Source organism: Dorea chungnamensis (assembly GCF_039832125.1).
Taxonomy (GTDB): Bacteria; Bacillota; Clostridia; order Lachnospirales; family Lachnospiraceae; genus JAFBIX01.
In genome coordinates this window covers 57,672-162,112 of record NZ_JBDOHT010000007.1, presented here as the reverse complement: position 1 = coordinate 162,112, position 104,441 = coordinate 57,672, and the positions used below count along the sequence as shown (strand labels likewise).

At 40.4% G+C, this 104,441-nt stretch carries 113 protein-coding genes and 9 pseudogenes (1 of these 122 only partly in view); 99 read left to right on the top strand and 23 right to left on the bottom strand.

The genetic code is table 11. The features are described from left to right. Nucleotides 1-124: 124 nt before the first annotated feature. The 7 genes from lnu(C) (at nucleotide 125) to ABE613_RS08365 (ending at nucleotide 4,017) form a co-directional block, all read left to right on the top strand. Nucleotides 125-619, top strand: a complete 495-nt coding sequence (lnu(C), locus tag ABE613_RS08395) for a lincosamide nucleotidyltransferase Lnu(C) (RefSeq protein ID WP_347376138.1) — start codon at nucleotides 125-127, stop codon at nucleotides 617-619. A 30-nt stretch (nucleotides 620-649) separates the two neighbouring features. Next, nucleotides 650-1,078, top strand: a complete 429-nt coding sequence (locus ABE613_RS08390) for a GNAT family N-acetyltransferase (RefSeq protein WP_117922625.1) — start codon at nucleotides 650-652, stop codon at nucleotides 1,076-1,078. A gap of 33 nt (nucleotides 1,079-1,111) precedes the next feature. Further along, entirely contained in the window at nucleotides 1,112-1,294 is a 183-nt protein-coding gene (locus tag ABE613_RS08385) for a hypothetical protein (RefSeq protein WP_347376137.1), read from the top strand. Between the two features lie 32 nt (nucleotides 1,295-1,326). Further along, entirely contained in the window at nucleotides 1,327-1,644 is a 318-nt protein-coding gene (locus ABE613_RS08380) for a hypothetical protein (protein WP_347376136.1), read from the top strand. Between the two features lie 131 nt (nucleotides 1,645-1,775). Beyond that, nucleotides 1,776-3,512, top strand: a complete 1,737-nt coding sequence (locus ABE613_RS08375; RefSeq protein WP_002578780.1) for an IS1634 family transposase — start codon at nucleotides 1,776-1,778, stop codon at nucleotides 3,510-3,512. Next, nucleotides 3,512-3,751, top strand: coding sequence for a hypothetical protein (locus tag ABE613_RS08370; RefSeq protein ID WP_002578779.1), 240 nt, complete (start codon nucleotides 3,512-3,514; stop codon nucleotides 3,749-3,751). The genes ABE613_RS08375 and ABE613_RS08370 overlap by 1 nt, the downstream gene beginning before the upstream one ends. Further along, complete coding sequence (locus tag ABE613_RS08365; RefSeq protein ID WP_002578778.1) at nucleotides 3,748-4,017, top strand: hypothetical protein; 270 nt, start codon at nucleotides 3,748-3,750, stop codon at nucleotides 4,015-4,017. The genes ABE613_RS08370 and ABE613_RS08365 overlap by 4 nt, the downstream gene beginning before the upstream one ends. Nucleotides 4,018-4,233: 216 nt before the next feature. Here the strand turns inward: ABE613_RS08365 and ABE613_RS08360 are convergent, their stop codons facing one another. Together ABE613_RS08360 and ABE613_RS08355 are read right to left on the bottom strand one after the other, a co-directional pair. After that, the gene (locus ABE613_RS08360; protein WP_178073232.1) at nucleotides 4,234-4,437 is read right to left on the bottom strand and encodes a helix-turn-helix domain-containing protein; all 204 of its coding nucleotides are present in this window, start codon (nucleotides 4,435-4,437) and stop codon (nucleotides 4,234-4,236) included. A gap of 74 nt (nucleotides 4,438-4,511) precedes the next feature. Beyond that, entirely contained in the window at nucleotides 4,512-5,249 is a 738-nt protein-coding gene (locus ABE613_RS08355) for a helix-turn-helix domain-containing protein (protein ID WP_347376135.1), read from the bottom strand. A 210-nt stretch (nucleotides 5,250-5,459) separates the two neighbouring features. On the opposite strand from ABE613_RS08355, the pseudogene ABE613_RS08350 reads away from it, so the two are divergent. The 7 genes and pseudogenes from ABE613_RS08350 to aph(3')-IIIa all read left to right on the top strand — a co-directional run. Continuing rightward, nucleotides 5,460-6,344, top strand: a pseudogene (locus tag ABE613_RS08350) (DNA polymerase Y family protein); the annotation flags it as partial. After that, nucleotides 6,343-7,278, top strand: a pseudogene (locus ABE613_RS08345) (VirB4-like conjugal transfer ATPase, CD1110 family); the annotation flags it as partial. The pseudogenes ABE613_RS08350 and ABE613_RS08345, both read left to right, overlap by 2 nt. Nucleotides 7,279-7,362: 84 nt before the next feature. Further along, nucleotides 7,363-7,572 carry an aspartate dehydrogenase gene (locus ABE613_RS08340; RefSeq protein WP_347376134.1) on the top strand — a complete coding sequence of 70 codons (210 nt, stop codon included), beginning with the start codon at nucleotides 7,363-7,365 and terminating at the stop codon, nucleotides 7,570-7,572. A 47-nt stretch (nucleotides 7,573-7,619) separates the two neighbouring features. Further along, nucleotides 7,620-7,748: pseudogene (locus ABE613_RS15190) on the top strand (AAA family ATPase); the annotation flags it as partial. Beyond that, a pseudogene (locus tag ABE613_RS08335) lies at nucleotides 7,749-8,240 on the top strand (aminoglycoside 6-adenylyltransferase); the annotation flags it as partial. Then, nucleotides 8,237-8,779, top strand: a complete 543-nt coding sequence (sat4, locus tag ABE613_RS08330) for a streptothricin N-acetyltransferase Sat4 (protein WP_347376133.1) — start codon at nucleotides 8,237-8,239, stop codon at nucleotides 8,777-8,779. The pseudogene ABE613_RS08335 and the gene sat4, both read left to right, overlap by 4 nt. Nucleotides 8,780-8,871: 92 nt before the next feature. Next, a complete protein-coding gene (gene aph(3')-IIIa, locus ABE613_RS08325; RefSeq protein ID WP_001096887.1) occupies nucleotides 8,872-9,666 on the top strand; it encodes an aminoglycoside O-phosphotransferase APH(3')-IIIa in 795 nt (264 codons plus the stop codon). 659 nt (nucleotides 9,667-10,325) lie between these two features. Here the strand turns inward: aph(3')-IIIa and ABE613_RS15185 are convergent. Together ABE613_RS15185 and ABE613_RS15180 are read right to left on the bottom strand one after the other, a co-directional pair. Continuing rightward, a pseudogene (locus ABE613_RS15185) lies at nucleotides 10,326-10,439 on the bottom strand (hypothetical protein); the annotation flags it as partial. Then, on the bottom strand, nucleotides 10,432-10,884 hold the full coding sequence (locus ABE613_RS15180; protein ID WP_007841005.1) for an RNA polymerase sigma factor: 453 nt from the start codon (nucleotides 10,882-10,884) through the stop codon (nucleotides 10,432-10,434). The pseudogene ABE613_RS15185 and the gene ABE613_RS15180, both read right to left, overlap by 8 nt. Nucleotides 10,885-10,953: 69 nt before the next feature. On the opposite strand from ABE613_RS15180, the gene ABE613_RS08305 reads away from it, so the two are divergent. From ABE613_RS08305 to ABE613_RS08290, 4 genes are all read left to right on the top strand, one after another. After that, complete coding sequence (locus ABE613_RS08305; RefSeq protein WP_009145957.1) at nucleotides 10,954-11,247, top strand: pyroglutamyl-peptidase I; 294 nt, start codon at nucleotides 10,954-10,956, stop codon at nucleotides 11,245-11,247. Nucleotides 11,248-11,403: 156 nt separating this feature from the next. Continuing rightward, complete coding sequence (locus ABE613_RS08300) at nucleotides 11,404-11,949, top strand: P-loop nucleotide/nucleoside kinase family protein (RefSeq protein WP_226313799.1); 546 nt, start codon at nucleotides 11,404-11,406, stop codon at nucleotides 11,947-11,949. Nucleotides 11,950-12,072: 123 nt separating this feature from the next. Then, complete coding sequence (locus ABE613_RS08295) at nucleotides 12,073-12,966, top strand: hypothetical protein (protein WP_347376132.1); 894 nt, start codon at nucleotides 12,073-12,075, stop codon at nucleotides 12,964-12,966. Between the two features lie 47 nt (nucleotides 12,967-13,013). Continuing rightward, on the top strand, nucleotides 13,014-13,646 hold the full coding sequence (locus ABE613_RS08290) for a class D sortase (RefSeq protein WP_347376131.1): 633 nt from the start codon (nucleotides 13,014-13,016) through the stop codon (nucleotides 13,644-13,646). On the opposite strand, the pseudogene ABE613_RS08285 reads toward ABE613_RS08290, so the two are convergent. Further along, nucleotides 13,600-13,731, bottom strand: a pseudogene (locus ABE613_RS08285) (helix-turn-helix domain-containing protein); the annotation flags it as partial. The gene ABE613_RS08290 and the pseudogene ABE613_RS08285 overlap by 47 nt on opposite strands. 98 nt (nucleotides 13,732-13,829) lie before the next feature. On the opposite strand from ABE613_RS08285, the gene ABE613_RS08280 reads away from it, so the two are divergent. The 3 genes from ABE613_RS08280 (at nucleotide 13,830) to ABE613_RS08270 (ending at nucleotide 15,998) form a co-directional block, all read left to right on the top strand. Further along, on the top strand, nucleotides 13,830-14,162 hold the full coding sequence (locus tag ABE613_RS08280; RefSeq protein ID WP_073113382.1) for a transposase: 333 nt from the start codon (nucleotides 13,830-13,832) through the stop codon (nucleotides 14,160-14,162). After that, a complete protein-coding gene (locus ABE613_RS08275; RefSeq protein WP_070310171.1) occupies nucleotides 14,159-15,067 on the top strand; it encodes an IS3 family transposase in 909 nt (302 codons plus the stop codon). The genes ABE613_RS08280 and ABE613_RS08275 overlap by 4 nt, the downstream gene beginning before the upstream one ends. A gap of 262 nt (nucleotides 15,068-15,329) precedes the next feature. Beyond that, complete coding sequence (locus ABE613_RS08270; RefSeq protein ID WP_055182586.1) at nucleotides 15,330-15,998, top strand: SIMPL domain-containing protein; 669 nt, start codon at nucleotides 15,330-15,332, stop codon at nucleotides 15,996-15,998. A gap of 66 nt (nucleotides 15,999-16,064) precedes the next feature. On the opposite strand, the gene ABE613_RS08265 is transcribed toward ABE613_RS08270, so the two are convergent. Further along, nucleotides 16,065-17,423 (bottom strand): relaxase/mobilization nuclease domain-containing protein, encoded by a 1,359-nt coding sequence (locus ABE613_RS08265; protein WP_026650134.1) that lies wholly within the window; start codon nucleotides 17,421-17,423, stop codon nucleotides 16,065-16,067. Then, on the bottom strand, nucleotides 17,390-17,713 hold the full coding sequence (locus tag ABE613_RS08260) for a MobC family plasmid mobilization relaxosome protein (RefSeq protein WP_026650133.1): 324 nt from the start codon (nucleotides 17,711-17,713) through the stop codon (nucleotides 17,390-17,392). Before ABE613_RS08260 ends, ABE613_RS08265 begins: the two co-directional genes overlap by 34 nt. Nucleotides 17,714-17,995: 282 nt before the next feature. On the opposite strand from ABE613_RS08260, the gene ABE613_RS08255 reads away from it, so the two are divergent. After that, nucleotides 17,996-18,751, top strand: a complete 756-nt coding sequence (locus ABE613_RS08255) for an 8-oxo-dGTP diphosphatase (RefSeq protein WP_049946956.1) — start codon at nucleotides 17,996-17,998, stop codon at nucleotides 18,749-18,751. Nucleotides 18,752-18,823: 72 nt separating this feature from the next. Here ABE613_RS08255 and ABE613_RS08250 read toward each other — a convergent pair whose 3' ends face one another. The 3 genes from ABE613_RS08250 to ABE613_RS08240 all read right to left on the bottom strand — a co-directional run bounded on the left by ABE613_RS08250 (nucleotide 18,824) and on the right by ABE613_RS08240 (nucleotide 20,235). Then, nucleotides 18,824-19,117 carry a hypothetical protein gene (locus ABE613_RS08250; RefSeq protein ID WP_026650130.1) on the bottom strand — a complete coding sequence of 98 codons (294 nt, stop codon included), beginning with the start codon at nucleotides 19,115-19,117 and terminating at the stop codon, nucleotides 18,824-18,826. A gap of 33 nt (nucleotides 19,118-19,150) precedes the next feature. After that, nucleotides 19,151-19,705 carry an ImmA/IrrE family metallo-endopeptidase gene (locus ABE613_RS08245; RefSeq protein ID WP_055257522.1) on the bottom strand — a complete coding sequence of 185 codons (555 nt, stop codon included), beginning with the start codon at nucleotides 19,703-19,705 and terminating at the stop codon, nucleotides 19,151-19,153. A gap of 77 nt (nucleotides 19,706-19,782) precedes the next feature. Next, nucleotides 19,783-20,235 (bottom strand): helix-turn-helix domain-containing protein, encoded by a 453-nt coding sequence (locus ABE613_RS08240; protein WP_055054213.1) that lies wholly within the window; start codon nucleotides 20,233-20,235, stop codon nucleotides 19,783-19,785. Between the two features lie 193 nt (nucleotides 20,236-20,428). Here ABE613_RS08240 and dinB point away from each other — a divergent pair, with 193 nt between their 5' ends. The 8 genes from dinB to ABE613_RS08200 all read left to right on the top strand — a co-directional run bounded on the left by dinB (nucleotide 20,429) and on the right by ABE613_RS08200 (nucleotide 27,643). Then, the gene (dinB, locus tag ABE613_RS08235) at nucleotides 20,429-21,673 is read left to right on the top strand and encodes a DNA polymerase IV (RefSeq protein ID WP_055054212.1); all 1,245 of its coding nucleotides are present in this window, start codon (nucleotides 20,429-20,431) and stop codon (nucleotides 21,671-21,673) included. A gap of 20 nt (nucleotides 21,674-21,693) precedes the next feature. Then, a complete protein-coding gene (locus ABE613_RS08230) occupies nucleotides 21,694-21,933 on the top strand; it encodes a hypothetical protein (RefSeq protein WP_026650126.1) in 240 nt (79 codons plus the stop codon). A 144-nt stretch (nucleotides 21,934-22,077) separates the two neighbouring features. Next, nucleotides 22,078-23,376 (top strand): IS4 family transposase, encoded by a 1,299-nt coding sequence (locus tag ABE613_RS08225; RefSeq protein WP_273589262.1) that lies wholly within the window; start codon nucleotides 22,078-22,080, stop codon nucleotides 23,374-23,376. Between the two features lie 396 nt (nucleotides 23,377-23,772). After that, nucleotides 23,773-24,318: a hypothetical protein gene (locus ABE613_RS08220; protein WP_026650125.1), complete on the top strand. Its 546-nt coding sequence runs from the start codon at nucleotides 23,773-23,775 to the stop codon at nucleotides 24,316-24,318. Nucleotides 24,319-24,645: 327 nt separating this feature from the next. Continuing rightward, on the top strand, nucleotides 24,646-25,206 hold the full coding sequence (locus ABE613_RS08215; protein WP_165484114.1) for a sigma factor-like helix-turn-helix DNA-binding protein: 561 nt from the start codon (nucleotides 24,646-24,648) through the stop codon (nucleotides 25,204-25,206). Nucleotides 25,207-25,311: 105 nt separating this feature from the next. Then, a complete protein-coding gene (gene trxA, locus ABE613_RS08210) occupies nucleotides 25,312-25,617 on the top strand; it encodes a thioredoxin (protein WP_055054210.1) in 306 nt (101 codons plus the stop codon). A gap of 12 nt (nucleotides 25,618-25,629) precedes the next feature. Then, the gene (locus ABE613_RS08205) at nucleotides 25,630-25,950 is read left to right on the top strand and encodes a rhodanese-like domain-containing protein (RefSeq protein ID WP_055054209.1); all 321 of its coding nucleotides are present in this window, start codon (nucleotides 25,630-25,632) and stop codon (nucleotides 25,948-25,950) included. Between the two features lies 1 nt (nucleotide 25,951). After that, complete coding sequence (locus ABE613_RS08200) at nucleotides 25,952-27,643, top strand: FAD-dependent oxidoreductase (protein ID WP_055054208.1); 1,692 nt, start codon at nucleotides 25,952-25,954, stop codon at nucleotides 27,641-27,643. A 117-nt stretch (nucleotides 27,644-27,760) separates the two neighbouring features. Here the strand turns inward: ABE613_RS08200 and ABE613_RS08195 are convergent, their stop codons facing one another. After that, a complete protein-coding gene (locus tag ABE613_RS08195) occupies nucleotides 27,761-28,420 on the bottom strand; it encodes a Crp/Fnr family transcriptional regulator (protein WP_227036148.1) in 660 nt (219 codons plus the stop codon). Between the two features lie 134 nt (nucleotides 28,421-28,554). On the opposite strand from ABE613_RS08195, the gene ABE613_RS08190 reads away from it, so the two are divergent. The 16 genes from ABE613_RS08190 to ABE613_RS08115 all read left to right on the top strand — a co-directional run bounded on the left by ABE613_RS08190 (nucleotide 28,555) and on the right by ABE613_RS08115 (nucleotide 38,360). Then, entirely contained in the window at nucleotides 28,555-29,475 is a 921-nt protein-coding gene (locus ABE613_RS08190; RefSeq protein ID WP_055257524.1) for a response regulator, read from the top strand. 79 nt (nucleotides 29,476-29,554) lie between these two features. Further along, nucleotides 29,555-29,881: a hypothetical protein gene (locus tag ABE613_RS08185; RefSeq protein WP_243874112.1), complete on the top strand. Its 327-nt coding sequence runs from the start codon at nucleotides 29,555-29,557 to the stop codon at nucleotides 29,879-29,881. Nucleotides 29,882-30,000: 119 nt separating this feature from the next. Continuing rightward, on the top strand, nucleotides 30,001-30,201 hold the full coding sequence (locus ABE613_RS08180; RefSeq protein ID WP_222891075.1) for a 4Fe-4S binding protein: 201 nt from the start codon (nucleotides 30,001-30,003) through the stop codon (nucleotides 30,199-30,201). After that, nucleotides 30,198-30,782: a 4Fe-4S binding protein gene (locus tag ABE613_RS08175; RefSeq protein WP_055195153.1), complete on the top strand. Its 585-nt coding sequence runs from the start codon at nucleotides 30,198-30,200 to the stop codon at nucleotides 30,780-30,782. The genes ABE613_RS08180 and ABE613_RS08175 overlap by 4 nt, the downstream gene beginning before the upstream one ends. Nucleotides 30,783-30,880: 98 nt before the next feature. Then, nucleotides 30,881-31,654 (top strand): NifB/NifX family molybdenum-iron cluster-binding protein, encoded by a 774-nt coding sequence (locus ABE613_RS08170; protein WP_347376130.1) that lies wholly within the window; start codon nucleotides 30,881-30,883, stop codon nucleotides 31,652-31,654. Nucleotides 31,655-31,843: 189 nt separating this feature from the next. Then, nucleotides 31,844-32,230: a helix-turn-helix domain-containing protein gene (locus ABE613_RS08165; RefSeq protein WP_044924454.1), complete on the top strand. Its 387-nt coding sequence runs from the start codon at nucleotides 31,844-31,846 to the stop codon at nucleotides 32,228-32,230. Nucleotides 32,231-32,369: 139 nt separating this feature from the next. Beyond that, a complete protein-coding gene (locus ABE613_RS08160) occupies nucleotides 32,370-33,827 on the top strand; it encodes an AlbA family DNA-binding domain-containing protein (RefSeq protein ID WP_161234127.1) in 1,458 nt (485 codons plus the stop codon). A gap of 49 nt (nucleotides 33,828-33,876) precedes the next feature. After that, on the top strand, nucleotides 33,877-34,056 hold the full coding sequence (locus ABE613_RS08155; protein ID WP_008705291.1) for a hypothetical protein: 180 nt from the start codon (nucleotides 33,877-33,879) through the stop codon (nucleotides 34,054-34,056). Between the two features lie 254 nt (nucleotides 34,057-34,310). Then, complete coding sequence (locus tag ABE613_RS08150) at nucleotides 34,311-34,466, top strand: hypothetical protein (RefSeq protein WP_347376129.1); 156 nt, start codon at nucleotides 34,311-34,313, stop codon at nucleotides 34,464-34,466. 329 nt (nucleotides 34,467-34,795) lie between these two features. After that, nucleotides 34,796-35,176, top strand: a complete 381-nt coding sequence (locus ABE613_RS08145; RefSeq protein ID WP_173867703.1) for a hypothetical protein — start codon at nucleotides 34,796-34,798, stop codon at nucleotides 35,174-35,176. 151 nt (nucleotides 35,177-35,327) lie between these two features. Continuing rightward, a complete protein-coding gene (locus tag ABE613_RS08140) occupies nucleotides 35,328-35,759 on the top strand; it encodes an ABC transporter substrate-binding protein (RefSeq protein WP_173867708.1) in 432 nt (143 codons plus the stop codon). Beyond that, nucleotides 35,750-35,935 carry a hypothetical protein gene (locus ABE613_RS08135; protein WP_173867702.1) on the top strand — a complete coding sequence of 62 codons (186 nt, stop codon included), beginning with the start codon at nucleotides 35,750-35,752 and terminating at the stop codon, nucleotides 35,933-35,935. Before ABE613_RS08140 ends, ABE613_RS08135 begins: the two co-directional genes overlap by 10 nt. A gap of 124 nt (nucleotides 35,936-36,059) precedes the next feature. Continuing rightward, a complete protein-coding gene (locus ABE613_RS08130; protein ID WP_173867701.1) occupies nucleotides 36,060-36,389 on the top strand; it encodes a PadR family transcriptional regulator in 330 nt (109 codons plus the stop codon). A 3-nt stretch (nucleotides 36,390-36,392) separates the two neighbouring features. Further along, nucleotides 36,393-37,517 carry a permease prefix domain 1-containing protein gene (locus tag ABE613_RS08125; protein WP_347376128.1) on the top strand — a complete coding sequence of 375 codons (1,125 nt, stop codon included), beginning with the start codon at nucleotides 36,393-36,395 and terminating at the stop codon, nucleotides 37,515-37,517. After that, nucleotides 37,514-37,738, top strand: a complete 225-nt coding sequence (locus tag ABE613_RS08120; RefSeq protein WP_347376127.1) for an FtsW/RodA/SpoVE family cell cycle protein — start codon at nucleotides 37,514-37,516, stop codon at nucleotides 37,736-37,738. The genes ABE613_RS08125 and ABE613_RS08120 overlap by 4 nt, the downstream gene beginning before the upstream one ends. Before the next feature lie 7 nt (nucleotides 37,739-37,745). Beyond that, nucleotides 37,746-38,360: a hypothetical protein gene (locus ABE613_RS08115; protein WP_173867699.1), complete on the top strand. Its 615-nt coding sequence runs from the start codon at nucleotides 37,746-37,748 to the stop codon at nucleotides 38,358-38,360. A 123-nt stretch (nucleotides 38,361-38,483) separates the two neighbouring features. On the opposite strand, the gene ABE613_RS15175 is transcribed toward ABE613_RS08115, so the two are convergent. After that, nucleotides 38,484-39,062 carry a DUF624 domain-containing protein gene (locus ABE613_RS15175; RefSeq protein WP_226972267.1) on the bottom strand — a complete coding sequence of 193 codons (579 nt, stop codon included), beginning with the start codon at nucleotides 39,060-39,062 and terminating at the stop codon, nucleotides 38,484-38,486. Between the two features lie 113 nt (nucleotides 39,063-39,175). Next, nucleotides 39,176-40,231 (bottom strand): substrate-binding domain-containing protein, encoded by a 1,056-nt coding sequence (locus tag ABE613_RS08110; protein WP_173867697.1) that lies wholly within the window; start codon nucleotides 40,229-40,231, stop codon nucleotides 39,176-39,178. Between the two features lie 275 nt (nucleotides 40,232-40,506). On the opposite strand from ABE613_RS08110, the gene ABE613_RS08105 reads away from it, so the two are divergent. The 5 genes from ABE613_RS08105 (at nucleotide 40,507) to ABE613_RS08085 (ending at nucleotide 46,194) form a co-directional block, all read left to right on the top strand. Further along, nucleotides 40,507-41,955: a GH32 C-terminal domain-containing protein gene (locus ABE613_RS08105; protein WP_347376126.1), complete on the top strand. Its 1,449-nt coding sequence runs from the start codon at nucleotides 40,507-40,509 to the stop codon at nucleotides 41,953-41,955. 12 nt (nucleotides 41,956-41,967) lie between these two features. Then, entirely contained in the window at nucleotides 41,968-43,263 is a 1,296-nt protein-coding gene (locus tag ABE613_RS08100) for an ABC transporter substrate-binding protein (RefSeq protein WP_173867695.1), read from the top strand. A 61-nt stretch (nucleotides 43,264-43,324) separates the two neighbouring features. Next, nucleotides 43,325-44,254, top strand: a complete 930-nt coding sequence (locus ABE613_RS08095) for a carbohydrate ABC transporter permease (protein WP_173867694.1) — start codon at nucleotides 43,325-43,327, stop codon at nucleotides 44,252-44,254. Next, a complete protein-coding gene (locus tag ABE613_RS08090; RefSeq protein WP_173867693.1) occupies nucleotides 44,251-45,078 on the top strand; it encodes a carbohydrate ABC transporter permease in 828 nt (275 codons plus the stop codon). The genes ABE613_RS08095 and ABE613_RS08090 overlap by 4 nt, the downstream gene beginning before the upstream one ends. 9 nt (nucleotides 45,079-45,087) lie before the next feature. Continuing rightward, on the top strand, nucleotides 45,088-46,194 hold the full coding sequence (locus ABE613_RS08085; protein WP_510182351.1) for a glycoside hydrolase family 172 protein: 1,107 nt from the start codon (nucleotides 45,088-45,090) through the stop codon (nucleotides 46,192-46,194). On the opposite strand, the pseudogene ABE613_RS08080 reads toward ABE613_RS08085, so the two are convergent. Continuing rightward, nucleotides 46,111-47,756 (bottom strand): annotated as a pseudogene (locus ABE613_RS08080) (IS1182 family transposase). The gene ABE613_RS08085 and the pseudogene ABE613_RS08080 sit on opposite strands and share 84 nt — an antisense overlap. A gap of 294 nt (nucleotides 47,757-48,050) precedes the next feature. Further along, complete coding sequence (locus ABE613_RS08075; protein ID WP_347376125.1) at nucleotides 48,051-49,160, bottom strand: ROK family transcriptional regulator; 1,110 nt, start codon at nucleotides 49,158-49,160, stop codon at nucleotides 48,051-48,053. 348 nt (nucleotides 49,161-49,508) lie between these two features. On the opposite strand from ABE613_RS08075, the gene ABE613_RS08070 reads away from it, so the two are divergent. The 6 genes and pseudogenes from ABE613_RS08070 (at nucleotide 49,509) to ABE613_RS08045 (ending at nucleotide 57,257) form a co-directional block, all read left to right on the top strand. Beyond that, the gene (locus ABE613_RS08070; protein ID WP_347376124.1) at nucleotides 49,509-51,023 is read left to right on the top strand and encodes a sugar ABC transporter ATP-binding protein; all 1,515 of its coding nucleotides are present in this window, start codon (nucleotides 49,509-49,511) and stop codon (nucleotides 51,021-51,023) included. Continuing rightward, complete coding sequence (locus ABE613_RS08065; protein ID WP_347376123.1) at nucleotides 51,023-52,021, top strand: ABC transporter permease; 999 nt, start codon at nucleotides 51,023-51,025, stop codon at nucleotides 52,019-52,021. Before ABE613_RS08070 ends, ABE613_RS08065 begins: the two co-directional genes overlap by 1 nt. Nucleotides 52,022-52,090: 69 nt before the next feature. Further along, entirely contained in the window at nucleotides 52,091-53,146 is a 1,056-nt protein-coding gene (locus ABE613_RS08060; RefSeq protein ID WP_347376122.1) for a sugar ABC transporter substrate-binding protein, read from the top strand. A gap of 97 nt (nucleotides 53,147-53,243) precedes the next feature. After that, nucleotides 53,244-54,293 carry an NAD(P)-dependent alcohol dehydrogenase gene (locus ABE613_RS08055; protein WP_347376121.1) on the top strand — a complete coding sequence of 350 codons (1,050 nt, stop codon included), beginning with the start codon at nucleotides 53,244-53,246 and terminating at the stop codon, nucleotides 54,291-54,293. 37 nt (nucleotides 54,294-54,330) lie between these two features. Continuing rightward, nucleotides 54,331-55,794: a xylulokinase gene (xylB, locus tag ABE613_RS08050; RefSeq protein ID WP_347376120.1), complete on the top strand. Its 1,464-nt coding sequence runs from the start codon at nucleotides 54,331-54,333 to the stop codon at nucleotides 55,792-55,794. Between the two features lie 221 nt (nucleotides 55,795-56,015). Further along, nucleotides 56,016-57,257 (top strand): annotated as a pseudogene (locus ABE613_RS08045) (IS256 family transposase). A 131-nt stretch (nucleotides 57,258-57,388) separates the two neighbouring features. On the opposite strand, the gene ABE613_RS08040 reads toward ABE613_RS08045, so the two are convergent. Further along, nucleotides 57,389-57,943, bottom strand: coding sequence for a sensor histidine kinase (locus tag ABE613_RS08040; RefSeq protein WP_347376141.1), 555 nt, complete (start codon nucleotides 57,941-57,943; stop codon nucleotides 57,389-57,391). A 500-nt stretch (nucleotides 57,944-58,443) separates the two neighbouring features. Between ABE613_RS08040 and ABE613_RS08035 the strand changes: the two genes are divergently transcribed. From ABE613_RS08035 to ABE613_RS08025, 3 genes are read left to right on the top strand one after another with little or no spacing between them, the layout of a single operon-like run. After that, the gene (locus tag ABE613_RS08035) at nucleotides 58,444-58,830 is read left to right on the top strand and encodes a GtrA family protein (RefSeq protein WP_347376119.1); all 387 of its coding nucleotides are present in this window, start codon (nucleotides 58,444-58,446) and stop codon (nucleotides 58,828-58,830) included. Continuing rightward, nucleotides 58,800-59,786: a glycosyltransferase family 2 protein gene (locus ABE613_RS08030; RefSeq protein WP_510182350.1), complete on the top strand. Its 987-nt coding sequence runs from the start codon at nucleotides 58,800-58,802 to the stop codon at nucleotides 59,784-59,786. The genes ABE613_RS08035 and ABE613_RS08030 overlap by 31 nt, the downstream gene beginning before the upstream one ends. Continuing rightward, nucleotides 59,770-62,292 carry a YfhO family protein gene (locus tag ABE613_RS08025; protein ID WP_347376117.1) on the top strand — a complete coding sequence of 841 codons (2,523 nt, stop codon included), beginning with the start codon at nucleotides 59,770-59,772 and terminating at the stop codon, nucleotides 62,290-62,292. Before ABE613_RS08030 ends, ABE613_RS08025 begins: the two co-directional genes overlap by 17 nt. A 157-nt stretch (nucleotides 62,293-62,449) precedes the next feature. On the opposite strand, the gene ABE613_RS08020 is transcribed toward ABE613_RS08025, so the two are convergent. Together ABE613_RS08020 and ABE613_RS08015 are read right to left on the bottom strand one after the other, a co-directional pair. Then, nucleotides 62,450-62,884 (bottom strand): chloride channel protein, encoded by a 435-nt coding sequence (locus tag ABE613_RS08020; RefSeq protein WP_347376116.1) that lies wholly within the window; start codon nucleotides 62,882-62,884, stop codon nucleotides 62,450-62,452. Nucleotides 62,885-62,886: 2 nt separating this feature from the next. Further along, on the bottom strand, nucleotides 62,887-63,261 hold the full coding sequence (locus ABE613_RS08015) for a chloride channel protein (RefSeq protein WP_347376115.1): 375 nt from the start codon (nucleotides 63,259-63,261) through the stop codon (nucleotides 62,887-62,889). Between the two features lie 190 nt (nucleotides 63,262-63,451). On the opposite strand from ABE613_RS08015, the gene ABE613_RS08010 reads away from it, so the two are divergent. The 5 genes from ABE613_RS08010 (at nucleotide 63,452) to ABE613_RS07990 (ending at nucleotide 68,292) form a co-directional block, all read left to right on the top strand. Beyond that, nucleotides 63,452-64,474, top strand: coding sequence for a DUF2804 domain-containing protein (locus ABE613_RS08010; RefSeq protein ID WP_235234250.1), 1,023 nt, complete (start codon nucleotides 63,452-63,454; stop codon nucleotides 64,472-64,474). A 182-nt stretch (nucleotides 64,475-64,656) separates the two neighbouring features. Further along, nucleotides 64,657-65,229: a glycerol-3-phosphate responsive antiterminator gene (locus ABE613_RS08005; protein ID WP_235234252.1), complete on the top strand. Its 573-nt coding sequence runs from the start codon at nucleotides 64,657-64,659 to the stop codon at nucleotides 65,227-65,229. A 17-nt stretch (nucleotides 65,230-65,246) separates the two neighbouring features. Further along, on the top strand, nucleotides 65,247-66,656 hold the full coding sequence (locus ABE613_RS08000) for an NAD(P)/FAD-dependent oxidoreductase (protein WP_235234249.1): 1,410 nt from the start codon (nucleotides 65,247-65,249) through the stop codon (nucleotides 66,654-66,656). Further along, a complete protein-coding gene (locus ABE613_RS07995; protein ID WP_235234246.1) occupies nucleotides 66,653-67,918 on the top strand; it encodes an NAD(P)/FAD-dependent oxidoreductase in 1,266 nt (421 codons plus the stop codon). Before ABE613_RS08000 ends, ABE613_RS07995 begins: the two co-directional genes overlap by 4 nt. A gap of 20 nt (nucleotides 67,919-67,938) precedes the next feature. Beyond that, nucleotides 67,939-68,292 carry a DUF1667 domain-containing protein gene (locus ABE613_RS07990; RefSeq protein WP_347376114.1) on the top strand — a complete coding sequence of 118 codons (354 nt, stop codon included), beginning with the start codon at nucleotides 67,939-67,941 and terminating at the stop codon, nucleotides 68,290-68,292. Between the two features lie 170 nt (nucleotides 68,293-68,462). Here the strand turns inward: ABE613_RS07990 and ABE613_RS07985 are convergent, their stop codons facing one another. Beyond that, a complete protein-coding gene (locus tag ABE613_RS07985; RefSeq protein ID WP_347376113.1) occupies nucleotides 68,463-69,533 on the bottom strand; it encodes a hypothetical protein in 1,071 nt (356 codons plus the stop codon). A gap of 105 nt (nucleotides 69,534-69,638) precedes the next feature. Beyond that, nucleotides 69,639-69,947, bottom strand: coding sequence for a hypothetical protein (locus ABE613_RS07980; RefSeq protein ID WP_347376112.1), 309 nt, complete (start codon nucleotides 69,945-69,947; stop codon nucleotides 69,639-69,641). A gap of 177 nt (nucleotides 69,948-70,124) precedes the next feature. Between ABE613_RS07980 and ABE613_RS07975 the strand changes: the two are divergent. The 6 genes and pseudogenes from ABE613_RS07975 to trpA all read left to right on the top strand — a co-directional run. Continuing rightward, nucleotides 70,125-70,238: pseudogene (locus tag ABE613_RS07975) on the top strand (glutamine amidotransferase-related protein); the annotation flags it as partial. A gap of 42 nt (nucleotides 70,239-70,280) precedes the next feature. Next, on the top strand, nucleotides 70,281-71,309 hold the full coding sequence (gene trpD, locus ABE613_RS07970; protein WP_347376111.1) for an anthranilate phosphoribosyltransferase: 1,029 nt from the start codon (nucleotides 70,281-70,283) through the stop codon (nucleotides 71,307-71,309). A gap of 2 nt (nucleotides 71,310-71,311) precedes the next feature. After that, nucleotides 71,312-72,130, top strand: a complete 819-nt coding sequence (gene trpC, locus ABE613_RS07965; RefSeq protein ID WP_347376110.1) for an indole-3-glycerol phosphate synthase TrpC — start codon at nucleotides 71,312-71,314, stop codon at nucleotides 72,128-72,130. After that, nucleotides 72,117-72,731, top strand: a complete 615-nt coding sequence (locus ABE613_RS07960) for a phosphoribosylanthranilate isomerase (protein WP_347376109.1) — start codon at nucleotides 72,117-72,119, stop codon at nucleotides 72,729-72,731. The genes trpC and ABE613_RS07960 overlap by 14 nt, the downstream gene beginning before the upstream one ends. Continuing rightward, nucleotides 72,724-73,908: a tryptophan synthase subunit beta gene (gene trpB, locus ABE613_RS07955; RefSeq protein ID WP_347376108.1), complete on the top strand. Its 1,185-nt coding sequence runs from the start codon at nucleotides 72,724-72,726 to the stop codon at nucleotides 73,906-73,908. The genes ABE613_RS07960 and trpB overlap by 8 nt, the downstream gene beginning before the upstream one ends. After that, entirely contained in the window at nucleotides 73,901-74,677 is a 777-nt protein-coding gene (gene trpA, locus ABE613_RS07950; protein ID WP_347376107.1) for a tryptophan synthase subunit alpha, read from the top strand. The genes trpB and trpA overlap by 8 nt, the downstream gene beginning before the upstream one ends. A 63-nt stretch (nucleotides 74,678-74,740) precedes the next feature. Here trpA and pepT read toward each other — a convergent pair whose 3' ends face one another. Beyond that, a complete protein-coding gene (gene pepT, locus ABE613_RS07945) occupies nucleotides 74,741-75,958 on the bottom strand; it encodes a peptidase T (RefSeq protein WP_347376106.1) in 1,218 nt (405 codons plus the stop codon). Between the two features lie 148 nt (nucleotides 75,959-76,106). Here pepT and ABE613_RS07940 point away from each other — a divergent pair, with 148 nt between their 5' ends. The 14 genes from ABE613_RS07940 (at nucleotide 76,107) to lgt (ending at nucleotide 91,520) form a co-directional block, all read left to right on the top strand. Continuing rightward, complete coding sequence (locus ABE613_RS07940; RefSeq protein WP_347376105.1) at nucleotides 76,107-77,582, top strand: UDP-N-acetylmuramoyl-L-alanyl-D-glutamate--2,6-diaminopimelate ligase; 1,476 nt, start codon at nucleotides 76,107-76,109, stop codon at nucleotides 77,580-77,582. Continuing rightward, a complete protein-coding gene (gene priA, locus ABE613_RS07935) occupies nucleotides 77,572-79,800 on the top strand; it encodes a replication restart helicase PriA (RefSeq protein ID WP_235233926.1) in 2,229 nt (742 codons plus the stop codon). The genes ABE613_RS07940 and priA overlap by 11 nt, the downstream gene beginning before the upstream one ends. Nucleotides 79,801-79,813: 13 nt before the next feature. After that, nucleotides 79,814-80,284 (top strand): peptide deformylase, encoded by a 471-nt coding sequence (gene def / locus ABE613_RS07930; RefSeq protein ID WP_235233928.1) that lies wholly within the window; start codon nucleotides 79,814-79,816, stop codon nucleotides 80,282-80,284. Nucleotides 80,285-80,287: 3 nt separating this feature from the next. Beyond that, the gene (gene fmt / locus ABE613_RS07925) at nucleotides 80,288-81,226 is read left to right on the top strand and encodes a methionyl-tRNA formyltransferase (RefSeq protein WP_347376104.1); all 939 of its coding nucleotides are present in this window, start codon (nucleotides 80,288-80,290) and stop codon (nucleotides 81,224-81,226) included. Nucleotides 81,227-81,347: 121 nt separating this feature from the next. Beyond that, complete coding sequence (locus ABE613_RS07920; RefSeq protein WP_235233930.1) at nucleotides 81,348-82,049, top strand: zinc metallopeptidase; 702 nt, start codon at nucleotides 81,348-81,350, stop codon at nucleotides 82,047-82,049. A 54-nt stretch (nucleotides 82,050-82,103) separates the two neighbouring features. Beyond that, nucleotides 82,104-83,414, top strand: a complete 1,311-nt coding sequence (gene rsmB / locus ABE613_RS07915) for a 16S rRNA (cytosine(967)-C(5))-methyltransferase RsmB (RefSeq protein WP_235233932.1) — start codon at nucleotides 82,104-82,106, stop codon at nucleotides 83,412-83,414. Further along, the gene (gene rlmN / locus ABE613_RS07910) at nucleotides 83,407-84,477 is read left to right on the top strand and encodes a dual-specificity RNA methyltransferase RlmN (RefSeq protein WP_235233933.1); all 1,071 of its coding nucleotides are present in this window, start codon (nucleotides 83,407-83,409) and stop codon (nucleotides 84,475-84,477) included. Before rsmB ends, rlmN begins: the two co-directional genes overlap by 8 nt. Continuing rightward, nucleotides 84,455-85,198 (top strand): Stp1/IreP family PP2C-type Ser/Thr phosphatase, encoded by a 744-nt coding sequence (locus ABE613_RS07905; RefSeq protein WP_235233934.1) that lies wholly within the window; start codon nucleotides 84,455-84,457, stop codon nucleotides 85,196-85,198. The genes rlmN and ABE613_RS07905 overlap by 23 nt, the downstream gene beginning before the upstream one ends. After that, nucleotides 85,192-87,249, top strand: coding sequence for a Stk1 family PASTA domain-containing Ser/Thr kinase (gene pknB / locus ABE613_RS07900; RefSeq protein WP_347376103.1), 2,058 nt, complete (start codon nucleotides 85,192-85,194; stop codon nucleotides 87,247-87,249). The genes ABE613_RS07905 and pknB overlap by 7 nt, the downstream gene beginning before the upstream one ends. A gap of 30 nt (nucleotides 87,250-87,279) precedes the next feature. After that, complete coding sequence (gene rsgA, locus ABE613_RS07895) at nucleotides 87,280-88,158, top strand: ribosome small subunit-dependent GTPase A (RefSeq protein WP_235233937.1); 879 nt, start codon at nucleotides 87,280-87,282, stop codon at nucleotides 88,156-88,158. Between the two features lies 1 nt (nucleotide 88,159). Continuing rightward, nucleotides 88,160-88,822 carry a ribulose-phosphate 3-epimerase gene (gene rpe, locus ABE613_RS07890; RefSeq protein WP_235233939.1) on the top strand — a complete coding sequence of 221 codons (663 nt, stop codon included), beginning with the start codon at nucleotides 88,160-88,162 and terminating at the stop codon, nucleotides 88,820-88,822. After that, complete coding sequence (locus ABE613_RS07885) at nucleotides 88,815-89,486, top strand: thiamine diphosphokinase (RefSeq protein ID WP_235233940.1); 672 nt, start codon at nucleotides 88,815-88,817, stop codon at nucleotides 89,484-89,486. Before rpe ends, ABE613_RS07885 begins: the two co-directional genes overlap by 8 nt. 58 nt (nucleotides 89,487-89,544) lie before the next feature. Continuing rightward, nucleotides 89,545-90,645: a redox-regulated ATPase YchF gene (gene ychF / locus ABE613_RS07880; RefSeq protein ID WP_235233942.1), complete on the top strand. Its 1,101-nt coding sequence runs from the start codon at nucleotides 89,545-89,547 to the stop codon at nucleotides 90,643-90,645. Nucleotides 90,646-90,662: 17 nt separating this feature from the next. Continuing rightward, nucleotides 90,663-91,520 carry a prolipoprotein diacylglyceryl transferase gene (gene lgt, locus ABE613_RS07875; protein ID WP_235233943.1) on the top strand — a complete coding sequence of 286 codons (858 nt, stop codon included), beginning with the start codon at nucleotides 90,663-90,665 and terminating at the stop codon, nucleotides 91,518-91,520. Nucleotides 91,521-91,570: 50 nt separating this feature from the next. Here lgt and nagB read toward each other — a convergent pair whose 3' ends face one another. Beyond that, the gene (nagB, locus tag ABE613_RS07870; protein WP_235233944.1) at nucleotides 91,571-92,308 is read right to left on the bottom strand and encodes a glucosamine-6-phosphate deaminase; all 738 of its coding nucleotides are present in this window, start codon (nucleotides 92,306-92,308) and stop codon (nucleotides 91,571-91,573) included. A 285-nt stretch (nucleotides 92,309-92,593) separates the two neighbouring features. On the opposite strand from nagB, the gene ABE613_RS07865 reads away from it, so the two are divergent. From ABE613_RS07865 to nagA, 7 genes are all read left to right on the top strand, one after another. Continuing rightward, nucleotides 92,594-93,280, top strand: a complete 687-nt coding sequence (locus ABE613_RS07865; RefSeq protein ID WP_235233945.1) for an N-acetylmannosamine-6-phosphate 2-epimerase — start codon at nucleotides 92,594-92,596, stop codon at nucleotides 93,278-93,280. A gap of 62 nt (nucleotides 93,281-93,342) precedes the next feature. Next, nucleotides 93,343-94,263, top strand: a complete 921-nt coding sequence (locus ABE613_RS07860; RefSeq protein ID WP_347376102.1) for a dihydrodipicolinate synthase family protein — start codon at nucleotides 93,343-93,345, stop codon at nucleotides 94,261-94,263. 48 nt (nucleotides 94,264-94,311) lie between these two features. After that, complete coding sequence (locus ABE613_RS07855) at nucleotides 94,312-95,820, top strand: sodium:solute symporter family protein (protein WP_347376101.1); 1,509 nt, start codon at nucleotides 94,312-94,314, stop codon at nucleotides 95,818-95,820. 14 nt (nucleotides 95,821-95,834) lie between these two features. Next, on the top strand, nucleotides 95,835-96,284 hold the full coding sequence (locus ABE613_RS07850) for a NanQ anomerase/TabA/YiaL family protein (protein WP_347376100.1): 450 nt from the start codon (nucleotides 95,835-95,837) through the stop codon (nucleotides 96,282-96,284). A 121-nt stretch (nucleotides 96,285-96,405) separates the two neighbouring features. Then, entirely contained in the window at nucleotides 96,406-97,293 is an 888-nt protein-coding gene (locus tag ABE613_RS07845) for an ROK family protein (RefSeq protein ID WP_347376140.1), read from the top strand. Nucleotides 97,294-97,307: 14 nt separating this feature from the next. Continuing rightward, nucleotides 97,308-98,153, top strand: a complete 846-nt coding sequence (locus ABE613_RS07840; protein WP_235233950.1) for a MurR/RpiR family transcriptional regulator — start codon at nucleotides 97,308-97,310, stop codon at nucleotides 98,151-98,153. 18 nt (nucleotides 98,154-98,171) lie between these two features. Next, nucleotides 98,172-99,362 (top strand): N-acetylglucosamine-6-phosphate deacetylase, encoded by a 1,191-nt coding sequence (gene nagA / locus ABE613_RS07835; protein WP_235233952.1) that lies wholly within the window; start codon nucleotides 98,172-98,174, stop codon nucleotides 99,360-99,362. A gap of 17 nt (nucleotides 99,363-99,379) precedes the next feature. On the opposite strand, the gene ABE613_RS07830 is transcribed toward nagA, so the two are convergent. Then, a complete protein-coding gene (locus ABE613_RS07830) occupies nucleotides 99,380-100,699 on the bottom strand; it encodes a helix-turn-helix domain-containing protein (protein ID WP_347376099.1) in 1,320 nt (439 codons plus the stop codon). A 221-nt stretch (nucleotides 100,700-100,920) separates the two neighbouring features. Here ABE613_RS07830 and ABE613_RS07825 point away from each other — a divergent pair, with 221 nt between their 5' ends. The 7 genes from ABE613_RS07825 to ABE613_RS07795 all read left to right on the top strand — a co-directional run. Then, nucleotides 100,921-102,021, top strand: coding sequence for a M20 metallopeptidase family protein (locus ABE613_RS07825; protein WP_347376098.1), 1,101 nt, complete (start codon nucleotides 100,921-100,923; stop codon nucleotides 102,019-102,021). Nucleotides 102,022-102,193: 172 nt separating this feature from the next. After that, on the top strand, nucleotides 102,194-102,478 hold the full coding sequence (locus ABE613_RS07820; protein ID WP_347376097.1) for a DUF5058 family protein: 285 nt from the start codon (nucleotides 102,194-102,196) through the stop codon (nucleotides 102,476-102,478). Continuing rightward, a complete protein-coding gene (locus ABE613_RS07815; RefSeq protein WP_347376139.1) occupies nucleotides 102,459-102,911 on the top strand; it encodes a DUF5058 family protein in 453 nt (150 codons plus the stop codon). The genes ABE613_RS07820 and ABE613_RS07815 overlap by 20 nt, the downstream gene beginning before the upstream one ends. A 15-nt stretch (nucleotides 102,912-102,926) precedes the next feature. Next, the gene (locus ABE613_RS07810; protein WP_347376096.1) at nucleotides 102,927-103,082 is read left to right on the top strand and encodes a hypothetical protein; all 156 of its coding nucleotides are present in this window, start codon (nucleotides 102,927-102,929) and stop codon (nucleotides 103,080-103,082) included. A 3-nt stretch (nucleotides 103,083-103,085) separates the two neighbouring features. Beyond that, nucleotides 103,086-103,712 carry a hypothetical protein gene (locus tag ABE613_RS07805; protein WP_347376095.1) on the top strand — a complete coding sequence of 209 codons (627 nt, stop codon included), beginning with the start codon at nucleotides 103,086-103,088 and terminating at the stop codon, nucleotides 103,710-103,712. A gap of 97 nt (nucleotides 103,713-103,809) precedes the next feature. Next, nucleotides 103,810-103,965 (top strand): rubredoxin, encoded by a 156-nt coding sequence (locus tag ABE613_RS07800; protein ID WP_235233310.1) that lies wholly within the window; start codon nucleotides 103,810-103,812, stop codon nucleotides 103,963-103,965. Nucleotides 103,966-104,052: 87 nt separating this feature from the next. Next, nucleotides 104,053-104,441, top strand: partial view of an SGNH/GDSL hydrolase family protein gene (locus tag ABE613_RS07795; protein WP_347376094.1) — the 5' portion only. It continues 214 nt past the right edge of the window; only the first 389 of its 603 coding nucleotides appear in the window; its start codon is at nucleotides 104,053-104,055; its stop codon lies off the right edge, out of view.

The following is a 104,441-nucleotide window of genomic DNA, read 5'->3' as shown; positions in this document are numbered from 1 at the left end:
TAGAGAGTTCCCGGGAGCTATTATCAGTATTTCTCACGATAGAAAGTATATTGATGAGGTATGTGATAAAATATACGAGTTAGATTATAGTGGATTAAGAAATTTGTAATGAATGGAGGATAAGATGGTCAATATTACAGATGTAAAACAGATTCTTCAACTCGCGATAGATGCCGAGATTAAAGTCTTTCTTGATGGTGGCTGGGGGGTAGATGCGTTGCTTGGACATCAGTCAAGAGTCCATAACGATATTGATATTTTGGTAGAAAAGAAAGATTATCAGAACTTTATAGAGATAATGAAAGATAATGACTTTTATGAGATTAAGATGGAATATACAACATTGAACCATACTGTATGGAAAGATGCGAAAAACAGGATTGTTGATTTGCATTGTTTTGAATATACGGGCGAAGGTGAAATTCTTTATGAGGGGGATAACTTTCCGGTAGAAACTTTTTCTGGTAAAGGAAAAATTGAGGAGATAGAGGTTTCTTGTATTGAACCATATAGTCAAGTAATGTTCCATTTGGGATATGAATTTGATGAAAATGATGTACATGATGTGAAGCTATTGTGTGAGACATTTCATATCGAAATTCCAAATGAGTATAGATAACTGTAAATTCAAATTTGTAGAGGTTATATTATGATAAGAGCAGTCAAGGAAAATGATTTATCTGCTGTTATGCAGATATGGCTTGATATAAACATTAAAGCACATAGTTTCATATCAAAGCACTATTGGATGGATAATTATGATATGGTAAAAAAGATTCTTCCACAAGCAGAAATATATGTGTATGAAAACAATGGCACAAAAGAAATAGAAGGCTTTATTGGATTGACAGATAATTATATTGCGGGATTATTCGTAAAAGAAGATATGCAGTCGAAAGGCATTGGGAAACAACTATTGAATTATGCAAAAGGCATTAAATCCAATATGTATTTGAGCGTTTATAATAAGAATATCCGTGCAATTCAATTTTATCAGAGAGAACAATTTGTAGTTCAATCAGAAAACACGGATGATAATACCAACGAAAAAGAGTTGGTTATGGCTTGGAGCCGATAGACAAATTCCAATTTGACAAAGGAGTGTGATTGTATGAAAAAAGTTATTTTAGGCGGTCTGTTATTTATTGGCGGTGCCATTATGTATTCCATTGGTACATTAGGTTTTGCTGATATGGATGTTCAAGCAAATTATATGCTGACACCTCAGTACATCGGTATTGCAACAATGCTTGTTGGAGCCGCACTTGGCTTTTTCGGATTGAAAAAGGATTGAGCCAATTCCAATTTGACAAAGGCGGTGATTGTATGAAAAGAATAATCGCATTGACTTTGGCACTTGTCTGTCTTTTGGGATTATGTGGCTGCAATAATAATGCTGATAGTCCAGCAGAACACGAAGCAGTTTCAGCAGATTATGGCAAGGTTATTGACCTTGCCAAAGAAGAATTTGCAGAAGTTTTCAAGGAGTTTGAAGATGTGCAAATAGAGGAAACCACAACTATGGCAAGAACAGACGATGCAAAAGAGATTGTTGTGCAATTCAAGTATTCCTCAAGCAATGGTAATGGCTTGTATGGTTTTCTTTATACCATTGACGAGTATGGTAATCTTAACTTCCAGTAGAAGTTGACACTCAATCGAAAAATAAATGCTCAAAACGGGCAGGAAATCAAGAAATTTCTTGATTTCCTGCCCATTTCTTGTTATAATAATTGAGTAGGTATACATACTCAATATTTGAGTGAGAAACGATTATGTATTATGATTTTTTGGTTAAAATTCCTGCGAAAAAAGGAAAGATTTTTGAGCGTACCATAAAGGGTGTAACATACATTAACTATGAGTATGACAGGGTATATAAGCCGGACAAGAAATATAACATTCCCAAGAGAACCACGATAGGAAAAAAGTGTGAAGATGATGATACCATGATGTATCCTAATCCGAACTTTATGAAATATTTTCCTGACGCACAGCTTCCTGCGGATGAGGGACGGGATGAGCGGAGCAGCTGCCTAAGAATTGGAACCTTTATGGTTATAGAAAAACTGATGATGGAAAGCATGGTGGAAAACATCGTGTCCTCCATTTATAACAATGACAAAGGGACAGGTTTATTTCTTGACCTGGCAAGCTACTATCTGACAACAGAGAATAATGCCGGACAGTATTATCCGGATTATGCTTATAATCATCCGCTTTTTACACCAGGCTATAAAATATACAGTGATTCAACGGTATCTGAGTTTATCGGGCAGATTTCTATTGATGATTCTGTAGAATTTCAGAATGAATGGAATGCATTAAAGAAGAATAAGGACAAGATATATATATCTTACGATTCTACCAATAAGAATTGTCAGGCTGGAGATATTGAACTTGTTGAATACGGTCATGCTAAGGACGATAAGGGACTGCCAATTTTTAATTATTCCATTGCTTATGACTGTAATAACAGAGAGCCTCTCTTCTATGAGGATTATCCCGGAAGTATTGTGGATGTATCACAGCTTCAGTGCATGCTTGATAAAGCCAAGGCTTACGGATATAAGAACGCAGGATTTATTCTCGACCGCGGTTATTTCAGCCGTGAAAATATCAAATATATGGATAAATGTGGTTATGATTTTGTAATCATGATAAAAGGCATGAAAGCCCTTGTTAACGATGCTGTCAAAGAAGTTAAGGGTACATTTGAAGATAGCAGGCAGTATACAATAAGACGCTTTGGTGTAAATGGAACTACTGTGGAAAGAACTGTCTTTCCATCGGATGAAAGAAACAGATATCTGCACATTTATTACAGCTATAGCAAGGCAGCTGCTGAAAGGGAACAACTGGAACAAAAAATAGACAAGCTCGCTGCTTATTTTAAGAAACTGGAGGGGCAACCTGTAGTACTTGATAAATCATATGAAAAGTATTTCAGCCTGGAATACTACCACGAGGGTCAGGAAGACCAGTGCTTTGTGTGTGCTATAGAAAAGAGCTCTGTTATTGAAGAAGAACTGAAAATGTGTGGTTATTTCTGTATTATTACTTCGGAAAATATGAAGGCGAAAGAGGCTCTTGAACTGTATAAGAGCAGGGATGTTTCTGAAAAGTTATTCAAAGCGGATAAGACATTTTTAGGCAACAGAAGTATGAGGGTGTATACCGGTGATGCGCTGGAAGGGAAAATGTTGATTGCATTTGTTGCCCTGATTATCAGAAATCGCATGTATACAAAGCTCAAGGATGAAGAAGAAAAACTGCTCAGTTCTCCAAACTTTATGAATGTACCTGCAGCAATCAGGGAACTTGAGAAAATAGAGATGATACGGCAGGCGGATGGCGTTTATCGCCTGGATCATGCTGTAACAGCAAACCAGAAAATAATACTCAAAGCATTTGGTATTGATGCGAATTATATCAAAAGAAAAGCGGAACAAATCAGCAATGAACTGAATCCAAAAGTTCTTAAGGTTAAGATTAACGGGAGGAAATCATAGTGGCAAGAAAATATAAATCCAGAGTAACTACAGAAAAGCTTGATGCAAAAATCGAACAGCAGAAAGAGACATTGGAAAAGGCCAAAGCCAGATATGAAGCAGAAAAGGATGCTCTTGCAGAGCTTGTAAAAATGCGTAATGAACTGCGTAAGGAAGAATTAATGGATGCGGTTATAAATAGCAGCAGATCCTATGAAGAGATTCTTGCATTTGTGAAAGGGGAAGGTCTGACAGAATGAAAAAGGAATCAAAGAAACGAATCGACCTATATGATATCGGTGATGGTCTGACGCTTATGAATTTAATTGAAAAAAATGACAGCGGTAAGATGCACCATATAACTACTTACATAGGGATTGAAGGTAACGGTTTTGTATGCGTTGGCAATGCAAATGATTTGGATGCACCAGGTGCAATATTTAGCTATCAATCATATGTTAGGGAACAGGAAGCAATGTTGCCATTTCTTATTGATATCTTTGAAACGAATACTGGCGTAAAATAATGAAGATTGGAGTGCTGCAACAAGTAGGCTCCAATCTTTACATTTGAGTGGAAAAATTTCTGGAAGTTAAGAGGTAATCACGAATTGATGCAACACGGCGAGGACATAACGATTGACAATCTGATTAACTAAATTCCAATTTGTAGGGAACAGAAACTTTCAGTTTGTCGATTTATTTGTGATATGTGACGAAATGATAAAGAGCACCGACCGAAGTCAGTGCTCTTCTAACTTAAATACATCTTCAACAAGTAGATTAAAATATGCTGCAATTCGAAGCATAAATTCAGCGGATGGTGCCCGTTCACCACGTTCCACTCTGCTGATGGTTTTTGTACAGAATCCGGTGGCAGAGGCTATATCCTCTTGTAGAAGACCTCGTGATTCACGAATTGTTTTCAGGTTATTAACGACCGCCATGGCAAACACCTTCCTTCATACATATCTTATAATACCAAGGATACAGAAAATACTGTCCAAAAAGACGGACTTGTTTATTGTAGATATTCTTTGATTTCGTTTGGATGATTCTTTCCAACTACTTTTCCCAGTATATCAAAACGATCATGCTCTCTGACCGGAATTGGAGGGTATTTCTCGTTTAGGGAAATAAGGAAAACTCCATTTTGGTCATCCTGCAATTTCTTAATATAAGCTTCTCCGTTGAGAGAGAAGATTCCGATTTCTCCATTTTCAACCATATCCTGTTTCAGGACCCATGCAATCTGTCCGTCTTCGAACTCGGGTTCCATACTGTCACCACTGATTTTTACACCGAAGGTTGCGGATTCCGGTATGATATCTTTCGTAAGCTGAATCGTTTCTTTTGGTCCATCCACAAGGAAGTTTCCGGTTCCGGCAGAAACAGCATTTTCATAGACATCAATAATTCTGCAAAAAGGAATAATCTTACATAGCTGTTTTTCGTATTTTCCACTATCATGTAATAATTCGATATAGTCTAAAGCTTTTTCTTTCCCTGCATCATTAAGAGCAGAAAGTGGATCGGATGGATTCTCACCGAAATATGCTTCATATATATTTGTAATGTTCAGCACTTTACAAACGGTCATGAAAGTAGCAATACTTGGCTCAGTGGCATTTGTCTCCCATTTGGAGATTGCTTTTGCTGAGAGGTTGATGCCTTCTTCCTGTAATAACTCAGCCAACATTGGCTGGGACAATTTCATTTTCTTTCTGTTGGAAGAAATGATTTCACCGATATTTCTCATAAATTCGCCTCGTTTCTAAGATGATTTTAGTGTCTCGATTTCCCCTATAGTATATATCAGAAAAAAGATTTTTTCAAGCATAAAATCGCCGAATGAGAGATAGGGGACACATGTGTCCGTTGACAATCGCTTAATAAGAGAGTTATACTTGAGCCTGTAAGAAGTGATAGAAAGCTTCTTTCCATAGAACAGACTGGAGGTGAATGAGAGATGGAGCGAACCATATTGCATAGTGATATCAACTGCTGTTATGCAGCGATTGAGCATTTGCATCACCCGGAACTAGCCGGAAAGCCATTGGCGGTAGGAGGGGACCCGGAGTCAAGACATGGAATTGTACTGACTGCTGACTACATTGCCAAAAAACACGGTGTGAAAACAGGAATGGCTCTCTGGCAGGCGAAACAGGTTTGCCCTGACATTACATTTATTTCCCCCAGAATGGACTTGTATCTGCGTTTTTCCCGCATGGCGCATGAGATTTATTCGGAATACACCGATCTGCAGGAACCATATGGAATTGATGAAAGCTGGCTGGATGTATCAGCAAGCAGCAGTATCAAGGGTGATGGTTATAAGATTGCGGAGGAAATCAGTAACCGGATGAAGAGTGAGCTTGGTATAACCGTCAGCATAGGAGTATCCTTTGACAAGATTTATGCAAAGCTCGGTTCAGATTATAAGAAGCCGGATGCGATTACTACCATGTATAAGGACGAGTTTCGTCAGAAGGCATGGAAGCTCCCTGTATCAGATTTACTTTATGTGGGACGAAGCACTAACCAGAAGTTGTTGAAAATAGGTATAAAGACAATCGGTGATCTTGCAAGGATGGATGAACATATTCTTGTAAATCATCTTGGTAAAATGGGGAGTGTGTTGTGGGCATTTGCTAATGGCTATGATGACTCACCGGTCAGGCTGGAGGATACCCATGCTCCAATTAAATCAGTTGGTAACAGTACGACCACACCGAGAGATTTGGAAAATGACGAGGATGTGAAAATTGTTCTTTATATTCTTGCGGAGAGTGTGGCTGCAAGGATTCGGGAAAATGGATTCCGTTGCCAGGTGGTGGAAATCAGTATCAGGGATTGCCGAGACTTATGGGGGAACCGTTGTTAATATGTCTACTTATACGGATAACTATGTGAACCCCTTAGCCATGGATGTATGGAATCTTGACCAGAACGATACAAAAGGCTGGGTAAGAGAAAAGGGTGAGTTCATGCTTGGTCTTTGTGAACAGTGTATCGGTGACAGCTTAAACTCCCGACAGAAGTCCATTATTGACAGATGCGTGAGAAAGCTCTATATCGACATTGCCAGAAGCAGGGAGAAGTATATTCCGATTATGAGTGACTTTTATGATTTGCTTTTAGAGCAGCCGGAAGAGGAAGCAAAGGATATTGCATTGTCTCTTGAACTTTTCGTAAGCGGTTCATTGAATATCTTCAATCACCAGACCAATGTGGATGTGGATAACAGATTTACTGTGTATGGTATCAGGGACCTTGGTGCCGAGCTTAGTCCGATTACCATGCTTGTAATGATGGAGTCCATCCAGCAGAGGATTGTGGAGAATGGAAAGCGTGGCAAGGCAACATGGCTTTATATTGATGAGTTCCATGTGCTCTTAAATTCCGAGTATTCAGCGAAGTATTTGCAGCAGCTTTGGAAAAAGGTGCGTAAGCAGGGTGGCTTATGTACGGGTATTACCCAGAACGTTGTCGATCTGTTACAGAACTACACTGCAACAACTATGCTTGCAAACTCTGAGTTCGTAGCACTCCTTAAGCAGGCAAATACGGACAGCTCCAAGATGGCAGAGGTTATCGGTGTATCGGAGGCACAGCTTCGTTTCGTAACCAATACTGCATCCGGTATGGGACTGATTAAGTGTGGTTCAGTGGTAATTCCGTTTGATAACCAGATCAGTAAGGATACAGACCTTTACAAGCTGTATAACACCAATATCCACGAGAAGATTGCGGAACAGAAGAAAAAAGAAACAATGTTGCAGGGATAACAGATGAAATTTTATAAAATCTGTAGTATAATCAAGAGGTCGGATGAATGTCCGGCCTTGATGATTATAAATGAGGTATTCCTTATGTTTAAGAAGAAACCACATAAGACACAATATGATAAAACAAATAAGAAAGCAGTTCTTAAATGTAGCATTTGTACCGGAGAACAGGTGGCTGGATTTAAAGATATTCATACCGGACACTTTGACGAGATTATGTTGATTCGGGATGCAGCGGACCTGGATGCATTTATGGAAATGTATGATGTGGCAGCAATTTCTAAGGAATATTAGTAATCATTAAGGAGAGGAAAATTGGAAGTTGTGGAGGTAAAATATAGATGAATCAAGGTAGAATTATTGTAATCACAGGTGCGCCGGGGACAGGAAAAACTACAACGGCATCTGCTGTTGCAAAAGAATCAGATTTGGAAAAGTCTGTGCATATGCACACAGATGACTTTTATCATTATCATGTAAGAAAGCCAAGCGCAAGGGAGTATGATGATTGCTGCAATGAATTTTGGAATGTAACACCTTATGTTATTAAAGGATTGTGCCGTAAGGAAATTTTATTTGCTATTGATCATTTTAATCAGATTGTTCGCCATGAGCTGCTGAGAATGATATCATGGAAGGTCGGCATCGAAACAGGCTTTAAATTAAGTGTAGGCAAGAACTATAAGTTTATTGAAAGGTATATATCCGAGGATTTGTGGGAGAAACTTTTGTCCACCTACCGGATGGATTCCTATGAAAACATATGGGAAGCATTATTTCTATGCCATCAATTGTTCAGGGCGGTATCCGGTGAGGTGGCGGAAAGGCTTCATTATGCCTATCCGGAGTATGATAGGAATATAACAAAATATACCAGGGACATGTATAAAAAATACACTGGTAAAACCGGCTGCCTGGATAGCACATATGCCGCTGATATAGAAGAGAGGCGGGAACAGTGATTACAGAAATGAAAGCAGGGCACCTGAAAGATATCGATAAACCCAGCGAACCATTTGAGGTGATAGGTAAGATTATACCGAGGTATGAAAACGAGAATTGGACCTTTACAGAATTACTCTATGAAGCGCCATATTTAAAAAGCTACCAAGACGAAGAGGATGAAGAGGATGAGGAGGCAGATTGCCTTGAATATATTGACAATACTGATAAGATAATATATCTTTACTACCAAGACGATAAATGCGTCGGAAAAGTTAAACTGCGAAAAAATTGGAACCGGTACGCTTATATAGAAGATATCGCCGTATGTAAGGATTTCAGGGGGCAAGGCATAGGCAGCGCGCTTATCAATATATCTATAGAATGGGCAAAGCATAAAAACTTGCATGGACTAATGCTTGAAACCCAGGACAATAACCTTATAGCTTGTAAATTCCATCATAATTGTGGTTTCAAAATCGGCTCCGTCGATACTATGTTATACGCCAACTTTGAAAACAACTTTGAAAAAGCTGTTTTCTGGTATTTAAGGTTTTAGAATGCAAGGAACAGTGAATTGGAGTTCGTCTTGTTATAATTAGCTTCTTGGGGTATCTTTAAATACTGTAGAAAAGAGGAAGGAAATAATAAATGGCTAAAATGAGAATATCACCGGAATTGAAAAAACTGATCGAAAAATACCGCTGCGTAAAAGATACGGAAGGAATGTCTCCTGCTAAGGTATATAAGCTGGTGGGAGAAAATGAAAACCTATATTTAAAAATGACGGACAGCCGGTATAAAGGGACCACCTATGATGTGGAACGGGAAAAGGACATGATGCTATGGCTGGAAGGAAAGCTGCCTGTTCCAAAGGTCCTGCACTTTGAACGGCATGATGGCTGGAGCAATCTGCTCATGAGTGAGGCCGATGGCGTCCTTTGCTCGGAAGAGTATGAAGATGAACAAAGCCCTGAAAAGATTATCGAGCTGTATGCGGAGTGCATCAGGCTCTTTCACTCCATCGACATATCGGATTGTCCCTATACGAATAGCTTAGACAGCCGCTTAGCCGAATTGGATTACTTACTGAATAACGATCTGGCCGATGTGGATTGCGAAAACTGGGAAGAAGACACTCCATTTAAAGATCCGCGCGAGCTGTATGATTTTTTAAAGACGGAAAAGCCCGAAGAGGAACTTGTCTTTTCCCACGGCGACCTGGGAGACAGCAACATCTTTGTGAAAGATGGCAAAGTAAGTGGCTTTATTGATCTTGGGAGAAGCGGCAGGGCGGACAAGTGGTATGACATTGCCTTCTGCGTCCGGTCGATCAGGGAGGATATCGGGGAAGAACAGTATGTCGAGCTATTTTTTGACTTACTGGGGATCAAGCCTGATTGGGAGAAAATAAAATATTATATTTTACTGGATGAATTGTTTTAGTACCTAGATTTAGATGTCTAAAAAGCTTTAACTACAAGCTTTTTAGACATCTAATCTTTTCTGAAGTACATCCGCAACTGTCCATACTCTGATGTTTTATATCTTTTCTAAAAGTTCGCTAGATAGAGTTCTATATTAGAGATGTAAAGAGTTTTGGTGAAGAGGTTTGTGAGTATGGCTTTTATAACCAGGGTGCAATGAGAAGCACTAACAGCAGCTAGCTTAAGAACGCATAGGATATACTTTTTATGGAAGTCACAGAGGAGGAATAAAATTTGAACAGGATTAACAGAGTAAAGATGCATAACACCATGAACATTTTCCTCGTTATCAGCTGCGAAAAAGATCAGCAGGTGATTGTCTATTGTTTGCCACGAGACTGCACGAACCGGAGTTCCTGCTTCCACACCGGAAATAGTGTTGCCTTCCGGTGAAGGAATATAGTCACATACCGCTTCCAGCCTACCGGCTTCTGTATTGGCATAATGAAACTCCAAATCATAGAGCCACCCTATACAAAACAGGGCAACAAGTGCGGAAAGAATTGCCGCTATTAAGCGAGTGCGTTTAACACGCTTTAAAAATCTAAGTGCACGCTGTGGCGCTTTTTCAATAGGAACCTGCCTGCGCATATCCTCTTCAAGCTGGCGGCAGGCCGCACAATGCTCAATGTGTTCTCTGACCATAGCAGAGGTCTCTGTCTCGGTCAATTCTTCAAGATAGGATGGGAGTAAATCCCTGACTACGCAGCAGTCAAGATTGGTTTCACGCATTGTTATCACCTCCGATAATCTTTACAAGTTTTTCCTTACCACGATAAAAGCGCACTCGAGCCCATACTTCGCTGTGCCCAAGAATGTCACCGATGTCACGGAAAGAGAAATCACCGGCTAATCGCAGATGGATTACTTCACGAGTTTCGGCATCTAACTGTTGCATTGCTCGATATAGTGCAAAACGCTCTTGCCGGTTCTCAAACTCTTTCGTGGGATTATCAGGAGCCGCAACATGAGTAAGTTCGCTTTCTTCCACAAGAGTGGTGCGCTTACTTGCGATTTTTTCTTGTACTGCGGAAACAGTATCTTTGATTGAATGCGTAGTTGTATCTATAACATTTAATTCATAGATTCCCAAATTGGAAAATTGCTTCCACATTGTTTCAACTAATTCAATATTTGTTTCTCTGTCTAACTTTGAGCGTTCGATAGCTCGCTTCATAGTTTCTTCTTTACTTGCCCTTAAAACGATATACAAGGCGCGGAAATTTTAAAGCTCGAAGTGCCGACGGTGTTTGGAAAGGCAGGAGAGGTTCTTAAAAAAGCGGTGGAGCAATACAGACCCGACGCGGTGGTGTGCGTAGGTCAAGCCGGAGGGAGAGCCGCCATTACTCCCGAGATGATAGCCGTGAACATAATGGACGCGCGCATTCCCGACAACGCCGGAAACAAGCCGTGCCACGAGCTTATAATAAAAGAGGGAAGAGAAGCGTATTTTTCCTCACTTCCGGTGAAGGATATCGAGAAAAATCTAAATGATAACGGAATTCCGTCGTCGGTATCGTATGGAGCGGACAACGAGTAAAAGAGTGACCGCCGAGATAACCCATTGCTCGGCGGTGTTCCTTTCCAAGTTAATTGCGTGATATAGATTGAAAAGTGGATAGATTTATGATACAGTGAATAGATTTATGATATAATGAGTTATCAACAAATCGGAATTTGTGGAGGTAAAATATAGATAAATCAAGGTAGAATTATTGTAATCACAGGTGCGCCGGGGACAGGAAAAACTACAACGGCATCTGCTGTTGCAAAAGAATCAGATTTGGAAAAGTCTGTGCATATGCACACAGATGACTTTTATCATTATTTGAGTAAAGGGGCAATACCACCGCATTTACCAGAATCAAATGAGCAAAATTTGATTGTCATTGAAGCGTTTTTAGAAGCTGCGAAGCGATATGCTCGTGGTGGATATGATGTAATTGTTGACGGTATTATCGGACCGTGGTTTTTAAAGCCGTGGCAAAGTCTTGTTCGGGAACATTATGAGGTGCATTATATTATTTTAAGGGCAAGTAAGGAAGAAACCTTGAAGCGAGCTGTTGAACGCTCAAAGTTAGACCGAAAGACAAATATCGAATTGGTAGAAACCATGTGGGAGCAATTTTCCAATTTGGGAATCTATGAATTAAATGTTATAGATACAACTACGCATTCAATCAAAGATACTGTTTCAGCAGTAAAAGAAAAAATAGTAAGCGGTACGGCTTTACTATTTTAGACAACTTCCAGTTTCATGTTTCTTTAAATAATTGAATATTGAATGATATTACATAGCCGTTAAGGAGTAATTTTTGCTCCCTAGCGGCTTATTTTATTTTCCAAGTGCAGGGAGGTGAGAAAATTGAAAATTAAAAAGGTCGATGACAAACCAATGGTAATCCATACCAAACAGAAAGCCAAGATTCATACACATGAACCTAAGCAGGCTTCTATCAAGGGTAGTAACATCTATACCGTTGACCGTGACCCAACAAAGAAGAAAGGTGCAGAGGGCAGCCATCGTACCGGAAATCCGCTGATTAAGGAGAAGATGGAGATTGACAACGATGTGCAGAGACTGAAACTGCTAAAAGCATCCTATGATAACCAGCGGTATGCATTGCAGGATAATTTCATGATCCGATATCCGAAGCTGATAAAGGCTGCAAACGAAAAGCTTGCCTGTGTCAGGGAAGACATCAAACTTCGGGATAAAGAGTTATTGGAGCATCCGGACTTTGCAATCACGGTAGGCAAGTTTACTTATACGGAAAGGGCAGATGGCGGTGCTGTTATGCTTGAAGCGGTAAGTAAATGTAAGACCGGGGATACAACTGCACTTGGAAGCTTCCACGGGTTTGAACTTCTTGTGGAGAAGAATTTCATGGGAGTAAATTACTTAATCCTTCGGGGAAAGACAGAGTATAAGGTAGAGCTTTCTACCAGCCCGGTGGGCAATATGGTAAAGCTTGAAAACTGTTTTAACGGGATTCACGAGAATGAGGAATATCTCTTAAAAAAGATAGATCAGTACGAAAACGACCTTGCTGCATCGAAGGAAGAGTATGAGAAACCATTCATGCACGAAGAGGAACTTCAGCAGAAGCTTTCAAGGCAGTTTGAACTAAATGCCCAGCTCGACCTTGAGAACGAAAAGGTTGCGGATGCAGACCTTGGAGGGATTGAGGAAGAAAAGAGCATGAATGTAGCAGAAAACCAGTTGCCTTATCAGACAAGGCAAGACAAACCAAGATAAAGAAGTGCCCTGCCAATGGCGGGGCATTTCTAATGGGAGGAATTTTTATGAGCAGAAGAAAAGTGTTTGCAGCACTACTTATAGTGGTGGGTATTTTGTTTTTTGCCATTCCGATTGTATACCACTACACCGGTATGAGGGAGACAGAGAAGCTTACGAAGGAATTTGAGCAGAATTTGGAGGAAGTGCAGGAAGATGAGACAGAGATGGAAGAAACTGGGGAGGAGGAAACCGAAGCCGCCATTAGTGAAGCGGATGCAGCCATATTTGCAGAGGGGGATGTTATCGCCATTCTTGAAATTGAGGCATTAGACATACGCTATCCGGTAGTGGAGGGATGTTCCTCCTCAAACCTAAATAAGGCAATCGGGCACATGAGTGAGACCGGACGAATCGGAGAGAAGGGAAACTGTGTATTATGCGGTCATAATGGCAGCAGATACGGAGAGTTTTTTACCAATCTTAACAAGGTTTCCATTGGGGATATCGTAACCCTTCTTGATACAGAAGGGGTGCTTCATTCTTATGAGGTAACGGAAACCTTTGTGGTTGGTCCTTTCAATCATTCGATTCGTACACAGGGAGAAAGGGAAGAATTAACCCTTTTTACCTGTGCGGAAAAAGGAACCAATCGGTACTTGATAAATCTATATTTGATTTTTCTTTTTTGGGTAAGTTAGTCTTTTGTATATCTTTATTTAATTGCGTTGGATTTTCCAACGTAGGTTTTTTCTGCGTAGGTTTTTCCAACGTTGGATTATCCAATGGTGTGGTATAAAAAAAGTTGGTGTGGTATAAAAAAAGTTGACATCTTATTCTCAAGGATTTCATGATAGAATCAAGAGAATAAGGAGGTACTCAAAATGGCACGTAAATATGACCATGAATACAAAGTACAGGCAGTTAAGTTAGCAAAAGAAATAGGTGGTGCTAAAGCTGCTAAAGAATTAGGTATCCCGGAGGGAACTATCCATACATGGCTGAAAGCAGTTAGAGCAGGCACATTGGATATTGGCGATGGTGCACATACTCCAGAAAGTGCGATGAGTCTTGCTGAGGAGCTTGCGATGCTCCGCAAACGCGTTAAGGATCAAGATAAAGAAATCCGGCGTCTGAAAGAGGAAAATGAATTTCTCGAGGAAGCAAGTGCTTTTTTCGCAGCCAGCCGTCGGAAGTCAGCAAGAACCAAAGAATGAAGTTCATTGCCATAAAAACGGAAGACGGCGTGATTAAGGGGAAACTCTCATTCTACTGCCGGATGCTCGGTGTCAGCCGCCAGGGTTTTTACAAATATCTTGCTATTAAAGATCGTCCCTGGAAATATCAGGATCTCGCTGATGCTATGAGAGCGATTAATTCTGAGGATGAATGCAATGATACCTATGGGCGTATTCGCATGTATCAGGCACTTCTCCTTAAGAATCTGGAAGGACTCAAAATCCCCAGTGAGCGAACTGTCTACAGGGTTATGGATGAAATAGGCCTTAGCCATCGGCCAAAGCGTAAGCCAAATGGTATTACCAGAGCTGATCGGGAAGCGCGTAAATCGGATGATCTTCTGAAGCGAGATTTCAAATCCAATAAGCCACTTGAAAAATGTGTAACTGACATCACAGAGATCAAGGCTAAAGATGGAAAACTGTATGTTTCAGCTATCTTTGACTGCTTTGATTCCAGTGTCCTTGGTCTGGCGATGGAAACCAACATGAAAGCAACTTTGTGTGAGCATACCCTGGATAATGCCTATCTTGCATATCCTAATCTGCGAGGCGCCATTTTACACTCTGACAGAGGAACACAATATACCAGTGAAACCTATCGTAAGGCTCTGGCAAAATACGGTATTATTCAAAGCATGAACAGTGCTGGTGGCAGGTGCCATGATAATGCCCGATGTGAAAGCATGTGGGCCAGAATGAAAAGCGAGCTTCTCTATGACCGCTACAATACGGAAACTATGACCACAGAGGAACTGAAGGTTCTCATTTGGAGATATTTCATCAGTTACTGGAATAACAGGAGGATCTGCTCTGCTAATGGTGGGCTTCCTCCGATCATCAAGCGCCAGAGATACTATCAATCTTTGGACCTGGCTGCATAGTCAGTGATATCTTTGAGATAAATGTGTCAACCAATATTGACAATATCAAAATCATCTTATACGGAGATATGGCAAGATAAATGACGATATGCAGAAAACCTTGATTTTAAGCCATTTTCGCGAGGTTTTATAAACACTTGCGCGGGCTTATAAGAAGATTTCCGTCTATCAAATCAATAAAAAAAACGATATTCGGGTGGGTTATTTTGTTATACCCTAAATTACCCTCTGAATTTGTTTTTAAATTTGGAGGGATTTTTTTATGTCCTTTTTTCGGGCAGTTACAGGAAAAGGGAAAATAGCAGTAAAGCCGGATAAAATCCGGTTATATGTCAACAAGGAAGAACTTTGCAAAGAATATGAAGATACTCTCCGAAGGTCAACAGAAGATACAGAGCTTCTCAAGGATTTGTTTGAGAAACTTGGTTTTCAGAGAAAAGACCTTAAAACAGTATATTTTAATGTCGATACAGAATATGAAAGCTATCAGGACAGAGATAAGAGCTGGAAGCGAAGATTTAAAGGTTATAAGTATAATCACCATATGAAAATAGAGTTTGCAGCTGATAATAAAAGATTAGGGCAAGTCCTTTACGCTTTGGCTCATAGCTCATTAAGGCCAGAGTTTTCTATTGAGTATACAGTGGCAGATGTAGAAAAATGTAAAAATGAGCTGTTACATAAAGCAATCGAGGATTCCATTCAAAAGGCACAGGTGCTTACAACAGCAGCAAATGTGAAATTGGGTGAAATACAGGCAATTGATTATTCTTGGGGAGAGATAGATTTTGTAACAAAGCCATTGAATGAAATGAGATTAATGGAGTGTACGGAATGTGAAATGAGTGCACCGGGAGCATATGATATAGATATTGAGGCAGACGATATTAATGTTACTGATACGGCAACTGTAATATGGGAAATTGCATAAAGAGGAAGATATAAATAGATTAGACGAAAAGCAAGAGGCACCGTTAAAGTAGGTACCTCCTTCTTTTTAGAGAGTTAGCTCTTTTTCTGATATGGGAATTTGCATCTCCGGAGCATTAAGTAGTGCTGTGAAATTCTGTCTAATGATATTCAGTGTCTTCTGCTTTTTCTGCAATTCTTGTTTTTCCCGGACAGTAGCAGCTTGTTCAGATTCAAGATTTTCTATCCTATTCTGGATTTTATTAGAGCTTGGGATTTTGGTAACACCGAGATCCTGAAGCTCTTTTTTTAGTGAATCGTGCAGTTGGTATTCTGCTTGATGTTTGGTTCGGTATGCTTTTGGATTTTTAGCAGATTTGCAATCTTCAATCACTTTTCGGCAGAGACGGTAAGAATCACAGTGTTTTTGAATGATTTTCTGTGTGCTCAGCTCACTGTTGATTTGCGTTATTCTTTGATCAGCCGCTTTAACAGAAGCATCAACATCAGAAACATGCTGTTGGAAATCTTCATAATTCAGCAGGTTATTTTCGGAAAGATAGTTGAAGGTGCGTGCCGCTTCTTTCAGGTTATTTAGTTTTGCCCATCGTTCAAATCCTTCTCGATTGCCGGTCGTAACATAAGTGGAGATATTGATATACAGGCGAGCTTCTCTGGACAGATGCCTTGGAGCTTTTATTTTGTTACGGTTTTTTGCCAAACGGATGCGGACATTTTCTTCTGAATAATAGCTTCCAAGAGATTTCATATAAGTGAAGTTTTTCTGTTCCGGTGCACGGAAGGACAGGTGTTTTCCCTGTCGGACTTCATATCCGGCTAACTGCATTTTTTGTAAAAATTCCTCATAGTTGATGGAAGTCCAGATTGCTTTATCAACTGCAACACGTAGCTTGGCTTTCCAGCTGGTGCCACGATGATATTCCATGTTCTCCTTATAACTTTTGCCTTTTTCTCCGGTTGGCATACTGGTGGCAAGTCCATTTTCATGGCAGATACGATTACTGATCCGGCAGATTTTATGGTAGCTCCGCTTATTGGAAACATACTTGTGATGATCAACAAAACTTGCTGCATTAAAGATGATGTGGTTATGGATATGATTTTTATCAACATGGGTGCTTATCACATATTCATATTTTCCTTTCAGTACTTCGTTTGCAAATTGTTGCCCTAAGCGATGGGCAGTTTCGGCATCAACTTCTCCAGGTTTAAATGACTGGATCAGATGAAATGCCAGGTTATCACCTTTGTCCATTCCATTCTTTTTTGCCATTTCTCTTGTCATAGAAAATTCAAGATCTGCAGTTTCCGGGGAACAGCCAAAACTGGAAACTAACAGTTTTTCTTCTGTTTTATCTGGATTCGTGATGTAGTCCAGAGCTTTCTTGTCTGTTACTTTAATTGGGAAGATCTTAAGATACGCCATAATTCTTTCACCATCTCTTTTAATTCTTGCTTTTCTTCCGGATACAGATCACCGGTGCTGTTTACTTTTTTGGCAATCTGATTAATATTCACACCGATCTTATGCATTTCCTCATACTGTTTCTTCAGTGGAGTGGTATCGGTGTTGACGATGTAACCGTCGATTGCCATTTTACGAAGATAAGCTCCCATATTTTTTGTCTTTGATTCAATCATCTTTCTACGAATAAGCTTTTTTTCTTCTGGGGAAACACAAAACAAAATCTGTATATTTCTTTTTCTCTTTGCCATAGGCAGATTCTCCTTTCTTTGGTTCTTCGAAGTAGTGACTTCTGTGTTTTTAATTTAGGGCAGGGTTCCCTAAATTGCTGGTTTTCCGGAAGTGTATATACACTTCCTGTCCTTGCTATTTACCGGTGGCACAGCCGCCGGAAGAGAGTCTTAAAAAAGAACCCTCTATAAATAAGGTACTGAGAGAAGAAAAAGAGGACATCGAAGCTCAGAAGTATGACGCAAGCATGATTCTGTGGTATAGTAAAATCTGAATGAAAAAGAAGAAAAGAGGTCAAACCGATGTCACGGAAAAACCATAAGATGATAGATGGGAGATTACTGCAAACGAATAAGAAGTATTCCCAGTTAAAAATGAAGCAGAAAGAAAAGATTGCGGAATGGATGTTTCAGGCAACCAGAGATTATTATATGAAAAAATGTACTTTTCCGAGTGACAAACATCTGGAAGAAGTGGTGGATTCTGTTTATGAAAAAATTGAAGATGCAGAAATCTGGATTCCGTATGGAGAGGTCTTCAAGCATTATAAATCCAAACGATCGGATATCAACAAACGTGTCAGAAAATCTCTGAATGAAAAAGAAGAGAGTCAGATTGAGAAGGTCTGTTTTATGAATATGTGTATGATTCAGGATCATAAAGGGAATGTACTGGCTCTGGATAAAGTAAATGATAGCTATACCGGTACAACTTTTCCAGGCGGTCACGTAGAAGCAAATGAGATTTTTCAGAAATCTATGATTCGGGAAGTCTGGGAAGAAACAGGACTTACGGTTGAAGCACCGAAGCTTGGAGGATTATATCATTGGCATAAGAGCGGAGTGCACTATGTTATTACCTTGTATAAAGCGGATAAGTTTACCGGAGAATTAAAGAGTTCTGAGGAAGGAAGAGTTTATTGGATTCCGCTGGAAGAGTTAAAAACAAAAGAACTTGCTACAGGTATGGAACACGTTTTGCGGATTCTGGAATCAGAGAAGGTGGACGAGTGCTATATGCATCTGGAAGCAGATGGATATGTGGGAGACTTGTATTAAAGAATTACATGAGAAATGGCTGCCTGCTCATTGGAGAAAAGACAGCCATTCTTTATAAGATACATCATTCATCTATTCTGTTTTTTGCGGTTCGTTTTTGGAAGTGAAATTAATATATTTGGCACGTTGTAAAATTGAAATAACTGCATCAATGCTTTCAGGATTGGAGAAGCTCATGATAAAAGGTTCTTCTTTAAATTCCATGGGTTCGAACCCAGGATTCTGATCTGGATTCTTGAGTATATGGATGGGACGTGCACTCTGATTATAAAATGCCAGTTGTGCGGAATCTGTAGTGTTACCGATGACACCAATGCCTACATCCCCTTTTCCAAAGTCTATTCTATGTTTATTTAAGTTGATCATTTTCAAAAATCTCCTTTTTCAAAAATAGCATATTTAGTAATTTTCTATTATTCCCGAAGTAGGGATATCTTTTAAAAAGTCACTGTTGGAAGTAATCGGAGAATCTACAATCTGAACGCCGCTTCGTTTCATCATTCGGAATTTGAAATCAAGAAGTTCCGGTGGAACTTTCAGTTCTGCGGCAGCCTGGAAAAAGGACATATCGGCGTTAAGCATCTCCAGTACATCTTCATCTTCCAGAAGATAATCAGCGGCAAAGCAATTCGCTTCATATTCACATTGTGATACTCCATCGAATAATTCAAAATCATGAAAACACTTGATCTGAAGGGTTTTCTGATGAAGGAGTGCGTGACCGATCTCGTGGATCAGGATAATCTGCTGTATGATTTCCGGCAGGTCGCAGTTAATGACGATGCAGGTCTTTCGACATTCCCGCATACAGAAGCCTTTGCAACAGTTTGGATCAGTTCCAAGCGGAAGCTTCTTAACAATAATATGCATAGCGGCTGCAAGGCGGTACGGATCACTTTCCTGATATTTTGTTTTTACTTTACTAACAGTGTCTCTTATACATTTTGAACTCATAAAAACACCTCGATATTTCATAAGATAGTTTGCTGCAAGTATAGAGTAGCAAAAGTGCTGTACGAAAATACGGACACCTATGAATCCCTTTCCGTTTCAGTGTTTTTCTTTTTCCGTCCAAATGTCTTTTTAGCTTCCATCTTACAGGAAAGATATGCTTTGGTTACAGCCTGATAGAAAGCATCTTTTGCTTCTTCATCGAGTTCGCCACCAGCAAAAAGAGCACGGTTGGCTTCGAGAATCTCATTGATGTCCCTGGCACCTTTTTCACCAAGCTGTCCATTGACTTCATCAATATAATCCATTTTTTCAATTCCATAAGAAGGATCTGTGATCTCATCATGTTTTAAATAATCATAAGAGACATTTAATGCATGAGCGAGCTTTCTCATAGTAGAGATTCGTGCGATTGTGCCGGAACTTTCATAAGCTGCGATTGCACGCTGGGATACGCCGACCAGTTCTGCAAGTTCTTTCTGTGTCAGATGATTTTGTTCTCGTTGAAATTTAATCTTGTCTGAAAAATTCATAGTGGGATCCTTTCCAAGTTTTTGAAATCGTAACTTCATCAACTTCATAAAAACTATTGACAGAGTTCATTATCACGTATAGAATACAAACAAACGTTCGTGAAGTTAGTAGAAATTATAATTCAAAAACTTCACAAAGTCAATATGAAGCAAAGAAGTTTTATTACGATTTTTAGACTGGTAGGTGAATGTTATGAGCAGGACAATTCTTCATTCAGATATGAATTGCTTTTACGCAAGTGTTGAGATGCTGCATCATCCGGAACTTGCCGGAAAGCCGATGGCAGTTGGGGGCGATCCGGAAGCAAGACATGGAATTGTGCTGACTGCGAATTATATTGCAAAGCGAGCCGGAGTAAAAACAGGTATGGCATTGTGGCAGGCAAGGCAGGTTTGCCCGGAAATAATTTTTGTACCGCCTCGCATGGATCTTTATTTGAGGTTTTCCAGAATGGCACAGGAGATTTACAGTGAATACACAGATCAGAGAGAACCATTTGGGATTGATGAAAGCTGGCTGGATGTGACCGCCAGTACTTCTATCAAGGGAGATGGAATGAAGATTGCAAAAGAGATCAGCAGTCGGATTAAATATGAACTGGGTGTTACCGTAAGTATTGGTGTTTCCTGGAATAAGATATTTGCAAAGCTCGGTTCTGATTATAAAAAGCCGGATGCCATTACAGAGTTTTCCAAAGACAATTACAAGGATATTGCATGGAAACTTCCAGTAGGAGATTTACTCATGGTTGGAAGAAGCACTGAACGGACGATGAAGAAACTTGGCATTTGTACGATTGGCGATCTGGCAGGGGCAGAACCTTCTATATTAGAAACATATCTTGGAAAGATGGGATTGGTACTTCATACCTTTGCAAATGGATGGGATAAGACTCCAGTTTCAGTAGAAGGATATAGAGCACCAATCAAATCTATCGGGAACAGCACAACAACACCAAGAGATCTTGTTAGTGAATTGGATGTGAAGATTATTTTGATGGCGCTTTCAGAAAGTGTAGGAGCCAGGTTGCGTGAAAATGGTTTTCAATGCAGGACAGTAGAAATCTCGATTCGGGATAATGGACTGTACCATTTCACGAGACAGTGCAAGTTGGACAGGGCAAGTAATCTTACAGAAGAAATTGCCAGAACTGCATTTGAGTTATTTCAGAAAAATTATAACTGGGAACATCCGATTCGTAGTCTTGGTGTTCGAGGATGTGATCTGGTGTCTGAAGAGATGCCTTATCAGCTTGATTTATTTATGGATGAAACAAAAAGAGAAAAAATCAAAAAGATGGACCAGGTGGCAGATGAGATCCGTGGAAGATTTGGTTATCAGAGTATTCAGAGAGCATTTATGTATCAGGATAAGATACTGGCACAGCTGAATGCTAAGGAACACACGGTTCATCCACAAGCATATTTTCATGGATAGGAGAGAGCAGGTGTTTTGTAATGACAGCTAAAGTGTATGTAGATGTCCTGGCGGTATTCAGCCGGGAAGGAGAATTGATCCCTACAGCGTTTGTCTGGGAAGATGGACGTAAGTATGCGATTGATAAGGTTTCAAAACCGGAGCGTTGTGCCAGTCGAAAAGCTGGCGGAACCGGATATCGTTATACCTGTCAGGTGGGCGGGAAAATCTGTCATCTGACTTATGAAGAAAATTATAAATGGTTTATGGAACGTAAATAACGGTGCCCTAAAAGGGAGCCCTGAATCAGGTAATGTCATTAACTTAAGAAAATTTATAAAATAAAACAGAAAAAGGTCTTGACAAATGTCAGAAAAAATGTGGCGAAGCCTCCTTGAATAAATACATTTTAGGAGGAATTGCTAATGAACTTTTACGCTGATTATGTCCGTAACAAACTCAACGCTGCCATTTCCAGCATGTCCAGTCAGATAGAAGATTACGTCAAAAATCCCGGGCATGATTTTACCAGAAATCGGAAGATGAACTTTACCTCGACAATAAACTTTCTACTTACTATGGAAGGTGGTTCACTTAACTCAGAATTACATAAATATTTTAATTATGATCTGAATCAAATAACCCGTTCTGGTTTCATAAAGCAAAGGAACAAATTGAAACCAGATACCATGGAACATTTATTTCACAAATTTCATGAGCAGATATTATGTAACAAAAAATACCAAGGCTATCAGTTACTTGCCTGTGATGGTTCTGACTTGAATATATTTCGTGATCCACTAAATCCACACACGTATTTTTCTGGTAAAGAAGGAACTTTTGGTTTTAATCAACTGCATCTTAATGCCTTGTATGACCTCCAAAGCAGGCGATATGTCGATGCTCTGATTCAGGAGCCTTATGAAGAAAATGAATCCTCTGCCATGATTGAAATGATTAAAAAGCTGACCGCAAATCAGAAGACTATCATTATGGCAGATCGTGGATACGAAACTTATAACATTTTTGCAAATATTCAGGAACGTGGTCTCTTTTATCTAATCCGGATTAAAGATACCTCGAAAAAAGGCAGCATTTCTGGAAGCCTTTCCTTGCCGGTATCCTGTGAATTTGACGAAGAAATCGAACTGATTATGACCCGTAAACAAAAGTTTTATAAAACGAAAGGTTATAAATATCTCTCAAATTCATCGCCATTTGACTTTCTTGATTCTGAGAATTTGTTTTATACACTTCATCTCAGACTTACACAGTTTCAGCTGGAAAATGGAGTTTATGAATGTATAGCCAGCAACCTGGATAAAGAAGAATTCCCACCTGAAAAGATCAAGGAACTTTATCATATGCGATGGGGAATCGAAACTTCTTTCCGTGAGCTGAAATATACGATTGGCCTGACAAATCTTCACTCTAAAAATGTGGAATATATCTGTCAGGAAATTTACGCAAAACTGATCCTGTATAATTTTTGTGAAATTATTTTAGCAAATATCATACTGGAAGAAAGAAACCGTAAGTACACATACCAATTAAACTACACAATGGCAATTCAAATATGCAGGCATTATCTGCGCCAGACATTTGTAACGATAGATGTTGAAGGTCTGATTAAGAAAGAACTATCGCCCCAAAGACCACACCGACAATATCAGCGTCGAGTAATAAAGAAACGATGGGTTAGTTTCGCATACCGTATAGGATAAAAAATTATTCAAATGAATATAGCTGGCAAAAAGCAGACTTTTGGTTTGTTTATTTGTTATGCGTAAATCTTGTGATTTTTCAAGAAAGCTAATCTGAACACTTATTACAATAATCGAAATTTTCTTAAGTTAATGACATTACTGAATCAGGGCCCCCTTTGGAGAGATAGATATTCGATGAGAACATCAGCAGTCGGGGATACATCCTTTCCCGTGAGAACCGATTGCTTTCAATAGATCATACAGTTGCCGGTCAGCCAGAAATAGAAGCTATCCCACAGCAGATATTTCTGCGGAATCTGCATGAAGAGATGTTAGGACAGTGACAGACTGTGAATGGAATAAACAATACAATGATTGGTCTGGCTGCGGAAGCGGTCGGGAAGGAGGACAATTATGCAGAGAATACAGGATATGTTTATCAATATGGAAGAAGTGGCAGAGGATGCTTATAAGAATACGGAATTATTGTTGAGTCAGTATACCAAGGTAATGTTCCGTATTGAGAAGAATCTTGTGGATATAGATTATGAAATGTATGCAGAAGAAGGGAAGCATCTGAAGGAAATGTTATATGATCTGGTAGATTTCGATGCGACTGCAGAGAAACGCAGAATCCAGGAAAAGCTTCTAAATAATGATATGAATCTCTGTTTGCTGGAAATCATGAGAGATTCCCTGATAGCTTTGAGGGATTATCCGAAGAATGGACAGCTGTATTATCGGCTTTTGAAATATAGATATTTTGAAGCAGGAAATACCAATGAAGATGTGATGCTGATGCTGGATGATATGCCAAGTACCACTTATTATCGAAACCGTAAGAAAGCAATCCGTTTGTATGCAACAATGCTCTGGGCATTTACACGTCCGGAAAAGATACAGAATAAGATGGAGGAAATAAACTGGAAGAAAAGTGGGAGTAAAGTGGCAGTGAACTGACAGTAAACTGGCATGTGAATGGCATTACAATGAAAATACATGCATGTTAGAATTGATATGCTGAGAGAAATAGACCTTCGCAGACGTAATGTTTGCGGAGGTTTTTCTTTTCTCAAATTTTAAGGCGTCAGGCTGTGCCCGGAAGGGCATGGCCTTTTTTTATACCCAAAAAACAGGTTGCAGATTTGAAAAAGCTTCCTTTTTAACAGGTAGATGCCGGAAAGGAAGAGCATATCAAGATGCAGGGAAGAGGCAGACATTATGCCAGATATCCATGATTTCCGATTTGTCACAAATCAACAAAAACGACAAATCGGAGGAACAATCATGGAAGAAAGAAAATACACATTTTACGACAGATATCAGAAGGTGAAATACGCTAATATTACAGCAGAAGAGCTGGAAGTTCTTAATATTTCTTATAATAAGGAACATTATATGTTCGATCAGCAGCATCAGAGAAATAATACAGTATTATTTTGTGGATTAGAATCAGAAAACAGTTGTGCGACAGACTTTATCGCAGATGATGGACGTGACATTGCATCAGATATCACAACAGAGATCTTCTTCAAAGAACTCTTCAGTGATCTGACAGAGAAGGAAAAGAAAATCGTGAGCGATTATTTTATTATGGGAAAACAAGTTAAGGAAACAGCAGCGGAACTGGGCATCAGCACACGTCAGGTGAGTAGAGACAAGAACAGTGCTTTGGCAAAAATGTTAAAGAGAATGAAAGCAGCTGGATATGAATCATATGCTGAGGCGGCAGGTGCATTTCTGCAGGAAAGCGATTATATTCCAACACAGATGGAGACGCAGAATTCTATTATGAAGAAAAGGACCGGAGAAGTGAGACTGCCATCAGATCATAAGATGAAAAAATAAATTCTTAAAAAACAAATCATGATAATAATGTGATGATATCACAGAAAACAAATAAAATTCAGATTATAATAAAGCCATAAAAGAAAAAACGAGGAGGACTGTAAAATGTCTGCTATTAATATCAATAAAAATAATTTTCAGAATGAAATAATGGATTCCGAGAAAACCGTTCTTTTAGACTTTTGGGCTCCTTGGTGTGCTCCTTGCCGCATGGTAGTACCTATTGTAGAGGAGATTGCAAGTGAGCGTAGAGATATTAAAGTTGGAAAGATTAATGTAGATGAAGAGCCTGAACTGGCAAATAAGTTCAGTATTATGAGCATTCCGACTTTAGTGGTTATGAAGAATGGGAAGATTGTACAGCAGGTTTCAGGGGCGAGACCTAAGAATGCGATTTTAGAAATGCTTTAAGGAGGTGCGCTAATGGGCTTTTTTGATTTCTTTAAACAGGCGAATATTAATCAAGGAATAGAGGAATATAAAAGGACTGCCGGTGCAGTTCTGCTGGATGTACGTACTCCGCAGGAATATCAGGAAGGGCATATACCAGAAAGTAAAAATGTGCCGTTACAACAACTTAACAATATTGTTTCAGTAGTGAAGAATACAGAAATACCGCTGTTTGTATACTGTTATTCCGGAGCCCGAAGTCGTCAAGCAACTGGGATGTTGCAACGAATGGGATATTCTAAAGTAAATAATATTGGTGGCATTGCTGCTTATTCAGGAAAGGTGGAAAAATAAGATGAAGGTAATAATCGTAGGCGGTGTAGCCGGAGGAGCTACAGCTGCAGCAAGAATACGAAGATTGGATGAACATGCAGAAATTACTGTGTTTGAAAGATCTGGATACATATCCTATGCGAATTGTGGGCTTCCATATTATATTGGAGACGTGATCACAGACCCGGAAGAACTTACACTACAGACACCAGAGAGTTTTTTTAAACGCTTCCGTATTAACATGAAAATTCATCATGAAGTTATTTCCATACATCCGGAACGTAAAACGGTTTCAGTGAAAAATTTAGAGAATGATGAGATATTTGAAGAAAACTATGATAAGCTGATCCTCTCTCCGGGGGCAAAGCCAACACAGCCAAGACTTCCCGGAGTAGGTATTGATAAACTTTTTACACTTCGTACTGTAGAAGACACTTTTCGGATAAAGGAATATATAAATAAGAATCATCCAAAATCGGCTGTATTGGCAGGTGGCGGTTTTATTGGTCTGGAACTGGCAGAAAATTTGAGGGAGCTTGGCATGGATGTTACGATTGTCCAGCGGCCTAAGCAGCTGATGAACCCTTTTGACCCGGATATGGCATCCATGATCCATAATGAAATGAGAAAGTATGGGATAAAACTGGTACTGGGCTATACAGTAGAAGGATTTAAAGAAAAAGACAACGGAGTGGAGGTTCTGTTGAAAGATAATCCATCCCTTCAGGCTGATATGGTGGTGCTGGCAATCGGAGTTACACCAGACACAGCATTAGCAAAAGAAGCTGGTCTGGAACTTGGCATCAAGGGAAGTATTGTAGTGAATGACAGAATGGAAACTTCTGTACCGGATATTTATGCAGCAGGTGATGCCGTTCAGGTAAAACATTATGTTACGGGTGATGATGCGCTGATCTCTTTGGCCGGACCAGCCAATAAACAGGGAAGGATCATTGCTGATAATATTTGCGGCGGTGATAGCCGTTATCTGGGCAGTCAGGGAAGCTCCGTTATCAAAGTATTTGATATAACAGCAGCCACTACAGGTATCAATGAAACAAATGCTAAAAAGTCAGGATTAGAGGTAGATACAGTAATTCTTTCTCCTATGAGTCATGCCGGTTACTATCCAGGTGGAAAAGTGATGACCATGAAGGTGGTTTTTGAAAAGGATACGTATCGCTTGCTTGGTGCTCAGATTATAGGATATGAAGGCGTTGATAAACGTATCGATGTGCTTGCAACAGCAATCCATGCAGGGCTGAAGGCAACTCAGCTGAAAGATCTGGATCTTGCATATGCACCGCCATACTCCTCTGCCAAGGATCCTGTAAATATGGCAGGATTCATGATAGACAATATAGCAAAAGGTACCTTAAAACAATGGCATCTGGAAGATATGGATAAGATTTCTAAAGATAAAAGTGTTGTATTGCTGGATGTGAGAACTGTAGGTGAATTTAACAGGGGGCATATGGATGGATTCAAAAATATTCCTGTAGATGAACTGAGGGAACGCATCAATGAAATTGAGAAAGGAAAGCCTGTTTATCTGATATGCCAGAGTGGGCTGCGAAGTTATATTGCCAGTCGTATTCTGGAAGGAAATGGATATGAAACATACAACTTCTCCGGCGGATTCCGCTTCTATGATGTAGTGGTTAATGACCGTGTACTGATCGAAAGGTCATATGTATGTGGTATGGATTATTAGAAATAAACAAAATATTTTACGATTTTCACGTAGTATAAAAGGATTCCCCCATTTATTAGAATGACTTTCATAATTCTGATAAATGGAGGATTCTTTAGATGTTATAGAAAAACAGGTTTATGATCTTTGTAGTGTTTCCAGTTTTTTCGAATCAAGGATGGTGATTTTGCCGCGTGAGAGTTTGACGAGACCTTCGCCTTGAAAGTATCGAAGCATTCGAGTGATAACTTCCCTGTGGGAACCAAGATGGTTGGCGATAGTTTCGTGAGTAATTTTTAATTCATTTGTTTCTTCGATAGAGGTCTCTTCTAAAAGAAATGAAGCAACTCGCTTATCCAAACTCTTCCACATGATCTGTTCAATCAGCCACATGACATCAGAAAAACGGGTAGCCATTAACTCATTGGTATAGTTTGCGACGGGAGCCGATTCCTTCATGATGTCCTTATAGATTTCAGCAGGGATGATCCAAAGATCAGTATCTTTTTCTGCTTCAATGGTTACTTCAAATTGAATGGACTGCATGATACATGAGGCGGATAAAAGACACATATCCATATCGAACAAACGGTAAAGTGTAATTTCCCGTCCTTCATCTGAAAGTATGTAAGTTCGAAGCTGCCCGGATTTAACCAGTAATAATCCAGTACAATCCAGGTTTCCGTTGTGAATGATCGTTCCTTTTTTTACATCCCGTGTAATCAAATTGTCTGAAATTACTTTTTTCTGTACTGTATTTAAGTCATTCCATAGTGGAAAATAATTTTCGAAGCTCATAACAGTTATCTCCTTTACGAACATAGTATACTTACTTTTTTAAGATGCGTCAATTACATAATTGACATATGCCATAAATAAAAATATACTGACTATAGTACATGACTGTTGTGAATATGAGGGAGGGATAAATAATGCAGGGAGATGTCAGTTTTACATTTTTGGACCGAATCGAAGAAGTAGAACTGAATATTGTAGATAGACGATGGCAGTCTGCACTGGCATTGGCATTGACTTTGCCAGATATTTGCGGAGGTATTGCTTTCCCGGAAATTGTTAAACATTATCGAGATGGCCGGGTTATGCTGGATCGGAAAAAGAATCCGACCCGTGATGTGGGAACCCAGTATATTCGCTGGTTTGATGAATATGCAGGGGACTACTTTAAACTATCTCAATTCGATGAAAAGCCATATATTTGCGGAGAACGCTGTTGGCAGCTTCGATGTGAATATCTTCATCAAAATAAAGGATTTTTGAATGATGAAAATAATATACGCTTTCATCTTGGACTAAACTGTGGAATGTCAGTTTGTCAGTTGGACAGTATGAACATACAGGAGAACGGAAACGATATTCGTATAGACATAGAACAGTTTTGTCTGAGGATGTGCAAGGCAGCAAAGAGTTATTATGATAAAGTTCATTTGGAAAAAGACTTTAGTCTCTATAATACACCAGTTTTGGATTTTATTCAGGTAACACAAAAAAAGAAAGCTGCTTCTATTATTGCGCTGGTCTGTGGCAGTGAACGTTATGCAAAAGGATTAAAAGAAGCATTGCAGTTTATTTCAGAGCAGATCATGCTGTTTTATACACCGGAAAGCGCTAAAACAAAATTAGACAGACATAAGCCGGATCTTTGGATTGTTACCGAAGATATGACGAGCCAACCGAATCAGCCATGGCGTGCGGACAGGACAACACCTGTAATTTTAATCACAGGCAATCCTGATGCTGTTGAAATTAAAAAGAATTCAGGAAAACTAACTGTTCTTTCTATGCCATTATCAATAGTTGATTTGCGGAAAACCGTCGAAATATATGTGTCGTGAGGAGAAGTTTATGCTGTACATAATACTATTATTTGTAATTGTATATTTGATGATGCTTATGCGGAGACAGAAAGAAAAGATGAGTGAAATTAAAATACAAATAGATCAACTGCAAGCACAACATGATCGATTGCAGAAAGAAAGGGATCAGTTACAAGAACGGATGAATCATCTGGAAGAGCAACGAGAACACTTGCAAATGCAAACAGACCAGGCATTTCGGAGTGCTGATGAAATCGAGAAAATTTGCGATGAGATATGGAATCATGCTAATACCATTCACCTTTACTCTTCGTTAGCTGAAGAAGAAAGCAAATCTATAACAATGAAAGAAAAACAAAAAGAAATTATTCGAACAACTGAGGAAATTCTAAACATCATATATAAATATAAAGGTAATGTATAATAAAAATATGTCATTGTAATGATTAGCGTTCAAGGTAAATTCTTATGTAATAATATCACAGAAGGATTTACCTTTTTCAGGTACAATAGAGATACAAAATTTGAAAGGGGAACAAAGCATTGGCAAAAAGAATGGCAAGTGTCGATAAAAAAAGATGTGTTGCCTGCGGAGTATGTGAAAATACTTGTCCGCTGGCAGCTGTCAAAGTTTACCATGGATGTTATGCTGTGGTAGAAGAAACAGTGTGTGTAGGATGTGGAAAATGTGCAAAGTCCTGTCCGGCAGGTTGTATTGAAATGAAAGAGAGGACAGCGATGTGAAGAAAAAGAAACATTGGTATGATTATTTATGGATATGGGCGATCCTTTATTTTGCTCTCGGTTTTTTTAATATTTTGTTTGCTTGGTTTGGGATGATTGATTTCCTGTTGCCGTTAGGAATAGCGATATTCGGTGAAAATAAATTTTTCTGTAATCATTTGTGTGGACGTGGCCAGCTTTTTAGTAAGCTCGGTGGGGATTTAAAATGCTCAAGAAATAAACCAACCCCGCGATGGATGAGTTCAAAATGGTTCCGATACGGCTTTTTGATATTTTTCCTTACAATGTTTGGGAATATGGTATTTCAGACATATTTAGTTGGTGCCGGATCATCATCCTTGCGTGAAGCCATCAAATTATTCTGGACCTTCCGTGTTCCGTGGGGATGGACATACACTGCCGGAACAGTAGCTGATTGGGTGGCACAGTTTAGTTTTGGATTTTATAGTTTGATGCTTACATCTTTGTTGTTAGGGTTGATCGTAATGGTGTTATATAAGCCACGAACCTGGTGTACATTTTGTCCAATGGGAACAATGACGCAGGGTATCTGTAAATTAAAAAATAATGAAAAGAAGTAATACTATAAGGTGATTCATAAAAGGCATATGTCAAAAACATTATTGACATATGCCTTTTATAGGGCTATTATATAGGAAAAGCGAGAAAGGAGCAGTTTATGCCGAGACCAGTAAAATGCAGAAAAGTCTGTCATTTCCCCAATGTTTTAGAATTTCTTCCGGCAGATGATACTGAGAAAAAAACACCCATTGTTCTAACGGTAGATGAGTACGAGACAATCCGTCTTTTGGACAAGAAAGGTTACAGTCAGGAGCAGTGTGCAGCATCTATGCAAGTCGCAAGAACAACGGTCCAGCGAATTTACGAGATCGCCAGGAAAAAGATCGCAGATGCACTTATCGACGGGCATCCACTCAAAATTGAGGGCGGAGATTTCAGAATCTGTGACGGTCAGAGCGGCAACTGCAGCTTTGGAGGATGTTACAAACAGGAAATTTACAAAAAATATGCAGCAGAAAAAGGAGAAGGTATCATGAGAATAGCAGTAACATATGAAAATGGACAGATTTTCCAGCACTTTGGACACACAGAGACATTTAAGATTTACGATGTAGAGGAAGGAAAAGTAGTACATTCAGAAGTAGTAGATACGAATGGAAGTGGACATGGCGCATTGGCAGGAGTTCTTAATGCATTGAATGCAGACGTTTTGATTTGTGGCGGAATTGGAAGCGGCGCACAGACAGCGTTAGCGGCAGCAGGCATCAAGCTTTTCGGAGGAGTTTCCGGAGATGCGGATGAAGCAGTAGAAGCTTTTATCAATGAAACACTTGAGTATAATCCGGATGTGAAATGTTCTCATCACGAGCACAACCACGGGGAAGGACATACATGTGGCGAGCATGGATGTGGAAGCCACAGTTGTCATTAAGAAGTGAGATTGCCATCGGATCATAAGATGAAAAAATAAAAGGTATTGATCTATAAAGAGGGAAGGGAACCCGCATCATCAAATTTGCTTGTGATGTCGGGTTCTCTTTTTATTTGCATAATGATATACTTTTATTGTGGTTAGAAAAATAAAGCATGTACAAAACTCATAGGAGAAAGATGTATACTTATGACAACATTTGGTGATAAAATTAGGAAGTTGCGAAAAGAGAAAAAAATGACTCAACAAAAGCTGGGTGATATGGTGGGCGTTTCTCATAGAACAATTCGATCTTGGGAAGTTGAAGGACGATATCCGAAGCAGAGTAGTTTATATCAAAAACTGGCAGATGCATTTCAGTGTCAGGTTTCTTATCTTATGAATGATAATGAAACCGTGTGCTTGGGTAATGATGAGCCAAGTGAATATGCTGGTGCTAAACAGGCAAGGCAGATTCTTGAACAGGTAGCTGCTTTATTTGCCAGTGGAACTATGACCAATGAGGACAAAACTATTTTCATGGATGAGATGACGAGACTTTATCTGGCATCAAAAAAGAACAGAAGAAAATGGTAAGAAGAAATGAACTGTTTTGTTTTCTTGCTTGATAGAAAAGAAGAATAGAACGTATAATAGTGTTAATGATCCAGAGAAGATTGCTCTGGAAATAGAATTATTCGTACCAGTGGTGCGAGTATAGAGTAGGAGTGAAAGAATGGTAGAAGATACTATGTTTTCCGGGGAATCGAAAAATATTGAGTACAAGGTATCCTTACCTGATAAAAGTGAAAAGTACATGAAGACAATCGTAGCTTTTGCCAATACACAAGGTGGCAAGCTGATTGTTGGAGTAGATGATAAAACACACCAGATTGTTGGTGTGGAAAATGATGTGTTGTTTCAGCTGATGGATGGAATTGCCAATGCAGTTTCTGATTCCTGTGTGCCACAGATCATTCCTGATATTGAGCCACAGACAGTAGACGGGAAAACGGTCATTGTTGTATCAGTAGAAGCTGGAAAGAACAGACCGTATTATCTAAAATCAAAGGGAAAAGATAATGGCACTTATATCCGTGTAGCAGGTACATCAAGACAGGCATTTCCGGAGAAGATAAAAGAACTGGAAATGGAAGGGGCCAGAATCTCATGGGATGAGCTTACTTGTGTGGGTTATCCTGTTTCAGAGGAAGCAACAGAGAAACTTTGTCAGGATATTGAAAAGTTCCGGAAGAAAGCAGGAATGTCAGAACATTCTGTAAAGAAAGAGCAGCTGATAAACTGGAAAATTTTGAAGCAGAGCGAGGGACAGCTTCTGGCAACGAATGCCTATGCGTTGCTGACATCAGATTATTTTTCATTCTCCAAAACACAATGTGCGGTATTCAAGGGAACAGATCGTGCAATGTTTCTGGATAAGAGAGAATTTACAGGACCAATCTATACACAAATCGAAGAAGCAGTAGATTTTGTATTGAGAAATATTCGGCTTGGAGCAACAATTGACGGATTGGTGCGAAAAGAGAAATATGAGTTACCACCGGAAGCAATCAGGGAAATGATTATTAATGCCCATTGTCACCGTAACCTATTAGATGAATCCTGTATTCAGGTCGCAGTTTATGATGACAGATTGGAGGTGACATCTCCGGGTGGATTATATAACGGATTAACTTATGAGGAAGTCATGAATGGTCATTCGAAGATCAGGAATAAAGGCATTGCCAATATATTCAGTCAGATGGGACTTGTAGAGGCATGGGGAAGCGGAATAAAAAGAATCCTTAATGCTGCAGAAGAGTATGGACTTCCAAAGCCGAGATTTCAGGAATTTGATAATATGTTTCGGGTAGAGTTGTTCCGAGTCAATCCAATAACTGACCAAGCTAACCAAGCTACTAACCAAGCTAACCAAGCTACTAACCAAGCTAACCAAGATTTAGAGAGATTAGACCAAGTGGAAGATGAAAATGTACTGAGTGAGAAAGAAATAGAAATTCTGAATCTTGTACGTATGCAACCTTCAATCACGCAGAAAGAAATGGCTAATGCGTTAGATTGGAATCTTGCTAGTGTGAAGTATTATATAACCAAATTGAAGGAAAAGAATTATCTGAAGAGGCAGGGAAGTAGCCAAAAAGGGAAATGGGTGATATTAACAAAACGAGATTGACACTTGTATCAATTCGTGTTAAACTATGAAATGTAAGGAGGAGAGAAAGATGCCTAGAAAACCATCATTAGACGGCAAAGATTCTAGTCTGAGAATTAGGATGTCACCAGAGCAAAAAGAAAAGCTAGTATCTTATGCAGAGAGACATTATCAGACTATGAGTAATGTAATATTCCAGGCGTTGGACATTCTTTACGCAAGAGAAGAACAACAAAATAATAAAGAGTAAAATGGAGTTATTTTGGAGTTTATTTCTTCATAAGCGGTGCGAAAAACACAAAAACAGAACGCACGTTCGAAATATAAACCTCTAATAACAGCCTTTGCGTGTCATGAAACGCAGTCCGCAAAGGAGTTTGAATAGTAGCCGGTGGTTTATAAGTACTATGATTATCCCACAAGTTCATTGTGAACTTGTGGGTTTTTTGATATGATAAAACATACAAGGAATCTATGTGTTTAAGTGAAGGTGGAAGGGATAAAGTGGACGAATATTCAAGAATTATAATTGAAGAATACTGTATGAATCATAATTCTGCAAAGAGCAAACGCTTGTATAATCTGGTGCAAAAGTCATATGACATTAATGCCGAATTTACTGAAGGTGATGGCCTTTTTATTGAGAAGGTTATTGCCTAGGAAGAAAATAATCAGTTAAAGAAGGCCTTTGAAGATTTAAATGGTTTTATGTTTGGATGGTAACCCAGCAGGGAAGCTCTAGTTTAGAAACAGCAGAAGTATCCGGTGAGCCAACAGGAATTTATCAGACGTGGCTTATATAGCATGAAGAAATTTTATGAGACTTGCTGTGATGAGGAATTTGTGTCAGCACTGCTGATACAAATTAGTCGGAGCTATCATTTTCCGATTATGTCCAAGACAAAACCGCAGAGAAAAGACATTTTTATATGACGCTTTGCATCAAAGAAGAATTCTCATTTCATTAGAAAAGATAAGGGGATTTAATTATGAAATCAGTAGAAGAAATAACAGCAGTTAATGTATTCAATCCTAATGTCCGAAAAATAAGATGTGTCGAAAACGAACATGATTATCTGGGCGATGGAACTATTCTTTTTGAATATAATCTTGAAAAAGGAAAAATGTACACTTTTATCAGAGGGGAAATGAAATCATACGGTGCTATGGTATTTCTAAAAGAAGTTTCCAGTCAATATGGTTTTCAAGCATATTTATTTGAAGAACTTGAGCCTTATAACAAACAAATTGCAGCAGAAGCGTATGAAAAGTGGTTAAAAAAAGAATTGGAAATGGCCGAGGAGGATATTTCAAAAGGTAGAGTCTATACGATGGAAGAAGTTCAGGAACATCTTGATAGAATACGTTAGCAATGAATTTTAAAAAAAATTACGAGGTTATCATATGAGAGAGCCTATACAAAAGAGATTTACTGGAAGCAGAGAAACAGAATTGTGCTTTGAAAATGAAAAATAATTCAGTATAATTATGGCAAGGAGGTAGGCACATGGATGAAACACACTGAAGACTGCCAACTCTTCTTTTCTTACAGTTTTAACTGATGCGGGTAATGTTATTATTCCAAAAGATGAGGTTGAAGGCTGGGGAGAAGAGTTTGGTAACCACCTTATAGGTACAGGACCTTTCACTATGGATTCATTTGAAATTGATCAACAGACAGTTCTTAAGAAAAATACTGATTACTGGATGGAAGAACCGAATATTGACACTTTGATTTTTAAAGTTATTACGGACTCTACACAGGCAGCCAATGCTCTCCAGACAGGGGAGATTGATATAGCCATGGATTTGAAGGGCGAATCTGTTCAGGTCGTGGAAGAGAATGCAGATTTGACGCTTCTTTCGAAGCCTGGCTGGCTACTTATCTGGGAGCAAAAGTGGTGCAGATTCAAAATGGGAAGATTCGGATTGTACAGGGGAACATGGAATTAGAAGTCCGCTTGCTGGAAAGTATAAAGTGTTCCCTGAAAGCTCCGATGGCAGGAAATATGGAAAGAACCATTCGGGAAGGAGCAGCCTGCAGAGCCTTGTATCGTTTTTATAAAAACGGAAGTCCTGTTTTTGATTTTGAAACAGACAAAGCATCTTTTGAATATGAATATCCATAAGTTGCCCGACCAATCTGATTTGGGACAATGAAACGTATGATAAAAAGTCTTGACAAATAATGTTTGTTCTCATATTATATAGGTAACCGATATATAGATTGCCTATATAAGGAGGGTGAAGTTTATGGCTATTGAAAAATCATTAGTTTCCGGAAGTATGACGATGCTTATTTTGAAACTGCTGTCTGAAAAGGACATGTATGGCTATGAGATGATAGATACATTACGCCGGAAATCTCAGAACGTGTTTGAATTGAAGGCCGGAACACTGTATCCACTGCTTCACAGTCTTGAAGAGAAAGGATTGTTGGTGGTATACGAGCAGGAAGCCGGAGGAAAGACCAGAAAGTATTATAGTCTGACAAAACAGGGCAGAACGCTTCTGGAAAAGAAAACGGAAGAATGGAAAGAGTATTCTGCAGCAGTATCGAGTGTTCTTGCATTGGAGGTGTAATGGATGGATGAATATTTAAAGACATTGCTGGAACAGATTCGCTGTAAGAAGGCACGACCTTATATCCGACAGGAATTGCAGGATCATATAGAAGATCAGATTGCGGAAAACATGCATGCCGGAATGGACCGTGAGCGTGCAGAAAAAGAGGCTGTCAGAGATATGGGAGATCCGGTCGAAACGGGGATTTCCCTTGATCGTATTCATAAACCACAGATTGCATGGAAGCTTCTGGTTATGGTTATCCTGCTTAGCGTTGCCGGGATTTTGACACATATCATGATTGCCAGACATATCAATGAGGGAGATGCGTCTGTTTCCGGAAGATACGTGATTCATGTCATGGTGGGAATTGCAGTCATGATTTTCCTGTACTTTTTGGATTATACATTATTAGCAAGATTTTCCAAGGTGATTGCAGTCATATTATTAGCGATGTGCTTACTGACCTTGTATTTTGGATGTAAGGTAAATGGTATGAGATATTTCATAATTATAGGGGGAGGGTCTGTATCCATACCGGCATTGATGCTGTTTTATGTTCCGATATATGGAGGTGTCATATATCAATATCATGGATCTGGTTATACAGGATTGCTAAAAGCAATTGTATGGATGGTGATACCGGTTGTTTTGGTTTTGCGGATGCCGGCAATGATGACAGCCGGTCTGATGCTGATATCTATGCTTGTGATGTTGACAATCGCGATTCAGAAGGACTGGTTTGTTGTACAGAAGAAAAAAGCAATGGGCGGACTTTGGGAGATTTTCATGGTTATGCCAGCTGCAGTTTTCCTTATGATGTATTTGGGAAATGCTTTCGCACCCTATCAGAAGGCACGTATACAGGCAGTTTTTTCTAATAGTGGAGATGTCAGTTATCTTACAGCGACATTGCGTTCTTTATTGACAGTAAATAAATTTGCGGGAAACAGCGGGGTGGATGTAACGGAAATGTTGCCTGCGTATAATGCAGATTATATATTGGTTTATTTATCATCTGTGTATGGAATGCTCGCGGCGATTCTTATATGCTGCATTTTAGCCGTGTTGATTCTTACTGTTTTTCATACAGCCATGAGGCAGAAGAACCAGTTGGGTATGATGATGGGATGTGGATGTGAATGATATTTCTTGTAAGCTTTTTGATAAATGTATTGGAAAATGTAGGAGCATTTCCACCGGCAGCGACATTTATGCCATTTTTATCTGCAGGAGGAAGTTATATTATTGTTTCTTATGGACTAATGGGTATTGTGCTGAGCATATACAGATATAAAAATGTTTATCCGCAGCATGTCAGGATTCGCCAGAATAAAAACAGGATTATAAGTAGAGTATCGTTATAATGATGGAATGGGTTGGCTCGGAGATGAAGCGTATACAGGCTGGTGGCTATTGCCGGAATGTGACAGGAATTGCGGGAAATTACTTAGTGCCTCGGGCATGCCTTATGAATATGGCAATATTTATCCAAAAGCTGTTTTTCCTAACGGAGAGATTGGTTTTCATGGAAGAAATATCTTTCATAGCGATTTTATGATACGTCCATGCATTTTGCTGAATGTATACAGGGATAAAAATGACTACCGAGAGTATGATCTTGCGTATATACAGACTTTTGCCGGAAAAGAGCGAAGAGATGGAATCGGAGAACGTTGCGTTTATCATGATGTTTCATTGAAAAAATGGCGATTAATCATTCAGTTGGATGCAGAGAGATATTACTTCCTGTCTGTATTTATCGGGGAAGACGGAAGATTGGATAAGTTTTCACTTGATGAGGAAGGGGCAGCAGATTCTCATTATGAATTTAAAGAGGAAAGAGAAATTCGAAAAAAACTCTATGTGGCAGGGGATGAAGATAAGTATCTGGACGAAATCCTGATTCGATATGCTGCTCAATACGGACCACAGTGTCTCAAAGGACTGATCTTACCATATGTAACAGCTCAGTTTCATTATGATTAATGCATTTAAGGGACTGTCGGGAAATAAACAGTCTTGATTAGGGAGAGGTGTGACTCGAACGAATCACACCTCTCCCTAATCTTTATAGGAATATGCATAGCAGATGATTTTGAACATATTGTTCTAACTTGGGTTTGAAAATTTGATTTTTACAATTACCTTATTTACAATTAGAGCATGTAAATAAGCTGTAGAGGAGAACCCGATAGTGACAAAACATGATAAAATCCAGTGGTTTATCTGAGGAAACAGTATAGCCAAAGTGAATGGAAGCATAGTAATGCATATACATAAAAGTGTATAGGGCAAATATTTTAATGAAAGAAAAAGTGCAATTTTAAGTGTTTGACTAAAATTTTGAAAGTAAGTATCCGAAATAAAGTTATAAAAAAGCATGATTCCATATAATAAAAATAGAATAGTGAATTGGATCGCTGCCAGACACAGCTTTATCGTGGTATAAGGCATAAGCGGGAGGATTTTAAGATCAGCACCACAAATGCAGGCAGAAATCAATACGAATATCCACAAAACAGTGCTGCGTTTAAAAGCATTTTTCCATGCGGTAAAATAATTGCGCACAATGTATGACTCAGTATTGTTCACGAGACGAAGAGCAGTTTCGCAAAGAGCTTTTAAAGAGGCACCGATGGTGATTATTGGAAGGCTGGTAATTAGAAATAATAAATTTAAAATTACCAAATCTACAATTTTGTTTATAAAAAGAAATAATTTACTGTCGACATTAAATAAACGTTCCAAAATGTTTGTCCTTTCTGAATTGTTTTTTGTGTGTTCACGTAATTGTCAGATGCTTACTTTGTGGAATCCCGGATAATCAATTCTGTTTTATATTCAGAATAAACACGAGGTGAGTGTGGAAATTGGATTCGCTCCAACATTTGTCTGGCTGCTGCAATCCCTAAGTATTTCTTCGGTGTATGAATCGTAGTGAGTGCCGGTATAATGCGCTCAGAAGCGGGGATATCGTCAAATCCTACGACGCTTACATCTTTTGGTATCTGATAGCCGAGAAATTGTAAAGCATACATGAGCTGGATGGCTGTCCAGTCGTTTCCACAAATGAATACGTCTGGAAGGGATGGCATATCCTGGATTTTTTTTACGACAAATTGAAAATCTCGGAATGCATCTGACGTCTCATGAAGAAGGCTGCATCTGGAATCGAGTTCAAGATGATTGTTGGCAAGAGCTTCGCAAAGAGCTTCGTAACGTTCTTCGAACCCTCGCCCTACATTTTTTGAGAATAAGTCACCAATGAAGCTGAAACGTTTGGCTCCATTCTCGATAAGGTGGTCAACAATTCGATAAATATTTTTTTTATTTTCCATCGTTATGACATCTATATTTTCTAATGACATGGTATCATTTCTGGGCAAATCTACAGATACAATTGGTAAATTGTATTTAGTAAGTGCATCACAAACGGCTTCGTCACATATTTCCACAATAATAATTCCTTTTATGGATGGGTCCTTTAATGCGGAAGGAAATTCAAGATTGTTTAAATCATTTTCTGACATAATGCCTATAACAAGATGATAATTTGCGCTGGACAAAATGCTTTCAATGCCAGTTAATACGGTGGTCCAAAATTCGGAATCAGGGGCATATGTACGTGTAAGAAACATAATAGATCCATTGTTGAGAGTAGCAGGCTCGTCAACAGATCTTGCATTTATGCTACTGAGTAATTCCTCATCAATATTTTTATAATTTAGTTCCTGTGCTTTTTTTACAACTAATTGTTTCGTTTTAAGAGATACTTCATCACTATTTTTGAGAGCTTTTGCTACGGTGTTTCTGGAAAGTTGTAGTTCTTCTGATAATTGTTTGATTGTGCATTTCATGTTGCTACCTCCTGCATATATTGTAACATCATATGCTGAATATGAAAAGATACAATAATGCAAAAAATAGAAAACGCACGAAATGCATAAAAATGAAGAAAAATACTGTATATAATGTACAAAACCAATAAAAATATTATGTCTAAAAGATGGAAAAAATCAGAAATGCACAAATAGTATTGAAAAAAATGCACGATTGATGTATTATAAATGCAAGATAAACAGGAAAAAGAAATGCATATAATCGTGCATTTAGTGCAAAAAGGAAGGCGAGTATGAAAAAATTATTCTATCAACCAAAAGATGCATGGGTAGGAGATCTGATTCCGTACTGGGAAGACGGTACCTTTTACGGATTTTATCTGCATGATCCTCGCATTAAAGATAAAGAATATGCAGAGGAAACAACATGGCATCTTGTTACAACCAAAGATTTTGTGAATTTGGATTACAAAGGAGAATCCATTCGGAGAGGTGCTGATGACAGACCGAACAAGAATGCTTATACGGGGTCAGTAATAAAAGACTCAAATGGTATTTATCATGCATTTTATACAGCATATAATGAGAAGTTTAAAATAAACGGAAAAAGCATTCAGTCTGTGATGCAGGCGACAGGATCTGATTTGGAGCATCTGGAAACAATGGAAGATTTTCTGTTTGTCGCGGATGGGGTTTTGTATGAAGAATTTGACTGGAGAGATCCGTTTGTTTTCTGGAATGAAGAGGATGGATGTTATTGGATGTTACTGGCATCCAGATTGAAAGACAGTGGAGCGCTGCGAGGCGGATGTATTGCACTGTGCAAATCGAAAGACTTGATAAACTGGTCGTACGAAAAACCATTTTATGCGCCACAGATGTATGTGACAATGGAATGTCCGGAAGTTTTCCGGATGGGAGAGTACTGGTATCTTGTATATTCTACATTTTCGGACTGTTTTACAACTCATTACCGTATTGCAAAGAGTTTGGACGGGCCATGGATGATACCAGAAGATGATGTGTTTGATACGAGAGCAGATTATGCGATTAAAACAGCTTCTGACGGTGAACATCGTTATGCTTTTGGATGGATTGCAAGCAAGTATGGAAACTGTGATTTTGGACCTTGGGAATGGGGCGGAACAATGGTGTTTCATGAGCTGGTTCAGGACCAGGCCACAGGAGCTTTAAAAGTAAAAGTAATTCCCGGAGTAAGAGATTACTATACGAAAGAAAATGAAATAACACAAATAACCTCTTACAATTGCGAGCTGTATAAAGAAAAAAATGCAGTTGATGTGATGAGTCAGACATTGGGCGCAGGATTATATGAGATTCCACATGATTGTTTTTCAATCGAACTGGATGTTCATGTAGAACAGGCTCATGAATTTGGAATAGCGCTTCATGTGGATAAAGATATGGAACAAGGATATTTTTTGCGGATGAATCCACGAAAAAAAGAAATGGCATGGGACATGTGGCCAAGAGATCATCAGGGAAAGTATCAATGGCAAATCAAAGGAGATGTTCCTTACCAGATTGAAACAGCCAGGAGACTTCCGAAAGGAACAGATTATCACATATTGATAATTCGAGAGGAAGATATCTGTATTGTGTATATTAATGATGAAGTAGTAATGTCCACCAGAATGTATGATCATAAAGACGGATATGCCGGAGTTTATGTAGTACAGGGGTGTGTCAAAATAAGCAATTTTAAATTAAAGGTAAAGTAAAGGAGGAAGAAAATGAAAAAGAGATTAGTAAGTGTATTACTGGTGGCTTGCATGGCAGTTTCGCTGGTAGTCGGATGTGGAGCAAAGAAAGAGACCGGCGGGGAAAGCTCGGAAGATGGGGTTACAACTGTAAAATGGATGACATCCAGACCTGTTGATGGTGAAATTGATCAGGTTATGAGAGAGATTGCAGACCAGTATAGCAAAGAGCAGGGGGGCAAATGGAAAATCGAGATTGAGACAACTGCAGACAGACCGTCATATCTTCAGAAATTGAAAACTTTGATTGCAGGCAATAATATGCCGGATATTATTGACATTGATGCAGATCCATATTGCAAGGAATTGGTAGACGCAGGTAAACTGGTAGATGTCAAAGCTTTCTTACAGGAAAATGACAGATATGACAAATTCTATCCAACTGCATTGAAGTATCAGGAATTTACAGATGGTTCTATGTATACACTTCCATTAGAATACCATGTAGAAATGACTTGGTACAATAAAGAAATTTTTGATCAATACAATTTAACACCACCAAAAACAATGGATGAATGGTTAAATGTATGTAAGACATTAAGTGATAATGGAATTACACCTATTTCTGTAGATGGTGTTGACCGTTGGCCGGTACAAAGATATCTGGCAATGTTGCCATTTAGAGAATCTGGCAACGATTTTATTATTAACCTTCGTGACGGTAAGGCTAAGATGAATAGTGAAACAGGTATAAAAGCAGCGGAGTTCATGAAAGAGATCGGCCAGTATTTTAACGATGGTTTTGCAGCTACAGATTATGCAACTGCACAGTCTATGTTCCTCGATGGAAAATCTGCAATGTATTATATTGGCGATTGGGAGATTGCAGCTATGCAAGATGCATATGCAGAGGGAAAAATTGATTATTTCTATTTGCCGATGACCGATGATGCAACGACAAAAGAAAATGAATTTTGTGTAAACTCAGGAATTGGAATGGCGTTCAATGCAGAAACTTTTGATGAGAAAACAAAGGATTTTGTGTTATACGTAATTGATCACTATGGAGAAATGTATGCTGCGAAACAGCAGATGACACCTATCAAAGCTGAGCTTTCTGATGAAGTTGATTATTCAGATCTTTATCTCAGAATTCAGGAAGATATGCAGAATACCGGTGAGAATTTCCTGAAACCGTGGGATACATATCTTGATGCTGACACTAATACAGTTATGCAGGATAATTTATTGCTTCTGGCATCTGGTGATTTATCTGTAGAAGATTTTTGCAAATTAATAGATGATTCTATTGCAGCAAATGCAAAATAAACAAAATGTCCGGGGCGTGTATACACCCTCGGACATTATATATTAATGGTAGGAGGAAACTATGGGAGTAATAAGAAATAAAAAAGCGTTCTTTGCATTTTTGCTTCCGGGACTGTTATTCTATATATTTACTGTGTTCTATCCAATTGTAGAATCCATTCGACTTAGCTTTATGGAATGGGGAGGTATTGGCGACAAGGTATTTGTTGGCTTGGACAATTACGTAAAGATGTTTCATGATCCTGTTTTTTATACAGCCTTTATCAATAACTTGATTTATCTGCTGATTGTTGTTGGTATGCAGTTGTCGATCGGACTTTTCTTTGCAATTTTACTTACTTATATGACGAAGTATGTAACACTGGTGAAGACGTTGTATTATGTTCCGTGCATTATAACAACAGTGGCAATCACACAGCTTTTTAGAAGCATGTATTCGGTAGAACCGATGGGACTTTTGAATCAGTTCCTTGAAGCGGTAGGTCTTGGGGGGATGGTAACATCATGGCTTGCAGATGTAGGAACGGTATTGGCGGCAGTATCCATACCGGAAGGATGGAGATTTACAGGAATGTATATGGTTATTTTTTATGCAGCATTAGTATCGCTTGATCCATCGGTATATGAAGCTGCAAAGGTAGACGGGGCAAGTGAAATGCAGATATTGTTTAAAATAAAACTTCCATTGATAAAAGATATTATTCTTTTGACACTTACCATGTGCCTGACTGGTGCACTTAGAGGTTTTGATATTCCGTTCCTTTTGACAAGCGGCGGCCCGGGAAATGCGAGTGAACTGATGTCTACATATATGTATAAAAAAGCATTTTCCAGCAATCAATATGGATATGGTAGTGCCCTGGCTGTATTTATTATTATAGAGAGCATTCTCGTAGTATATACTCTGCGCAAGTTGTTTACATCGAAGGAAGAGAAAGAAGAGCGAAAGATGGAGAAAGAGCGTCGCAGACAAAGGAGGGCTGTCAGATGAAAAAGAATGTAATAAAAATTGTATTTGTCATTTTAATTCTAGTGTTTCTGGTAATACAGATTTATCCGGTTATCTGGCTGTTTATTGCAAGTGTAAAGCCAACTGTGGAGCTCGCAAGTGAACCGTTTGCTTTTCCTAAGACGGTTACGTTTGAAAATTTTGTAAACGTATTGTCAGATGGAAAAATCGGTATGTATATGTGGAATAGCTTGAAGGTAACAGGACTTTCTCTGATTTTAATTGTGGTGTTAAGCTCAACCGCTGGTTATGCATTGTCTAAATTCAGAATGAGAGGGAAAAAACAAATTTATTCCTTTTTCACATTTGGAATTATGGTCCCTGTACAGATTACGTTAATTCCGCTATTCATATTTTATAGTAATGTTGGAATCCTAAATACGAGTATGTCTCTGGTTTTACCACAGGTCGGATTTGCATTACCTTTATCTGTTATGATGTTTGTCAGCTTTTATGAATTTGTGCCGAATGAACTTATTGAAGCGGCAATTGTTGATGGATGTTCGCCGTTTAGAACATTTATACAGATCGTTTTCCCGTTAGCAAGAAATACAGTTATTACAATTGCGTCTATGTACAGTATATTAATATGGAATGATTTCATATTTGCAAATACATTTATTAGTGAAACGAATGCGAAAACAGTTGCCATGGGATTGAAAGATTATGTAGGGGCTTTTGGAAATGTAGACTGGGGCTCCACGTTTGCGGCAATAGCTATTTCTATTCTCCCACCGCTAATAATTTATTTTTCACTTAATAAATGGGTAACAGCAGGTATGACAATGGGTGCAACGAAAGGCTAGGGTGAGAAAATGATGTGGCTACCAGGAGGTATCGGGACACTTCCGTATCTTACAAGAGGAAAAAGCAGAGCGATTAATGCAGAAAACAGAAGCGGAGAAAAGGGAAAAGGTGGCATGGCAGCAAGCCATCTTGGCCCGTCCAGAAAAGGAAGCCCCTGCCTGAAAGATGTGCAGTCTGGCGAGACAGTAGTATTGGGTGAAATTGATGGACCAGGCGTGATTGATCATATTTGGATTACAGTGGATAACAAAACCACAGAAGGTGATTGTTTTGTACTAAGAGATTTGGTGTTGAGAATGTATTGGGATGAAGAGAAAACACCATCGGTGGAAGTCCCTTTGGGAGATTTCTTCTGCTGCGGATTCGGACAGGAATGCTTTGTAAACTCCAGCGCAATTACGGTTGTTCCATCCAGAGGATTAAATTCATATTTCCAGATGCCTTTTCGAAAAAAGGCAAAGATTACTCTGGAAAATCAGCATGCGAATCCTATTCCGGCATTTTTCTATCAGATAGATTATTGCTTGTATGATGATTTGCCGGAACAAACTTCATATTTCCACGCCAGTTGGAGAAGACAGGCAATTACAGAGCTAGGGAAGGATTATGTGATTATTGATGAAATCAAAGGATGCGGGCAGTATATAGGAACGTATATTGCGTTATCGACCCTTCAGAGATATTGGTGGGGAGAAGGAGAAGTGAAGTTTTATATTGATGGAGATAAAGAGTATCCTACTATTTGCGGCACCGGTATGGAAGATTACTTTGGGGGATCATGGAGTTTTGCTTCACAGGAAAATGGCAGAACGGTAGAACACACTTACAGTACGCCGTATCTTGGGTACCCTTATTATTCTAATCATGATGAACTGATACATAATCCTTATCACAATGATGACTGTCCGCCAATGAGGGGATTTTATCGCTGGCATGTCATGGATCCGATTTTCTTTGAGCGTGATCTAAAAGTGACAGTGCAACAGATTGGTGTGGGATACAATGGATTGTTTGAACGTCAGGATGATGTATCAAGTGTAGCATACTGGTACCAGAGTGAACCACATCAGGAATTTGCAAAACTGATGGATAAAGAAAAAAGATGGCCAAGATAAAAATCCAACTATATTACCATTGAAGTTTAAGCCGCCCGATCGGGCGGCTTTCAGACTGTAGACAAAGTTGGTGCTGGAGTTTAACTCCAGCACCAACTTTTCTGTATGAATGGAATTTCTCGTTTCTTTTATTAAAGAGTGCAACATATCATATGCTTTCTGCTCCTTTTTTGCCAGGATTTTTGCCAGATTCTTTAAATTCATGCATGCGTATGTAAGCCCGACTTTCATTTCCATTCGCGCTTTTCCTTTATATTGTGTATATCGAAAACCATGTTGTTCTTTTGCGGTTCCGAAAATCCGCTCTATGGTTTCTTTACGTAAATCATAGATTTCTTTGTTCCCTATGGTATAACGGATATCCTCACATTTTTCTAAATACTCTGCCCATATATGACGTGTTACTATTTTTACATGCTCTTTGCTTTCGGTACATTTTGAAAGGCTAGGGCAGTTTTTACAATCCATACAGTTGCTTTTATATTCTCTATAACCTTCTCGATTTGTGGTAGAATATGTTAGGATTTTTCCTTCCGGACATATATAGCAATCATAGTATTCGTCGTATACATACTCATATTTTTTGAAGAATCCTTTTTTGTTTGCGGGCATTTGTATGGAAACAATGGTTCAATCTGGTCTTCTATCAAAAGATGTGCGATTGCCGGGGGTTTATATCCTGCATCCAAGACCATCATTTCCGGATGATATGATAGTAGCTTGTCATAAAGTGTCTTGAATGTCCGGCTATCATGTTCATTTCCAGGGTGAATGGAATATCCCAGAATCCAGCCATGTTTATCACAAGCGGTTTCAATCCCATATGCAAAAACATGTTTATGTTCTCCTTTACGAAACCACCCACTGTCTGGGTCACTTGTGCTGCTTTTTTGTGTTTTTGCTCCTTCCGGGAGGGCATCTTCTTCATTAGAAGGATTCCCGCCTCCTGTAGAAGGTGGAGTTTGGTTATGATCATCTTTATCTTTTAAAGGTTTTTTTCCGTGTGCTTTTCTATCTTCATTGATTTCTTTTTGTAATTCTTCCTCATACCAGAGAGCTTCTTGTTTTGCAATCCGCTTTCTCATTTTTTTGCTGTTTGCGCAAGCTTTTACGTGAGTAGCATCTGCAAAAATAACAGAAGTGTCCACTAGATGATGTTTCATACATTCTTCTAAGATATGCGAAAAAATCTGTTCAAACAGATCAGTATCTTTAAACCGGCGTGTATAATTTTTCCCAAACGTTGAAAAATGAGGGACTCCATCTAACATATCAAGACCCAGAAACCATCGGTAAGCAACATTTACTTCAATTTCTTTGATTGTCTGGCGCATACTTCGAATCCCATAAAGATACTGAATAAATACGATTTTAATTAATAAGACAGGATCCAAACTTGGTCGTCCATTGTCTGCACAATACTTATCTTCTACTAAGTCATAAATAAAGTTCCAGTCAATTGCTTTGTCAATTTTTCGGAGAAGATGGTCTCTAGGAACCATGTCATCCATACAAAACATGAGCATTTGTTCTCTTTTTTTATCAGCATCTCTTGTCATCATAAGCAATCCCTCCTGTTAAGATTATTATACCATGAAGGGAATAGACAACATAAAACTATCGCGTGGATAACATACACTTTTTCCTTGATAAATTAATTCTCTAAAAAAGAATTGTGGATAACTAAAACATAAGAAAAGCCCGGACTATCATCCGGGACTTTGTCTACAGTCTGTCTGCCCGGCGTTATGCCGGGCAGTTTTTATGCTGCTTCCAGCAGATGCTTTTCACACTCTCGCGGCTTTAAACTGTAAATAAAGTCCCAGACAAATGTGAAAGTATGCAGACAAGACTATTTACATACTCTGGACAAATTGATCAATGAAATAAATAGCAGCTCCTACTGCAGACGCTTCTGTTTTATAGTGACATACATGAATAAAATCCGCATTTTTTTCGAAAGGATTCCGTTTGGCTACTTTTTCTTTCAGTATATCAATATAATCGGTCATATATGCACCTACATATCCTCCGAGAACAATGTCATAATCATAACATACACGAAGGTTATTTACGCCTATGGCAAGATGATCCAAATAGTCATCGAATACGCGTTGATAACCAGTGTTCGTATCTAATTCTTCGAAAAATGCCTTCAAATTCCCATCACAAAAATCAGACAAAATAAGAGCAGAACAGTATGCATCGAGACATCCGCGTTGTCCACAGTAACATTTCTTACCGTTTGGAATGATACACATGTGACCGAATTCGGAAGCACGATGGTTATTACCTACGGAGATATATTTTCCGTTCATCGTAGCACCACCAACACTGTTGCTCAATGAAAGGTAGAGCATTGCCTGGTTGGAGTCGGAATTCCAGCTTTCCGCCAACCCGGCAGAATTGGCATCATTAAATAATAAGAAAGGATATGGCAGATGTTTTTCGATTCTGTCATAAATTCCTGGAAAGGTCTGGATAACAGTAGCATAAAAAATACTTTTGTTATCTGAATTAAAAATTACAGGCATGGATATTCCGACGCCCAGCAATTTATTTCTTGGAATAGAATGCATGTCTAACAGCTGTTCCAGTTCCTGGGAGATGTATTCATAATATTCATCAGAGTCCACGAAACGATAACGAATTCGCTTTTGAACGATCAGATTAATATCCAGATCGATGATAGCGATGGACAGGTGATTTTTAGTTATGTCTATTCCTATAGAATATCGTGCGTTTGGAACACAGCTTAATATATTGGCTTTTCTTCCGCCGGTGGAACTAAATGAGCCGGCATTGTAGATAAAACCATTATCTTTTAAGACATTCAACACGTTGGTAACAGTAGGAAGGCTAAGACCTAATGCGGAGGCTATATTTTGTCGGGAACTTTGCTTTTCGTGATAGATGATACGGTAAATATCTCCAGAGTATTTATTTTTGCATAATTCGTCAGTCAAGAAGACTTCCCTCCTTTTTTGAATAATTCGTAATTTATATATGTATACAATAGAATATTTGCGGAAAAACGTCAATGTGTTGTTGGGAAAAAGATACATTCATAAAAAAACTATAAAAGTAAGTTTTGTACAAAGATTAAAATAAGAATATAAATAAAAATAATTACGAAAGAATTGTTAAAAAAATAGCATAATAATGACAAAAAGAAGTATAAATTATACATAGTGCATAAATTCATAATAATAAAAATGTGCAAAAGAAATAAACTTTAATGAAAATATTGACTTAAGTGATGGTCGGATGTACACTTGTATTAAAGAAAAAGAAAAAAGGAGAGGAGGCTAGTTATGGAGGAGATTAAGATGAGAGTATCCGGAGTCGAGAAATCATTTCCGGGTGTAAAAGCTCTTAGTAACATTGAGTTTTCGGTACGTAAAGGTACGGTGCATGCTCTTTGTGGAGAAAATGGTGCCGGTAAATCTACATTAATGAAAATTATCATGGGTCTTTATCAGGCGGATAAGGGACAGATCTACATTGATGAAAAACCGGTAAGTATCAAGAACCCTATACAGGCGAGAGAAATGGGCATTTCCATGATTGCACAGGAATTGAATTATGTGCCGGAACTGTCCGTGGCAGAAAACCTGTTTTTAGGACGTCTTCCAGTTAATAAGTTCGGAAAGGTAAATTGGAAGAAGGTAAAAAAAGATGCAGCGCAGTTTTTGGCAGATGAAAAATTACCATATAAGCCTGAGCAAAAGTTAAAAGAATTGACGGTGTCAGATATTCAGATGCTGGAAATCATTAAGGCAATTACCAATAATGCAGAAATTGTTATTATGGATGAGCCGACATCTTCCATCAGCGAAAAAGAGGTTAAGCAGTTATTTGATAAAATTGCTGAGTTGAAAGCAAAGGGCGTTTCTATTATTTACATTTCTCATAAGATGGAAGAAGTATTCCAGATTGCAGATGACATTACCGTATTACGTGACGGAACAGTTGTTTCTACTGACCGGGCTGAGGATCTTGACCTTGATACGGTTATTTCCAGAATGGTAGGAAGACAGCTTTCTAATGTGTATCCAAAGGAAGATGTTAAGATTGGTGAAAAAGCACTCGAAGTAAAGAACTTTTCACAGGAAGGTATATTTGAAGATATTAATTTTTATGCACGTAAGGGTGAAATCGTAGGGTTTGCAGGACTTGTAGGCGCAGGACGTACAGAAACAATGCGAGCAGTATTTGGTCTGGATCCGCATTCGAAAGGACAGGTTTTCATTGATGGAAAAGAAGTACAGATCAAAAACCCTCAGGACAGTATCAAGAAGAAGTTGATCATGCTTTCAGAGAGCAGACGTGACGATGGAATTGTTCCTGTAAGAAGTGTTGCGGAAAATGCTACTCTGGCATCTTTGGAAAAGTACATATATGGAGGATATACGCATAAAGGGAAAGAATTAGAAGATGTAACATCTATGTTCGAGAAAATGAACGTAAAGACTCCTTCTCTGGATACGGAAATTTCAAAGCTTTCTGGTGGTAATCAGCAGAAAGTTCTTTTGGCAAGATGGATGCTTTGCGATCCGGAAGTCATGATTCTGGATGAACCTACAAGAGGTATTGATATTGGGGCAAAATTTGAAATTTATAAATTGATGACAGAGATCGTAAAAGAGGACAAAGCGGTAATCATGGTATCTTCTGAGTTGCCGGAGCTTATTGGTATGTGTGACAGAATCTATGTTATGTGCCAGGGTAGAATCTCCGGATGTATCAACAAAGAAGAGTTTTCTCAGGAAACAATTATGAAGCATGCAACCGGATTAATTGACCAAAGGTTAGAAGGAGTAGAGTAATGAAACAGAAAAAATCATATTATTTACAAAAATTTAGTATTTACATTGTACTGGTAATTTTGTTTATTGTTTGTAGCTTTATCAGCCCATATTTCTTACAGTACAGTAATCTGATTAATGTCAGCAGACAGTTGTGTGTAGGTATTCTGATTGCTTACGGTGAAATGCTTTTGATTGTCAGCGGATTCCTTGATCTGTCAGTAGGTTCAGTATTAGCTTTATCGGGTGTTCTTTCAGTATCTGTGTTTAAGAGTACCGGATCCATGGCTGCAGCATTTGCAGTTGCAATTGCTGTTGCGGTAGTATGTAACCTGATTAATGCAGTTTTTGTTGCAAATTTTAATGTTCCGGCATTTATCGCTACATTAGGTATGCAGCAGGCAGCCAGAGGTATTGCTCTTTATTATACAGGCGGACAGAATATTCTGCAGCTTGGGGACTATGTAAAAATTGGACAGGGAATGGTAGGACCGATTCCAATTCCGGTAATACTTATTATTCTGATTACAATTGTAATCTGGTACATTGTCAATAATACAAGATATGGTCGAGGAATTTACGCAATTGGCGGAAGCAGAAGTGCAGCAGAGGCAAGTGGTATTAATTCTAAGAAGAGTATTTATACATCTTATATTATCAATGGTATTTTGGTTGGTATCGCAGGTATGATCTTCATGGCAAGAAATAATGCCGGCCTTCCAAACGGCGCTATCGGATATGAAATGACAGGTCTTACGGCAGCTATCGTTGGTGGAACATCATTTACAGGTGGCATTGGTACAGTAAGCGGAACAATCGCCGGTGCGTTTATTATCGGATTCCTTGAGAATGTAATGAACCTTATTGGTGTAAACTCTTACATTCAGCAGGTAATCGAAGGTACGATCATTGTACTTGCAGTCGCATTTGATGTAGTAAGTAAATCAAAAAAATCCCAGAAAGTTATCATCGTTAAAGAAGAGAAAGATGATAGTGAAAAGAAACAAAAAGTCAAGTAAATCTTTGTTAATAAATATGTGCACGAAAAGTGTAAATAAATGAACATCTTTCAAAAGGAGGAAGAAAGTATGAAGAAAATGAAAAAGTTACTGGCAGCATTATTATGTGTAATGATGGTGTGCTCATTAGCAGCTTGCTCTGGCAGCAGTGAAAGCTCTGATGAGGGAGAAAGCAAAGAGGGCGGCACAAAAAAAGTTTGCTTTGTAGCACGTGCCAGTGCAGACACATTCGCAGCATGGTTAACGTCCGAAATGAAGAAAAGTGCAGAAGAGTACTCTGATATCTTCACATTGGACTGCGTAAGTGGTGAAGGCGACGACAACACAGAAAACGGGCTGTTAGAGGACTGTATCACAAAGGGATATGACCTTGTAATTGTACAGTCTAACAACAATGCAGCACAGGCTCCATATGTACAGCAGCTTGTAGATGCAGGTATCCCGGTAATCACAACGAATCCAACAACACATCAGGGTGACTTGGACGGCTCTGATAGCACAGACGTTATGGAAGGAACTGGAACAGTCGATGCAGATCCTGTAGAGCAGGCAGCTGTTGGTGCAAAACGTGCAGTAGAAGAAATTCCGGAAAATGCTAATGTTGTAGTATTAAAAGGACCTTCAGGAAACTATCATGCTGATAAGAGAAGAGAAGCATGGGATACATATTTCTTTTCAGAGCGTCCGGACGTAACAATCCTTGGCGAAGATTTTGCAAACTGGAACAGTGATGAAGCTCTGGCACTTATGGAAGCATGGGTTCAGAAAGGAACACACATCGATGCAATCATCGCTATGAACGATAACATGGCAGCCGGTGCAATCGAAGCAATCAAAGGAAATGAAGAATATGTAAAAGCAGACGGAACAACAACATTCTATGCTTATGGTGTTGACGGAACAGCTCAGGGATGCCTACTTATCAGAGATGGTCTTCTTACATGTACAGCTCTTCAGGGAGCAAATGATATTGCTAAAATGAACATGGCATATGCAGCAAAAGTATTATCTGGTGAAATGGATATTACAGAAGTAAACGACTTTGTCGATGCACCTGAAATTAATATTGATAACGTAGAAGAATATATCAAGATGTATATTGAGAATGGTGAGATTGACGAATAATAAACGGACAAGTTAACAGATTAGTCATTCTTGTAGCGGAAGTTTATGCCTGGCAGGAGTTTCCTGCTGGGCATATTAAAAAAAGGAGAGACGAGATATGAAAATGCAGAAAGGTGCTTTCATGAGAGGCACAGACAAAATGATTATTAAAGAAATCGAAGTACCAGAAGTTGGAGAGAAGGAAGTGCTTGTACAGCTTGAATATGTTGGAATCTGTGGATCTGATGTTCATTATTTCCATCATGGAAACTGTGGAGCATACAAAGTTAATTTGGAAGAAGATTATATGCTTGGTCATGAGTGTGCTGGTACTGTTGTTAAAGTAGGCGCAAACGTAAAAGACTTGAAGGTTGGAGATAAGGTTGCTCTTGAACCGGGAATCACATGTGGGCAGTGTGAGTTTTGTAAAGCCGGAAAATATAATCTTTGTCCGGATGTAGTATTTCTTGCAACTCCTCCGGTGCAGGGATGTTATGAAGAGTACATTGCATTTCCGGAGAATATGTGTTTTAAACTGCCCGAGAATATGACAACCAAAGAAGGCTGTCTGATTGAACCATTGTCTGTTGGATTCCATGCAGCAAACCAAGGCGATGTTCAGGTTGGTGAAAGCGTAGTGATTCTTGGAGCCGGATGTATTGGACTGGTAACTCTTCTTGCTTGTAAAGCACATGGAGCAGGAAATATTATCGTTGCTGATATCGTAGATGCACGTCTTGAGAAAGCAAAAGAACTGGGAGCAACTCATGTAATTAACAGTAAAGAAGTGAATGCGCTTGAAGAAATTGCAAGGTTAACAGGTGGAAAAGGTGCAGATAAAGTATTCGAGACAGCAGGTTCTCCGATCACGATTGCACAGACTGCTTTTGCCGTAAAACGTGGAGGAACGATTACTCTTGTCGGACTTTCTGCGCAGGAAGAGATTAATTACAACTTTGCTCAGATTATGGATAAAGAGGCAACCATCAAATCTGTATTCCGTTATAGAAACATTTATCCGAAGGCAATTGAGGCTGTTTCTGCCGGCGCAATCGATGTAAACGGTATTGTGACTCATGAGTTTGATCTGGAACATATTCAGGAAGCGTTTGAAGAAGCGATTAACAATAAAACAGATCTTGTAAAAGCTGTAATTAAAATAAAATAGATAAAGTAAGACAGATGGAGTTCTCAGGAGGATTAATATGTTATACATAGGAGTGGATCTTGGTACATCGGCAGTAAAGCTTTTGTTGATGGATGCAGAAGGAGATATTAAAAATATTGTATCTAAAGAATATCCGCTGTATTTTCCGCATCCTGGATGGTCAGAGCAAAGCCCAGAGGACTGGTTTGCGCAGACGATGGAGGGAATCAAGGAATTAACAGCAGAAGTAGATAAGTCAGAAGTGGCAGGAATCAGTTTTGGCGGACAAATGCATGGTCTGGTAACGTTAGACAAAAATGATTGTGTCATCCGTCCGGCGATTCTCTGGAATGATGGGAGAACAGGAAAAGAAACAGATTACCTGAATCGGGTGATTGGAAAAGATAAATTATCTGAATATACGGCAAATATCGCATTTGCCGGATTTACTGCTCCAAAGATTCTATGGATGAAAGAGAATGAACCGGAGAATTTTGCGAAAGTTGTAAAGATCATGCTTCCGAAAGATTATCTGGCATATAAGCTTTCGGGTACATTCTGTACAGATGTTTCGGATGCTTCCGGTATGCTCCTGCTGGATGTGAAAAATCGCTGCTGGTCTAAAGAAATGATTGAAATATGCGGCATTTCAGAGGATATGCTTCCAAAACTTTTTGAAAGCTATGAAGTGGTAGGTACACTGAAAAAAGAAATTGCAGAAGAACTTGGATTAAAAGAATCTGTAAAAGTAATTGCCGGTGCAGGAGATAATGCGGCAGCAGCCGTGGGAACAGGTACTGTAGGGGATGGCAGATGCAATATATCACTGGGAACATCGGGGACGCTTTTTGTGTCAAGCAAAAAGTTTGGTGTAGATGAATATAATGCGCTGCATTCATTTGACCATGCTGACGGCAACTATCACCTGATGGGATGCATGTTGAGTGCGGCATCCTGTAATAAATGGTGGTCAGAAGAAATATTAAAGACAAAGGATTTTGCTGCAGAACAAAAAGAGATTCATAAGCTGGGAGAAAACACTGTTTTCTATCTTCCTTATTTGATGGGAGAGCGTTCTCCGCACAACAATCCGAAGGCGAGAGCAATGTTTATTGGAATGTCTATGGATACGACCAGAGCAGATATGACACAGGCAGTATTGGAAGGCGTTACTTTTGGATTGAGAGATTCTCTGGAAGTGGCAAGAAACCTGGGAATTCATATTGAGCGAACGAAAATCTGCGGAGGTGGTGCGAAGAGCCCACTTTGGAAGAAAATGGTAGCCAATATCATGAATATGAAAGTGGATGTCATTGAAAGTGAAGAAGGACCGGCATTAGGAGCTGCAATGTTGGCAGCGGTAGGATGCGGAGAATATCCTTCTGTAGAAGCAGCCGCAGAGAAAATCGTAAAGATTATTGCCACTATTGAGCCGGAAGAAGAACTCGTTGCAAAATACGAAGAGAAATATCAGAAATTTAAACAGATATATCCTACGGTAAAAGGTTTATATGAGTTATAAAAAATGTTACCCCACATTGATTAAGAAATTAAATGTGGGGTACTTTTTATGTAATAGGAAATTTCTACTGCCTTTTTAGTTTAATTATACAGAAGTGTCTGCTGAAAAAGTAAGCTGTACTGCAAATTCGTGATTCTTTGAGAGTGTGAAACTTTTTCTGTAAAATAGCATTTAGAAGGTTCTTCTATGATAAAATAAAAATCATAGGAGGGCCTTTTATTATGGCAAGACAAAAGAAACCTGTACACAGAGTACAAATGACAGAAGGAAAACGGAATATTATTCATCAGCTCTTGGAGGAATATGATATTCAGACAGCTGAAGATATCTAGGATGCATTAAAAGATCTGCTGGGCGGAACCATCAAAGAAATGATGGAAGCTGAAATGGATAATCATCTTGGATATGAGAAATCCGAGCGTTCGGACAATGACGATTATCGCAATGGCTACAAGCGGAAACGTGTAAACAGCAGTTATGGAGCTATGGAGATTGAAGTTCCCCAAGACAGAAAATCTACTTTTGAACCTCAGGTAGTAAAGAAACGTCAGAAAGATATTTCTGACATTGATCAGAAGATCATCTCCATGTATGCCAAAGGGATGACTACAAGACAGATATCTGAGACGATTGAGGACATCTACGGTTTTGAGACATCAGAAGGATTTATTTCAGATGTTACAGACAAGATCCTGCCACAGATTGAAGACTGGCAGAATCGACCGTTAGACGAGGTATATCCAATCTTGTACATCGATGCCATTCATTATTCTGTCCGTGACAATGGTGTAATCCGCAAGCTGGCAGCCTATATCATTCTTGGCATCAATACTGAAGGGAAGAAAGAGGTATTAACAATCAATGTTGGAGATAATGAGAGTTCGAAATACTGGCTCTCCGTGTTAAATGAGCTAAAAAATCGAGGTGTAAAAGATATCTTAATTCTCTGTGCAGATGGTCTTACTGGAATAAAGGAAGCAATTGCGGCAGCATTTCCGAAAACAGAATATCAACGTTGCATCGTTCATCAGGTTCGAAATACCCTGAAATACGTTCCGGATAAAGACAGGAAAGCTTTTGCAACTGATTTAAAGACGATTTATCAGGCGGCTGATGAGAAAAAAGCACTGGCAGCCCTTGAGAGAGTGACTGAGAAATGGACTCCAAAATATCCGAATTCCATGAAACGATGGAAAGATAACTGGGATGCTATCTCTCCGATTTTCAAGTTTTCAGCAACCGTCAGAAAGGTCATTTATACGACCAATGCTATTGAATCGTTGAATTCAACCTATCGGAAGCTCAATCGCCAAAGAAGCGTATTTCCGAGCGATACAGCACTGCTGAAAGCCTTGTACCTGGCAACCTTTGAAGCAACAAAAAAGTGGACTTCCACAATCCGGAACTGGGGACAGGTCTATGGAGAGCTAAGTATTATGTACGAAGGACGTCTTCCAGAATAGGCAATAATCCATCGCTAAAACAGGCGGCAGAACCGCCTGCTCTTGACATGCGTTTTAGTAACTGTTATATATAAACCAAGGGCGAAAAGCTGATATTTCAAGCCTTTCGCCCATCATTATCATAGAAGGATCTAATTTACAGACTTTTCTTCATAGTCTCGATTCTTTTCAGAATAAAGAATTCTCCCGTTAAGAAGAGATATCATTTTTTCAACACTTCTCAATCCAATATGATTGCTTTCTATACTGGAATGTTCTGTTTTTATTCTGTTTTTAAGCAGAATTTTTAATTCTTGTGTGTTATATGTAAGGCTGATGCGCACCAGTTCCGATTTGTCTCCATATTTTAGGATGTTGGAAAATAGATTGTTGAAAATTCGGTTTATCATTGTTGCATCGCCGATAAAATAAGGTGTATTTCGGGAACCTTCCGGGAGTGATTCCACTTCACATGCTAATCCGGCAAGATGGATAAATTCAATATTTTCTTTTAAACATTCATGAAGAAATGAAAAATCGAAAGACTCTAAACAGGGAGTCTCGGATTCTTCGAAAATTAGAGCATATTCAAACATCCGATCTGTCATCTCTTTGATATCTTCTGTTTTTTGAAGACAACGGTTTAGATACTCTTCCTGCATATCGGGGGATTTCTTCAGTTTTAACACTTCCAGGTATCCGGTCAGAATTGTGAGAGGAGTCCTGAGATCGTGAGATATAGCTGTGATCAGATCCTGATTTGCCTGGCGGCTTTCTTGTTCCTGCCGGATAGTATCGTCTAATGTGATGCGAAGTTTGTCCAGTTCTGCAGCCAGGATATCAATTATATCGGTCAGTTAAATTGAAATAAGGCTGTAGTTTTTCTATAGCGTCAGTATCTTCTTCCGATTTAGGAATCTCATATTTTACGGCTTCGTTAAGAAGTTCATCAAACAAATCTTCATTACCCTGAGGCGGTGCAAAATGGAAAATCGGATTGATGAATTCATAGGCAGTCCATTTGTTATACCAGAGAAATTGAAAAAGCGAGTAACATATGATACCCGTTAAGAAACATTACCTCCTGATTTAGTAGTTTTATTATAACAATTATTAGGAAATATGTAGAAAATCTTAAGAAAGATTAAGGTAGGATTGAGGAAAAACTTAAGGGGATTTTGTTACAGTATACAGCGAGGTGATGAGAATGCAGTATGAGATGATTCGTTATGTGTTTGCCGGTGTCTGTACTACTGGGGTAAATATTGGAGTGTTTTCGGTATTAAGGTATGGAACTGGGTGTGGGATGCAGCCTGCCAACGTAATTGCTGTTTTGACCGCAATTGTATTTGCATTTGTTGTGAATAAATACTTCGTTTTCAGGCAGAAAGAAAAGGAATATATCGTAAAAGAATGCATCCGTTTTGTTGGGATGCGAGGGATATCCTTGTTCGCAGAGGTCTGGGGAATGTATTTGTTTACAGAAGAATTACGAATATCAGAGATGGTTTCAAAAGCAGCACTTCAATTTGTTGTAATTGTGATGAATTATGTTCTGAGCAAATGTTATATATTCCGGAAACAGGAGGTGTAAAGGTGAAAAAATTAACTGTAATTGTGCCATGCTATAATGAGCAGGAGACATTGCCGATTTATTATAAAGAAATGTGTAAGATTATGCTCCAGATGCAGGATGTGGATACGGAACTGTTGTTTGTGGATGATGGATCTACAGATGGAACGTTATCGGTAATGAAAGATCTGCATACTTTAGATGAAAGATGCCAGTATTTATCTTTTTCCAGAAATTTTGGGAAAGAGGCGGCAATTTATGCAGGATTGAAAAATGCAGACGGTGATTATGTGGCGATTATGGATGTGGATCTTCAGGATCCACCGGAACTTTTGCCCAAAATGTATCAGATATTGGAGAAAGAGGGATATGACAATGTTGCTACCAAACGTTCTACGAGAACCGGGGAGCCCAAGATCCGTTCCTTTTTATCAGAGTCTTTCTATAAATTTATCAATCGGATCTCTAAGACAGAGATTGTGAACGGAGCAAGAGACTATCGGCTAATGAAGCGCAAGATGGTGGATGCTGTGCTGGAGATGAGTGAGTATAATCGTTTTTCAAAGGGGATTTTTGAATGGGTTGGATTCCGTACAAAGTGGTTGGAATATGAGAATGTTGAGCGATCCGCAGGAGAGACAAAATGGTCGCTTCGTAAATTATTTACATATTCTTTGGAAGGAATTATGGGCTTTTCCGTTGCTCCGCTTTCGCTTGCATCCATCATCGGGCTTTTGTTTTGCGTGCTATCATTTCTTATGATTTTTGTGATTATAGTTCGAACAGCAGTATGGGGAGATCCGGTAGATGGATGGCCGTCTCTTGTCTGTATTACATTTATGGTTGGAGGTGTACAGCTTCTCTGTACAGGAATTGTCGGACAGTATCTGGCAAAAACTTATCTGGAAACAAAGCATCGCCCGATTTATATCCTGAAGGATTCAAGTGAGGAGAGTTGCAATGGAGAAAAAGGTTAAGACAAAACTGCCATATTTCATCCTGGCCCTGTTAGTGCTGTTTTTTTGCTGGCTGTTTTGTATCAGAAATGGTGTCTTCGGTTCGAGAGTTGACTGGATCAGTCAGCATAGTGTGTTCCCGGAGTATTTTCGGCAACTGTTTTATGATACAGGTCAGTTTTTCCCGGAATTTGCTGCGAATATCGGAGGGGGACAAAACATTTACAATTTTTCTTACTATGGATTATACAGCCCGGTCGTATTAATTTCTTATCTGTTTCCCTGTGTAGAGATGGGAACATATCTCATGGCAGCGATGATGATTCATTTGGTGATTGCTTTGTTACTGTTTTACCGATGGCTGCTTCACAGAGGAATTTCACATTATATCAGCTTTTTCGTATCAGTATTATTCCTGTTGTCCGGACCGATGATTTATCATTCTTATAACCAGATCATGTTTGTGAATTACATGCCCTTTTTATGTATGGCGCTGATTGGTGTTGACCGGTATTTTGAAAAGCGAAAAGCAGGAATCTATACATTGAGTGTATGGATGATGATTTTGACAAGTTTTTATTTTAGTATCGGAGGGATGCTTGTTCTTGTAATATATGGTATTTCCCGGTATGTGGAAAGAAAGGAAATATCACAGGAAAGAATCAGAGTTCGGACATTTTTATGGGATGGCATTCAGTTCCTCTTTCCGATGTTGATTGCCGTGCTGATGAGTGCGGTACTGCTGGTGCCGACGGCATGTGTTCTTATGAATGGAAGAACCGGCGGAACACCGGTATCATTCTGGAAGCTGTTTATTCCGGATATACAGATCTTCCGGTTTGTGTATGCACCATACGGAATCGGATTGACGACACTTGTAATTACAGTTTTGATCTCCGGCTTAACATATAGAAAGAGAAACGAAAGGTGGCTGCATATTGGTTGTATTATAATATTAAGCGTGCCTCTTTTTGCATGGCTGTTGAATGGCGGTCTTTATATTCGTGATAAAGTGGTGATACCGTTTCTTCCATTGTTATGCTATCTGATTGCAAAATATATGGAAAAGCAGAGAACAGGTGAGATTCCTTTTTTGACAGGGTTGCTTCCGTTTCTTTTTACGATTTTGTTGATTGGTATAAAAAAAGAACAGATTGGGAACAAGGAATACTGGATATTATTGCTTATTGATGCGATCATCATGGCAGTCTGTTTTTTGATATGCTATTGGAAAAAATGTATGCAGTTTCTCGTTCTGCCACCGCTTATCTTTTTAACTGTTTATGGTGTAATGCTTCATGAGAGTGCAGATATGTCCATTGATCCGGCTTTCTATGAGCAGGTGACAGATAAAAATATACAAACCACAATCGAGGAGATAGCGGAACAAGAAACAGGGTTTTACCGGATGGAACAAAGTGGAACCGCTGCAGAAGATGCGGCCAATATAAATCGTATCTGGTCTGTGGATCAATATATATCTTCCATATATTCCTCTGTGTATCATGAAGCATATCAGGATTTCCGAACAGAAACATTTCAAACAGAGCAGCCATATAGAAATATGTTTATGCAGTCGAGCTCTAAAAATCCCATATTCCAAAGAGTTATGGGAATCAAATACATAATTTCTGACACGGAAGTCCCCGGATCTGAAAAAATTGCGGAGAACGTGTATGAAAATAAAGACGTTTTACCGATTGCGTATGTGACAAAACGGTTGATATCAGAAGAAGAGTATCGCAAATTAGAATTTCCTTATAATCAACTTGCATTGCTTGATTATGCAGTGGTGGAGAGTGAAACAGGTGAGCCTGTAGATAAGAAAAATTGGAGCGCGGGACTTCAGAAACTGGATCTGTTATTTGAAGATAAGAAAATCCAGTCACAGGAAAGCGTTGATCATACCGTGGAGATTCCCGAAGCAAATGAAGGAGATCTGTTTTTCCTGCAATTTAAAGTAAATAATCATTGCCCTTCAAAAGATGTGTCGATATGGGTGGAAGGAATCCGCAATAAGCTGACGGCCAATACACATATTTATTACAATGCAAATGAAGAATTTACTTATGCAATTCCACTAAAGGAAGGGCAGACAAAGATAGACATAAGGTTTGGGGCGGGTGATTATGAGATTGACCATTTGAACAGTTATATATGGAAGGAAACGACTTTGGAAGATCAACGAAATGAACTTGTTCAGTCGGAATTTCAGATGGATAAAGAGGAGACAAAAGGAAATGTTATTAAAGGAATCGTGGAAGGAGATAAAGATGGTTATCTGATTACATCGATTCCTTATGATGAAAATTTTGAGATATTAATAGACGGCAAAGAAACAGAATATGAGAAGGTGAATACTGCATTTCTTGGCATGAAAGTGCAGGAAGGAAAACATGAGATTGAGATGATTTATCATGCACCGGGAGTGATGATAGGAAAAATATTGAGTATGATAGGAGTGGTAGTACTTTTTTCATTAAATGTAGTAATGAAAAGAAGAAGATATGAAAGGTACATTATATAGCTGGCATATGAAATTCCGTTTTTTTGAGGAAAGTAAGCGGGTTCATTTTTATTTTGCTTTGACAATCCGTTATATGGTGGTGAAGTACATTTTGAGACACAGGATAACTGGTTTGTTGTGAAAATATTAATTCTGATGACACTGTAAAAGTGCTTTATTATGCTTTTTCTTCATGATTTTTACCTCTCGTCACTTGACTGGCAAGTACCGCCGCAAGAAAGATCCATACTCCCATCTGAATACACATATTCGTCATCAATACCTTCAGAAAAGCAATCCCGATCATTGCCGCCGGTGCATACTTTGCATAATCCGTAATCAGCACTGCCATCTGGCTTTCCCCTGAGAACTGAACAATCGGAAGATACGTAACAACAAGGCCCAGAACCAAACCTGCCAGAATTTCGCTTATAATCGGAGGTGTCTTTATGGAAAACTTTTCAAACCATTCTTCGGATTTCTCAAAGAAAAGACCAAGTATGATGCCGCAGATAAGATAGACAATGATCATTGCAATATCCCACTTATCAGGCCTTGCTTTTCCAAAGCTTGGGAACCCTTCCGAAACCTTTCCAAACAGATGATTTAACAAAGTCAGAATTCCAAGGGAAGATACAATGGAAATAGCATATATAAGGAGTTTCGAATTGGAGCCCATCTTTTCCTGGTCATCTGAAAAGGCAGATCATCGTTTTCAACAGCAGAGAAAAATCCGAAAAGAAGCGAAGAGAAGAGAATCGACAAAGAAACTGCCATGCCGGCTTTTGAATATAAATTCGCGCTCTTATCTGCAAACTTAAGGTTTTCATTTACCCAACATCCAAGGGCAACGATGACTCCAACCATTCCGGCTTCCGGACCTACGCTGCTGCCCAAAATGAGTGGAAGAATGGCAGCCGTCAGAAGAACAATAATCTTACGGTACGGATAAGTTCCTGCCTGCTTTACCGTTCCGATTACCGTTTTCATCGTCTGGGGATAATCTCCGAAATGTTTTCTTCATAAGATCATACGTCCACCTTGTTATTCTTATTGTCGTGTAAAGAATTGCTACGGTTTCTAAGATTATACAATAAACTGTTAATTTTGTCACTAGAACAAAAAGGTATGCTATAATGATTACATGAACAGAGGCTGAATGAATAATGGAGGTATAAGTATGCGAAACCATGAGGTAACAAAAGTGCAGCCTTTATTGAAATCGGATGGCAGTCTTACCGAGCTTGGATGGGCGAAGCAGCAATTCTGGCAGTATGACCGGACCAAAATCAAGGCGCCTCGGTTCCGAATCAAGGAATGGGATTATTATCTGGTGTTAAATGAAGATTTTGCAGGGGCGTTTACGATATCAGATGACGGATATATAGGTCTTCAGTCGGTCTCTCTTTTAAATTTCAAAGAGGGATGGGAGCATACACAGACGATTCTGAATCCATTTCCGATGGGCAAGTTTCATCTGCCACAGTCATCCGATGCCGGGGATACGGTATACAAGGATAAACGGCTCCATATGGAATTTCAGGTGAGGGATGGAAAACGGCGGATCGGATGTCAGTTTAAGAATTTTTATCAGGGCAAACCGTTTTCATGCAGTATCGTATTGGAACAGCCGAAGATGGATACCATGGTCATTGCAACTCCGTGGAAAGAGAAGAAGACGGCGTTTTATTATAATCAGAAGATAAATTGTATGCCTGCGAGTGGCACGATGACCTTTGATGGGAAGACTTACACTTTTTCGAAGGAAACAGATTTTGGAACGCTTGACTGGGGACGTGGTGTCTGGACGTATGATAACCGATGGTACTGGGGATCCGGGAACACCGTGTTAAATGGAAAGCCGTTTGGATTCAATATAGGGTATGGCTTCGGGGATACTACTGCGGCATCTGAAAATATGCTGTTCTACGATGGCACTGCACATAAGTTGGACGATGTGACGTTCCACATTCCAGAAGACAGTTATATGAAGCCGTGGACATTTTCATCCAGTGATGGGCGGTTTGAGATGGACTTTGTGCCAGTGCTTGACCGTGCGGCAAGGACTGCGGCAGTCATTATAGAGACGGATCAGCATCAGGTGTTTGGAAGAATGAGCGGTAAGGCGGTGCTGGATGACGGAACGGTGCTGGAGATAAAAGACGTCATGTGCTTTGCAGAAAATGTACATAACAGGTATTAGATGGATCATCGACAAAATCATTGTATTTATTTCAAAGGTATGCTATACTAACATATAGATAATTACTAGGAGAAAATGAGCGAAGTGATTATATAGTTTTCTATATATAGCTTTGCTCTTTTTTATTGCATGAAAGATAGATGCTATAGATAAAAACATATTCAGGAAGAAGGTTGTATATGATGTATACGCATGAAGAGATATTGGAAGCAATTGAAGATAATCCGATCATTACAGCGGTCAAAGATCAGGAAGGACTGGAGACATGTCTTAAGACAGAATCAAAGATCGTATTTATATTATATGGAGATATCTGCAATATTGGAAAGATTGTAAAGAAGGTAAAAGATGCACACAAGATTGCAATTGTACATATGGATTTGCTGGGCGGGATTGGAAGTAAAGAAATCGCAGTAGATTTTATGAAAGAACAGACCCGGGTAGATGGCATTATCTCCACAAGACTTACGTTGTTAAAAAGAGCAAAGGAATTAGGAATGTTTACCGTATTTCGTGTGTTTATACTGGATTCGATGGCCTTGAAAAATATATCAAAACAAGCAGAACAGGCAAAGCCAGACATTATGGAGATATTACCGGGAATCATGCCAAAGATTACACAGCAGATTGTTCAAAAAATATCAGTACCGATTATCTGCGGTGGCCTGATTTCTGATAAGGAAGATATTATAGGAGCTATTTCCGCAGGGGCAGCAGCAATTTCATCTACAAATCCAAATGTTTGGAAGTTATAGAAAGGGGAAGAGCAAGTATGAAAGATGTAATCATTATCGGAGCTGGAGTGTCAGGATGTGCGATAGCGAGAGAGTTGTCCAGATATCAGCTGGATATCTGTGTGCTGGAACGGGAGAGCGATATATGTGAAGGGACGAGCAAGGCAAATAGTGGGATCGTGCATGGAGGATTTGATGCAAAGCCTGGAACCTTGAAGGCAAAACTGAATGTACTGGGCAATTCTATGATGGATGAGATGTCGAAAAAGCTGGATTTTGAGTTTAAAAGAAATGGTTCCATGGTTGTGTGTCAGAATGAAATGGGAATTCCTGCGTTGGAGAAATTGTTGGAGCAGGGAAAAGAAAACGGTGTGAAAGGAATGAAAATCCTAAAACGTGAGCAGGCACTTGAACTGGAACCTAATCTGGCGGATGGAGTGTATGCAGTGTTGTATATCCCGTCTGGAGGAATTGTATGTCCGTTTGGCATGAATATTGCTTATGCAGAAAATGCCGCACAAAATGGTGTGGAATTCAAGCTGGGAACAGAAGTTCAGTTAATTGAAAGAGTGGGACAAGACTATCGAATCCAGACAAATCAAGGTGTATTTGATACGAAATATGTAATTAATGCGGCGGGGGTATATGCGGATGTATTTCACAATATGGTTAGTGAACTGAAGATACATATTATGCCTCGCAGAGGAGATTACTGTCTTCTGGATAAGACAGCAGGTGACTTGGTCAGACACACGATCTTCCAGCTCCCGACTGAAAAGGGAAAGGGAGTGTTGGTAACGCCGACGATTCATGGTAATCTGCTGCTTGGTCCGACTGCAATTGATATAGAGGATAAAGAAGCCACAGCAACAACGGCCAAAGGACTTCAGGAGGTTTTGGAGAAATGTACAAAGTCTGTTAAAAATATCCCGTTTAAGCAGGTGATTACGTCTTTTGCCGGACTTAGAGCACATGAAGAACATGGGGAATTTATTATCGGTGAAGTTGAAGATGCAAAAGGATTTATTGATGTGGCGGGAATCGAATCTCCAGGCTTAACCAGTGCTCCGGCGATTGGTATTTATGTCCGGGATATTCTGGCTGAAAAGATGGAACTGAAAGAAAAAGAGATTTTTGTAGAAGAGAGAAAAGGAATTGTACGATTCCTGGATCTTCCGAAAGAGGAACAGAATCGGTTGCTTCAGAAGAATCAGGCATATGGTCAGATTGTGTGCAGATGTGAGCAGATTACAGAAGGAGAGATTCTGGATGCGATTCACAGACCTTTGGGAGCAACAACGCTGGATGGAGTTAAACGACGTACCAGAGCGGGTATGGGACGTTGTCAGGCTGGATTCTGTACTCCGAAAGTAATGGAAATTCTTGCAAGGGAATTGCATTTGGAATTAAAGGATATTCGGAAGAATGGAAGGAGGGATGCAAGATGAGGAATTGTGATTTGGTAATCGTAGGAGGCGGTCCGGCAGGTCTTGCGGCTGCAATCGCGGCAAAAGAAAAAGGAATTGATGATATTCTGATTATTGAGCGGGATGAGAGATTAGGAGGTATTCTGAACCAGTGTATTCACAATGGTTTCGGATTGCATACGTTTCAGGAAGAGCTTACCGGACCGGAATATGCCCATCGTTTTATCTGTCAGGTTCAGAAACTGGGGATTTCTTATCTGACCGGAACGATGGTTCTGGATATTTCGCCGGGTAAAGTGGTAATGATGATGAACCGAACGGATGGAATCGTGCAGATACAGGCAAAAGCAATTGTTCTTGCCATGGGATGCCGGGAACGCCCGAGAGGAGCCTTGAATATTCCGGGATATCGTCCGATGGGAATCTATTCAGCTGGAACGGCACAGCGTCTGGTCAATGTAGATGGATTTCTTCCGGGAAAAGAAGTCGTAATTCTTGGCTCTGGAGATATCGGTCTTATCATGGCGAGAAGAATGACTCTGGAAGGAGCCAGGGTGAAGGTTGTTGCAGAATTAATGCCGTATTCCGGCGGCTTGAAGAGGAATATCGTCCAGTGTCTGGATGACTTTGGAATCCCGTTAAAGTTACGGCATACGGTTGTTGATATCAAAGGAAAGCAACAGTTGGAAGGGGTTATTCTTGCAGAAGTGGATGAGAAAGGAAAACCAATTCCGGGAACTGAGGAAGAATATGTCTGTGATACGCTTCTTCTTTCTTGTGGATTGATACCGGAAAATGAACTGAGCAGATCGATGGGAATCTGTATGAACCCAGTTACGAATGGACCCGTTGTTGATGAAAGCCTTGAAAGTAATCTGCCAGGAGTATTTGCCTGTGGCAATGTTCTTCATGTACATGATCTGGTGGATTATGTTTCAGAAGAAGCAAAATGTGCAGGAGAAAACGCAGCGGCGTATATTCGTGGAGAATTGAAAGAAAGAGAAGAACAAGCGATTAAGATAGAACCGCAAGACGGTGTACGATATACAGTTCCGGCTACTATAGAACCGAAGCGAATGCGTGATAAAGTGAAGATTCGTTTCAGAGTGGGTAATGTCTATCGAAATTGCTATATCAGTGTTTATCTGGGAGAAAAGAGAATCATACACAGGAAAAAACAGATTGTGACTCCCGGAGAGATGGAAGAAGTAATCATTGAGAAAGCAAAGTTAGAAGAGTGCGGCAATATTGATAAGATCATAGTTGCTTTGGAAACCATGTGATAGATGTGGGAGGTGAGATTATGGGACAAAGAGTATTGACCTGCATTGGCTGCCCGATGGGTTGTACGTTGTATGTGAAAATAGAAGATAATCAAGTGAAAGGTGTGACTGGAAATACATGTGTGCGTGGAGATGTATATGCCAGAAAAGAAGTGACTGATCCAACTAGGATTGTGACAACAACTGTGCATGTAAAGGGAGGGGGAGTGGTCTCGGTAAAAACAAAAGAGGATATTCCCAAAGGAAAGGTTATGGACTGTGTCAAAGAGTTAAAACAACTGGAAATTGAGCCGCCGGTTTTGATCGGTCAGATAATAGTTGAAGATGTGGCAGATACAGGAATTCCTGTGATAACGACGTCAAGTATTAATTAAATAATAAAGAAATACATAACTTCTCGGAATCTCAATGAATGAGATTCCAAGCGAAAATTGACAACTGAATATCGTGCAGGAAAAGAAATTTGCGAGAAATGGACATAAACATTGGACATAGAGGATACTATGCCTTGAAAAATTTTATGGAGTCGTTTAAGATAACATTATTAAGAGGCCAATCTTAATAATGAATCTTGAAATGCCTCGACTGACGGCATTTCCCAGGCATCAAGATGTTGTAGCATCATGATGCCGTAGAGGCGGCAGTACCACATCTTCGTAGAGCGGTGCCTGCCGTCTTCTAATTTATAGTCTTCTTTCTCACGTTTGTTAGAACGTTCCACGGAAGTTCTTCCGTCATATTCCTTTTTCCATGCTTTACTGTCTCTTGGCGGTATGTTAAATAACCTTGGATTGTTATCGGTAAAGATATGTACGGTTCTGCCGTATTTCGCTGGTGAACAGGGATGCTCACAGAAGCAGCCACGTTGCCGGTTCGATTTAGGACATCGGTATTTTGCCCGGTGTTTGGCAGTCTCATATCCATCTTTATGCATACGTAAGCCCATCTTGCAGATTGGGACACCGTCATCGTCAATGGTGAAGTCGTCTTTGTAAGTGAAATGCCCGGTATGTCCGGGATTCAAGTCGATAAAAGGCGTGATATTTTCCCGTTTGCAGTATTCATAAATAGCGTAAGCGTCATGAGCAGAATCCAGAAGGAGCTTTTCTATGTGGAACTCTGGAAGATATGCTTTCATGGTGAAAAAGGAATGGAGAAAAGAAAGCATGTCATGCCGGGAAGCACGCTCTAAAATAGGAAAAACGGGAAGGTCACTGTGTGAATTGGAAGCCACATACATGTAGAGATGGTAACCGAAGAAATAGGATTCCCGGTGAGAGTCCCATCCCCAGTTACAGTCGGGCTGGGAATAATGACGTTTACAGTTACAGAAAGAACAGCCATTCTCCCTGCAACCGCAGATCCGTTTTTTTCGCTGCTGTGCTGCGGTACGGACAGGAGTGCCGTCCCCGGCAAGAGCCAGATGTTCAGGATCGATCAACCCCTTGCGGATGGAAAGATCCAGAAATTGCTGCTTATAAAGATGGAAAATGAGAGAAAAAGGATTCTCTGGTTTTAAGTGCAAGCGTTCCAGCAAAGGGAGAAGTTTGGAAGCTATGCTGGAAGAATCGCAGGGAGTCTTATCGCCTTTCTTTTTTCCCTTGGGCGGTTTCATTTTAGGGAAACGGTCTTTCGGTGAAAGGTTGTTGGAGTCATCCTGCCAGATACGGGAAAAGAAATCATAAAAAGTGCCGACACCAGGAGTATCTCCGAAAGGGAATCAGCTGAGGATGGCATAAAGAGGAGTTTCCCTGAGCATGCGGCACCAGACAGTGATGGAAGTTACTATCAGCTTTAAAGCAAGCAGGTAGGAGCGCAGCATACAGGATGGGAGCCGTGGTTCCGGTCCGAAAACAGAGTAGCAATCCTGCATCAGAGAATCCGTCTGGGAAAGATCAAGATACCAGAACTGCACGATATAATCCCAGGTGCTTTTGGAAAGCACAAAGGGGTCAGGATAGAACTTAAGGAAATCGGATACAAAAGTATCCTGATAGGCGGCATGTCCGCCGGGATTACAAGGTAACAAAAAATCGCCTCCAGTCGATTGAAATAAAATATAATCAATCGGCTTCGCCGCAAATTTTGAGCGATTTGTCAAGCGTTTTTTGCAAAAAAGTGGGTGATTTTTTGAGATAAGGGTCGGAAAGCCTTATAAAATCAGGGCTGAAGATTCCGAGAAGTTATTTATATGGAGAGGAGGAAAGAAGATATGGCGGTGCAGCACCGGGAATTCCCAGTCTATGGATTACAATTCCATCCAGAGTCCATTTTGACACCTGAAGGGAGAACAATATTAGAAAATTTCTTGAAAATATAAGGAAATAATCATAGCATGCGATATAAATAGGAGGAGAATAAGATGATTAAAGAAGCAATTTACAAATTAATAAATAAAGAAGACCTTACATATGAAGAAGCGGAGGCTGTTATGGAAGAAATGATGGATGGTACGGCGACGCAGGCTCAGATGGGCGGATTTCTGACGGCTCTTCGCATTCAGGGAGAGACGATAGACGAGATTACAGCATTTGCCAAGGTTATGAGAGAGAAAGGGGTTAAGATTAACCCAGTCAAAGAAGTCATGGATATTGTAGGAACCGGCGGAGATGAAGTGGGAACCTTTAATATCTCTACAACGACCGCATTTGTGGCAGCTGCAGGAGGCGTGCCGGTCGCAAAACATGGCAACCGCAGCGTATCCAGTAAAAGTGGTGCAGCAGATGTGCTGGAGAAACTGGGAATCAATGTGTCTTTGAATGCAGAGCAGAATGAAGCAGTGCTGAATAAGACAGGAATGTGTTTCTTATTTGCACAGGTCTACCATTCTTCTATGAAATATGCAGCACCGGTTCGCAAAGAACTGGGGGTAAGAACGGTATTCAATATCTTGGGACCATTATCTAACCCGGCGGCAGCATCTATGCAGTTATTGGGTGTTTACGATAAAGAACTGGCAGGAACAATGGCACAGGTATTGTCTAATCTTGGTGTTGTGCGCGGTGTCGCCGTATGTGGAGGAGACGGCCTGGATGAGATCACACTGACCGGAGAGACCAATGTCTATGAGATCCGATATGGCGAGATTACTTCTTATACGATTACACCGGAACAGTTTGGATTTGACCGTTGTCCATTGGAAGAACTGATTGGTGGAACGCCGGAAGAAAATGCCCATATTACGCTGGATATTCTGACCGGAAAAGAAACAGGACCAAAGAGAGATGTAGTTCTCATGAATGCAGGTATGAGCCTGTACCTTGGAATTGATGGCATTACTTTGAAGCAAGGTGTTGAGATGGCAAAAGACTTGATAGACAGTGGTAAGGCATATGCCAAATATGAAGAGTTTAGGCAGGCAACCCTTGATGTTGTAAAAGCAGAGGTGTAAAAATGATTCTAGAACAGATAGCTTCCGATACAAAAATCCGCGTACAGAAACAGAAAAGAAAGGTTCCATTTTCCGAGATTCGAAGACAGGCGCTTGCGTTGGATCCAAAGACTGGCTTTCCATTGGAACGGCAGCTTAGAAATCCAGGTATCCATTACATTTGCGAGGTGAAGAAAGCTTCTCCGTCAAAAGGGTTGATCGCACCAGACTTTCCTTATCTTGAGATTGCGAAAGAATATGAAGCAGCAGGAGCTTGCGCCATCTCCTGTCTGACAGAACCAAAATACTTCAAAGGAAGCGATCAGTACCTGAAAGAAATCGCAGAAGAGGCTGCAATTCCAGTGCTTCGTAAGGATTTTACGATTGATGAATATCAGATATACGAGGCAAAAGTACTGGGGGCAGATGTTGTATTACTGATCTGTGCATTGCTGGATACGGAGATGTTGAAGCGCTACATTGCCATCTGTGATCAATTAGGCTTGTCTGCTTTGGTAGAGGTCCATGATGAAGAAGAGATGCATTCGGCGATAGAAGCAGGTGCCAGAGTGATTGGTGTCAACAATCGAAATCTGAAGGATTTTACTGTGGATATCGGCAACAGTATCCGGCTTCGGAGTCTGGCACCAAAGGACAGATTATTTGTGGCAGAAAGCGGAATTAAGACGGCAGAAGATATTCAGAGACTGAAAGAAGCAAGGGTAAATGCAGTGCTGATCGGTGAGACGTTGATGAGAAGCCCGGATAAAGAAAAGATACTGGAAGAATTAAATGGCGGACCACTGGAAAGAAATGGAGAAGGGCAGCATGACGAAGATTAAGATCTGCGGGTTAAAAAGATCGGAAGATGTGGAGATGGTCAACGAATTTCTGCCAGATTATGTCGGATTTGTATTTGCCAGAAGTTCCCGCCAGATAGGTGGAGAGCAGGCAATATATTTTCGTAAGATGTTAGATTCACGGATTCAGACGGTAGGTGTATTTGTGAATGCAGATCTGGAAGAAATAGAGGCATTATGCAGTGCAGGAGCAATTAATCTGGTTCAGCTCCATGGAGATGAGACGGTGGAATATATGGATAAGTTATATGAAAAGATTTCCAATCCGATCATCAAGGCAGTCAGAGTGAGGAGTCAGGAACAGATTCTTGAAGCGGAAAAATTACCTTGCAGCTATCTTCTGCTGGATACCTATTGTAAGGGCGTCTATGGTGGCAGCGGAACGGGATTTGACAAGTCGCTGATACCGGTTCTTGAGAAGCTATATTTTCTTGCAGGAGGCTTATCGGCAGAAAATATATGTGAAAATATCAGAATCTGTCATCCATATGCCGTGGATGTAAGCAGCGCGGTAGAGACAGATGGTGTGAAAGACGCAGAGAAAATCAAGAAATTTATAGAAAGGGTAAGAAACAATGAGTAAAGGCAGATACGGAGAGTATGGAGGACAATTCATACCAGAAACATTAATGAATGCAGTACAAGAGTTGGAGGATGCATATGAGAAGTATAAAAATGATCCAGAGTTTCAGGCGGAATTGGATGATCTTCTGAAAAATTATGCAGGCAGACCATCACTTTTGTATGAAGCAAAGAAGATGACAAGAGAGCTTGGCGGGGCAAAGATCTATCTGAAGAGGGAGGATCTGAACCATACAGGAGCCCATAAGATCAACAATGTGCTTGGGCAGGTACTCTTGGCAAAGAAGATGGGAAAGACCCGTGTGATTGCCGAGACCGGCGCCGGGCAGCATGGCGTGGCAACCGCAACGGCGGCAGCACTGATGGATATGGAATGTGAAGTCTATATGGGAAAAGAAGATACGGATCGTCAGGCCTTAAATGTATATCGTATGGAATTGCTCGGTGCGAAGGTACACCCGGTAACAACCGGAACAATGACTCTGAAAGATGCAGTCAATGAGACTATGCGTGAATGGAGCAAGCGGATGGATGATACACTGTATGTTCTGGGATCTGTGATGGGACCGCATCCATTTCCGATGATTGTCCGGGATTTCCAGAAAGTCATCGGCAAAGAGATTAAAGAACAGATACTGGAAAAGGAAGGAAAACTTCCAGATGCAGTGATCGCCTGTGTAGGCGGCGGAAGTAACGCTATGGGGGCGTTTTATGAGTTTATTGAAGACAAAGAGGTGCAGCTGATCGGCTGTGAAGCGGCAGGACTTGGAATCAATACAGAGAAGCATGCGGCAACGATTGCCAGAGGAACTGAGGGTGTATTCCACGGGATGAAATCCTTGTTCTGCCAGGATGAATATGGTCAGATCGCACCGGTATACTCCATATCAGCAGGACTGGATTATCCGGGAATCGGACCTGAACATGCCAATCTTGCGGCGACTGGCCGTGCACAGTATGTGCCGATTACCGATAAAGAAGCAGTGGAAGCATTTGAATATCTTTCCAGAACAGAAGGTATCATATCAGCTATTGAAAGTGCACATGCAGTTGCTTATGCGATGAAGCTTGCACCGACCATGAGAAAAGACCAGACAATCGTAATAAATATTTCCGGCCGCGGAGATAAAGATGTGGCTGCGATCGCAAGATACAGAGGAGTGGAGATCTATGAGTAAAATATATCAGGCATTTGAAAATAAAAAAGCATTTATTCCATTTATTACAGGAGGGGATCCGTCCCTTGAAATTACCAGACAATTGCTGATTGCCATGCAGGAGGCAGGTGCCGATTTGATCGAGATCGGAGTTCCATTTTCCGATCCCATTGCTGAAGGTGTCGTCATTCAGGACGCTGATGAACGGGCATTGAAAGCAGGATGTACAACAGATAAGTTATTTGACATGGTAAAAGAAGCCAGAAAAGAAGTGACCGTGCCAATGGTATTTATGACCTATATCAACCCAATCTATACCTATGGCAAAGAGAAATTCATGAAACGCTGCGTAGAATGCCAGATGGATGGAATCATTGTGCCGGATATGCCGTTCGAAGAAAAGGCAGAACTTGCAGACATCTGCGAAGAATACGGCATTGACCTTATCTCCATGATTGCACCGACCTCCGAAGACCGAATCGCCGCCATCGCCAGAGAAGCCAAAGGGTTCCTCTACTGCGTATCCTCATTGGGAGTCACAGGCGTAAGAAGCGAGATCAAGACAGATGTCGGAGAGATGGTATCCATGGTAAGACAGGTGAGCGATATTCCTTGCGCAGTTGGATTCGGAATTTCCACACCAGCACAGGCCGCCAAGATGGCAAGCGTATCCGATGGGGCCATCGTAGGCTCCGCCATCGTAAAAATCGTGGCACAATACGGCGGAGAATGCGTGCCAAAAGTTGCAGAATATGTAAAAGAAATGAAAAAAGCCGTTGCCCAAGTGTAAAAAGGGACACGGCAAAATGAATCTGGGACGGGGGAAAATGAAAAAACCCCCGTCCCCTGGAAACTATTTTGTGTACAACGTCACTAATTCGGTGATCATATCGACTGTTTTATCCATGCCTTCTACGGTGATGTGTTCGTATGGCCCGTGGTAAGCATGACCGCCGGTCCCAAGGTTCGGGCAAGGCAGTCCTCGGAAGCTTAACTGGCATCCGTCTGTGCCTCCGCGGATTGGAATTATAAGTGGAGTGATTCCGGTGTTTTCGCATGCGGTCTTTGCATTGTCCACCAAGTGCATGCAGGTGGCGATGATTTCTGCCATGTTCTTATACTGATCGGTGATGGTAAGCGTAACGGTTCCTTCGCCCCATTTCTCGTTCAGATTCTTTTCGATGAGTCTTAAGGTATTCTTGCGGGCTTCGAAGAAGTCTTTGTTGTGATCTCTTACGATGTAGTTTAACTGTGCTTCTGCGCATTCGCCGGACATACTGGTCAGATGATAGAATCCTTCGTAATCTTCTGTTCCGCGTGGTGTCTCCATGCCAGGTAATAAGCTGTTGATCTCCATGGCAACCAGGCTTGCGTTGATCATGGTGTCCTTAGAAGTACCTGGATGTACGTTGAATCCTTTGACGTCGAACTGTGCTTTGCATGCATTGAAGTTCTCGTACTGAATCTCACCTTCTGTAGAACCGTCCATGGTGTAAGCATAATCAGCGCCGAATCTTTCTATGTCAAAATGTGATGCACCGGTACCAATCTCTTCATCTGGTGTAAATGCAACACAGAGTGGTCCGTGTGGAATCTTCTCTGTCTGCAGACGCTCGACCAGAGTAAGAATCTCTGCGATTCCAGCCTTGTCATCAGCTCCGAGAACAGTGGTTCCATCGGAGGTGATCAGTGTGCGCCCTTTCAGGTCTTTTAAGTGGCTGAAAGTAGCTGGGCTTAAGACGAGTCCGCTGTCACCGAGAGCCAGTTCTTCTCCGTCATAGTTTTCGGTAATGACCGGAGTGATGTCGTGATCGCAGAAATCAGAGACCGTATCCATATGTGCGATAAAGCCGAGGGCTGGTTTGTCCTCATATCCTGCAGTAGCAGGTAATTTGCCATAGAGATAACACTGGTCATCCAAATAGACATCCGTTAATCCTAATTCTTTCATCTCTGCTTCCAGGATACGAGCAAGATTGAATTGGCATGTGGAAGACGGAACTGTCTCGCTGTTCTCATCGCTTGGTGTTCTTACCACCACGTATTTTAGTAATCTTTCATACGCTTTCAAAATTACATTCCCCTTTTCTTATCATATTCTATATAGTGTGAGATTATTTCACCAGATAATTATAGCACAATTTCATCTTTGCGACATCCATAAATGATGTTATACTATATAAATAATACGAAAGTCACAGAGTAGGAGGCAAAAGATTATGAAGTTAACCCAGCTGTTGGAACGTTTGGAATATGAAGTGATTCAGGGAAATGATAAGATAGAAGTTACGGAATTGATCAATGATTCCCGTAAGGTATCAGAAGGAAGTGTATTCGTCTGCATTACAGGTGCAGTATCAGATGGACATCAATATATAGAAGAGGTCGCTGCAAAAGGCGCGGCAGCAGTTATAGTGGAAAAGGAAGTAGAAGCGCCAGAAGGACTTACCGTGATCCGGGTGGAGGATACCAGATATGCACTTGCACTGATGTCGGCAGCATATTTCGGCTATCCGGCTGAGAAGCTGAAAGTTATCGGAATTACCGGAACAAAGGGAAAGACGACTACCACTTATATGGTGAAGTCTATTCTGGAAGGTGTTGGACATAAAGTAGGCCTGATTGGAACGATTGAAGCAATCATTGGAGAAAAATGTATCCCGGCGAATAATACGACACCGGAATCCTATACGATTCAGAAGTATTTTGCGGAAATGGTGGAAGAAGGATGTGACAGCGTGGTCATGGAAGTATCCTCTCAGGGGCTGATGCTGCACAGAACGGCAGGTATTCCATTTGAGATCGGAATATTTACAAATCTTGGAGAAGATCATATCGGACCGAACGAACACAAAGATTTTGAAGATTATAAGCGGTGCAAAGGATTGTTGTTCAAGCAATGTAAAATTGGAATTGCCAATGTAGATGACCAGTGGTTCGAAGATGTATTTCAGGGGGCAACCTGTGAGATTGAGACCTTTGGTTTCTCTGAGAAAGCAGATCTTCGGGCAACGGATGTAGAACACATATCAAGACCAGGATATCTGGGAGTGAACTATCATGTCAGCGGTCTGATGGATTTTGATGTGGAGATTGACATTCCAGGAGAGTTTAGCGTATATAATTCATTAACAGCAATTGCAGTGTGCAGACATTTTGATGTCCCTGTAGAAAATATCAAAGCCGCACTTAAAGTGGCAAGGGTAAAGGGAAGAATTGAGATGATCAAAGTATCCGATGACTTTACTTTGATGATTGATTATGCGCACAATGCAATGGCACTGGAAAGTCTTTTGCATACATTGAGAGATTATAACCCGGGCCGTATTGTTGCGGTATTCGGCTGTGGAGGAAACCGTTCTAAGACGCGCCGGTATGAGATGGGAGAAGTTGCTGGGAAGATGGCAGATTTTACAATCATCACATCCGATAATCCGCGGTATGAGGAACCACAGGCAATCATAGATGATATTATTATCGGTATGAAGAAGACTGATGGAGAATATATCTCAATCTGTGACAGAAAAGAAGCGATTAAGTACGCAATTGCAAATGGACGCCCGGGAGATGTCATCGTATTGGCAGGTAAGGGACATGAGACTTACCAAGAGATCAAAGGTGTGAAGTATGACATGGACGAACGTGTGTTGATCCAGGAAGTACTGGAAGAGCTTAAGGAGGAAAATGTACGCTGATATTATTATAGATATTACGCATGAAAAATTAGATAAAGTATTCCAATACCGCATCCCCTCTTCGCTGGAGGGGATGCTTGAGATTGGAACAGAAGTTGTAGTCCCATTTGGAAGAGGCAATAAAGAGACCAAAGGATATGTGATTGGGTTCTCTGAAAAAGCAGAATATGATACGTCAAAGATCAAGCAGATCCTGAAGGTGGCAGAGGGAAGTGTTGCGATTGAAGCAAAGCTGGTTGCACTGGCAGCATGGATGAAGGATTATTATGGAGGGACTATGATTCAGGCGCTGAAGACGGTCATCCCCATCAAGAAACAGGAACACGTCCGAGAAAGACGGCGAATCTGTCTTTTGCTGAATCAAGAAGACGGGAAGAAGCAGCTGGAGATTTATCTTCATAAGAATCAAAAAGCCAGGGCAAGGCTTCTTGCAGCACTTCTGGATCAGCCGGAGCAGGACTATGATCTGCTGACAAAAAAGCTGAATGTAACCAGAGCGGTGGTCAGGGCGTTAGAAGAACAAAGCGTGGCGGCGCTGGAGTCTGAGAAAGTCTTTCGTAATCCCGTTCGTTATAAAATACAGGAAAAAGAATCCGTAATATTTAATGAAGAACAGCAGCATGCGATTGACACCTTCTGGGAAGAATACAGCCAGGGAGTTCGTAATACGTATCTGGTGTATGGTGTGACCGGAAGCGGTAAGACAGAAGTATATATGGAGATGATTGCCCGGGTTATGGAGCAGGGAAAACAGGCAATTGTATTGATTCCGGAGATTGCGCTGACTTATCAGACGGTTATGAGGTTCTACAGTAGATTCGGAGAGCGGGTGTCTATTCTGAACTCCAGGATGTCACAGGGAGAACGTTATGATCAGATGGAACGTGTGAAAGCAGGAGAAGTGGATGTCATGATCGGTCCGCGCTCCGCATTATTTACTCCGTTTCCCAATCTTGGGCTGATTGTCATAGATGAAGAACATGAGACGACCTATAAGAGTGAGCAGGTGCCACGTTATCATGCAAGAGAGACAGCTCTAAAGCGTGCCGAGATGGAAGGAGCCAGTGTAATACTTGGATCAGCAACACCATCGTTGGAATCATTTTATGCATGTAAAAGTGGTCGCTTCCGACTTCTGGAGCTGAAAAAACGTGCAGGTGCCCAAGAGCTTCCAGAGGTGTATGTGGAAGATATGCGAAAAGAGTTAAAATCAGGGAATCATTCTATCTTAAGTGAACATCTGAAAGAGCTGATAGAATCCAGATTGGAGCAGAAAGAACAGATTATGCTTTTTTTGAACCGAAGGGGATATGCGGGCTTTATTTCTTGCAGAGCCTGCGGATATGTAGTAAAATGTCCTCATTGCGATGTGTCTTTATCCGCCCATCGGAATGGAAAACTGGTGTGCCATTATTGTGGGCATGAAGAACCTCAGATTAACATATGTCCTTCTTGTGGTTCTTCTTATATTGGAGGTTTTAAAGCGGGGACTCAGCAGGTGGAAGAGATGGTGAAGAAGCAGTTTCCTAAAGCCAGAGTCTTGCGGATGGATATGGATACGACAAGAAGCAAGGACGGACACGAAAAGATTCTGGAAACATTTGCAAATGAAGAAGCAGATATTCTGATTGGTACGCAGATGATCGTTAAAGGACATGATTTTCCGAATGTCACATTGGTGGGCATTCTGGCGGCAGACATGTCTTTATATTCGAATGATTATCGGGCAGGTGAGCGGACGTTTCAGTTGCTGACACAGGCGGCAGGTCGTGCAGGGCGTGGAAAGAGTAAAGGGGAAGTCGTAATACAGACCTATAGTCCGGAACATTACAGTATTCAGATGGCAGCAAGGCAGGACTATGAAGGCTTCTACGATGCGGAAATGAATTATCGTGAATTAATGGGTTATCCCCCGGTAGAACAGTTGTTGGCAGTTCTGATGACCGGACCTCAGGAAGAGATGTTAGAACTGGCAGCGAAGTATCTGAAAGAATTTGCTCTGAGAGTAGATAAGAATCGAACATTGCAGATCATTGGTCCAGCACGGCCTTACGTGGCGAAGGTCAGTGATATCTATCGAAGGGTCCTGTATCTGAAAGGAGAAGATTATCGTTTCCTGATAGAAGTAAAAAATCTGATGGAACAGTATATTGAGATAAATAAGGGATTTCAGTCACTTCGAATTCAGTTTGACTTTAATCCTATGAATGTTTTTTAAAGGAGAGAACAATATGGCAACAAGAAAAATCAGAGAGATTGGCGATGAAGTTTTGACAAAACAATGTAAAGAAGTAACGAAGATGACGCTTAGAACAAAGATATTGATCAACGATATGCTGGATACCATGTATGAGGCGATGGGAGTAGGACTGGCAGCGCCACAGGTAGGTATCTTAAAAAGAATCGTTGTAATTGATGTGGGTGAAGGTCCGATTGTATTGATTAATCCAGAGATTCTGGAGACTTCTGGAGAACAGACCGGAGAAGAAGGATGCTTGAGCGTACCTGGGAAATCAGGTGTTGTGACCAGACCAGATCATGTGAAGGTAAAGGCGTTGAATGAAGATATGGAAGAGATTGAATTGGAGGGCGAAGGCCTTCTGGCAAGAGCATTCTGCCATGAAATTGATCATCTGAGCGGAAAGCTCTATGTGGATATGGTAGAAGGAGAACTTCATGATACCACTTATGAGGAGGAATAGCAGATGAAAGTCATATTCATGGGAACACCAGATTTTTCTGTGGGAACATTGGAGGCACTGATTGAAGCAGGGCATGAAGTGGTTCTGGCAGTTACGCAGCCGGATAAACCGAAGGGACGCGGTGGGAAGATGCAGTATCCGCCTGTGAAAGAAGTGGCGCTGGAACACGATATTCCAGTGTTTCAGCCAAAGAAGATCAGAGATCCTCAGAGCATTGAGGAATTAAGAAAATATGAGGCAGATGTCATGGTAGTTATTGCTTTTGGTCAGATCCTGCCAAAGGAAATTTTGAAAATGACGCCATATGGATGTATCAATGTACATGCATCGCTGCTTCCAAAATACCGTGGGGCAGCTCCGATCCAATGGGCGGTGATCAATGGGGAAAGAGTATCAGGAGTTACCACTATGCAGATGGACGAAGGTCTGGATACCGGCGATATGATCATGAAGACAGAAGTTGTGTTGGATGAAAAAGAGACTGGCGGGAGCCTTCATGATAAGCTTGCCCTGGAAGGTGCAAAGCTGTGTGTCCACACGCTGAAGGTATTGGAGGAGAAGACAGCTGTATGGGAGAAGCAGGAAGACAGCCCGACCGAATATGCCAGAATGCTGGATAAGAAACTGGGCGATATTGACTGGACGAAGGATGCGGCATCTATTGAACGTCTGATCCGTGGACTGAATCCATGGCCAAGCGCATATACTAAGTGGAATAGTAAGATCATGAAGATCTGGGAGGCAGATGTTCTGGAAGGACAGACGGATCAGATGCCGGGAACTATTGTGAAAGTAGAAAAAGATGGTTTCTGTGTGCAGACAGGAACGGGCCTCATCAAAGTATTGTCGCTGCAGATTCCAGGGAAGAAGCGAATGGATGCAGGCGCATTTCTCAGAGGTTATCCAATGGAAGAAGGAACGGTATTGTCCTCTGGTATGTAATGAAGATATCTAAGAAAATCCTTAACAATTGTTAAAAATATATGAAAAATGGGTATTTTGCGCAATTCGTGATATAATCTAAAGAAATAATTGAAATAGCGTAAAACTGGAGGCTTTATTTATGTATTATCCAATGTATTTTGATCCAACTTATATGTTAGTGATTCTTGGCGTAATCATCTGTATGATGGCTTCTGCAAAGATGAATTCTACATTTAATAAATATTCCCGTGTGCGGAATCATTCTGGCATGACAGGAAGAGAAGCGGCAGAAGAGATCTTAAGACGTGCCGGAATCTATGATGTCAGAGTGGAACATATCTCTGGAAATCTGACGGATCATTATGATCCAAGGTCAAAAGTGCTGCGTCTGTCAGATGCGACTTATAATTCAACATCTGTTGCAGCAATGGGAGTTGCAGCACATGAGTGTGGACATGCGGTTCAGCATGAGACGGGATATGTTCCATTAAAAATCAGAGGTGCACTTGTTCCAATTGCTAATTTTGGAAGTACCATTGCATGGCCACTGATTATTATCGGACTGTTTTTTAACAGCCGTTCTTCTGCATTGTTTCTGAATCTTGGAATTCTGGCATTTTCATTGGCCGTTTTGTTCCAGATCGTGACATTGCCGGTGGAATTCAATGCATCCAACCGTGCAATTCGGGTACTCGGAAGTAGTGGAATGTTATATGAAGATGAAGTAAAGGCAACGAGAAAAGTATTGACAGCAGCAGCGCTTACTTATGTTGCAGGTGCGGCGTCTGCAATTCTTCAGCTGCTCCGTATCATATTGCTGACGGGAAACCGAAGAGATTAAGAGAGAATAATTGGATCCCGTACAGAATGCGGGAAGGAATGTGGAGGAAAAGTTATGGCAGCATCGATTGGCGGGCGCGAACTTGTGCTTGAAATACTGCTTCAGATTACGAGGGATGGGGAATACAGCCATATTGCCTTGAAGAATGTTCTTGATCAATATCAATATCTGGATAAAAAAGAGCGTGCGTTTATCACGAGAGTGGTAGATGGCACGCTTGAACACATGATAGAAATCGACTATATCATCAATCAATTTTCCAAAGTAAAAGTGAATAAAATGAAACCGGTGATTCGGACCATTATGAGAAGTGGTGTTTACCAGTTAAAGTACATGGACAGCGTGCCTGATTCAGCAGTTTGTAATGAAGCGGTAAAACTGGCAGAAAAACGCGGGTTTAAGACATTAAAAGGATTTGTCAATGGTGTGCTGCGCAATATCAGCAGAAATCTGTCAGATATTGTATATCCTTCGGAAGAGAATCTGTTTCAGTACCTTTCAATCCGTTATTCGCTTCCGGAATGGATCTTGAAACAATGGCTGTCAGTTTATGATGAAAAGACAGTTTGTGAGATGGCTGAAGAATTCTTGAAAGAAAAACCTCTGACGGTTCGCTGTAATCTGGATAAGATCTCAAAGGAAGAATTAATATGTCTGCTACAGAAAGAAGGCGTTAATGTCCAAGAGAGTCCGTCTCTTCCTTATGCACTGTATCTTTCGGGATTTGATCATCTTGCCGGACTACATAGTTTTCAGATGGGTTATTATCAGGTGCAGGATATCAGTTCCATGCAAGTGGCAGAATGGGCGTCACCACAACCAGGAGACTATGTCATTGATGTGTGTGCCGCACCTGGTGGAAAATCGATGCATATTGCAGAGTGTCTGAAAGGAACTGGTCACGTAGAAGCACGGGATCTGACCGATTATAAAGTATCTATGATTCGTGAAAATATTGTACAAAGTGGCTTGCCTAATATAGAAGCTGTGCGTCAGGATGCTCTTGAATTGGTGAGTGAAACTGTCGGAAAAGCAGATATTGTTATAGCAGATCTTCCGTGTTCGGGGTTGGGGGTTCTGGGCAAGAAACCAGATTTGAAGTATAAGATGACAGAGGAGATGACAAAAGAACTGGCAGCATTTCAGAGACAGATCTTATCCGTAGTACATCAATATGTGAAACCGGGTGGTAAACTGCTATATAGTACTTGTACGATTCACAGGGAAGAAAATGAGAGAAATGCAGAATGGTTCGCCAGAGAATATCCGGAATTTTGCCTTGTAAAGCAGAAGCAGATGCTGCCGGGAAAAGACGAAGGCGACGGATTCTATATTGCAATGTTTCAAAAGGAGAGTCATGAATAAGAAGGATATATGTTCTTATAATTATGAAGAATTAAAGATAGAAATAGAGAGCATAGGGGAAAAAGCTTTTCGCAGCAAACAGATCTATGAATGGCTGCATGTAAAGCTTGTTGATTGCTTTGACGAGATGACCAATCTGTCAAAAAAGTTAAGAGAAAAATTAGAAGAGAACTACGTGATTCCTACAGTGAATATGATTGATCATCAGATATCCAAAGTGGATCCTACAGAAAAGTTCCTTTTTGAATTGTCAGATGGTAATATGATAGAAAGTGTTCTGATGAAATATAATTATGGCAATTCCGTGTGTATTTCTTCACAGGCCGGGTGCCGTATGGGGTGTAGATTCTGTGCTTCTACGATTGGAGGACTGGAGCGGAGTCTGGCACCGTCAGAGATGCTAAGACAGATTTATCAGATTCAGAAGATGACAGGAGAACGGGTATCCAACGTGGTGGTGATGGGAACCGGTGAGCCATTAGATAACTATGATAATTTTGTGAAATTTATTCATATGCTGAGCGATGAACACGGCCTGAATATCAGCCAGCGCAATATTACAGCTTCTACTTGCGGCATTGTACCGAATATGAGGCGCCTGGCAGAAGAAGGGCTTCAGATTACTCTGGCATTATCGTTACATGGTTCCAGTCAGGAAAAAAGAAAGAGATTGATGCCAGTAGCAAATAAATATGAATTACAAGATGTATTGGAAGCATGTGACTATTATTTCCAGAAAACAGGGCGAAGAATTACTTTTGAGTATAGTCTGGTGGAAGGTGTGAATGATCAGCCGGAGGATATCCGGGAACTGACTTCTATATTAAAAAAGAGAAACTGTCACTTGAATCTGATTCCGGTGAATCCGATCAAGGAGCGGGATTATAAGAAGCCAGACAGGAAAAATGCTCTGGAATTTAAAAATAAACTTGAAAAAAACGGAATTAATGTTACTATAAGAAGGGAAAGAGGCTCAGATATTGATGGAGCCTGCGGCCAATTGCGCAGAAGGCATGCGGCAGCGGATGAAGGAGAAGCGAATGAAACTATATGCAATGACTGATGTAGGCAGAAAACGTGAAGTCAACCAGGACTACGTATATGTAACGGACAGCCCGATAGGACCGTTTCCGAATCTTCTTGCGGTAGCCGATGGAATGGGAGGCCACAAGGCAGGAGATTTTGCGTCCAAATATACGGTGAATGTGTTGATCGATGAATTGAAAAATACACCATTAGATAAGCCTGAAGAGATTCTGCGTAATGTAGTCGGTATTGCAAATCATAAGCTGATCGAGGCCGCGTCCACGGATATTAAGCTGGAAGGAATGGGAACAACACTGGTAGTAGCAACAGTTGTTGGCAATACATTATATTTTGCCAATGTGGGAGACAGCAGACTCTATTTGATCAATGATAAGATCCGGCAGATATCTAAGGATCATTCTCTTGTGGAGGAGATGGTAAGGCTGGGAGGAATTAAGGCAGAAGAAGCCAGAAATCACCCAGATAAAAATATCATCACAAGAGCCATAGGAGTAAAGGAAGATGTAGAGGCAGATATCTATGAATATCGCCTGAAAAAGGGTGATTTCATACTGATGTGCACCGATGGGTTGAGTAATATGGTAGAAGATGAAGACATGTTTGATATTGTGAAAGGTGCCAGAGATATTGTAGAAGCGGTGCAGATGTTAATCGAAAAGGCAAATAGTAATGGTGGGAGAGATAACATAGGGGTTGTTATGGCAGAGCCACTTGCGGATGAGGTGAATATATGGTAAAAGATGGTATTTTTCTTGGAAAGCGATATGAGGTGCTGAGTAAGATCGGGGCAGGTGGGATGGCCGATGTCTATAAAGGCAAAGACCAGATGTTGAATCGTTATGTGGCAATCAAGGTTTTAAAGAAAGAATATAAGGAAGATGAGAATTTTGTGCGTAAATTCCGCTCAGAGGCTCAGGCAGCAGCTGGGCTTATGCATCCGAACATCGTAAATGTATACGATGTTGGAGAAGACCGGGGGCTGTATTATATGGTCATGGAACTGGTCGAAGGAATTACGTTAAAGGAATATATTGAGAAAAAAGGAAGATTATCTCATAAAGAGGTTATCAGTATTGCTATTCAGGTATGTACAGGTATCGGAGTGGCTCATGCGGCAAATATTATTCATCGTGATATTAAGCCGCAGAATATTATTATATCAAAAGATGGGAAAGTAAAAGTAACAGATTTTGGCATTGCGAAGGCTACTACATCTAATACAGTTAGTTCTAATGCTATGGGATCTGTTCATTATACATCTCCAGAACAGGCTCGTGGAGGATTCAGTGACCAGAGAAGTGATATCTATTCTATCGGTATCACTCTTTACGAGATGGTGACTGGGCAGGTGCCGTTTGACGGAGATTCTACCGTGTCAGTAGCTATTAAGCATCTTCAGGAAGAGATTACTCCGCCTTCAGAAATTGTGCCGGATATTCCGTATAGTCTGGAACAGATCATATTAAAGTGTACACAAAAGAATAGTGAGAGAAGATATAAGAATACCAATGAGCTGATTCGGGATCTGAAGCGGTCTTTGGTAGATCCGGATGGAGATTTCGTTGTGATTCCTCCTCTTCGTAATGCTGATACAGTTATTATTACAGATGAAGATCTGGATGATATCAGAAGCTCTTATGACGAAGATGACGATTATGATGAAGATGATTACGACGAAGATGATTATGATGAGGATGACGACGATTATGACGAATATGAGGATGACGAATATGATGATGAGTACGATTCCAAGCATGGCAAAAAAGGAAAAGACTCTGATGATGTCAATCCTCGTATGCGGAAGATTACAAAGATTCTGACGATTGTTGTTGCAATCATTATTATATTTATTCTGGTATTTTCCATTGGAAAGGCCGCAGGCGTTTTTAAATTTGGACCAAGTCTTATCTCGGAAGATTCAGAAGAACAAGTAAAAGTTCCGAATGTAGTCGGTATGACAGAGGAGCAGGCAAAGAAGGCGCTGAATGAAAAAGGACTTGGCTTCAAAGTTGTTGAGCGAAAAGAATCCAAGAAGTATGAAGAAGGAACCGTATGTGAACAGAAGACGGAGGCAGGAAAGAAAGTTGCCAAGAATACAACGATTCAGGTAGTTGTAAGTTCAGGTCTTATTGGAGATGAAATAACAGTACCGGACGTAAGTGGTATGAGTGAAGATGAAGCACAGAGTGCATTGGAAAAAGAAGGATTCAAGAAGATATCCTCCGAGTTTGAGTACAGTGACAGTGTGGCAGAGGGTGATGTGATTGGAACGACACCTGCAGCGAATTCAAAAGCGACCAAGGATACTGAGATTGTCATGAAAGTAAGTAAAGGTGCTGAGAAGAAGACCGTTCCGAATGTAGTGGGACAGCAAGACGAAGATGCACAGAATGCAATTAAGAGTGCAGGTTTGAATGTTGGTACAGTAACGTATGATTATAATGACAGTGTTCCGAAAGGTCAGGTTGTATCCCAGAGTGTGGATGGCGGTAAGAAAGTGGCAGCAGGAACCAGTGTGGGACTTGTAGTCAGCAATGGACCGAAACCAGACGAAAGAGTAGATGTTCAGAATTTTGTGGGAAGATCAGAAAGTGATCTGACGAGTTGGGCTTCCGGCAACGGACTTTATACAAGCCGAACTGGCTCTCAGACCAGTGATACGATTCCAAAAGGTGCGATTATCTCTCAGAGTCCGTCTTCTGGAAAAGTTGATAAAGGTGGAACCATTACTTATGTGATCAGTGACGGACCATCACAGAATCAGGGCGGCTCGGAAGGTATAGAATAAGCACAGAGACTAAAAGCAGATAGGATAGAGATGCAAGGAAAGATAGTAAAAGGAATTGCCGGATTCTACTACGTACACGTAGTAGAATCCGGTGTTTATGAATGTAAAGCCAAAGGAACTTTTCGAAAGGATAAGATTAAACCGCTGGTAGGAGATAATGTTGAGATAGAAGTTCTGGATGAGAGCGAGAAGACTGGAAATATTATTGCCATACTTCCTCGCATGAATGAGCTGATTCGTCCGGCAGTTGCCAATATTGATCAGGCTCTGGTGGTGTTCGCAATTACAAAGCCGAATCCACATTTTAATCTTTTGGATCGGTTTTTGGTGATGATGGAAAGTAAAGAGATTCCAGTGGTGCTGTGCTTTAACAAAGAGGACATTGCCGAGGATCCGCAGGTCAAAGAATTAAAGCAGATTTATGCGAGATGTGGATATCCGTTAATATTTACCAGTGCTTTGAAAGAAAAGAACATTGACAGCGTTCGAAAGGTTTTGAAGGGAAAGACAACAGCTATTGCAGGCCCTTCTGGTGTTGGCAAATCTTCAATTATTAATATTTTACAGCCAGAAGCCAATATGGAGACCGGAACTATCAGTAATAAGATTGAGCGCGGAAGGCATACGACAAGGCATTCGGAATTGTTCCCGATTGATGAGAATTCTTACATTATGGATACTCCTGGTTTTAGCTCGCTGTATGTCAACGATTTTGAAAAAGAAGAACTGAAATATTATTTTCCGGAGTTTGCAAAGTATGAGGGAATGTGCCGTTTTCATGGATGTGATCATGTTCATGAGCCGGGATGTGCAGTAAAAGAGGCTGTAGATGCGGGAGAAATACACAGAATACGATATCAGAATTATATAGAGATGTATGAGGAACTGAAGAGTAAGAGGAGGTATTGATATGGACTATATATTAGCTCCATCAATTTTGTCGGCAGATTTCAAGGTGTTGGGCCAGGAAATGCAGAAGACAGCAGAAAACGGTGCCAGATATCTGCACTTTGATGTAATGGATGGAATGTTTGTACCCAGTATATCTTTTGGGATGCCAGTGCTTGCATCGATTCATAATGCAACGAATCAGTTGATGGATGTGCATTTGATGGTACAGGAACCGATTCGTTATATTGAGGCTTTTCAAAAAGCGGGTGCGGATCTTGTGACGATTCATCTGGAGGCATGTGAAGATGTAGAGGCAACGATTACAACCATTCATGAATGTGGGATGAAAGTTGGCTTGTCTATTTGCCCGGAGACAGATGCAGAGATGGTTCTGCCGTATTTATCAGAAATAGATATGATATTGGTGATGAGCGTTCATCCGGGATTCGGAGGACAGAAATTTATTCCGGAATCATTAGAGAAAATACGTAAGATCCGTGCTATGATGGCAGAACGTGGATTATCCGTGGATATTCAGGTGGATGGGGGGATCTGCCTGGCAAATGTACGGGATGTATTAGATGCGGGAGCGAATATCATTGTTGCAGGGTCAGCTGTGTTTAAGGGAGATCCAGAGAAGAATACCAAAGATTTTATGGAGATACTGAATAGTTATGAGTAAGAGAATTGTAATTGTGAGTGGGGGAGAACTGAATGAGAATTTTGCTCTTTCTATTCTGAGAGAGCAGGAAGGGGAATGTATCATTGCTGTAGACAAGGGAATGGAATTTCTTTATCTACATCAGATTATGCCAAGCTATATTGTGGGAGATTTTGACAGTGTGAAGAAAGAAATCGGTGACTATTACCGGAATGAAACGAATGTACCGATTCGCGAATATAATCCAGTTAAGGATGCGTCCGATACTGAGATTGCTATCAGACTGGCGATGACTCTTGGATGCAGCGAGCTGATAATCCTTGGAGCTACAGGAGGCAGAATCGATCATCTGTGGGCGAATGTACAGAGCCTTATGATTCCGTTTAAGGCAGGGATCGATGCGAAGATTATAGACAGTCAGAATCTAATCCGCCTGATTGGAGATGGAGAGACGCATTTGAAGAAGGAAGAGGCATTTGGTCCATATTTTTCTGTATTTCCATTAGGAGAAGAGGTTTTTGGATTTAATATCGAAGGAGCCAAATATCCATTGCGTAATCATACGCTTTCGCCTTGTAATAGTCTCTGTGTCAGCAATCAGATCGCAGAAGATGTTGATGAGGTTGTAATCAGTTTCCCGGCGGGAAATGTAATCTTGATGCAGACCCGTGACAAGCGCGAGTAAAAGTGATACACTATTGTGTATTCGTGAGAATAGAGAACAAGAAGAGAGGACGAGATAGATGAAATTAGGAATCGTAGGATTACCAAACGTAGGGAAAAGTACGTTGTTCAATTCATTGACAAAAGCCGGAGCAGAATCTGCAAACTATCCATTCTGTACCATTGATCCAAATGTCGGCGTTGTAACTGTGCCTGATGAAAGATTAAATGTACTGGGAGAGATGTATCATACCAAGAAAATCATACCGGCTGCAATTGAGTTCGTTGATATTGCAGGATTAGTAAAAGGTGCTTCCAAAGGAGAGGGACTTGGGAACCAGTTCCTTGCCAATATTCGTGAAGTTGATGCGATTGTCCATGTAGTGAGATGTTTTGAAGACAGCAATATTGTTCATGTAGATGGAAGTATCAATCCATTACGTGATATTGAGACTATCAATCTGGAATTAATTTTCTCTGATCTGGAGATACTGGAACGTAGAATTGCCAAGACAACAAAGGTTGCAAGAAATGATAAAGCTGCAGCAAAGGAATTGGCATTGTTGGAGAAGATTAAGGTACACCTGGAAGAGGGAAAACTTGCGAAGACATTTGACGATGTAAGTGATGAAGAGGAAGAAGAATGGCTTGCAGGATATAATCTGTTGACATATAAACCAGTCATCTATGCTGCAAATGTTGCAGAAGATGATCTGGCAGATGACGGTGCTTCTAATGCCGGAGTAGAAGCTGTCCGTGAATATGCGAAGGAAGAACAGAGCGAAGTGTTCGTTGTGTGTGCACAGATTGAGCAGGAAATTGCTGAATTAGAAGATGATGAGAAGAAGATGTTCCTGGAAGATCTGGGATTAACGGAATCTGGCCTTGAAAAATTAATTAAAGCCAGCTATAAATTACTGGGGCTGATTAGTTACCTGACTGCAGGTGAACCAGAAGTGCGTGCATGGACGATTAAAAATGGAACCAAAGCACCTCAGGCAGCAGGAAAGATTCATTCCGATTTTGAACGAGGATTTATTCGTGCTGAAGTAGTATCCTATGATGATCTGATTGCTTGCGGCAGTCATAATGCAGCAAAAGAAAAAGGACTGATCAGACTGGAAGGAAAAGATTACGTTGTAAAAGACGGAGACATTATGTTATTCCGTTTTAACGTATAAGGAAGGAAGAATGAAAAATGCATAAAACAATAGATTTTCCGAATATTGGGATCCACTTGGAATCCGTTGGGGATCATATTACAGTATTTGGATTCGATATTGCATACTATGGCATTATTATTGGAATTGGCATTCTGGTCGGTCTGCTTATCGCAGTTGCAGAGGCAAAGCGGACAGGTCAAAAGGAAGAAGATTACTATGATCTGGCAATCTATGCAGTGATTTTTGCAATCATAGGTGCCAGAGCATATTATGTTATTTTTTCCTGGGATATGTATAAAGACGACCTGTTAAGTATATTGAATATTCGTCAGGGTGGTCTTGCAATCTATGGAGGTGTGATTGCAGCAGTTATAACGGTCTTGATTTTTGCAAGGATCAAGAAGTTATCGGCACCGCTGCTTATGGATACTGCAGGTCTTGGACTTGTGGCAGGACAGATGATCGGACGATGGGGAAACTTCTTTAACAGGGAGGCTTTTGGAGAATATACGGATAGCCTGTTAGCGATGCAGCTTCCAGTGGATGCAGTCAGAAGTTCTGATATTACGGAATTGATGAGAGAGCACATGGAGACTGTGGATGGTGTATCTTATATCCAGGTTCATCCGACTTATTTGTATGAGTCACTTTGGTGTATGATGGTTCTGATCATAATGTTGCTGTACCGAAAGCATAAAAAATTTGACGGGGAAGTATTCCTGGTGTATCTTCTGGGATATGGACTGGGAAGAGTCTGGATTGAGGGTCTGAGAACAGACCAGTTACTGCTTCCGGTAGTGGGATTACCAGTATCACAGATCCTGGCCGGAGTGATCGTGGTTGTGTCAACAATATTGATAATATATCATCGATGGAAAGTAACGAAAGAATAATAAAAAACAGCAGAAGCATTGTAATTGATTACGATGCTTCTGCTATTTTTTTACGCTAATTCAGTGAGGCAGGAGAGAGCGGCTTCGTCAGCTACGATGGTTACATCGTTGTGGAGCTGGAGGATGGAGGCTGGCACTTCCGGAGTGATTGGGCCGTAGAGTACTTTTTCGAGTATCTGGGCCTTGTCAGCGCCGCTTACGATGACCAGGATCTTTTTTGCCTGCATAATATTTTTGATTCCCATGGTGTATGCCTGGCGTGGTACTTCTTCCTCAGAAGCAAAGAAACGCTTGTTGGCTTCTATGGTACTTTCTGTCAAGTCTACGCAGTGTGTTTCGCGTTCGAAAGCAGCGCCTGGTTCATTGAAGCCGATATGACCATTGTGCCCAAGTCCCAGAAGCTGTAGATCAATACCACCGGATGTGGCAATTATATGATTGTAATCAGTACAAGCCTTCTCTGAATTGACCTCAAGTCCATTGGGAACGAAAGTGTGAGCTTTGTCAATGTTTACATGATTGAATAGATTCGTGTCCATAAAATAGCGATAGCTCTGGTCATTTTCGGGGGAGAGACCTTTATATTCGTCCAGATTGATGCTGGTTACATGAGAGAAGTCAAGGTCTCCTTTGTTATACCACTCAATTAATTGGCGATAAGTTCCTACAGGTGAAGAACCGGTGGCAAGTCCCAGTACACAGTTGGGTTTCATAATAATCTGTGCAGAAATAATATTTGCAGCTTTACGGCTCATGTCTTGATAATCTTTTGCTCTGTAAATAATCATAGTTTTTATCCCTTTCTTTGAATAGTTCATATCTTTTGTGTTCAGTATAACAATCATCCTGTACTTTTCAAGGGAAATGCGTGGAATTGAAGTTACTTTCACAAATGGAAAGAAACAACCTGAAATTGTGCAATTTCACTAATTGAGTACTACTAAAATTGGCTAAAAATCAACCCTGTTTTGAAAAGGATGAAAGAACTTTCAGAACATAGATATGTTATTGAAAATAAAAACGGAGTTGGTATACTTGGTTTCAGCAAGGCAAACAAAGGAAGGAGAACGAAGATGAAAGAGTGTATAGAACAGATAAAAGGCAAATTGATTGTATCATGTCAGGCATTACCGCATGAACCGTTACATTCTTCTTTTATTATGGGAAGAATGGCGGTTGCAGCGAAAGAAGGCGGTGCTGTGGGAATTCGCGCGAATACAAAAGAAGACATCCAAGAAATACAGACTCAGGTCGATCTTCCGATTATTGGAATTGTAAAAAGAGATTATGACGACAGTAAGGTGTACATCACTCCGACAATGAAAGAGATTGAGGAGTTAATGGAAGTGAAGCCAGAGATTATTGCGATTGATGCGACAGAGGCACTTCGACCGGGAAATGTTACATTGGATGAATTTTATTATCAGATTAGGGAGAAATATCCGGATCAGCTTCTAATGGCAGATTGTTCAACTGTGGAGGAAGCAATTCATGCAGATGAGCTTGGATTTGATTTTATCGGAACTACGATGGTCGGATATACAGAACAGAGCAAGGGAGATAGAATCGAAGCAAATGATTTTGAAATCTTAAGAAAAATTGTGGCACAGGTAAAACATCGTGTGATTGCAGAAGGTAATATCAATACTCCGGAGAAAGCAAAAAGAGTTATTGAGTTGGGAGCATTCAGTGTTGTGGTTGGTTCTATCATTACAAGACCACAATTGATTACAAAATCATTTGCTGAGGCACTGGAATAGAAAAGCGGGCTTAATATTTTTCACATAAAACAAGAATAATAAAAAGAAAAGGAGAAAGAATTATGAAAAATCTTGACAAGTACAAAGGAGTCATTCCGGCATTTTATGCATGTTATGACAAGGAAGGAAATATCAGTCCAGAAGGAGTGCAGGCTCTGACAAGATATTTCGTAGAAAAAGGGGTAAAGGGTGTATATGTTAACGGATCTTCCGGAGAATGTATTTACCAGAGCGTGGAAGATCGTAAGATTGTCCTGGAAAATGTGATGAAAGCAGCAGAAGGGAAATTGACAGTCATTGCCCATGTAGCGTGCAACAATACCAAAGACAGTATGGAGCTTGCAAGACATGCAGAGAGCCTTGGGGTAGATGCAATTGCGGCAATTCCTCCGATTTATTTCCATCTTCCTGAATATGCGATTGCACAGTACTGGAATGATATCAGTTTGGCAGCACCAAATACAGACTTTGTCATCTATAATATTCCGCAGCTTGCAGGAGTAGCACTTACGATGGGATTGTTTGCAGAGATGAGAAAGAATCCAAGAGTCATTGGTGTAAAGAATTCATCTATGCCAGTGCAGGATATTCAGATGTTCAAACAGGCAGCAGGAGAAGATTATATCGTCTTTAATGGTCCAGATGAGCAGTTTATCAGTGGACGTGTTATCGGAGCAGAGGGCGCTATCGGCGGAACATATGGTGTTATGCCAGAGTTATTCCTGAAGATGGACGAGTATGTAAAGGCAGGAGATATGGAGAAAGCAAGAGAGATTCAATATGCTGTAGATGCAATTATCTATAAGATGTGCTCAGGCCATGGCAATATGTATGGCGTGATCAAGGCAATTCTTAAGATTAATGAAGGACTGGAACTTGGAGGAGTCAGAGAACCATTGCCGGCACTGATTGAGTCTGATATGGCAATCGTTGAAGAGGCTGCAAAGATGATTCGCGATGCAAAAGAAGCGTATCTCGCATAAAAAATATCAAAATCAGACACGAATGAGAATATAGGAGGAGAGAATAGAATGCAAGGTTTTACAGTAATAGATTTGGCGATCTTGATTGTGTATCTGGCAGCAGTATTGTTAGCAGGACTTCATTTCGCCAAAAGGGAGATGAAGGGAAAAGAATATTTTAAGGGAGATGGAACGGTACCGTGGTGGGTAACTTCTGTTTCTATCTTCGCAACATTGTTAAGTCCGATATCCTTCCTGTCACTGGCAGGAAATTCATATGCAGGGACATGGATCATGTGGTTTGCTCAGCTTGGAATGCTTCTGGCAATTCCACTTACCATTAAGTTCTTCTTGCCAATTTACAGTAAACTGGACATTGATACCGCATACCATTATCTGGAATTAAGATTTGGAAGTAAAGGACTGCGTGTGTTAGGGGCTGTGATGTTCATCATTTATCAGGTAGGGCGTATGTCTATTATCATGTACCTGCCATGTATGGTACTTTCCAGTCTGACGGGCATTAATGTGAATCTGCTGATCGTAATCATGGGAATTATCGCAATCATTTATTCCTATACAGGTGGATTGAAATCTGTACTTTGGACAGACTTTATCCAGGGTTCTGTGTTATTGATCGGTGTAACTTTTTCGCTGATCTTCCTGTTAGCACATATTGATGGAGGAATTGGAGCAATCTTCCATGCTTTTGCAACAGAGCATAAGTTCCTGGCAGTAGATCAGCCAATCTTCAATCCGAATATCCTAAAAGACAGTGTGTTTATTATGATCGTCGGAGCCGGATTTAATGCCATGGGATCTTATGTATCAAGTCAGGATATTGTACAGCGTTTTACAACAACCACGGATACGAAGAAGTTAAATAAGATGATGCTGACAAATGGTGGATTATCTATCTTCATTGCAACTGTATTCTATTTGATTGGTACTGGATTATACGTATTCTATCAGCAGAATGCATTACCGCCGGCAGCAGCACAGGATCAGATCTTTGCTTCTTACATTGCATTTGAACTTCCGGTGGGATTCACAGGACTTCTTCTGGCTGCCATCTACGCAGCAGCACAGTCCACATTGTCTACAGGACTGAACTCTGTGGCAGCAAGCTGGACGCTGGATATTCAGGCACGTTTGTCTAAGAAGGAATTGAGTTTTGAGAAACAGACCAAGATTGGTCAATATGTATCCCTGATTGTTGGTATTTTTGCGATCGTAGTATCTATGGTACTTGCAAATGGCGGCGTGAAGTCTGCATATGAATGGTTCAACGGATTTATGGGACTGGTACTTGGAATTCTGATAGGAACATTTATTCTTGGAGCATTTACAAAAGTGGCAAATACATTTGGGGCAACACTGGCATTTATTGCAGCATCTGCAGTCATGGTAGGAATAAAATATTTTGTACCGGCAGAAGATGTTACTATCTGGTCATACTCCATTATCTCAATTGCAGTATCTCTGGTAGTAGGAATTCCTGCAAGTATGATCTGGAGAAAGGTGAAAGGAGATACTTCTGAGCCTGCGAAGTACACAACCATTTACACTTCAAAATAAAAGGAGAAGTTGAGATGATATACGGAAATATTCATAATATGGAAGAGTTTTCTTGTCTGGAAGAGAAGATCAAAGAATGCTTCGTATATGTAATGGAGCATGACATGGCGGTATATGAGAAAGGGAGCCATGAAATTGACGGAGAACGTTTCTTTGTAAACGTAGTAGAATATACCACAACTACACCAGAGGAGCGTTTTTGGGAAGCACATAAAAAATATCTGGATGTACATGTGATGATCCATGGAACGGAGCAGATTGATCTGAACTTTATTCAGAATATGGAACAGAAGGAATTCGTGGAAAAGGATGATTTCCTTCCATTAGAAGGGGAAAAGAAAGCATCGGTTATCTTACAGGATGGCGATTTCCTGATCTGTTATCCAAGTGACGGACATCGTACTGCGGTTGCCGTGGATGGACCAGAGACGATTAAAAAAGCTATTTTTAAAGTATTAATATAATATTTACAAAAGGCAAATCGGAGAAGAATCCAGGATTTGCCTTTTTGTAGTAACTGCTCAGCTGTAGATTGCACAATGAAAAAGAATATATTATAATGAAAGGACAAAAGCCAGCAAAATGATAAAAAAATATGTAAGTATAGATATCGGCGGTACTGCGATGAAATATGGGCTTATCAGTGAAGAAGGAGTTATTCTTGCCCGGAGTGAACAAAAGACAGAGGCTTATAAAGGTGGAGCGTCTATTCTTGAAAAAGCTGTCAGGATTGTGGAAGGATTTTTGAAGAGAGAAGAGATTAGCGGCATCTGTATCTCCACTGCAGGTATGGTCGATACGATTAAGGGTGAGATATTCTATTCAGCACCTCTGATTCCCAGATACGCGGGAACCAAATTTAAAGAAACTATGGAACGGAAATTCGGAATTCCCTGTGAAGTGGAAAATGATGTGAATTGTGCCGGACTTGCAGAATATATGTCTGGTGCATCAAAAGGATGCCATAGTGCACTGATGTTGACTGTCGGAACAGGGATTGGGGGCTGTATTGTATTAAATGGCGAGATTTACCATGGATTCAGTAACAGTGCCTGCGAGATTGGTTATATGCATATGGCAGGCAGTGATTTTCAAACAATGGGTGCTGCCAGCATATTGACGAGAAAAGTGGCAGAGTGGAAGAATGAATCGGAAGAAAATTGGAACGGTTATCATATTTTTGAAGAAGCAAAAAAAGGGGATGAATTGTGTAACAAAGCAATCAATGAAATGGTGGATGTATTGGGACAAGGCATCGCGAATGTTTGTTATGTGATTAACCCGGAGATCGTCGTACTGGGCGGTGGAATTATGGCACAGGAAGAGTTCCTGAGAAAGAAGATTGAAGATGCCGTGAGTTGGTATTTAATTCCAAGTATTGCTGCTCACACAAAGATTGCATTTGCAAAACATAGAAATGACGCAGGTATGTTGGGGGCATTTTATCATTTTCAAAATTGTCATAGGAGATAAAGGGTGAAGATACAATGGAGTACTATGTAAAATCTGTAGTTCCAATCATAGAATCAAATTATGATAACTTTACAACTGTGGAAAAGACGATTGCAGACTTTTTCATTTATAATCGTAAGAAGGTAGATTTTTCTGCGAAAGCAATTGCAGAACGGTTATATGTCTCAGAGGCATCACTCTCCCGCTTTGCTAAGAAATGTGGCTATCGGGGCTATCGAGAGTTTGTGTATCAGTATGAAGAGACATTTGTTGAAAAGCAGGAATCCATGACGGGAAATACGAGAATGGTATTGAATGCATATCAAGAGCTTCTGAATAAGACTTACAATCTGGTGAATGAGGCTCAGATTGCCAGAATCAGCAGATATTTGAATCAGGCGGAACGAGTCTTCGTATGTGGCAAGGGAAGTTCTGGTCTTGCTGGCGGTGAGATGGAACTGCGTTTTATGAGAATCGGTGTAGACATTGATTCGATTCGGGATTCTGATTTGATGAGGATGCAGGCGGTATTTCAGGACAAACGGAGTTTGGTATTTGGAATCAGTATCAGTGGTGAAAAGGAAGATGTCTTGTATCTTTTGTATGAGGCACACAGAAGAGGGGCTAAGACGGTACTTTTGACGGCCAAGAATAAAGGGATCTTTGATGAATTTTGTGATGAGGTAGTGCTTCTTCCATCTTTGCGGCATCTGAATCATGGAAATGTAATATCACCGCAGTTCCCGATTCTGGTTATGCTTGATATTATCTATTCCTATTATGTGGAACAAGATAAATTTGAGAAAGAAATTCTTCATGATAACACTTTGCGTGCATTAGAAGAAGGAAGCAAGATGCATCAAAATATTCAATCATTATAATTTAGTGGGAGGAACAGCATGATTATCAAAAATGTAAAGGTGTATACGGAGGAAAAGACTTTTTCTGATGGGATAATCTATATCAAAGATGGGGTATTTGATAAGATTATTATCTCTGAAACATCTCCGGTGAATGTGGATTCACTGAGAAATCTGGAGGGTGATTTGGATGAAGTGATTGATGGACAGGGGGGCTATGCTATCCCGGGGTTGATCGATCTACATTTTCACGGATGTAAAGGGTACGATTTCTGTGATGGCACCAAAGAAGCAATTGCAGAAATTGCAAAGTATGAGGCTTCCATTGGAGTAACAGCTATTGCACCGGCAACGATGACGCTTTCGGTGGAAGAGCTGGAGAGAATTCTTGCAGTTGCAGCATCCTACAAAAAGGAAGCAGAAGTAAGTGGAACACAGGGCGCAGATCTGATTGGAATCAATATGGAAGGGCCATTTATCAGTCCGGCCAAAAAAGGGGCACAGGACGAGCGGAATATCATCCCATGTGATTCGGATATCTGTCAGAGATTTCTGGACGCGTCCGAAGGACTGGTGAAATTCGTCGGAATCGCGCCAGAATGCAGTGAAGAATCGGTACATTTTATTCAGCAGATGAAGGACAAAGTCCATATCTCTTTGGCACATACGAATGCTGATTACGATACTGCTATGGATGCATTTCAGGCAGGAGCAAATCACGCTGTACATCTGTACAACGCCATGCCATCATTTACTCATCGTGCTCCAGGTGTTATCGGAGCAGTGGCAGACAACAAGCATGTCAATGCAGAATTGATCTGCGATGGTGTGCATATCCATCCATCTGTTGTTCGTGCGACATTCCAGATGCTCGGCGCAGACAGAATGATTCTGATCAGCGACAGTATGCGTGCGACCGGCATGCCGGATGGACGTTATACTTTGGGTGGGTTAGAAGTTGATGTGGTCGGTAATCGGGCAACGCTCGTATCGGACGGTGCACTGGCAGGTTCCGCAACCAATCTCCTGGACTGCATGAGAACAGTAGTGAAAAAGATGGGAATTCCATTAGAGACAGCAGTTGCCTGTGCAACAATGAATCCGGCAAAAGCCTTGGGAGAATACGAAAATTATGGTTCAATTACGCCAGGGAAAAAAGGAAACGTTGTATTGCTGGATTCAGAGTTGAATCTGAAAATGGTTGTAAAGGAGGGGACGGAGGTTTTTTGATTTTCCTCCGTCCCCAATTATAGGTTGATGGTATAAATCTTGGTGGGACGGCCGCGCATGTGACTGGATTTTTGGAAGGAGGTCGTTGCCACTCCGCAGTCTTCCAACTTTTGAAGAATCCGATTGGCACCCCGCAGAGAGATGTGGAAGTTTTCAGCCAGATCTGTGCTGGTGATTTCGCGTCTTCCAAGCAATATTAAGAGCCGTGTAAGGCGATGGATTGTCATGGTTGACAGGGAGGATTGCTTGGCAATTTCTTGCATCCGTGGGGTGATGATTGTACTGGCGATAGTACGGTTGTCGGCATCCAGAGGACCAATCAGTTTCTGGTCTTCGTCCACCAGAAAGGAATCGCCTGAGATTCCGGATGAGATCAGGGCAGTCTGCGAATTGGTTATGGCTTCTTCTACGGTATTACCAATGCCATAGGAGATGTTCAGGTTAAAATCAATAGAATCATTCAGATAAATCGCAAGAAGGTTCTGTTTGAAGTCCGCAGTGATGTAAGACAGGACCGCTTTTTCTGTAAGGACCAGAGTTTTTTCACGTCGCTTTTGCAGGATAAAATCCAAGTCATTCTTATGTGCAAAATCCATCAATGCTTTTTGTAAAGAAATCTCTAGGCGCTCTGACCAGATGCAGTCTTTGGTTTCCTTTGGAGAAATGGAAATGACAGCAGGAGCATGGGCAGTTATTTTCTCGATTTTTATCTTGGCCAGCAGATGTTGCAGAACATCGCGGACATATTCATCGGTTCCTGACGCGAAGACACAAGGAATATGTAAATCTTTTAAGCGTGGAACCAGACTGCTGTAACGACAGATTACCAGATCAATCTGATCTTGTTCCCATAACTTTTGGATATGTTTTAGAGTAGAATCTTCTACAGTGTATAGTTCTTCCAGTGTAGCAACAGAAAGCCAGTGAGAAAAGTCTGGGAATGTATCCATGATGCTTTTATTATCCAGAAGACTTAGGACAGATGCCCGCGGTTCTACATTTACGAATATATCAAAAATAATCCGTTCAGGATCCAATGAACGGTTCTCAATCAACAATGTCAGAGGAATTCTGTAAAAGCTTTCATTATCTGTATCAAGAGAAAGGATTGGCTTGAGAGGTTTGTCAATAGCACGCTCTAATACAGTCTGAACGACGATTCCAGTGGTAAGAATACCATCTGCCCAGGATTCATTTTCCAGATAAATTGCTTTTAAATCCGCAAATTTTTCATACTCCACGAAGCGAAAACTGACATTTTCTGGTGGTTTCTTTAAAGTGTCTTTCATATATCTAACTAAATATCTTGAAGTAATAATAAGAATATGGTAGGTCATACCTGCACCTCCTGATTTACTTATTTATATTTTCTATTAAAGTGTTCCATAAATCAATAGGTATCTTCCAAAAATCGGGAAAAAGAATGTAATTTTATCTATATTTAACAAAATTTACAAACAATATTTGATAATAATTGATAAATTCAGAAACCTGAATTATAATCCAAATAAAAGAACAGTTCTTTAAATATTCCTAAAATGAATTGGAGGAGAAAAGAATGGGTGCGGAACGATTATTAGAAGAGGCAAAGATGTATGAACAGCAGTTGATAGAGAAGAGACGTTATCTTCATCAACACGCGGAGACAGAATTTGACCTGCATGATACCGTGGCATTCGTGAAAGCGGAATTGCAGTCTATGGGATATGAACCACAGGAATGTGGAAAAGCAGGATTGATTGTAAATGCAGGTGGAAAAAGACCAGGGAAGGTATTCCTGATCCGCGGTGACATGGATGCTTTGCCGATGGCGGAACAGGCAGAAGTGGATTTCCCTTCTGAAACGGGAAAAATGCATGCCTGTGGTCATGATATGCATACAACGATGATGCTGGGAGCAGCAAAGCTGTTAAAAGAGCATGAGGATGAGATCGAGGGAACTGTGAAGTTGATGTTCCAGCCGGCGGAAGAGATCTTTGAAGGTGCTCACGATATGATTGAAGCAGGAGTACTGAAGAATCCAGATGTAGATGCAGCGTTGATGATCCATGTAATGGCAGGACAGCCATTCACGGCAGGAACGGTTATCGTTAGTGATGGAGGAATCAGCGCACCGGGTGCGGACTATTTCAGAATACATATTCAAGGAAAAGGTTGTCATGGATCTATGCCAAATGCCGGGGTGGATCCGATTACAGTTGCAGCGCATATTATTACAGCGCTTCAGGAAATACATGCAAGAGAATTGGGACTCATTGACGAAGCGGTTCTGACGATTGGAAAGATTCAGGCAGGACAGGCAGCAAACGTCATTCCAGATACATTGGATATGGAAGGTACTATCCGAACTTATGATGAAGAGGTAAGAGCCTTCATCAAACAGAGGATGACAGAGATTTCACAGGGAATTGCTTCTTCATTCCGTGCAGAGGCAGAAGTAATCTTTGGAAAAGGATGTCCGGTACTTAAGAATGACGGTGAACTGTCAAAATGTGCAGCTCAGTATGCGACTGAATTACTGGGACAGGGAAAAGCCTTTACACAGGGACAGCTTCTGGCAATGGCAGGCGAGGGAAAGGCACAGAAAGCGGCTGGCTCAGAAGATTTTGCTTATGTAAGCCAGGAAGTGCCGTCTATCATGCTTGCGCTTGCAGCCTGAGAACCTGCAAAAGGTTACGCATATCCGCAGCATCATCCAAAAGTAAAATTCGATGAGTCTGTACTTTCACCAGGCAGCGCAGTGTATGCGTACACTGCCATGAGATGGCTGGAAGAACATAAGTAACAAGAAGTAACAAGAAGGAACAGAAGAGAGAAGGGAAGGAAAATCTATGAAAGAAATTATTAACAGCCCATTGTTGTTAGCATTGGTAGCAGGCGGTCTTATATATATCGTACTGTTCTCACTGGCTTATCTGAAGAAGGCATACGCGAGATGTCTGGAACTTGGAATTACGAAGGAGACTTTGAATAAAGTTATCAAATCAAGCCTTGTATTCTCAATTGTACCAAGTTTATCAATTGTTGTAGGATTATTTGCACTGATTCCAGTACTGGGAACCATCTGGTCCTGGTGGAGATTATCAGTTATCGGTTATCGGTTCTCTGTCATATGAAACACTGATTTCCAGCAGTGTTGCAAGCGCACTTGGATTTGAGACCAGTGCACAGATGCTGGAACTGGGAACCGCAAATCAATTTGGTGTCGTTATGATTCTTATGAGTATCGGTATGCTGAGCGGATTCTTTATCTTGATTCCTCTTGGAAAGAAACTTTGTATGAGCGTTTCTAAAACAGAAAACGCAAGTACATGGAAATATGTATTGAGCGGTACATTTATGTTATGTCTGTTCGCTGTTTATGTACCAGTTCTTCTGATTGGTGATACCATTCAGGCTGCAGTTATGCTTACCGGTCTTGTGATAGCAGTTGTTCTTGGAATCCTTGCTTCAAAACCGAAGCTTAGATGGCTGAATGACTTTATCATGGCATTCTCCATGATCGGTGGTATGGTTTCATCCTTGTTATGGACAAGTATTTTACAGTAAGAGGAGGTAGAGGACATGAGTAAAGATAAGAAGAAAAATAATGTTGTAATGGATCCTTTTCAGCAATGGTCACACAGTAAAGGCCGCATTGGCACGGTGATCGCTTTGATTTATATGGTGTCAGTTCCGTTTATCGTATTAGGATATTATCATGCAATTCCTTCTCTTTGAGAAGTGTTTAATCTGGCAACGATCAGTATTCTGATGATTTATATTCCGGTCGGTATCTCTGAAGCAATCAGTTATACTCCGATCCTTGGAAGTTCGGCATATCTTACTTTTATTACCGGAAATATTATGAACCTGAAGGTTCCATGTGCGATCAACGCAATTAAATTGTCAGATACTGAGCAGAATACACCAGAAGGTGATGCGATTGCATCTGTAGCAGTAGCAGTTTCCTCTATCATGACGGTTATCATTCTGGCACTTGCTGCACTGTTGAGTTCAAGAATTGGATTCGTATTTGAGATACCACAGGTTAAGACAGCTTCAAACTACATTATCCCGGCTCTTTTTGGTTCCCTGACATTAGGTTTGTTCTCTAGCAGCAGTTCTGGAGATAAAGTAGTTAAGGGTGGAACAAAAGGTGTGATCCCTGTATTGATCATTGTATCTGTACTTTCCTTACTTGTACGTATTACTTCCGGTGGATCTCTGTTTGGAGCAATTGGATTCCTGATTATTGCAATGCTCCCGATCGCAATCATTACTTCCAGAATTATGTGGAAAAAGGGAATTATCCAGGTTGTAGATAATCCGCAGAATGTGAAGAAGGATGAGAAGAAAGAGGAAGAATAGATTTGAATCATAGAAACTTGTTTTCCTGAGTAGATTGCGATATAATAGCTTATGTACACATGAATGTACAATTTTGATGAAAAGGAGAATCTGTGATATGAAATATGTATGTGAAGTTTGCGGCTGGGAGTATGACGAAGAAGCTGGATATCCAGAAGGTGGCATTGCACCGGGAACAAAATGGGAAGATGTACCGGAAGATTTTGAGTGTCCGCTTTGCTCTGTAGGAAAGGATCAGTTCGCTGAAGCTTAAAGAACAGAAGAATAGAAGGCCTGCCATACTGATATTTTCAGTGTGACAGGCCTTTTGAAACTGCCATATGATCAGAGAAACATTTTTATGAATAAAATTATCTTTTTGGGAGACAGTATTACCGATGCGCACCATAATCTGGGAGTGGATCCTCTGAGCCTGGGAGATGGCTATGTTCAGTTGATTGCTCAGAAGCTGAAGAGTACGGATCCAGGCATCCGGGTGTTGAATCGGGGGCATGATGGATTTACTCTTCAGGGAGTATTACGCTTCCTGGGAAGGGACTGTATTCTGCAGAAACCAGACGTGGTGAGTATTCTTGTCGGATGCAATGATGTCGGAGTGATGATGAATACAGGAAAAGATCTGACAGATCAAGGATTTGCTGAGAATTATGAACGATTGCTGACTGAGATACAAGAGGAGACCGGAGCCAGAATCGTCTGCATGGGTCCTTTTCTGTTCCCATATCCTTT

Bases quoted from the DNA above. Each gene is read 5' to 3' on its own strand.
- trpB (WP_347376108.1), top strand. From the start codon at position 72,724: ATGAGTAAAGGCAGATACGGAGAGTATGGAGGACAATTCATACCAGAA.
- ABE613_RS08220 (WP_026650125.1), top strand. From the start codon at position 23,773: ATGCAGAGAATACAGGATATGTTTATCAATATGGAAGAAGTGGCAGAG.
- ABE613_RS08270 (WP_055182586.1), top strand. From the start codon at position 15,330: ATGTCCTTTTTTCGGGCAGTTACAGGAAAAGGGAAAATAGCAGTAAAG.
- ABE613_RS08215 (WP_165484114.1), top strand. From the start codon at position 24,646: ATGGAAGAAAGAAAATACACATTTTACGACAGATATCAGAAGGTGAAA.
- ABE613_RS07825 (WP_347376098.1), top strand. From the start codon at position 100,921: ATGGGTGCGGAACGATTATTAGAAGAGGCAAAGATGTATGAACAGCAG.
- ABE613_RS08130 (WP_173867701.1), top strand. From the start codon at position 36,060: ATGGCTATTGAAAAATCATTAGTTTCCGGAAGTATGACGATGCTTATT.
- ABE613_RS08240 (WP_055054213.1), bottom strand. From the start codon at position 20,235: ATGAATTTTTCAGACAAGATTAAATTTCAACGAGAACAAAATCATCTG.
- ABE613_RS08095 (WP_173867694.1), top strand. From the start codon at position 43,325: ATGGGAGTAATAAGAAATAAAAAAGCGTTCTTTGCATTTTTGCTTCCG.
- ABE613_RS08225 (WP_273589262.1), top strand. From the start codon at position 22,078: ATGAACTTTTACGCTGATTATGTCCGTAACAAACTCAACGCTGCCATT.
- def (WP_235233928.1), top strand. From the start codon at position 79,814: ATGGCAACAAGAAAAATCAGAGAGATTGGCGATGAAGTTTTGACAAAA.
- ABE613_RS08250 (WP_026650130.1), bottom strand. From the start codon at position 19,117: ATGATCAACTTAAATAAACATAGAATAGACTTTGGAAAAGGGGATGTA.
- ABE613_RS08070 (WP_347376124.1), top strand. From the start codon at position 49,509: ATGGAGGAGATTAAGATGAGAGTATCCGGAGTCGAGAAATCATTTCCG.
- trxA (WP_055054210.1), top strand. From the start codon at position 25,312: ATGTCTGCTATTAATATCAATAAAAATAATTTTCAGAATGAAATAATG.
- ABE613_RS15180 (WP_007841005.1), bottom strand. From the start codon at position 10,884: ATGAAGCGAGCTATCGAACGCTCAAAGTTAGACAGAGAAACAAATATT.
- ABE613_RS07830 (WP_347376099.1), bottom strand. From the start codon at position 100,699: ATGACCTACCATATTCTTATTATTACTTCAAGATATTTAGTTAGATAT.
- ABE613_RS08280 (WP_073113382.1), top strand. From the start codon at position 13,830: ATGGCACGTAAATATGACCATGAATACAAAGTACAGGCAGTTAAGTTA.
- ABE613_RS08085 (WP_510182351.1), top strand. From the start codon at position 45,088: ATGATGTGGCTACCAGGAGGTATCGGGACACTTCCGTATCTTACAAGA.
- ABE613_RS08380 (WP_347376136.1), top strand. From the start codon at position 1,327: ATGAAAAGAATAATCGCATTGACTTTGGCACTTGTCTGTCTTTTGGGA.
- ABE613_RS08115 (WP_173867699.1), top strand. From the start codon at position 37,746: ATGGGTTGGCTCGGAGATGAAGCGTATACAGGCTGGTGGCTATTGCCG.
- ABE613_RS07840 (WP_235233950.1), top strand. From the start codon at position 97,308: ATGGAGTACTATGTAAAATCTGTAGTTCCAATCATAGAATCAAATTAT.
- ABE613_RS07800 (WP_235233310.1), top strand. From the start codon at position 103,810: ATGAAATATGTATGTGAAGTTTGCGGCTGGGAGTATGACGAAGAAGCT.
- trpA (WP_347376107.1), top strand. From the start codon at position 73,901: ATGAGTAAAATATATCAGGCATTTGAAAATAAAAAAGCATTTATTCCA.
- ABE613_RS08015 (WP_347376115.1), bottom strand. From the start codon at position 63,261: ATGAAAACGGTAATCGGAACGGTAAAGCAGGCAGGAACTTATCCGTAC.
- rsgA (WP_235233937.1), top strand. From the start codon at position 87,280: ATGCAAGGAAAGATAGTAAAAGGAATTGCCGGATTCTACTACGTACAC.
- ychF (WP_235233942.1), top strand. From the start codon at position 89,545: ATGAAATTAGGAATCGTAGGATTACCAAACGTAGGGAAAAGTACGTTG.
- ABE613_RS08120 (WP_347376127.1), top strand. From the start codon at position 37,514: ATGATATTTCTTGTAAGCTTTTTGATAAATGTATTGGAAAATGTAGGA.
- ABE613_RS07990 (WP_347376114.1), top strand. From the start codon at position 67,939: ATGGGACAAAGAGTATTGACCTGCATTGGCTGCCCGATGGGTTGTACG.
- ABE613_RS08025 (WP_347376117.1), top strand. From the start codon at position 59,770: ATGGAGAAAAAGGTTAAGACAAAACTGCCATATTTCATCCTGGCCCTG.
- ABE613_RS08230 (WP_026650126.1), top strand. From the start codon at position 21,694: ATGACAGCTAAAGTGTATGTAGATGTCCTGGCGGTATTCAGCCGGGAA.
- ABE613_RS08360 (WP_178073232.1), bottom strand. From the start codon at position 4,437: ATGGCGGTCGTTAATAACCTGAAAACAATTCGTGAATCACGAGGTCTT.
- ABE613_RS08290 (WP_347376131.1), top strand. From the start codon at position 13,014: ATGAGCAGAAGAAAAGTGTTTGCAGCACTACTTATAGTGGTGGGTATT.
- xylB (WP_347376120.1), top strand. From the start codon at position 54,331: ATGTTATACATAGGAGTGGATCTTGGTACATCGGCAGTAAAGCTTTTG.
- ABE613_RS08010 (WP_235234250.1), top strand. From the start codon at position 63,452: ATGCGAAACCATGAGGTAACAAAAGTGCAGCCTTTATTGAAATCGGAT.
- ABE613_RS08245 (WP_055257522.1), bottom strand. From the start codon at position 19,705: ATGAGTTCAAAATGTATAAGAGACACTGTTAGTAAAGTAAAAACAAAA.
- nagB (WP_235233944.1), bottom strand. From the start codon at position 92,308: ATGATTATTTACAGAGCAAAAGATTATCAAGACATGAGCCGTAAAGCT.
- ABE613_RS08110 (WP_173867697.1), bottom strand. From the start codon at position 40,231: ATGAAATGCACAATCAAACAATTATCAGAAGAACTACAACTTTCCAGA.
- lgt (WP_235233943.1), top strand. From the start codon at position 90,663: ATGCATAAAACAATAGATTTTCCGAATATTGGGATCCACTTGGAATCC.
- nagA (WP_235233952.1), top strand. From the start codon at position 98,172: ATGATTATCAAAAATGTAAAGGTGTATACGGAGGAAAAGACTTTTTCT.
- rsmB (WP_235233932.1), top strand. From the start codon at position 82,104: ATGGCAGCATCGATTGGCGGGCGCGAACTTGTGCTTGAAATACTGCTT.
- ABE613_RS08055 (WP_347376121.1), top strand. From the start codon at position 53,244: ATGAAAATGCAGAAAGGTGCTTTCATGAGAGGCACAGACAAAATGATT.
- ABE613_RS07995 (WP_235234246.1), top strand. From the start codon at position 66,653: ATGAGGAATTGTGATTTGGTAATCGTAGGAGGCGGTCCGGCAGGTCTT.
- ABE613_RS08340 (WP_347376134.1), top strand. From the start codon at position 7,363: ATGTTTAAGAAGAAACCACATAAGACACAATATGATAAAACAAATAAG.
- fmt (WP_347376104.1), top strand. From the start codon at position 80,288: ATGAAAGTCATATTCATGGGAACACCAGATTTTTCTGTGGGAACATTG.
- ABE613_RS08030 (WP_510182350.1), top strand. From the start codon at position 58,800: ATGTTATATATTCCGGAAACAGGAGGTGTAAAGGTGAAAAAATTAACT.
- ABE613_RS08105 (WP_347376126.1), top strand. From the start codon at position 40,507: ATGAAAAAATTATTCTATCAACCAAAAGATGCATGGGTAGGAGATCTG.
- ABE613_RS08160 (WP_161234127.1), top strand. From the start codon at position 32,370: ATGGTAGAAGATACTATGTTTTCCGGGGAATCGAAAAATATTGAGTAC.
- ABE613_RS08355 (WP_347376135.1), bottom strand. From the start codon at position 5,249: ATGAGAAATATCGGTGAAATCATTTCTTCCAACAGAAAGAAAATGAAA.
- ABE613_RS08135 (WP_173867702.1), top strand. From the start codon at position 35,750: ATGGAATTAGAAGTCCGCTTGCTGGAAAGTATAAAGTGTTCCCTGAAA.
- pknB (WP_347376103.1), top strand. From the start codon at position 85,192: ATGGTAAAAGATGGTATTTTTCTTGGAAAGCGATATGAGGTGCTGAGT.
- ABE613_RS07820 (WP_347376097.1), top strand. From the start codon at position 102,194: ATGAAAGAAATTATTAACAGCCCATTGTTGTTAGCATTGGTAGCAGGC.
- ABE613_RS08090 (WP_173867693.1), top strand. From the start codon at position 44,251: ATGAAAAAGAATGTAATAAAAATTGTATTTGTCATTTTAATTCTAGTG.
- ABE613_RS07855 (WP_347376101.1), top strand. From the start codon at position 94,312: ATGCAAGGTTTTACAGTAATAGATTTGGCGATCTTGATTGTGTATCTG.
- ABE613_RS08145 (WP_173867703.1), top strand. From the start codon at position 34,796: ATGAAATCAGTAGAAGAAATAACAGCAGTTAATGTATTCAATCCTAAT.
- ABE613_RS08185 (WP_243874112.1), top strand. From the start codon at position 29,555: ATGAGTGAAATTAAAATACAAATAGATCAACTGCAAGCACAACATGAT.
- ABE613_RS07865 (WP_235233945.1), top strand. From the start codon at position 92,594: ATGAAAGAGTGTATAGAACAGATAAAAGGCAAATTGATTGTATCATGT.
- ABE613_RS07940 (WP_347376105.1), top strand. From the start codon at position 76,107: ATGAAGTTAACCCAGCTGTTGGAACGTTTGGAATATGAAGTGATTCAG.
- rpe (WP_235233939.1), top strand. From the start codon at position 88,160: ATGGACTATATATTAGCTCCATCAATTTTGTCGGCAGATTTCAAGGTG.
- ABE613_RS08200 (WP_055054208.1), top strand. From the start codon at position 25,952: ATGAAGGTAATAATCGTAGGCGGTGTAGCCGGAGGAGCTACAGCTGCA.
- ABE613_RS08170 (WP_347376130.1), top strand. From the start codon at position 30,881: ATGCCGAGACCAGTAAAATGCAGAAAAGTCTGTCATTTCCCCAATGTT.
- ABE613_RS08365 (WP_002578778.1), top strand. From the start codon at position 3,748: ATGAAAAAGGAATCAAAGAAACGAATCGACCTATATGATATCGGTGAT.
- ABE613_RS07850 (WP_347376100.1), top strand. From the start codon at position 95,835: ATGATATACGGAAATATTCATAATATGGAAGAGTTTTCTTGTCTGGAA.
- ABE613_RS08275 (WP_070310171.1), top strand. From the start codon at position 14,159: ATGAAGTTCATTGCCATAAAAACGGAAGACGGCGTGATTAAGGGGAAA.
- ABE613_RS08255 (WP_049946956.1), top strand. From the start codon at position 17,996: ATGTCACGGAAAAACCATAAGATGATAGATGGGAGATTACTGCAAACG.
- ABE613_RS08260 (WP_026650133.1), bottom strand. From the start codon at position 17,713: ATGGCAAAGAGAAAAAGAAATATACAGATTTTGTTTTGTGTTTCCCCA.
- ABE613_RS08385 (WP_347376137.1), top strand. From the start codon at position 1,112: ATGAAAAAAGTTATTTTAGGCGGTCTGTTATTTATTGGCGGTGCCATT.
- ABE613_RS07960 (WP_347376109.1), top strand. From the start codon at position 72,117: ATGACGAAGATTAAGATCTGCGGGTTAAAAAGATCGGAAGATGTGGAG.
- ABE613_RS08155 (WP_008705291.1), top strand. From the start codon at position 33,877: ATGCCTAGAAAACCATCATTAGACGGCAAAGATTCTAGTCTGAGAATT.
- ABE613_RS08265 (WP_026650134.1), bottom strand. From the start codon at position 17,423: ATGGCGTATCTTAAGATCTTCCCAATTAAAGTAACAGACAAGAAAGCT.
- ABE613_RS08375 (WP_002578780.1), top strand. From the start codon at position 1,776: ATGTATTATGATTTTTTGGTTAAAATTCCTGCGAAAAAAGGAAAGATT.
- ABE613_RS08060 (WP_347376122.1), top strand. From the start codon at position 52,091: ATGAAGAAAATGAAAAAGTTACTGGCAGCATTATTATGTGTAATGATG.
- ABE613_RS08390 (WP_117922625.1), top strand. From the start codon at position 650: ATGATAAGAGCAGTCAAGGAAAATGATTTATCTGCTGTTATGCAGATA.
- ABE613_RS07985 (WP_347376113.1), bottom strand. From the start codon at position 69,533: ATGAAACCGCCCAAGGGAAAAAAGAAAGGCGATAAGACTCCCTGCGAT.
- ABE613_RS07860 (WP_347376102.1), top strand. From the start codon at position 93,343: ATGAAAAATCTTGACAAGTACAAAGGAGTCATTCCGGCATTTTATGCA.
- ABE613_RS08195 (WP_227036148.1), bottom strand. From the start codon at position 28,420: ATGAGCTTCGAAAATTATTTTCCACTATGGAATGACTTAAATACAGTA.
- ABE613_RS07885 (WP_235233940.1), top strand. From the start codon at position 88,815: ATGAGTAAGAGAATTGTAATTGTGAGTGGGGGAGAACTGAATGAGAAT.
- ABE613_RS08165 (WP_044924454.1), top strand. From the start codon at position 31,844: ATGACAACATTTGGTGATAAAATTAGGAAGTTGCGAAAAGAGAAAAAA.
- ABE613_RS08035 (WP_347376119.1), top strand. From the start codon at position 58,444: ATGCAGTATGAGATGATTCGTTATGTGTTTGCCGGTGTCTGTACTACT.
- ABE613_RS08205 (WP_055054209.1), top strand. From the start codon at position 25,630: ATGGGCTTTTTTGATTTCTTTAAACAGGCGAATATTAATCAAGGAATA.
- dinB (WP_055054212.1), top strand. From the start codon at position 20,429: ATGAGCAGGACAATTCTTCATTCAGATATGAATTGCTTTTACGCAAGT.
- ABE613_RS08125 (WP_347376128.1), top strand. From the start codon at position 36,393: ATGGATGAATATTTAAAGACATTGCTGGAACAGATTCGCTGTAAGAAG.
- ABE613_RS08190 (WP_055257524.1), top strand. From the start codon at position 28,555: ATGCAGGGAGATGTCAGTTTTACATTTTTGGACCGAATCGAAGAAGTA.
- trpD (WP_347376111.1), top strand. From the start codon at position 70,281: ATGATTAAAGAAGCAATTTACAAATTAATAAATAAAGAAGACCTTACA.
- ABE613_RS07810 (WP_347376096.1), top strand. From the start codon at position 102,927: ATGAGTAAAGATAAGAAGAAAAATAATGTTGTAATGGATCCTTTTCAG.
- priA (WP_235233926.1), top strand. From the start codon at position 77,572: ATGTACGCTGATATTATTATAGATATTACGCATGAAAAATTAGATAAA.
- ABE613_RS07920 (WP_235233930.1), top strand. From the start codon at position 81,348: ATGTATTATCCAATGTATTTTGATCCAACTTATATGTTAGTGATTCTT.
- trpC (WP_347376110.1), top strand. From the start codon at position 71,312: ATGATTCTAGAACAGATAGCTTCCGATACAAAAATCCGCGTACAGAAA.
- ABE613_RS07905 (WP_235233934.1), top strand. From the start codon at position 84,455: ATGAAACTATATGCAATGACTGATGTAGGCAGAAAACGTGAAGTCAAC.
- ABE613_RS08100 (WP_173867695.1), top strand. From the start codon at position 41,968: ATGAAAAAGAGATTAGTAAGTGTATTACTGGTGGCTTGCATGGCAGTT.
- ABE613_RS08065 (WP_347376123.1), top strand. From the start codon at position 51,023: ATGAAACAGAAAAAATCATATTATTTACAAAAATTTAGTATTTACATT.
- ABE613_RS08000 (WP_235234249.1), top strand. From the start codon at position 65,247: ATGAAAGATGTAATCATTATCGGAGCTGGAGTGTCAGGATGTGCGATA.
- rlmN (WP_235233933.1), top strand. From the start codon at position 83,407: ATGAATAAGAAGGATATATGTTCTTATAATTATGAAGAATTAAAGATA.
- ABE613_RS08005 (WP_235234252.1), top strand. From the start codon at position 64,657: ATGTATACGCATGAAGAGATATTGGAAGCAATTGAAGATAATCCGATC.